Here is a 115,343-nt window from a genome sequence, read left to right on the forward strand (position 1 = left end):
TCTAAACAACCGCAGTTTTTCGTTGAGATGACCCGGGAAACCCTTGTCCCCAGCCGCTATATTCTGACGGATAGCGTAGGGGTCGCCGCAGGACTTGCCTGGAGTCTGAAACGTGATGACATCATCATGTATGGGCAAACGGGTGAGCTGAAATATGGACTTAACTACCCTGATGCCAAAGGTCGTTTCGTCAGCTACAACGGTTTTGCTGACTGGCTCAGCCAGCATCGTCAGGAAGGAGTCATTACACTCGTGCTTTCCATCGCGAAGGATGAAGATATCAACCGTCTTGCCATTCCCCCTGCTGACACCATCGATAATCAGGGGCGTCTGGTGCTGATTCAGTATCGGCCCAAATGATCTGGCTGGTTCTGATGATGGCCAGTCTGCTCAGCGTGGCCGGGCAATTGTGTCAGAAACAGGCAACGCGCCCTGTGTCTGTCAGCGCGCGCATGCGGCATATTTCCCTGTGGCTCGGGCTGGCGCTGGTCTGTCTCGGTCTGGCGATGGCGCTGTGGCTGCTGGTGCTACAAAACATTCCCGTGGGTATCGCCTATCCGATGCTGAGCCTGAATTTTGTCTGGGTCACGATGCTGGCATGGAAAATCTGGCAAGAACCCGTCACGCTTCGTCACTGGCTGGGTATCGCACTCATCATCAGCGGAATTTTCATTCTGGGGAGCGCGGCATAATGGGATTACTGTGGGGATTGTGTAGCGTCATTATCACGTCAGTCGCGCAACTTAGCCTCGGCTTTGCCATGACAAACCTGCCGCCAGTCATGCACTGGCAGGCTTTTATCCCCGCATTGTTTTCCCTGAATCCCGCTCCACTGGCGCTGTTTTTCGGGTTAATGGGATATCTGGTTTCAGTTTTCTGCTGGCACAAAGCGCTACATCAACTCGCCCTGAGCAAAGCCTACGCCTTGCTCAGTCTGAGTTATGTGCTGGTGTGGATTGCCTCGATGATTTTACCTGGCTGGCAAGGCACGTTCTCACTGAAAGCGCTGGTGGGCGTGGTATGTATTATGGCTGGGCTGATGACGATTTTTCTTCCCGCGCGTCAGAAATCCCTCTGACGTTCAGGCTTTCTCCAGTAAGGCCTTCAAACGCTCCCACTCCTCACTGGTATAATGTCGGGCGTCCAGAATCTTTATCGTCCGCGATTTATCGCGATTAATGCAATACCGGGCATCTTTCAGCGGAGAAAGCATGTCGCCTGCGCTGACAACCCAATCGGATTGCACTTCTGCCAACATTTTCAGGGAGTCGCCTGTGTCACTCAGCACCAGCACATGCTTCCCTGACGTCTTATTGCAGCATGACTTTTTTACCCGCCATTCCATTGCTTACCTTACCCGTTGTGAATGTTCACATAACGTTACACTTTAGCAGATAAACAAAGCTGCAATAGCAGGTAGATCGCAGACGTGTGAAGTGAAATTAGTGATTTTTTACTGAGTTACATTGCTTACCCAATCGATGAGCGCCCGCCGGGAAATTTTAATACCGCCATTTTTCAGTTCTGCCGGAAGCGATAACCAACGTACTGGCTGCTGAAAACGCGCCAGTTTGTCTTTTACCCATTCGCTGAGATCAATGTCCGCATCGCCGCTCTCATACTCAATAACCGCCACTGGACGATGCCCAAACTCGGCGTCTGCAACAGGAACAACAAAAGCCTGAAGTACATGCGGATGCGTCACGATAACCCGTTCGACCTCTTCAGGTTGAATGCCCTCGCCACCACTGAAAAAAAGATTATCCAGACGCCCGGAGATAGTCAGTTTTCCGCCTTGCAGCACGCCGCGATCGCGCGTGGCAAACCAGCCCTCGTCGTTAACCAGCGGCACCAGTTTGCCATTACGCCAGTAACCTTCCGCTATGCTGGCCGCTCGCAGCCAGACTTCATCATTCACAATTCTGACTTCTCGTCCCGGTAAGGGCATACCGACATCAGCCAGACCATCTGCCTCTTTCGCACACACCGTCGAGGCAAACTCCGTCAGGCCGTAACCACACCAGCAGCGGATCCCCTGGGCGCGGGCCTGTTCGGTTAACGCCACCGGAATCGCCGCCCCCCCGAGCAAAACCGCTTTCAACGCGACCGGCGTCTGGTTCACCAGCAGACGCCAGAGTTGCGTCGGCACCAGCGAAGCATGCGTACATCCGGCCAGCATCTGTTCCAGCGGCTGCTTTTCGCGCACGGTCATCCGCGCTCCGGCAAACAGCCAGCGCCACATAATTCCCTGCCCGGAGACATGGAACAGCGGCAAAGAGAGCAGCCAGTCGTCGTCTTTTGCCAGCGGCATTAGCGACAGTACGCCTTCAGCACTGGCAAGATGCGCCTGACAGGCATGAACTGCCGCTTTCGGCAGACCGGTCGAACCGGAGGTCAGGGTCATGGAACACAGACGCTGCGGCTGCCAGTCGACGGCATACTGCCCATCTGCATTCTGGCCGTCCAGCGAGAGCAGAAAGGGAAAGGGATTATCACCCTCCAGATCCAGCGCAAACTGCAGCGTGAGCTCGGGCAACAGGGTTGTCAGCAGGGAGTGAGGAAGCTGCGGATTGACCGGCAGGATCCTCGCCCCACACTGTAACAGCGCCAGCCACGCCAGCACCATCTGCGGATGGTTCCAGGCGCGCAGCATAACGCCGCAGCCTTCAGTGACCCCCTGCGCGGCAAAACCACTCGCGAGCGCATCAATGCGGCCACAGAGCGTACGCCAGCTTAGCACCTCGTCATTCAGGCGTAAGGCTGGCGCATCTGCCCGAACCTGCCGCCAGTAACGCCACGGCCAGTCAGGAAAGGTCATCGCACTCTTTCCAGCGCATCTTGTTCAATCAACGGCAACGGACTGCCCGGCCAGCGGCGAATCTGCTGGGCCTGCATCAGACTCAGCGTGTCCAGACCGGGAATTGTCTGCGGCGTCAGCCATGCGGCAATGCGCGCCAGTTGGGTGAGGCCCAGGCTCGACTCGATGGACGAACTGATCACCGCCGTCAGCCCCAGCGCATGCGCCGCCTGCACCTGTTCGCGAACCTTCTCCAGCGACCCGGTCAGCGTCGGTTTGATCACCACCGCGCGTACCCCCTCTTCTGCCTCAAAGACAAAGTCCGGTTCACGCAGGCTTTCATCCCAGGCGATCGCAATGCCGGTTTCAAGGGCGAAAGCTCGGGAGTCCTCCCGCGTTTTGCACGGTTCTTCGAAGAAAGCGATGCGGTCGCGGTAATCCGGATTCACGTACTTTGCGAACTGCTGCGCCTTGAGCGGAGTCCAGGCGCGGTTGGCATCCAGACGCAAATGCAGTTCTGGTATCGCCTCCAGCAGCAGGTTGACCACCATGCCGTCACGCACCGCTTCGTACAGTCCGACTTTCACCTTTGCGACTTTTTCGCCTGGCATGTCGGCCAGTTGCAATACCAGATCGTCCGGATCCCCGGTACACAAGGGTGCCGCCCGATAGTCCGCAGCCTCAGGCAACGTTCCGGCGATTTCCGCCAGCGCGCAGCTTACGCCGAAAGCCACGGACGGCATCGCGGGCAAGGCATCCTGTCCCTGTAGCCAGCCATCAACCCAGGCCAGCAATACGCTCTGCGCCTCTTCCCAGGTTTCCTGACTGAATCCCGGCAGCGGGGAGATTTCCCCCCAGCCCTGACGCTCGCCATCGCACAGACAGACATACAGCCCGTCACGCGTTTTTAACCGCCTGTCGCGCAGAATCACCCCCGCGTCCATGGGGATCTGCCAGCGGTATACCTGCGCGCTACGCATTACGGATTCCGTTTGAATTTGCTGAAATCAGGCTGACGTTTCTGGTTGAAAGCGTTACGGCCCTCCTGACCTTCTTCCGTCATGTAGAACAGCATGGTCGCGTTACCCGCCAGTTCCTGTAGCCCTGCCTGACCATCACAGTCTGCGTTCAGCGCCGCTTTCAGGCAACGTAGCGCCATTGGGCTGTTCTGCAACATTTCACGGCACCAGCGCACGGTTTCTTTTTCAAGGTCTGCCAGCGGGACAACGGTGTTGACCAGGCCCATGTCCAGCGCCTGTTTAGCGTCGTACTGACGGCACAGGAACCAGATTTCACGCGCTTTCTTCTGCCCAACGATACGCGCCATGTAGGATGCGCCCCAGCCGCCGTCAAAGGAGCCCACTTTCGGGCCGGTCTGACCAAAGATGGCATTTTCCGCCGCGATCGTCAGGTCGCACATCATATGCAGAACATGACCGCCGCCGATGGAATACCCCGCCACCATCGCCACGACCGGCTTCGGACAGGTACGGATCTGACGCTGGAAATCCAGCACGTTCAGATGATGAACGCCGGAGTCGTCCTGATAGCCGCCGTAGTCACCACGCACTTTCTGGTCACCACCCGCACAGAACGCTTTATCGCCCGCGCCGGTTAAAATAATCACGCCCACGTTGTCGTCATAACGGGCATCAGCCAGCGCCTGAATCATCTCTTTGACGGTCAAAGGACGGAATGCGTTGCGCACCTGTGGACGATTAATGGTGATTTTTGCAATACCGTCGGTGGATTTTTCATAACGAATGTCCGTGTAACCTTCGGAGCAGTCGTGCCATTCAACCGGTGCGTAAAGCATTGTTTCATCAGGATAGATCATAGTGTGTCCTTTAGTCAGAGACGCAGAATCTGAGCCAGACTGTCCACCACGCCTGCGGGATTTTCCCGGTGCGCGTTGTGTCCGGCGTTACGAATCACATGGCGGGTCGCGGCTAATTCCGCCGCAAGGGCGCAAAATTTGCTGTCACGTTCACCACATAAATAATAAAACGGAAATGCGCGCGCGCTGAGCGCCGCGCGTAAATCAGGCTGAACGGCCAGCGAGGTGGCCTCCAGCATGGCAGCCAGCGTTTCGCCGTTATTCTGGCTGCGCAAGGCGATCAGCGCCTCCCGTTGTTGCGCGTTCAGCGAAGCAAAAACCGGCTGCTGATACCAGTCATGAAAAACGTCGGTCAGCGCGTCATGGCGAAAGCGTTCCGCCCAGTGACGGTCAGAACGTTGGCGCGCATCACGTTCCGCATCGCTTTGCAGTCCCGGATGTCCGCCTTCTACCACCAGACCGCTAAGCCCCGGCATCCCCTGACAGGCCGCCATCATCGCTATTCTGCCGCCGAGAGAGTATCCCACCAGCCAGTAGTTCAGTATGTTGTAACTAAGTAGGGTATTACGCAATAACGCAGTGACATCAGCAAACCCACTGACATGAATATCAGCCGATCCGCCATGCCCTGGCAAATCAAGATACAGTCGGGAAAAGCCGGAAAGCGTCTCGCCAACCGGCTGCCATTCCTGAGCGTCGCCAGAAAAGCCGTGCAAAAAAACCAGCCAGGGTAAACCGGGCTGAACGTTTTTTGCCTGCGCGTGCAGGATCATAGATGGCTTACCTGCGCCAGTAACTGCTGCAGGGTCTGCGCGCCGTCGGTATCATTGACCACCAGTTCAATCACCGTGGTTGCAGGGGTGCGCCATGCCCCAGCCAGCGCCGCATCCAGTTCATTCCAGCTTTCCGGGCGGTGATACTTGAGATTAAACATCGCTGCGGCATGCTCAAAATGAACATTTTGCGGCATCAGATAAAAGCGTTCGCGTTCGCTCTGCGGCGTGGGCAACAGCGAGAAAATCTGCCCGCCGTTATTGTTCACGACAATCAGCACGAACGGCGCGGAAACCTGACGTAGCAAGGCTAACGCGTTGAGATCGTACAACGCCGACAGGTCGCCGACGATCGCCAGCGTCGATTTTGCGCTCGCACGCTGCACGCCCGCCGCCGTCGATAAGAGTCCGTCAATTCCGCTGGCGCCACGATTGCTGTAAACCGGGTAACCCGCAGGGAGTTTTGACAGCGCATCAATCAGGCGTACCACCAGGCTGTTGCCGACAAAGAGCTGCCCTTGCTCAGGCAGATAGTCGCGGATACGATGAGCCAGTTGCGCTTCACCAAACGTATCCCGACGCGCCACCACCGCCTGCCAGGCCTGTTCCGCCAGACGCGGGATGTCAACGCACCAGGGCTGGCGTTTTTCCGCCGGATGCAGTTCCAGCCAGTCACCAGGTTTTGCGACCAGACGGCGACCACGATGATGCGCAGGATCGAGCCGTCCTTCGATATTATCGACAATCCAGTACTCGTCAGGCGTACAGCTTGCCTGCCATTGCAGTAAACGTTTTCCGGTCAGACTGCTGCCCAGTTGCACAACAATCTGCGCCTGTTGTAGTTCCGTAATCGCCTTCGCGTTACCAAGCCAGAGATCGGCACAGGGAAGCGGCTGGCCGGTTTGCGACAGAACATCGCCGATCAGCGGCCAGCCCAGCGTCTGCGCCCACTGTGCGACTTTTTTGCCCTCTTCCGCGCTCATTCTCCCGGCAATCACCACGCCGCGTTTTTGTCGCCAGAAGAACCAGTCGCGCTGTTTGTCACTCTCCAGCCGGCGCGCTTCGCGCAGCCAGGGTTTATCATCCTGCCACCAGTCACCGAGACGTTGTTGCCAGGCCAGACCGGTATCGTCCATGTCGCCATACAACGGTTCAGCAAACGGGCAGTTGATGTGCACCGCCCCCGCATGTAGCGAGGCAAGCGCATTATCGATGGTCGACACCAGCCAACTGGCGGGAATATCCTGCGTTGGGCGCGGAAGAGAAAGCGTCTGTGACGGATGCGAAGCAAACATACCGGCCTGACGAATCGCCTGATTCGCGCCACAGTCAATCAGCTCAGGAGGGCGATCCGCGGTCAGCAGGATCAGTTTTTCCCCCGTTAACCCGGCTTCAATCAGCGCCGGGTAAAGGTTAGCGACAGCCGTACCCGACGTGACAATCACGGCAACGGGCTGCTTGCTCACTTTCGCCAGTCCCAGCGCCAGATGCCCAAGACCACGCTCATCAAAATGGGTGTGGTGAATAAAAGCGGAATTGTCCGCCGCTGCCAGGGTGAGCGGCGTAGAGCGAGAGCCAGGGGCAATGCAAACATGCCTGACACCGTGGCGAGTTAATGCTTCCAGAATGACCGCCGCCCAGCGTCGGTTAAATGCGCTTACTGACATGAGATTGTCCGGTATCAATATTGCGACTAAGTATAAAGAACGGAAAAAATTGATTATTGATATGAGTCGGGAATATGTGACTCATTACCCGTCCATCTGGAACAAAGATCGCAGGCCTGCTGCTTTGTTGTCAATTTCCTGCCACTCCTGCTCAGGATCTGACCCGCGAACAATACCCGCGCCGGCATACAGCCGTACCACATTCCCACTGATCTTCGCCGACCGCAGCGAGACACAAAACTCGCTCTGTTGTAATGACAAATAACCAGCCGAACCGGCATACCATTCGCGTTCGAAGGGTTCATGCTGCTGTATAAACGCCCGTGCCCGTTCGCGCGGGATCCCGGCGACAGCGGCAGTAGGTTGAAGCTGGACTAAACACAGGATGTCATCAGCCTGATTAAGCGCCGTCCAGATGCAACGCCTTAAATGCTGCACTTTTCGCAACCGCAAAACCTGTGGCGGCAGAACGTCCAGTGAGTGGGTGTAATCCTGCAATCGCTGGCAGATGTCTTCAACCACCAGCATATTTTCGCGCTGGTTTTTATCGTCCTTCATCAGCCATTCACCCAGTTGCCAGGCTTTATAGTCATCGGGATGATTCGCCACGGTCCCGGCGAGCGCCTCAGTACGAAGCGCAGTATCACGGCGTCGCCAGAGACGTTCCGGGGAAGACCCCAGAAACGCGCGCTCTGCACAGAAGGCCATGAAAAAATGATAGCAGTTGAGGTTTAAACGGCGGCTTGAGGCCATGACGGCAGCGGCATTGACCGGATGTGAAAAGTGCAAATCACTGGCCCGCGCCAGAACCACTTTTTCGAGCGTCTCTTCGGCGATCGTTTCGGTGGCCTTGTTAATCAGGCTTATCCATCCTGCTTTTTCCGGCCAGTGCTGCTCATGGGTTAGCGTCAGACGTAGCGTCGGCAATGGTTTTGCATTGGCCAGCGCGGCAAGAAATGTGATCGCGCGATCGGCATCCTCGCGCAGAGAAATATCGCTGCACAAATGCAGACGCAGTACCGCCACGCCCGCGCAGCGTCGCCATTCGAGGCGTGGCAAAAACAGAAACCCTTTCTGTGGGTCGAAGTCATTCAGTCCCCAGATACGCAGATCGTTCTGCCGGGGATGTTGACGCAGAAAGCGCTGCGCCGCCTCAAGAGAAGGAAATGTTGCGACGTCGCCGAGTACCGCCGCTTCTTCATCGCCATTGCGCTGTTGCCAGTAAAATTGAGGGTAGATGGTCTGACTAGCCAACCAGCTTAAAGCATCAAAGGCGTCATTAAGGGGAAAAGGGACATCGAGAACCCGGATACCAGGTACCGCGGGGATCGCCTGCGATAAAAGACGCGTCAGACTTTCCAGCGCAGTAGTGAGTGAATGCACGCGGACCTCTCCCTTTTAAAACCTCACATTATACGGGGTACTGCGCAAAAAAAGCAGTACCTCCGTTTAGGGAGTAAATGCGATCCCCGTTACAGGTTAGCGTCGGGCTAACAGTAATCCGAGCACCAGTCCAACCGCCGCACCAACACCAATGCCCTGCCAGGGCTTTTCATGCACATAATCATCAGCACGATAAACCGCCTGTTTGGCACGATAATAGTAGCTGTCCGAAGCGTGGCTCACACGATTTTTCACCTCTTCCAGCGCCCGTTCCGCGCGCGCTTTCAGCTCGATATACTTTTGATCGGCAGGGTCGCCTGAAGAACGCAGCACCTCCTCCAGCGTTTCACTCAGCAGCGTCAGGTCATCATCAATACGCGAGTCACCAAATTGATAAGACATTCTTGTTCTCCATTTTAGTAAAACCTGTTCCTAACTATAGACAACGACGCAGGATTACGCCTGAATCGTCTCACGCGCCATCCCGATATGCGGGATGCCATCCTCGTCATACACCCCAGTGACCGGCGTAAAACCGAATCGCCCATAGAAGCGCTGCAAATGTGCCTGCGCGCCAAGATACAGCACCTTCTCCGGCCAGTGTTGCTGGCAGGACGCCAGCGTCTGTTCCATCAGCGTTTGCCCCAGTTTCTCCCCGCGTAGCGCTTCGCTGACGATCACCCGCCCAATCACCACGGGCTCCAGATCATCAGCACTTTTCAGAATCCTTGCATATGCCACGAGTTCACCGTCATGCCAGCCGAGAATATGGCGGTTTTCGCCTACCAGATCGTCGCCATCCACGTCGAGATAGGGGCAATGTTGTTCGACGACAAACACCGCACAGCGTAGTTTTAACAACGCATAGAGTTGCGGGACCGTTAATTCGGAATGATGCAGATCTTGCCAGGTGATCATCGTGCGCTCCTTTTTCCGTAAACGTTTTATACTAGCCAGATTATTTTTCAACAGTGTAATGAAATAATGGAATTTCTCTTTTTAGGTACCTCGGCGGGCGTCCCCACGCGCACGCGCAACGTCTCGGCGCTTTTATTGCATCATCAGCACCCGACTCAACCCGCGCTGTGGCTGTTCGACTGTGGCGAAGGCACACAGCACCAGATGCTGAGCACAGCACATCATCCCGGCAAGATTGAACGTATTTTTATCAGCCATCTGCATGGCGATCATCTGTTTGGTTTACCGGGGTTATTGTGCAGTCGTTCGATGGCTGGCAATGCCCATCCGCTAACGATTTATGGCCCACAGGGAGTGCGTGAATTTACCGAAACGGCGCTGCGCCTGAGCGGTTCCTGGACAGATTATCCATTGAATATTATCGAAATCACCGCCGGTGAAATTCTGGATGATGGACTGCGTAAAGTGACCGCCTGGCCACTTGAGCACCCGCTGGAATGCTACGGTTTTCGCGTTGAAGAACATGATAAACCGGGAGCATTGGATGCCAGAGCATTGAAAGCCGCCGGGATCAAACCCGGTCCCTGGTTTCAGGATCTGAAGGCCGGTAAAACCATCACGCTCGAAGATGGCAACGAGATACGCGGTTCAGACTTTCTCGCCCCGTCAATACCCGGTAAGAAGGTGGCCATTTTTGGTGACACAGCCCCCTGCGCATCAGCGCGTGAACTGGCAAAAGGGGTCGATGTGATGGTGCATGAAACCACGCTGGATACGGCAATGGAAGAAAAGGCCAACAGTCGCGGACACAGCTCTACCCGTCAGGCGGCGTTGCTGGCGCGGGAGGCCGGGGTGGGGAAACTGATTATGACCCACGTCAGCTCACGCTATGACGCCACAGGCTGCCAGCGGTTACTGGCGGAGTGTCAGGCGATTTTCCCGGCAACCGAACTTGCGGATGATTTCGCTGTTTTCTCCGTTTAACGCTCCATTTTTTGCCCTCAGTGCCGATAACAGTAAAAACGCTGTATTCACACTGAGGACAGAATGGATAATTTCCAGAAAGATATCGATGACAGGGCAAATCTGACCCTGTCCAACCGCTTTGAACTGCTGCTGTTTCGTCTTGGCACTTCTGTGCACGAACAGAAGTCTGAGCTGTTTGGCATTAACGTGTTCAAACTGCGCGAAATTGTCCCCATGCCTGCTTTCACTCGTCCCGCGGGGATGAAATCGCCCCTGTTGGGAATGGTCAATATTCGCGATCAGGTGATTCCGGTCATCGACCTTCCTGCCGTTGCCGGTTGCAAACCGGAGAACGGGCTTAATATTCTGTTGATCACCGAATACGCCCGCAGTGTCCAGGCTTTCGCGGTTGAATCAGTTGAAAACATCATGCGTCTGGACTGGAAGCAGGTACACACTGCGGAAAAAGCGGTGAATGGGCGTTATATCACCAGTATCGCCTGTCTGGATGAAGATAAAGAGACCAACAACCTGGCGCTGGTGCTTGATGTAGAACAGATCCTCTACGACATCGTGCCGTCGAACCACGATCTGCGCGCAAAAGAACTGAAAACCAATAAGTTCAACATCACGCCCGGTGCCGTCGCCATTGTTGCGGAGGATTCCCGTGTGGCCCGTGCGATGCTGGAGAAAGGATTAACGGCGATGGACATTCCCCACCAAATGCACATCACCGGTAAAGATGCGTGGGAGAAAATCCAGCAACTGGCACAGGAAGCGGAAGCGGAAGGAAAATCTGTCAGCGATAAAATCGCCCTGGTATTAACCGATCTGGAAATGCCGGAGATGGACGGGTTCACGCTTACCCGAAAAATCAAAACCGACGAGCGACTGAAGAAAATCCCGGTCGTCATCCACTCGTCCCTCTCTGGCAGCGCCAACGAAGATCACGTTCGCAAAGTGAAAGCCGATGGCTATGTGGCGAAGTTTGAAGTCAATGAACTGTCATCCGTTATTCAGGAAGTGATGGATCGTGCGGCACAAAACATCAGCGGTCCGCTGGTTAGTCGTCAACTGATTGCCTGATGATTCTTCACCCATAAAAAAACCCGCCTCGGCGGGTTTTTCGTTTTTTGCTTGTCACTTACATCAGCGGCGCAGCTAACTGCACAATGCTGATCAGCGGCTGCGGGTAGATACCCAGCACCAGCACCAGCAGTGCGGAGATCAGCACCACGATACCGCCTGCGCTGTACTGCCAGTTGGTTGGCGCATCGCGGTTCAACTGCTGCGGCGCGTGGAGGTACAGGCTGACCGCGACGCGGAGGTAGTAGTACAAACCAATCGCAGAACCCACCACCACAGCGGCAACCAGCCACCACAGGTGAGCCTGTACACCGACCGCCAGCACGTAGAATTTACCGATAAAGCCCAGCGTCATCGGGATACCCGCCAGAGACAGCATCATCACCGTCATTACCGCCGCGAGGATCGGACGATGCCAGAACAACCCACGGTAGGAGAACAGAGAATCTGCATCCGGACCACGGTACGGGCTGGACATCAGGCTGACCACGCCGAACGCGCCGAGGCTGCTGAACAGGTAACCGGCCAGGTAAACGCCAACCGCTTCCATCGACATCTCGCCGCTCTGCAGGGCAATCAGCGCCACCAGCAGATAACCGAGGTGAGAGATAGACGAGTAACCGAGCAGACGCTTGATGTTGGTCTGGCTCAGCGCCATCAGGTTACCGAAGATGATGGAGGCAAAGGCGATCACACCCAGTACCACGCGAACCGCTTCGCTGTCGCCAACCGGCGCGTACAGGAACAGACGCATCACCACCCCAAAGATAGCGATTTTACTCGCCGTCGCCAGGAAGGTGGAAACCGGTGCCGGCGCGCCCTGGTAAACATCTGGCGTCCAGAGATGGAACGGCACCAGTGAAAGTTTGAAGCCCAGGCCAACAATCATCATCCCGAAGCCCGCCAGCAGCAGCGGCTCGTTTAACATTCCATCGCCGAGGCTCTTACCGAGCGCGACAAACGACAGGTTGCCAGACTGCGCGTAAACCAGCGCCATACCGAACAGCAGGAATGAAGACGCGGCGGCAGACAGGATGGTGTATTTAATGCTGGCTTCAAGCGATCGTTTCTGACGGAACGCATAGCCCACCAGCCCAAACAGCGGCAGGGAGATAAGTTCAATCCCGAGGAACAACGCCGCCAGATGATTGGCGTTCGCCAGCAGAATGCCACCCAGCGCAGCAATCAGCACCAGCAGGTAGAACTCTTCCCGGTTGTCGTCATAGCCTTCCAGCCACGGGTAGGCAAAGGTACAGGTCGCCAGACTCGCCAGCAGAACCAGTCCGGTGTAAAGCATCGCGAAACCATCAACCCGCATCAGCGGGGTGACGTCCATCGCGCCAGCCTGGCCAACAAACCAGAGCGAAACCAGCGCAGCGTTAAGCCCAATGACCGACAGCGTGGCATTGAGGAAGTGATTGCGTCGCCACGCAATGGAGAGCATCACAACCACCACCGTCAAGCCGACGATCAGCAGCGGTAGCAGCGCAATCAGGTGTTGTGGAGTTATTGTCATGGCGATTTACGGCCTTGTAGTAGTAACGGAATTAACAAACCACTGCTGGATGTTGCTCATCGCAGAATGCGAGGTATCCAGAATCGGCTGCGGATAGAAGCCAAGCAGTACCAGAAGCACGACCAGCAACAGGATGATAAACAGCTCACGCAGCGACATCCCTGGCAGTTCTTGTTTTGCAATCTGACTCTTCGCTTTACCAAAGTAAGCGCGATGCAGCATCGCCAGCGAGTAAACAGAGGCAAACACCAGACCAAAGGTCGAAATCACGGTGATAACCGGAACCACCTGGTAGCTGCCGAACAGGATCATGAATTCGCCAACGAAGTTACCGGTGCCCGGCATACCCAGCGTCGCCACCGCAAAGAACATCGACAGCGCAGGCAACCATTTCATTTTGCCCCACAGACCGCCCATCATGCGCATATCACGGGTATGCAGACGCTCATACAACTGACCGCACAGAATGAACAGACCCGCCGCCGACAGACCGTGCGCAATCATCTGAATGACCGCGCCCTGATAGGCCAGTTGGCTACCGGTGTAGATAGCGATCAGCACAAAGCCCATGTGTGAAACAGAGGTGTAAGCAATCAGACGTTTGATATCGTATTGCGTAAACGCCATCCACGCACCGTAGAAGATACCAATGACGCCAAGCCACATCGCGATAGGCGCAAACTCCGCCGACGCGTTCGGGAACAGCGGCAGGGAGAAACGCAGCAGACCGTAAGCCGCGGTTTTCAGCAAAATACCCGCGAGGTCAACGGAACCGGCTGTCGGCGCCTGGGAGTGCGCATCCGGCAACCAGCCATGCAGCGGAACCACCGGCATTTTCACCGCAAAGGCAATGAAGAAGCCCAGCATCAGCAGATATTCGACGCCGTGAGACATCGGGGTTTTCAGCAGGTCTTCATAGTTGAAAGTCCACACGCCGGTCGCATTGTGGTGAACAAACACCAACGCCAGGATGGCAATCAACATCACCAGACCACTCGCCTGGGTGTAAATGAAGAACTTGGTGGCCGCCGTGATGCGCGTTTTCCCGTCGGACGCCTTATGGCCCCACAGCGCGATCAGGAAGTACATCGGCACCAGCATCATTTCCCAGAAGAAGAAGAACAGGAACATGTCGATGGCAAGGAACACGCCGATAACGCCGCCCAGGATCCACATCAGGTTCAGGTGGAAGAAGCCCTGGTATTTCTCGATTTCTCGCCAGGAACAGAGTACCGCCAGAACACCGAGCAGACCGGTCAGCACAACCATCAGCAGCGACAAACCGTCGATAGCCAGGTGAATCGAGATGCCAAAGCGCGGGATCCACGGCAGGACAAATTCAGATTGCCACTGCGGAATGCCGGCAGATTGCGTCAGCGAATAGCCCCCCTGCAGCCACAGTTGCAGGCCAAGTGCGAGCGTCAGTCCCATGGTTACCAGCGCTATCCAGCGAGGCACCTTCACGCCAAAGCGTTCGGTCTGCCAGCAAAGGAAGCCACCGATAAAAGGGATTAATATCAACCAAGGTAATAACATGGTGATTTTTGTTCCTTGTTTAAGTCCCGTTCAGGCTATCGTACTCGTCATAGCGAACCCCGGCTGTGCTCGCAATCCTCACGTACTTCAGTACGCTCCGGTTGCTCTGCGCAGGCGGTGTCCACTCTGACTTTGCCGATAACGCCTGTCCTTTTGGACCTGATTTTCAACGAATTCTAAAAATTATGGGTTTCCAGGCTGGATAAACGCAGCGCCGTCCGGCAGTCGTTCATCCAGCCAACAAACTCAATGCAGTACCATCAGCAGTGCCAGCACCACGACAGCGCCAATGCTCATTGATGCCACATACCAGCGCAGGTAACCGTTCTCGCTGAACAGCAGGCCTTTACCTGCAAAGCGGGAAAGGATTGCCGGTACGTTCATCAGCGCATTAAGCGGATCGCGTTTAAGCAGCCAGGCGACGCCAAGGAATGGCTTGACGAACACTTTGTCGTACAGCCAGTCGAAACCCCAGGCGTTATACCACCAGGTCCCCAGCAGACGGCCAGGCGCACTGTTGGCAATTGAGGTCACCAGAGTACGTTTACCCAGCCACAGCCAGGCGGCAATCAGGATGCCCGCAATCGCTACAACGCCAGAGGTAATCTCCAGGGTCATCACGTGGCTATGATCAAGCTCTGTTGTCTGCGGCAGTACACCCTGCAACGGCGGTACAATCAGCGCGCCAACGAAGGTGGACAAGATCATCAGGACAATCAGCGGCAGGTGGTGAGTAATCCCCTTCCCTGCATGAGCGTGAATTTGTTCTTTACCGTGGAACACGATGAAAATCATACGGAAGGTATACAGGGAGGTCATAAACGCACCGACCAGACCTGCCACCATCAGATTGATATGACCATTTGCCATCGCGCCTGCCAGAATCTCATCCTTACTGAAGAAGCCTGCGGTAATCAGCGGCAATGCCGACAGCGCCGCGCCACCCACCAGGAAGCAGAGATAGACCAGCGGAATGGACTTACGCAGGCCGCCCATCTTGAAGATGTTCTGTTCGTGATGGCAGGCCAGAATCACCGAACCGGACGCCAGGAACAGCAGCGCTTTAAAGAAGGCGTGCGTCATCAGGTGGAAAATCGCCGCATCCCATGCCTGAACGCCAAGCGCCAGGAACATGTAACCAATCTGGCTCATGGTGGAGTAAGCGAGAACACGCTTGATGTCGGTTTGTACCAGTGCGGCAAAACCCGCCATCACCAGCGTCACCGCGCCGACGATACCCACCAGATGCAGAATTTCCGGAGTCATCAGGAACAGGCCATGAGTGCGCGCGATCAGGTAGACACCGGCGGTCACCATCGTCGCGGCGTGGATCAACGCAGAAACAGGCGTTGGACCCGCCATCGCGTCGGCAAGCCATGTCTGCAACGGAAGCTGCGCCGATTTACCGACCGCGCCGCCGAGCAGCATCAGCGTCGCCCAGGTGAGCATGTTGTTGCCCGCCTCAAAGTGCGCTGGTGCCAGCTCCACCATTTCGCGGAAGTTCAGGGTACCCAGTTCGTTGTACAGAATGAACAGTGCGAAGGCGAGGAACACATCGCCCACACGGGTCACGACGAACGCTTTCATCGCCGCGGCGCCATTCTTCGGATCGCTGTAATAGAAGCCGATCAGCAGATAAGAGCACAGACCCACGCCTTCCCAGCCGAGGTACATCAACAGCAGGTTATCGGACAGCACCAGAACAACCATGCTGGCGATAAACAGGTTGGTGTAAGCGAAGAAGCGAGAGTATCCCTCTTCACCGCGCATGTACCATGAAGCGAACATATGGATCAGGAAGCCAACGCCGGTTACCACAGAGAGCATGGTCAGCGACAGGCCGTCCAGCACCAGGTTGAAACCGATGTTGAAGTCACCCACAGACATCCACGTCCACAACGGCTGGCTGAACGCCTGCTTACCGTTGGCGAAGAAGTCTACGCCAACAAAGGCCGTGACCAGTGCCGCCAGACCGATAGAGCCTACGCCTATGGTTGCGGAGAGATTTTCAGACCAGCGCCCACGAGAGAACGCCAGCAGGACAAAGCCAATCAATGGCAGAATGATGGTTAAGGCAAGCATGTTCATCCACGCATCTCACTTACTGAATCGATGTTCAGGTTCTGGCGACGGCGATGAAGTTGTAGCAACAGCGCAAGCCCGATACTCGCTTCCGCAGCCGCAAGGCTGATGGCGAGAATGTACATCACCTGACCATCGGTCTGGCCCCAGTAGCTACCGGCGACCACGAAGGCCAGCGCGGAAGCGTTGATCATGATTTCCAGCCCAATCAGCATAAACAACAGATTGCGGCGAATCACCAGACCGGTTAAGCCCAGAACGAATAAAATCGCAGCGAGGATCAGTCCATGTTGTAAGGGGATCATGCGTGCTCCTCCGTTTTTCTTTTCGCGCTGTCGTCTTTACGGTTGCTCAGCACTTCGCCCGAACGCTCTTCGCGTCCGACGTGGAAGGCGACAACCAGACCTGCCAGCAGCAGCATAGATGCCAGTTCAACCGCCAGGACGTAAGGCCCAAACAGCGTAATACCGACCGCTTTCGCGCTGATTGGCGTACCGTCGATACCCTGGTCGTTAACGCCCAGAATGGCGTAAACAATCACCACCAGCATGATAGCCGACAGAATTGCCGGGCCAATCCACACCTGGGGTTTCAGCCACTGGCGTTCCTGTTCGATTTCAGAACCGCCCAGGTTAAGCATCATGACCACAAACACGAACAGCACCATGATAGCGCCCGCGTAAACGATGATCTCCAGCGCCCCCGCAAAGTAAGCCCCCAGCGAGAAGAACACCCCGGAAATCGCCAGCAGCGAAATAATCAGGTACAGCAGCGCGTGTACCGGATTAGTGTGGGTGATGACTCGCAAGGTGGCGAGAATGGCTATCAGGCCACAGATATAAAAAGCGAACTCCATTGCCCCTCTCCTTACGGTAACAGGCTCTTGACGTCGATAGGCTTGGCTTCGTTCTCTGCTTCGCCCTTATCTTTGCCGTCGATTGCCATACCTGCCATCCGGTAGAAGTTATATTCCGGGTATTTACCCGGACCGGAGATCAGCAGATCCTCTTTCTCGTAAACCAGATCCTGGCGCTTGTACTCACCCAGTTCGAAATCTGGCGTAAGCTGAATCGCGGTGGTCGGACAGGCTTCTTCACACAGACCGCAGAAAATGCAGCGTGAGAAGTTAATGCGGAAAAACTCCGGATACCAGCGACCGTCTTTGGTCTCTGCTTTTTGCAGAGAGATACAGCCTACCGGACACGCTACCGCACACAGGTTACAGGCAACGCAGCGCTCCTCGCCGTCCGGGTCGCGGGTCAGAACGATACGACCACGAAAACGGGGCGGTAGATAGACCGGCTCTTCCGGGTACATCTGCGTTTCGCGTTTCGCGAACGCATGCAGGCCGATCATCCAGATACTGCGTACCTGGGTGCCGAAGCCTACTAACAATTCTTTTAAGGTCATGGTCTTTGTGCCCCTTATTGCGCCTGCCAGAGAATGACAGCCGCCGTTACCAGCAAGTTGATGAGCGTCAACGGCAGGCAAATTTTCCAGCCGAAGGACATTACCTGGTCATAACGAGGACGCGGTAACGACGCACGAATCAAAATGAACATCATCATGAAGAACGCGGTTTTCAGCGCGAACCAGATGAATGGCGGTAAGAACGGGCCATGCCAGCCACCGAAGAACAGGGTCACCATCAGCGCCGAAATGGTGACGATACCGATGTATTCCCCCACAAAGAACAGACCGAATTTCATCCCGGAGTATTCAATGTGATAACCGTCAGCCAGTTCCTGCTCAGCTTCCGGCTGGTCAAACGGATGACGGTGACACACCGCGACGCCCGCGATAGCGAAGGTGACAAAACCAAAGAACTGCGGAATGACGTTCCAGATATCAGCCTGGTTGTTGACGATGTCGGTCATATTAAATGAACCAGCCTGCGCCACCACGCCCATCAGGGAAAGCCCGAGGAACACTTCGTAGCTGAGTGTCTGCGCAGACGCACGCATCGCACCCAACAGCGAGTATTTGTTGTTGCTCGACCAACCGGCGAACAGCACCGCATAGACCGCGAGACCTGCCATCATCAGGAAGAACAGGATCCCAATGTTCAGATCCGCAACCACCCAGCCCGGACTCACCGGCACGATGGCAAACGCCAGCAACAGTGAGGTAAAGGCGATCATGGGCGCAAGGGTAAAGATGACGCGATCCGAGAATTTCGGGATCCAGTCTTCTTTAAAGAACATCTTGATCATGTCCGCGACCAACTGGAGCGAACCGCCCCAGCCTACACGGTTCGGTCCGTAGCGGTTCTGGAACAGCCCCAGCAGACGACGTTCGCCAAAGCTCATGAAGGCCCCGCAGGTGACGACCACCAGCAGGATCACCACCGCTTTGAGGATGGTCAGCAGGATTTCAATCAGATCCGGTGTAATCCAACTCATTGTTGTGCCTCCTGCAGATCCTCAAGACGCGCACCCGCCAGCACCGGCGCAATACCCGGCATGCCCATTGGCAGACCCACCTGCCCTGCAGTCAGTCCTTCGGCAATTTCAACCGGTAACGTAACCGTGTTGCCATCGTAGCTAAAGGAGACGCGGGTTCCGGCATTCACGCCCAACTTCGCGGCGTCGGCCGGGTTGAGTTTTATATACGGTTGCGGCATGCGGCTCTGGAAGACCGGCGCGCGCTGGGACAGCTCATCGCTACCAAACAGATGGTAGTACGGCGCGATACGCCACTGTCCGTCCTGTGCCTGGAAGCTCGCCGGAACGGTCGTGAAGTAATCCAGACCGCCTTCTGATGCTTCAATCAGACGCACACCCGGATCGCCATGGCGCAGTTTCCCGCCCACTTCATCCTGGAATTTGTTCCACGCCTGTGGGGAGTTCCAGCCTGGCGCCCAGGCAAATGGAATCTGTGAACGGGGTGCGGACGGCTGGTTGTTCCCTTCCATGGAGAAGGCAAACATGGTGTCTTTGTCCTGCGGTTGACGTGGTTCGTGAACGCTGATATTCGCACGCATCGCGGTGCGACCGCTGTAACGGTGCGGCTCACGCGCCAGTTTCTGTCCACGGATGCGGAAGGTTGCATCCGGCGCGGCGTCTTTGATACCCGCCAGTTCCGGCATCGCGGCAACGACCGCGTCGATGACGTGGTCAAGCTGCGTCCAGTCCACTTCGCGGTTCTGCATGGTGCTGTGCAGCGAATGCAGCCAGCGCCAGCTTTCCAGCATAAGGGTGTTTTTGTCGTAGTACGCCGGATCGTAAACCTGGAAGAAACGCTGCGCGCGGCCTTCATTGTTGATGACTGTACCGTCGCTTTCAGCAAAGCTTGCCGCGGAAAGCACCAGATGGGCGTTTTCCATGATGGCAGTGCGCTGATGGTCAACCACCATTACCAGCGGCGCTTTTGCCAGCGCGGCATTCACGCGCGTGGCGGAAGCGTGGCGATGCAGATCGTTTTCCAGCACCACAACGGCGTCCGCACGACCGGTTTCCAGTTCCGTCAACGCATCATCGAGCGTACCGCCGCCCATAATGCCCAGCCCCATACTGTTAACCGAACGGGCAATCATGGTAATACCGACGTCGGCACCACGGCCTTTCAGCGCTTTCGCCACGTTGGCTGCCGCCTGAATCACCTCGGTACTACCGGCGTTGGTCCCGGAAATAATCAGCGGTTTTTTCGCCCCGGCCAGTGCCTGGACAATCACGTCGATTTTGTTTTGCAGATCGCTGCTAATACCGTCAACGGCTGGCGCAGAGTTGTCCAGCGCATGGGCGATCGCAAATCCTAAACGCGCCTGATCTTCAACCGGCGCGCGGTAGGTCCATGCCGCGATGTCATCCAGACGGGTGTTATCCACGTTGGTGACGAACAGCGGATGCTTCGCGCGCTGACCGATGTTGAGGATCGCGGCAATCTGCCAGTCAGCCACTTTCTGGGCTGCGGCCATTTCGCGCGCTTTGCCTTTCACCGCCTGGCGCACAGCCAGGGCAACGCGTGCCCCGGTCTGCGTGATGTCTTCACCCAGTACCAGTACCGCATCATAGGATTCAATGTCGCGCAGTGCCGGTGTGTGAATACCGCCTTCACGCAACACTTTCAGCGCCAGTTGCAGACGTTCCTGCTCGGATTGCGCAATCCCGGTGTAGAAGTTTTCCGCACCGACCAGTTCACGCAGCGCGAAGTTGCTCTCAACGCTTGCGCGCGGTGAACCGATACCGATCACTTTCTTCGACTGACGCAGAATGTCCGCCGCGCCCTGCATCGCCTGTTCGGCGTTGAGCGTGATCAGATCGTCGCCGCGACGTTGTACCGGCTGACGTGGACGGTCTTTCAGGTTCACGTAGCCATAGCCAAAACGACCACGGTCGCAGAGGAAATAGTGGTTAACGGTCCCGTTATAACGGTTTTCGATACGACGCAGTTCGCCGTAACGCTCACCCGGGCTGGTGTTACAGCCGATGGAACACTGCTGACAGATGCTCGGCGCAAACTGCATGTCCCACTTACGGTTATAGCGTTCGGAGTGCGTTTTATCGGTGAACACCCCGGTCGGGCAGATTTCCACCAGGTTACCGGAGAACTCGCTTTCAAGCGTGCCGTCTTCCGGACGTCCAAAGTAGACGTTATCGTGCGCACCGTACACGCCCAGATCCTGGCCGTCGGCGTAATCTTTGTAGTAACGCACGCAGCGGTAGCAGGCGATGCAGCGGTTCATTTCGTGAGAGATGAACGGCCCCAGGTCCTGATTGCGGTGAGTACGCTTGGTGAAACGATAACGACGGAAACTGTGCCCGGTCATCACGGTCATATCCTGAAGATGGCAGTTACCGCCCTCTTCACAGACCGGACAATCGTGCGGGTGGTTGGTCATCAGCCACTCCACCACGCTTTCGCGGAATTGTTTCGCTTCTTCGTCGTCAATTGAAATAAAGGTGCCTTCGGTGGCCGGTGTCATACAAGACATCACCAGGCGACCACGCGTGTCTTCCGCGTTTTGGTATTGCTTCACCGCACACTGGCGGCAAGCACCAACGCTTCCCAGCGCCGGATGCCAGCAAAAGTACGGAATATCAAGACCAAGAGACAGACAAGCTTCCAGCAGGTTGTCCGCTCCGTTGACCTCGTATTCTTTGCCGTCTACATGAATCGTAGCCATAGTCAGCATGCTTCCAGTTGGCTCGGTCGTAACCGAGCGTTAATCGAATTTCTTATCGCGATGCAGGTAAACCCGCAATCACCAGCGCTCTTTCAGCAGGTTCGGCTGAATACCACCAATCGCGTGGGTATTGCTGAACGACTGCTTGATGCCAGCTTCAAATTCTTCGCGGAAATATTTAATGGCACTCTGCAGCGGCTCAACCGCGCCCGGCGCGTGAGCACAGAAGGTTTTACCCGGGCCGAGGAAACGACACAGTTGCTCAAGTGTCTCGATATCCCCAGGCTGGCCTTCACCACGCTCCAGCGCACGCAGAATTTTTACGCTCCACGGCAGACCGTCACGGCATGGCGTACACCATCCACAGGATTCGCGGGCAAAGAACTCTTCCAGGTTACGCACCAGCGGTACCATACCAATCTCGTGGTCAACCGCCATCGCCAGCGCCGTACCCAGACGGCTGCCTGCTTTACCAATGCTTTCAAATTCCATTGGCAGATCAAGGTGCGCTTCGGTCAGGAAGTCGGTTCCCGCGCCGCCTGGCTGCCAGGCTTTGAACTTCAGTCCATCGCGCATGCCGCCTGCGTAATCTTCGAGGATCTCGCGTGCGGTGGTACCGAACGGTAGTTCCCACAGGCCGGGATTCTTCACGCGACCAGAAAAGCCCATCAGCTTGGTGCCCGCGTCTTTGCTCTTCGAAATGTTCTGATACCACTCCACGCCGTTGGCGAGGATAGCCGGAACGTTACACAGAGTTTCCACGTTGTTGACGCAGGTCGGTTTACCCCATGCGCCGGAAGTCGCCGGGAACGGCGGCTTAGAGCGAGGATTTGCGCGACGGCCTTCGAGGGAGTTAATAAGCGCCGTTTCTTCACCGCAGATGTAACGCCCTGCCCCGGTGTGAACAAACAGTTCGAAGTCAAAACCGGTACCCATGATGTTTTTGCCGAGCAGACCCGCTTCGGTCGCTTCGGCAATTGCACGACGCAGATGCACAGCCGCTTCGATATATTCCCCGCGCAGGAAGATGTAACCCCGGTAGGCTTTCAGCGCAAACGCGGAGATCAGCATACCTTCCACCAGCAGGTGCGGCAGTTGTTCCATCAGCAAACGGTCTTTATAGGTACCCGGCTCCATTTCATCGGCGTTACACAACAGGTAACGGATGTTCATGGATTCGTCTTTTGGCATCAGGCTCCACTTCAGGCCGGTGGAAAAGCCTGCGCCGCCACGCCCTTTCAGGCCAGCGTCTTTCACCTGGTTGACGATCTCGTCCGGCGACAGACCGGTCAGCGCCTTACGCGCACCTTCGTAACCGTTTTTGCTGCGGTATTCGTCCAGCCATACCGGCTGTTTGTCATCACGCAGACGCCAGGTCAGCGGATGCGTTTCGGGAGTACGGATAATGTCTTTCATTTATACCGCTCCAGCAGTTCAGGAATGCCTTCCGGGGTCAGATGAGCATGAGTATCGTCATCGATCATCATGTTCGGCCCTTTATCACAGTTCCCCAGGCAGCAGGTCGGCAGCAGCGTAAAGCGACCGTCGAAGGTCGTCTGCCCCGGCTTGATATTCAGCTTTTTCTCCAGCGCAGCCTGAATCCCCTGATAGCCATTGATATGGCACACCACGCTGTCGCAATAGCGGATCACATGGCGGCCTACTGGCTGGCGGAAGATCTGGCTGTAGAACGTCGCCACACCTTCGACGTCGCTCGCCGGGATCCCCAGCACATCGGCGATCGCGTGGATCGCACCGTCCGGCACCCAGCCACGCTGCTTCTGAACGATTTTCAGCGCTTCAATGGACGCCGCACGCGGGTCTTCGTAGTGGTGCTTCTCGTGCTCAATAGCTTCACGCTCTGCCGCACTCAGCTCAAAAGCCTCGGTTTGTGGTTGTTGATTCTCGTGCATAATTAGCGGTCCACATCTGACATAACAAAATCGATACTACCTAAATGGACGATCAGGTCGGACACCAGGCTGCCGCGTACTGCCACCGGGATCTGCTGCAAGTGCGCATAGCTCGGGGTACGAATACGGGTACGATAACTCATGGTGCTGCCATCGCTGGTCAGGTAATAACTGTTGATACCCTTGGTCGCTTCCACCATCTGGAAGGACTCATTCGCCGGCATCACCGGACCCCACGATACTTGCAGGAAGTGGGTGATCAGGGTTTCGATATGTTGCAGCGTGCGCTCTTTCGGCGGCGGCGTCGTCAGCGGGTGATCCGCTTTGAACGGGCCTTCCGGCATGTTATTGAGGCACTGCTCAAGGATGCGCAGACTCTGACGCAGCTCTTCCACTTTCAGCATCACGCGGGTGTAGCAGTCGGAAACCCCGCCGCCCACCGGCACTTCAAAGTCAAAGTTTTCGTAGCCAGAGTAGGGGCGTGCTTTACGCACGTCGAAATCAATACCGGTCGCACGCAGCGCGGCACCGGTACAGCCCCAGTCCAGCGCTTCTTTCTTGCCGTAAGCAGCCACGCCCTGCGAACGCCCTTTCAGGATGGTGTTTTGCAGTGCCGCTTTCTCGTAAGACGCCAGACGCTTCGGCATCCAGTCGAGGAACTCGCGCAGCAGTTTATCCCAGCCGCGCGGCAGGTCATGCGCCACGCCACCGATACGGAACCAGGCCGGGTGCATACGGTAACCGGTGATCGCTTCGACAACGTCATAGATTTTCTGACGGTCGGTAAAGGCAAAGAAGACCGGCGTCATGGCGCCGACGTCCTGAATGAACGTGGAGATGTACAGCAGGTGGCTGTTAATACGGAACAGTTCAGACAACATAACGCGAATCACGTTAACGCGATCCGGGGTGGTGATACCTGCCAGTTTCTCAACCGCCAGCACGTAAGGCATTTCGTTGACGCAACCGCCGAGATATTCGATACGATCGGTATACGGAATGTAGCTGTGCCAGGACTGGCGTTCGCCCATCTTTTCAGCCCCACGGTGGTGGTAGCCAATGTCAGGTACGCAGTCGACAATCTCTTCGCCATCAAGCTGGAGAACAATACGGAATGCACCGTGCGATGACGGGTGGTTCGGACCGAGGTTGAGGAACATGAAGTCCTCGTTTTCGGTACCGCGTGACATCCCCCACTCTTCCGGTTTGAAAGTCAGCGCTTCCATCTCCAGATCCTGTTTCGCTTTGGTCAGCTCAAACGGATCGAATTCGGTGGCGCGTGCCGGGTAGTCTTTACGCAGCGGGTGGCCTTTCCAGGTTGGCGGCATAAGCAGACGAGTCAGGTGCGGGTGTCCGTCAAACTCAATACCAAACATGTCCCAGGTTTCGCGTTCATACCAGTTGGCATTCGGGAACACTTTGGTGAAAGTCGGCACGTGAAGATCGTTTTCAGACAAAGCCACCTTGAGCATGATATCGCGATTGCGTTCAATGGAAATCAGGTGGTAGAAAACGGAAAAATCCGCGGCGGGTAACCCTTCGCGGTGCGTGCGCAGACGTTCGTCCATGCCGTGTAAGTCAAACAGCATGACGTAAGGTTTCGGCAATCTCTTTAAGAAATCACCCACTTCCAGTAATTGTTCACGCTTGACCCATACAACGGGCACCCCGGTGCGAGTCGCCTGAACGGTAAAGGCATCCGGCCCAAAACGGTTGCGCAGTTCGCCGATGACCGGGTCATCAAGGTGATCCCGGGTAAGACATGCGGCTTCTTGCGCGGTTAAGTCGGTCATATTGTTCACCATTGCAAATGGTCCGTGGTGACTGTCGACAGAGCTTCGCGCGATAAATGTTGTGCCAGGCGAAGTAAAATGCTGCTGCCGACAGGGGCAAATTAAATCTCGTCTGGTGTACGCAGATTCGTTACTGCAATACGTTCGCCGCGTTTACGCTCGCGCTCTGACTGCATGTTGGCGCGATAAACGCCCTGATCGCCAACCACCCAGGAGAGTGGACGGCGCTCTTTACCAATAGAGTCCTGCAACAGCATTAACGCCTGCATGTACGCTTCTGGACGCGGCGGGCAACCCGGGATGTAAACATCCACAGGGATAAACTTATCAACGCCCTGCACAACGGAATAAATATCGTACATACCGCCGGAGTTGGCACATGCGCCCATGGAAATCACCCATTTCGGCTCCAGCATCTGGTCATAAAGACGCTGAATAACCGGCGCCATTTTGGTGAAGCAGGTACCCGCCACAACCATCAGATCAGCCTGACGCGGCGAAGCACGCAAAACTTCCGCGCCAAAGCGCGCCACGTCATGCACGGCGGTGAATGAGGTCACCATCTCAACGTAGCAGCAGGAAAGGCCGAAGTTATAAGGCCAGATTGAGTTTTTGCGTCCCCAGTTAACCATGTCATGGAGTTTGCCCATGAATACGTTTTTGTTAACTTCCTGTTCCAGGGGGTCGGTTACGATCTCCTGTTTTTGCAGGGGGTAACGGTCGTTCTCACCGTTAGGATCTATGCGGGTGAGCGTATAATCCATCTTAATGCCTCGCGGTTAGCGTTGACGATTAGCGATACTGTTCGTTTCCGGGTTCATACGCTCGCGGCGTGAACGCGCGGGCGTCCAGTCCAGCGCGCCAATACGCACCAGATAAACCAGACCTGCCAGTAACACAAAAATAAAAATTGCAGCTTCCACAAAGCCTACCCAACCGCTTTCACGGATAGAGGTCGACCATGCGAACAGATACAGCGCTTCAACGTCGAAGATAACGAAGAACATGGCTACCAGGTAAAACTTGGCAGACAAGCGTAAGCGGGCGGAGCCGACCGAGTCGATACCGGATTCAAACGGGGTGTTTTTTGACCTCGCGCGTGCGCGACCGCCTAAAAACCAACCGCCGATAAGCATCAGGCAGCACAGGCCAATGGCAACAATAAGAAAGATAGCGAATGCCCAGTGATGAGCGATGACTTCAGTGGATGTTGACATACTCATTGCTTACTCATCAAAAGTAGCGCCAAATTCTCTGCTCTTTACGGCAGATGAACGCCACATCGATTCATGGGGAGGAATAAAAAAAACCTTACAATCACTGTAAAAAATGTTTTAGACAGCCAATTGATGGGGTTTTTTACTCCTTTCTATAACCTTTTGTCAACTTTAACAAAAGTTTCCTCACATTAATTTACATGATTCCAACACCATTAACATTTAATGCGTTTTAGCTCTATGTCGATCGAGTCTCAGGCTAAAAATGGATGTTGTTGAATCGTGTCCGTTGTGAAGTAAGTAGGAAAATGCGCGGCTATTTTGACAGGATTTGGAACAAATTCCTTCCCCTAAAAGGGAGTATTTTCTTGATCTGTGACACGCTTTTGTTAATCCGCCCCAAAAAACAGCAACAATTTTACGCGTTTTTTAACATTAGCTTGTTGAAGCATAAATTTCGCTTATTTTTTACGCGTTCATTTGACGTGTCGTCTACTCGCTGATTTATGAGGATTTTTGCCTTTTTCTCCTGTCAGTTAAGGATAGTAGTACAAAAAAAAGAACCACTGGGTGTTTTTTCATCATCAGTGGCTCTTTTTTACAATTACATTCTTTAACGTTTTTTTGAGAGCGGTTATTCGTAGTCCCCTTCAAGTAGCACCGTATCATCCCCGCCCTCCGGGGTGATTGAGCTGTACTGCCACGGATTCTGCCAGGTATTCATCGCCTGATAAATAACGTGGGCCAGATCGTTCTTTGATGCGGGGTCACGGCAGAGCAGATACTCGGTGTCTGGTAATGGAGGCAACCCATCAACCGCGCCAAGAACACGCAGGTCAGGGCTCATCATTTCGACCGGACGCGCTGTCACCCCAAGGCCTGCTTTGACTGCCGCGCGAACAGCAGGCAATGTCGAGGCGACATAAGCCAGACGCCAGGGGATATTTGCCGCATTTAACGTGGTGAGCACCACATCGCGGAACGGACTCGGATCATCCAGCAAGACCAGCGGCACCGGTTCACCTTTTTGCAGTACATATTCTGCAGCACAATACCAGTGAGTCGGCGATGTGCGCAGCGTCAGACTTTCAAAAGCGCCTGGCCGGTTAGTGGTGACGATGAGATCCACCTCCTGCGAGGCCAACATATCGGGCATAAAAGCGTTTCGCTTCACCCTGACATCAAGCGCCAGTTTCGGATAAACCGAACTAATACGGTTCAGAAGGAATGGCAGTATCGTATCGGCGGATTCGTCGGATGCGCCAATAGTTAACACCCCCTGAAGATTACTGAACATTAATGATGAGCAAGCCTCATCATTAAAGCGCAATATTTTCCTGGCATACCCCAGAAGCTGAATACCGTGTTCAGTCAACAGTTTGTTGCGACCATGACGAGCGAAGAGTTCTTTCCCCACGAGCTGCTCGAGGCGCTGCATCTGTTGGCTCACCGCAGACTGAGTACGACACACAGCTGCAGCGGCTGCTGCAAATGTGTTCAGGTCGGCAACAGCAACAAATGTTCTCAGCAGATCGAGGTCGAGGTTAATTATCGGACGATTTGCATTTATCATAATTTTTCACTTACTGGCGGCTCATACCGAGCTCGTTAATGCTGTGCATACAAAAACAAGCAATTCCGTTTGTAATGCGGCTTCCTTAGCAAGATTTCCCCGGTAAGAGGGGAAAGTAAATAGGTATATCATGTGGCTGACAAAATGCTACCCTACTTCTTACACAATAATACCTGACGCGATTTATCAGAATATTTCGTAAAAGCGGCGGGACCTATTAAGATGTATGCTAAATTCTACTAATTCCTGGCTATAAAATGGGTATCGGTGAAGAATGAATCGAACCCAACCAACAAAATAAACACACAAAACAATAAGTTATCAACAAAACCGCATTTGAAATATTCAACAAATCATGCGAACAACATGTCATTTCATCTCTTACATCTTAACCTAAAACCTCTTTATTTATAAGTCTTAATGCGAATAATCTGATGCAAAGATTTGTTATCTTCCTCAAGTAAATCCGCTATTATTAATGCTTAACGTAAAGCCTTTTTAAATATTAAATAATAATTAATTAGAACTGAGTCTATTCATAAACCCTGCTTAACATTAGATTCACACCGCAAAGTGTCAGGCACATCCCGATAACACCTGTGGAAGACAATTTTTCAGTATTAACGAACTATTAAATTATGGCTGATTTTCCGCGTTCAATTTCACTGTTGCCGCCCCCTCCTCATCGAGAGAATCGACCACAACGAAGCGATAAAACCAAAATATTATTCTTATAAAACAACAAAACAATACATTTATCACTAAGTAAAAAGCCAAAAAACGTCAAAAACAGCACAATAGCAGTTCACAATTTAGCAAAATCTTCTTCTGTAAACCCTTCAAAATGCCCCGTTGGGAGAGTACATTGTTCCATGCAAACTTCCACGGCAGGGAGTGGTGTTCACAGTTTAAAGGTCAAGGTTCATGTCCCCTATTGAAAAATCCAGCAAATTAGATAACGTCTGTTATGACATCCGCGGTCCGGTTTTAAAAGAAGCTAAACGCCTTGAAGAAGAAGGCAATAAGGTTCTGAAACTGAACATTGGCAACCCCGCTCCCTTTGGTTTTGAGGCCCCTGACGAGATTCTGGTCGACGTCATCCGAAATCTCCCCACCGCGCAGGGCTATTCCGATTCAAAAGGCCTTTACTCTGCACGTAAAGCAATCATGCAACACTATCAGGCGCGTGGTATGCGTGACGTGACAGTTGAAGATATTTATATCGGCAATGGTGTTTCTGAGCTTATCGTACAGGCGATGCAGGCATTGCTGAACAGCGGGGACGAAATGCTGGTACCCGCGCCTGACTATCCTTTATGGACGGCGGCGGTCGCGCTTTCTGGCGGGAATCCAGTACACTACCTTTGCGATGAATCATCCGACTGGTTCCCGGACCTTGATGATATCCGTGCCAAAATTACCCCACGGACCCGTGGGATTGTCATCATCAACCCGAACAACCCGACCGGTGCGGTTTACTCCAAAGAGTTGCTGATGGAGATCGTCGAGATCGCACGTCAAAACAACCTCATCATTTATGCCGATGAGATTTACGACAAAATCCTTTACGACGATGCTGAACACCACTCGATCGCAGCGATGGCGCCGGATCTGCTGACCATTACCTTTAATGGTCTGTCTAAAACCTACCGCGTCGCCGGTTTCCGCCAGGGCTGGATGGTGCTTAACGGTCCGAAGAAGCATGCGAAAGGCTATATCGAAGGGCTGGAAATGCTGGCATCAATGCGTCTTTGCGCTAACGTCCCGGCTCAGCATGCCATTCAAACTGCACTCGGTGGTTACCAGAGCATCAACGAATTCATCATGCCTGGCGGTCGTCTCTATGAGCAGCGTAATCGGGCCTGGGAATTAATTAACGATATTCCGGGCGTATCCTGCGTAAAACCGCGCGGTGCGTTGTATATGTTCCCGAAAATTGATGCTAAACGCTTCAACATTCACGACGACCAGAAAATGGTGCTCGATTTCCTGTTGCAGGAAAAAGTGCTGCTGGTTCAGGGGACAGCATTTAACTGGCCATGGCCGGATCATGTGCGTATCGTCACCCTGCCCCGCATTGACGATATCGAAATGTCGCTGAGCAAATTTGGTCGCTTCCTGTCGGGTTATCATCAGGTGTAATCTGAAACGGGCTGCCGGTATTTGCATCCGGCGCCCTTCTCTGCGCACAATGATCTCCAGGTTGTCATCATGAAAAGGTCACTATGAAGCAGAGCCATTTTTTTGCCCACCTCTCCCGCCTCAAACTCATTAACCGCTGGCCTTTGATGCGCAATGTGCGCACTGAAAACGTCTCTGAGCACAGTCTCCAGGTCGCGATGGTTGCCCATGCACTGGCCGCGATTAAAAATCGCAAATTCGCCGGCCAGGTTAATGCCGAGCGCATTGCGCTACTGGCGATGTATCACGATGCGTCGGAAGTGCTGACCGGGGATCTCCCCACGCCAGTGAAATATTTCAATTCCCAAATTGCCCAGGAATATAAAGCCATCGAGAAAATCGCGCAGCAGAAACTGGTCGATATGGTGCCCGATGAATTGCGGGATATTTTTGCGCCGCTGATTGATGAGCATGCTTATAGCGAAGAAGAAAAGTCTATCGTGAAACAGGCCGATGCGCTGTGCGCGTATCTGAAATGTCTGGAAGAGTTGTCGGCGGGAAATAACGAATTCCTGTTAGCGAAGACGCGACTGGAAAAAACGCTGGAATCCCGCCGAAGCCCGGAGATGGACTATTTTATGGAAGTCTTCGTCCCCAGTTTCCACCTGTCTCTCGATGAAATTAGCCAGGATTCTCCATTGTAAGCAATGTTGCCGGATGGCGACGAAAACGTCTTATCTGGTCTACAGGTCGCATCCAATCATGTCTGAATGGTGATGTGAACGTCTCGTAGGCCCGGTAAGCGTCAGCGCCACCGGGCAGCAGGTCAGAACGGGAACAACATGGGGATCATCACCACACACACACCCATCACAATGATGGTGAACGGGACGCCGAGCTTGATAAAATCGCTAAAGCTGTAATTCCCTGGCCCTAACACCAGCGTGTTGACCGGGGATGACACCGGCGTCATAAAGGCCGCCGAGGCCGCCATGGCAATCACCATCGCAAACGGATAGGGGGAAACGCCCATCGACTTCGCCGCCGCCAGCGCAATAGGCGCCATCAATACTGCCGTCGCGGTATTCGAGATAAACAGACCGATGGTCGCACAGAGCACAAACAGACACCCCAGCATCATATACGGTCCGTAACCGCCGCCAACATCCATCAGCCCCTTCACTACCAAATCAACGCCGCCTGTTTTTTGCAATGCCAGCGCGAAAGGCATCATCCCGACGATCAAAATAATACTGGGCCAGTGAATGGCTTTATAGGCGCTTTCGGCATCAATACAGCGAAATTTCCCCATCAGTAAACAGGCGATGATTGCTGCGACGGGATTGGGAATTTCATCGGTCAGCATCAGTGCGACCATCAGAACCAGACAAAAAATGGCGTGTGGCGCCTGGCTGTGCGCCGGAGACGCCTCGCTCACCTCTTCTGGAAGGTTGAGCGCGACAAAGTCCCGCCCCTGCTTCGCCAGCAAACCAATTAGCTTCCAGTTTCCGACGACCAGTATGATATCGCCCATCAGCAGTGGTTCGTCAGCAAGCGAACCTTCAATCGCCACGCCATCGCGTTTGAGCCCCACCACATTTAGTCCGTACCGGGTACGAAAGCCTATCTCCCGCACGGACTTGCCAATCAGTTCCGACTCAGGGATCAGCGAGATTTCCGCCATCCCCACATCCAGCGCCTGGTCAGAGAAATACTCCCCGCGCAGCACCATCGGCTCCAGCAGTTGCTCACTACAGAATTCACGGAGATCAACATCAGCGGCCGACATATCAATCAGCAAAACGTCACGCGCACGGAATTCAGACACCCCGTTGACATTCACTATCACTCGCCGAAAACGCCGCCAGCGCTCAACGCCAATCACGTTGGCACCGTAACGTTCACGCAGTTTAAGATCGTCGAGACGTTGCCCGATCATGGGTGAACCGGGCCGAATCGCCAGGCGACGCGCACGTCCGGTCAGGCGATATTCTTTAATGAGATCGCGAAAGGTACGGCGCTTCCAGCCGTCCCGCTGTTGAAGCTGATTGTCGCCTTTGAGCATAAAGCGCATCAGCAGCATGTAGACAATACCCAGAACCAGAACCACTAAACCAATCGGCGTTACGCTAAAAAAACTGAAGCCAGCATAGCCTTCGCGCAGCAGTTCACTGTTAACCACCAGGTTTGGCGGCGTCGCCACCAGCGTCATCATGCCGCTTATCAGGCCCGCAAAACTCAGCGGCATCATCAGACGCGATGGCGACGTCTGCATCCGCATAGAAACGCTTAATACCACGGGGATAAAGATAGCGACGACCCCTGTCGAACTCATGAATGCGCCCAGTCCGGCAACCGTCAGCATCAGCAGAACGAGCATTTTGATTTCACTGCTGCCTGCCATTTTCACCAGCCAGGAGCCCATCACGGTGGCAACACCGGTCCGCACCAGCCCATCGCCGATAATAAACAGCGCGGCAATTAGCACAACGTTAGGGTCGCTGAAGCCAGAAAACGCTTCGGTAAGGCTCAATGTTCCACTCAGAACAAAGGCCACAATGATAAACAGAGCTACCGCGTCCATACGCACTCTGCCTGTCGCAAACAAAACAACGGCAATCGCCAACAACGAAAGAACCCAGATCAATTCACCGTTCACAACCTATCCTTGTCAGATGAGAAGATGGAAAGATTCTGCCATAAAAAAGCCCCGGATTGTCGGGGCTAAATCATGATCAGGTATGACTTAATACGACCACATCACCGTTCGGCTTCTTGGTCACGGAAAGCTGCTCCAGACTGGTCAGGGCAAAATCAACTTCGCCCAGACGCGGCGTGTCCGCTGGAGCATTCACCGCGATAACGTGGCACCCGGCGGCTAATCCCGAAAGTATACCGGCCGGCGCATCCTCCACAACCACACACTCATGGGGAGATAAGCCAAGCAGTTGCGCCCCAAGGAGATAAGCATCGGGTTCAGGTTTGCCCCGTTTGACACGCTCAGCGGTAACAAACACTTCAGGTGCAGGCAGACCGGCCACCTGATGACGCGCCCGCGCCACGGGCATGGAGCCAGATGTCACAATCGCCCATGGGATCCCTGATTTATTGAGGTGGTTAAGCAGCGCAACAGCACCGGGCAACGCGGTGATCCCCTCGGTCTCCGTCGCTTCTGTCTGCTCCAGACGCGTAAACTCCGCTGCAATATCCGACTCAGACTTGCCCGCCATGAAATGACGCAAAGAGGTGATCGCCTGCTTGCCATGGATGAAATTCAGGACCTCATCATGCGCCAGCCCAAAACGATCGGCCCAGTTGCACCACGCGCGTTCCACTGCAGGTAAGGAGTCAACCAGTGTCCCGTCAAGATCAAACAGAAAGCCTTTGCACTGCACGTTCACCTCCTCAGGCATTGATGATTTGGTTAATTTCATTGGCGCTCAGATGATACTGACGTGGGCATGCATGCCAGACGCTCAGCATGCGCTGATATTTTTCCCACATTGGGGTTTGCGCGTTGAAGCCGTGAGTGCCGGCATCGAAATGGGTATAGCGGCCTTCAACGTTCACCATAAAGCGAACATAGCCGAGGTAACGCGCTTCCGTTGCCGCGTCAAAGCCCAGAAAGGTCACCCGACGCTCATCAATACTTTGCGCATCTTTCAGGTTGGCCCATGAGACATGCAGGGCATGATACATCTCCATAATGTCGATAACCGTACGACAGGTTTCCTCTTTTAACTCACCAAATTCCCGATCCAGCTCGCGCATTTGCAGACCGTAACCGCGTTCTATGATCGTCTGCAGACGGCGATAGCGTTCGGCGTTAGTGGGATCGAGCATCGTCATCATTTTGTACTGGTTAGACAAAATCAGACGTTGAGCATTGGTCATTTCCATTTGGGACTCCTGTATCACTCTACTACGGTGAAAAAAGTGAAAAAAAAGAAGGCATCAATATGCCTTCTTTTATATGCGTAATCCGGGGTCAATTACAAATCATCAAGGAAAGTTTTATCCAGTTGTTTGAAGGCGCGCTTAAGCGTGTCAGCTAACGCCTGGTAATCCGGCTTGCCTTCCACCGGCGCCAGCGCCTGCCCGGCCTCCTGCAATTTTCCTCTGACTTCATAAAACCAGTTCAGAATGGAAGGCGGCAATGGCGTTATGGAACGTTTTCCCAGCCACCACAATCCCTGCATCGGCAAACTAAGCGCAAACAGCGCGGTGGCCACGGCTGGCCCTAACTGGCCGCCCAGCGCAATCTGCCAGCACAGCGTAAAAACGGCTATTGGCGGCATAAAACGGGTAGCGTAGCGTGTCATACGGATCACGCGATTCTCTACAAAGACGGGCGCAAGGCGCTTTTCCATAGGCCACGTCTTCGAATAATGCTGCCCCCGGCGAAACAGGCTAAAAAAATTTACGGAGCGATTTTCCGGCATCGACATGGCTTACCTCAACTTCACATATAAAAATTCAAAAAATTGTGCAAAACAACAACTGTGTGGGGCAACGTTCAAAACATTTTGTCATTGATACCCACTATCAGGTATCCTGTAGCGGCCTGAAAATGGCCTGTAGTCCAAAATCATTGAGTCGTCAAATTCACATATAGTATGCCATTGGCTGAAAAATACGCAAAATGGCGTAGACTCAAAGGTATTTCTTCCATCATGCCAAAAAAGACAATCGCGCATGATGTTAATCATAAATGTCAGCGTCACACTGCGCTACGCTCTATGGCTCCCTGACGTTTTTTTAGCCACGTATCAATAATAGGTACTTCCATGTCGAGTAAGTTAGTACTGGTTCTGAACTGCGGTAGCTCCTCACTGAAATTTGCAATCATCGATGCAGTTAATGGTGAAGAGTACCTTTCTGGTTTAGCCGAATGTTTCCATCTCCCAGAAGCACGTATCAAATGGAAAATGGACGGCGGTAAACAAGAAGCGGCTTTAGGCGCAGGCGCCGCTCACAGTGAAGCGCTGAACTTTATCGTTAATACTATTCTGGCACAAAAACCAGAACTGTCTGCGCAGTTGACTGCAATCGGTCACCGTATCGTACACGGCGGCGAGAAGTATACCAGCTCCGTGGTTATTGATGACTCTGTTATTCAGGGCATCAAAGATTCCGCCTCTTTTGCACCGCTGCACAATCCGGCTCACCTGATTGGTATCGCCGAAGCGCTGAAATCTTTCCCGCAGTTGAAAGATAAAAACGTGGCTGTATTTGATACCGCGTTCCATCAGACCATGCCGGAAGAGTCTTACCTCTACGCCCTGCCATATAGCCTGTACAAAGAACACGGTGTCCGTCGTTACGGCGCACACGGCACCAGCCACTTCTTCGTCACTCAGGAAGCGGCAAAAATGCTGAACAAACCGGTAGAAGAACTGAACATCATCACCTGCCACCTGGGTAACGGGGGTTCTGTTTCTGCTATCCGTAACGGTAAATGTGTTGATACCTCCATGGGTCTGACTCCGCTGGAAGGTCTGGTGATGGGTACCCGTTCTGGTGATATCGACCCGGCGATCATTTTCCACCTGCACGACACGCTGGGTATGAGCGTTGATCAGATCAACAAGATGCTCACCAAAGAGTCCGGTCTGCTGGGTCTGACTGAAGTCACCAGCGACTGCCGCTATGTCGAAGACAACTACACCACCAAAGAAGATGCTAAACGTGCAATGGACGTTTACTGCCATCGTCTGGCGAAATACATCGGCTCCTACACTGCACTGATGGATGGTCGTCTGGATGCTGTTGTCTTCACCGGCGGTATTGGTGAAAACGCAGCGATGGTTCGCGAGCTGTCCCTGGGCAAACTGGGCGTGCTGGGCTTTGAAGTTGATCATGAACGTAACCTGGCTGCGCGTTTCGGCAAATCAGGTTTTATCAACAAAGAAGGTACCCGTCCTGCGGTGGTGATCCCAACCAACGAAGAACTGGTTATCGCGCAAGACGCGAGCCGTCTGACTGCCTGATTTCACACCGCCAGCTTAGCTGGCGGTGCTGTTTTGTAACCCGCTTAATTGCGGTAACGAAAGAGGATAAACCGTGTCCCGTATTATTATGCTGATCCCTACCGGAACCAGCGTCGGCCTGACCAGCGTCAGCCTTGGCGTAATCCGTGCTATGGAACGCAAAGGCGTTCGTCTGAGCGTCTTTAAGCCAATCGCTCAGCCGCGCGCGGGTGGCGATGCTCCAGACCAGACCACCACAATCGTTCGTGCAAACTCCTCTGTGACGACGGCTGAACCGCTGAAGATGAGCCACGTTGAATCTCTGCTGTCCAGCAACCAGAAAGATGTGCTGATGGAAGAGATCATCGCGAACTACCACGCGAACACCAAAGACGCGGAAGTGGTACTGGTTGAGGGCCTGGTCCCGACCCGTAAACACCAGTTCGCGCAGTCTCTGAACTACGAAATCGCGAAAACGCTGAATGCGGAAATCGTGTTCGTGATGTCTCAGGGTACTGATACCCCGGAACAGTTGAACGAGCGTATCGAACTGACTCGCAGCAGCTTTGGCGGTGCGAAAAATACCAACATCACCGGCGTCATCGTTAACAAACTGAACGCCCCGGTTGATGATCAAGGCCGTACTCGCCCGGATCTGTCCGAGATTTTCGACGACTCCTCCAAAGCACAGATCGTTAAAATCGATCCGGCTCAGCTCAGCGCAAGCAGTCCGCTGCCGGTTCTGGGCGCCGTGCCGTGGAGCTTTGATCTGATCGCGACCCGTGCAATCGATATGGCGCGTCACCTGAACGCCACCATCGTTAACGAGGGCGATATCAACACCCGTCGCGTGAAGTCTGTAACCTTCTGCGCGCGCAGTATCCCACACATGCTGGAACACTTCCGTGCTGGCTCCCTGCTGGTTACCTCTGCTGACCGTCCGGACGTGCTGGTTGCAGCATGCCTCGCGGCGATGAACGGCGTGGAAATCGGTGCCCTGCTGCTGACCGGTGGCTACGAAATGGACGCTCGCATCTCTAAACTGTGCGAACGCGCCTTCGCGACTGGCCTGCCGGTATTCATGGTCAATACCAACACCTGGCAGACCTCTCTGAGCCTGCAGAGCTTCAACCTGGAAGTCCCGGTTGACGATCACGAGCGCATTGAGAAAGTTCAGGAATACGTTGCGAACTACATCAACGCTGACTGGATTGAGTCGCTGACCGCGACCTCTGAACGTAGCCGTCGTCTCTCTCCGCCAGCATTCCGCTATCAACTGACTGAACTGGCGCGTAAAGCCGGTAAACGTGTTGTCCTGCCGGAAGGCGACGAACCGCGTACCGTGAAAGCGGCAGCTATCTGTGCTGAACGTGGTATCGCAACCTGTGTGCTGTTGGGTAACCCGGAAGAGATCAACCGTGTGGCGGCTTCTCAGGGTGTTGAACTGGGCGCTGGCATCGAAATCGTTGACCCGGAAGTGGTTCGCGAAAGTTATGTTGCTCGTCTGGTTGAACTGCGTAAGAGCAAAGGCATGACCGAAACCGTCGCCCGCGAACAGCTGGAAGACAACGTGGTTCTCGGTACGCTGATGCTGGAACAAGACGAAGTCGACGGTCTGGTTTCTGGTGCGGTTCACACGACAGCGAACACCATTCGTCCGCCGCTGCAGTTGATCAAAACGGCGCCGGGCAGCTCGCTGGTTTCTTCTGTGTTCTTCATGCTGTTGCCGGAACAGGTTTACGTTTATGGTGACTGTGCGATCAACCCGGATCCGACTGCAGAACAACTGGCAGAGATAGCCATTCAGTCCGCTGAGTCCGCGATTGCCTTCGGCATCGAACCGCGTGTTGCGATGCTCTCCTACTCAACGGGGACTTCTGGCGCAGGTAGCGACGTAGAGAAAGTGCGTGAAGCGACGCGTCTGGCGCAGGAAAAACGTCCTGACCTGATGATCGACGGCCCGCTGCAGTACGACGCGGCGGTGATGGCTGACGTGGCAAAATCCAAAGCACCGAACTCGCCGGTTGCCGGTCGCGCTACCGTGTTCATCTTCCCGGATCTGAACACCGGTAACACCACTTACAAAGCGGTACAGCGCTCTGCCGATCTGATCTCCATCGGACCGATGCTGCAGGGTATGCGTAAACCGGTGAACGACCTGTCCCGTGGCGCGCTGGTTGACGATATCGTCTATACCATCGCTCTGACCGCGATTCAGTCTTCCCAACAGCAGTAATCCCTTTTATCAGGGTTTCTGATGAACCCTGCCAAAATCCGGAAATAGCCACTATTTCCGGATTTTTTATTTCTCTTATTTTCCTGTCAGAAATGTAGATTTATTTGCTTAGCTGCGCTGCATCAATGAATAACCATTCGCCTGTTTGCATACTTAGCCTCTTTGCCTTGCAACAGGGATTGTCTTTTCATGTCCGCCGTAACCGAAACACAACCAGCCAAAAAATGGGCGATGCCCGACACGCTGGTCATTATTTTCTTTGTCGCTATTTTAACCAGCCTCGCAACCTGGGTGGTCCCTGTCGGGATGTTCGACAGCCAGGAAGTGCAGTACCAGGTTGATGGTCAGACAAAAACCCGTAAAGTCGTCGACCCTCACTCATTCCGCATCCTGACCAATGACGCGGGTGAAGAGCAGTATCACCCGGTTAAGTTCTTCACCACTGGTGACGAGAGCCCTGGCCTGATGAACTTCCCGTTCGAAGGTCTCACCTCCGGTTCTAAATTTGGTACCGCCGTCGGTATCATTATGTTTATGCTGGTCATTGGTGGCGCATTTGGCATCGTTATGCGCACGGGAACCATCGATAACGGTATTCTGGCGCTAATCCGCCATACCAAAGGAAACGAAGTCCTGTTTATCCCGGTGCTGTTTATCCTCTTCTCATTGGGTGGTGCGGTTTTCGGGATGGGGGAAGAGGCAGTTGCCTTTGCGATCATCATCGCGCCACTGATGGTGAGGCTCGGCTATGACAGCATCACCACTGTACTTGTCACCTATATCGCCACACAGATTGGCTTTGCCAGCTCGTGGATGAACCCATTCTGCGTCGTCGTCGCACAGGGAATTGCGGGCGTTCCGGTTCTCTCCGGCTCCGGTTTGCGCATTGCGGTGTGGGTTGTTGCCACGCTCATTGGGCTGATTTTCACGCTGATTTACGCCTCGCGGGTGAAAAAGAACCCTCTGTTGTCACGCGTTCATGAATCCGATCGCTTTTTTCGCGAGCAGCAGGATGACGTTGTCGAACGCCGTTTTACGCTCGGCGACTGGCTGGTACTGCTGGTGCTGACCGGCGTGATGGTTTGGGTTGTCTGGGGCGTGATCGTCAATGCCTGGTTTATTCCAGAAATTGCCAGCCAGTTCTTCACGATGGGCCTTGTGATCGGCATTATCGCCGTGGTTTTCCGGCTCAACGGGATGACGGTCAATATTATGGCGTCGTCATTCACTGAAGGCGCGCGGATGATGATTGCCCCTGCCCTGCTGGTCGGTTTTGCGAAAGGTATTTTATTGCTTGTCGGGAATGGCGAAGCCGGTGAAGCCAGCGTGCTCAATACGTTGCTGCACAGTATTGCTAACGGGATCAGCGGGCTGGATAACGCCGTTGCGGCATGGTTTATGCTGCTCTTCCAGGCGGTGTTTAATTTCTTTGTCACCTCAGGCTCAGGCCAGGCCGCGCTGACGATGCCGCTGTTAGCGCCGCTTGGCGATCTGGTGGGGGTTAACCGTCAGGTGACCGTTCTGGCTTTCCAGTTTGGCGATGGCTTTAGCCATATCATCTATCCCACCTCAGCATCACTGATGGCGACGTTAGGCGTCTGCCGGGTAGATTTCCGTAACTGGCTTAAAGTGGGTGCGACGCTGCTGGGGCTGCTGTTTATTATGTCCAGCATCGTGGTGATTGGCGCACAGCTCATGGGTTATCACTGATCATTGCCGGATGGCGACGCTAATGCGCCTTATCCGGCCTACAAAGATAGTGTCTTGCAAGCCGGACAGGCGTTAGCGCTTATCCGGCTTCTCCTTTTTTAGAACAACGATTTCGCTGCTTCAACAATGGCGGCAGCGGTGAGCCCGTATTCTTCCTGTAAGAAATCCTGCGTACCCACCTGACCGTAGCGCTCCTTAACGCCAACGCGACGCATAGGCACCGGGCAGGTTTCGACCAGGACTTCTGCTACCGCCGATCCCAGTCCATTATGGATGCTGTGGTTTTCACAGGTCACAATGCGCCCCGTTTTCTCTGCGTAGTTTTTCACCAGCATGCGATCGATGGGTTTAAGGGTGAACATATCAATGACCGCTGTACTGATACCTGTTCGCTCCAGTTGGCGCGCGGCTTCCAGTGCTTCAGCGACCATAATCCCATTTGCGATCAGCGTGATATCGTTTCCTTCACGCAGCACGTTCCCTTTGCCGATAGTGAATGTCGAACCTGTGCTATACACACTCGGCGCCTGCTTACGAATTGTGCGCACCCAGTAGAATCCGTCGAGATTAATCAACTGGCGCAAGATGTCTTCAAACATGACCGCATCAGTTACTTCCAGTACCACGGAGTGCGCCAGTCCACGAACGATCCCCATATCTTCAAAAGACATGTGTGTCCCGCCGTTATGACAAGCCGTCACCCCCGCATCCGAGGCAATCACTTTGACGTTACTGCGCTGATAATCGAGTGCCATGAAAAGCTGATCGAAACAGCGGCGGCTGGCGAATGCCGTGAAGGTATGCACAAACGGTTTGCGTCCTGTCAATGCCACCCCTGCCGCGGTGCCAATGACATTCGCCTCCATGATGCCGCAATTTATCACGTGTTGCGGATATTCCCGCGCCACGCTATCCATCGCCATCGAGCTCATCAGGTCCGCTTCCAGCGCAATAATCGGACTGCCAGCAGCGACTTCTTTTGCCACAAATCCGGCATACACTTTGCGCATCTCGATGCTGTCTTTTTGTCCTTCGGGTGCGAGCTTAATCATGCGTTGTCTCCAGTTGGCGAACGGCGTCATTCAGAGCCTGTTTCATCTCATCGGTCAGACGCAGGTGATGGGAATTGGATAATTGCTCCAGATACGGCACCCCCTGACCTTTGATGCTGTCGAGAATAACCACGCGTGGGCGCGCCTGCGCCTCCGGCACCGGTTGCACTACGGCCAGCAGCCCTGCAATGTCATCACCTTTGACGGTCACGGCCTCAAAGCCAAAAGCCCGGAATTTTTCCTCAAGACTGAACGGGCGAATAATGTCATCCAGCGCGCCATCCAGTTGTTGTTTATTCCAGTCCACGAATACCGTCAGGTTATTCAGGCGATGGTGGGCAATAAACTGGAACGCTTCCCAGCACTGGCCCTCATTGAGTTCTCCGTCACCCACGATGCAAAATACCCGGTTCGCACGCTGCGCCAGTTTATGCGACAGCGCCATACCGCCTGCGATAGATATCCCCTGTCCCAGCGAGCCTGTCGTGGCATCCACGCCGCGCGTTTTAAGCCTGTCCGGATGGCTTGGCAGACGCGTGCCGTTCTGGTTCAACGTGCTCAGCTCTTCCATCGGGAAATAACCTTTGATGGCCAGGGTGCTGTACAGTGCCGGTCCCGCATGGCCTTTCGACAGCACGAAATAATCACGCTCCGGCCAGTCCGGATCGGCCGGGTCTATCTTCATTACCGCCCCGTACAACACCGCCAGCGTTTCCACCACGGACATACAGCCACCAAAGTGACCAAAACCTAAATTCATCAGCGACCTTAACGTCGCCACGCGAATGTCACGCGCCAGTTGAGTGACTTCATTCACATTCATGATTTGGCTCCATTTTTTTCCTCTGCATGTTTCGTGGCTGATTTACCTTTGGCAAACACATTCCAGGCCACTAACAGCGCGAATAACGCCACCACCAGCCCTGTGATGGCAACAGGTGACAGATAGCGAGCAAGGTTACCGAGCACGATACCAATTGCGCCGAAATCGGCATCCGAGAAAGTAGTATTGGCAAAGCCAATGGCTCCCAGAACGGGCAGGAGCAGCACGGGCAGGAAGGTGATCAACAGACCATTAGCAAAAGCTCCAATCATCGCCCCACGACGCCCGCCAGTAGCATTACCAAATACCCCCGCAGTCGCACCGGTGAAAAAGTGCGGCACTACGCCCGGCAGAATCAGAACCAGTTTCATTTGCCCAAGCAGGAACAGCCCAACCAGACCGCCGAGGAAACTGAACAGAAAGCCTATCAGCACGGCATTGGGCGCATAGGGATAGACCACCGGGCAGTCGAGCGCCGGGCGCGCATTCGGGACCAGTTTTTCAGAGAATCCGGTGAACGCCGGGACGATTTCCGCCAGAATCAGACGCACCCCTTGCAGAATGATGAACACCCCGGCGGCAAAGGTAATCGCCATGATGATGGCGTAAACCAGATAGTTCTGGCCGCCACTGAAGGTACTTTCGACATATTCCCGGCCTGCGCTTATCGCCATAATTAAATAGATGATCATCATGGTCAGAGAAATTGAGATCGAACTGTCACGCAGGAAACTTAAATTCTTCGGTAAGTTCATCTCCTCCGTGGAACGGGAACCTTTGCCGCAAACGCTGCCGATCCAGCCGGACAGCACATAGCCGAGCGTGCCGAAGTGACCAAACGCAATCTCATCATTTCCGGTTATACGCCGCATGTAGCGCTGCGCCAGTGCGGGGAAAAAGGCCATCACCAGGCCCAGAATCAGCGACCCCGTAAAGACCAGACCGATACCGTCAAACCCTGCCACAGTCAGAATGACGCCGATCATGCAGGCCATATAAAACGTGTGATGCCCGGTCAGGAATATATACTTCAGGCGCGTGAAGCGAGCGACAATAATATTCGCTACCATGCCGAACGCCATAATCAGTGCAGTAGAGGCACCGTATTTTTCCAGCGCTATTGAGACAATCGCTTCGTTATTGGGGATAATCCCCTGGATATTAAAAGCATGTTCAAACATTCCCCCCAGAGGATTTAACGACCCCACCAGCACGGTCGCACCGCCGCCGAGAACAATAAACCCCAGGATGGTTTTAATCGTCCCTTTGACAACATCGGAAAACGATTTTTTTTGCGCCACCAGACCAATTAACGCAATTAAACCGACCAGTACAGAAGGCACTTTAAGAATATCAACAACAAAATTCAGCGTTTCAAGGATAAACATATCCACCTCGCTTTATGCACATTGAACAGCAAACTGTAGCTATGCAGTTTGAATCTATGCGTACATGTTTAGTTATTGTTTATCGAACCACGCACGTAATTGCGCTTCGAGTTCATTGATATCTATGATGTTATTAATAACCACCAGCTGTGTTTCCGGCACGCTGGCGCTGGCGGCGATATCTTTTGCCATGACAAACAAATCGGCGGCACCGGGTGTGGCTGAAGAGAGATCGGAATGCTCGACATCAGCCTCAATATTCAGTTTTTTGAGTACCTTTTTGATATTCATTTCGACCATAAAACTGCTGCCCAGACCGGAACCACAAATAGCCATAATTTTCATTACTATCACCTTTTTTAAGTAGAGTACGGCCGCATCACGCTTGCGCGTAATGTTTTAAAGAATGCAGTGCTGACGTAAATCAGAAGCGTGAAATAAGGTTTTTAATTTCCTCCAGCGTTGCTGCCTGATGTAATTTTTCCAGATCGTCGTCACTGGAGAATAATTCCGCGAGCGCAGAAATCATTGCAATATGGCTATGTTTGTCAGGCGCAGCCAACATAATAATGATATCAATCGGATCAAATTCCCCTGCGCCAAATGAAACCCCGCGCTCCAGTTTTAACAAGGAGAGTCCTAACGCTTTTGCCCCCTCTTCCGGTCTCGCATGAGGCATTGCCAGACCCGGCGCCAATACATAGTACGGGCCCAGTTTATGATGCTGCCCGATAATCGCGGTGACATATTCAGGTGTAATGACATCCGCATTAAGCAATGGCTCTGCACACAGCGCCAGTGCCTGTTGCCAGTCCTCAACGCGCTCACGCAGTTGAATGGTTGCGTCCGTTAACCAGGTTTTAAGCACTGCTCCCCCTTATTTTTTTGCTCAATGTGGGCAAACTTTATTCAACCCCTGAAACCTTATCAGCGATCTGAATCACAAAGATAGCGCTATCAAAGGTTATCGTTCAGATATGTGATAGCGCTATCAAAATCCTATTACCGTGTGAAATCACAGCAAAAATATAGCTTTCAGGGGTATACTCCCCTTTACGTGAAGTGAAGACTGACAATAAAAAGCACCTCAACTGGTTGTAATGGCGCAGGAAAGTGTATGTCTCTAACCCGAAAACGACGTAGTACAGGTAAAGTGACCATCGCGGATGTCGCTCAGCTTGCCGGTGTTGGCACCATGACCGTCTCACGTGCATTACGCACTCCAGAACAGGTTTCCGATAAACTCAGAGAAAAAATCGAAGCCGCCGTTCATGAACTTGGCTATATGCCTAATCTCGCGGCAAGCGCACTGGCATCAGCCTCATCTCGTACCATTGCCATGGTGGTGCCAAACCTGACTGAGGCGGGCTGTTCAGAAATGTTCGCCGGGCTGCAGGAAATACTGCAACCCGCCGGATACCAGATCATGCTGGCGGAATCCAGCCATCGGCTTGAACAGGAAGAAAAACTGCTGGAAACGCTGCTGGCTTCCAATATTGCCGCCGCGATCCTGCTTAGCGTTGAGCACAGCGATACCGTACGACACTGGCTAAAGAATGCTTCCATTCCGGTGATGGAGATGGGGGCCATTCGTGCCGACCCGATTGATATGAATATCGGAATTGATAACGTCGCAGCCATGTTTGAATTGACGGACATGCTGATTCAGCGCGGCTACCAGAATATTGGGCTGTTGTGCGCCAATCAGGAGCAGTGGATTTTTCAGCAGCACCTGCAGGGTTGGTATAAGGCGATGTTGCGTCATCACATGTCACCGAATCGGGTGATTAATGCCGCTCTGCCACCTAATTTTTCTACCGGCGCCTCACAGCTTCCGGAGTTTCTTCTCGCCTGGCCTGAACTGGATGCGCTGGTCTGCGTTTCAGATGAACTGGCCTGTGGCGTACTCTATGAGTGTCAACGGCGGCGAATCAAAGTCCCTGACGATCTGGCGGTCGTCGGATTTGGCGGTAGTGATGTGAGTAAGGTCTGTCAGCCACCGTTAACCACAATGACCGTTCCGCATCGTAAGATTGGTATTGAAGCCGGACGGGCGTTACTGGCGCGATTTGACGATGGCAACTGGAGCGATCAAAAACAGATCGCTTCCAGCCTTTGCGTGCGGGACAGTTGCTGAGTGTTTACTCAGCCTCTTCCTGTTTCTCTTGCTGTGTCTCTGACTTAGCCGATTCATTTTTGGCGTTGCGGGTCATCCACAGCGCAAGCGCTTTCAGAGAATCCGGCGTGAACTCGTCACAGCGAGCGGTGATCTCCTCCGGCGTCAGCCAGCAGACCTCGCTCACCTCTTCTTCCTGCAACGCGAAGGGACCATGTGAAACGCAACTGAACAACGCGCCCCAGACGCGGCAGTTTTCATCTTCAAAATAGAACTGTCCATGTTCGGCGAACGGAACTCCCGCAATACCCAGCTCTTCTTCCGCTTCACGACGCGCTGAATCCAGCAACTGCTCGTCAGCCTGGACAACGCCACCGGCAGTCGCATCTAACATTCCGGGTAAAAAGTCTTTTGTCTCGGTACGACGCTGCACCAGAATTTTGCCCATACCATCGTGTACCACAATATAAGTCGCACGATGACGCAGGCACTGTGCTCGCATCTGTTCGCGGCTGGATTGCGCAATGACTTCATTGTCTTCATTCACAATATCCACCCATTCCGTACTTGCCAAATGACGCTGTTCCACCATCAGGAAACCTTCTATTTTTCTGGCGCTCTTACGGCGCATTTACATTTGTGGGGGTAAGTTACGAGTTAATCGTGACCTGCGCAATAAGACTTTGATCATTGAGTGCGATTACGCGCATTACATTATCGTTTAGCATGCCATAGCTTGCCTGGTGTCCCCCTTTGGGGATGCTCACAGACCCGGGATTGAAGTGATAAATACCGCCCCGTTTTTCAGCCACAGGAAGATGCGTATGCCCATATATCAACACGTCATCATCACGCAGAGCGGGTAAATTGTCAGGCCCAAAGAGATGGCCGTGCGTCAGAAACAGCCGATTATCTTCCAGCAACACCTGCTGCCAGGGAGCGGTCATGGGAAAGTGCAGCAGCATCTGATCCACTTCACTATCGCAGTTTCCCCGCACGGCAATAATGCTTGCGGCGTAGTCGTTGAGTCGTTCAGCCACCTGCGCAGGCGCGTAACCTTCGGGTAAAGCATTGCGCGGCCCGTGATTCAATATATCCCCCAGTATCACCAGCCACCGGGCGCCGCTGCGGGAAAAGAGATCCAGTATGCGTTCAGTCGCAGGCAAGGATCCGTGAATGTCGGATGCAAACATCAGTTTCATCACATACTCCGTGTCATCAAAAACCTCATTATGATACTGGATCAACAACCCGTTATCAGCCCGAACGCTTCGCCGAAAGCGCAATAAAACGCTGGACAGACGCACGTTGCCATTGAAACGCTGCATATTCCTCCAACCGCTCGGGAACCTCATCGCCATTAAGTACCAGGCGGTTAAGCATCAGCGCCAAATCGGTATCAGCCAGACACCATTCGCCAAAGAGATTCGGCATTCCATGTGCAAGGAGATTCCCCGCCGTGGCGAACAATTTTTCCGCGCTGGCTTTCCCTGCATCGCTTAATGGCCCTTTTTTCACCCCACCAAACACAACATCCGTCGGACGCTCCTCGCGAATGGGCATTAAATCACTGCGTATCCACGCCTGAATCTGCCGCGCACGGGCACGCTTTTGCAGGTCGTGGGGATAGGTTCGCTCCCAGGTTGGCGGCGCAAAACTGTCTTCCAGATATTCCGCGATCGCAGAAGACTCACTCAGTTCAAAACCATCAATCTCAAGCAATGGCACCCGACGCGTCAACGAATAGCCCTGCCAGCCCGGCTGTAAATGTTCGCCACTGTCGAGATCGACCGTTTTCAGCGTGAACGGGAGCCCCTTTTCCTGTAATGCGACATAGGCTGACAGCACATAGGGAGAGAAAAAGTTCGCGTCAGACCAAAGCGTGATGTTGGGTTTACTCATGGCTTCCTCATCGTTAAGTGACCTTTTCTCACAACATAAAGTGTCTTTCGTTCGCTGTCACCTGATGAAAACTCACACAAGCCAACAGGCTTTCTATACTTGAGGTTGTCTAATTCCACTCAACGCTTTTTGGCGCTGAAATGATTGACCTCTGTTGCGCCACAACACCAGACTGGTTTACGCGTATTCGCCATCGTCCGGCCACGGAGCGCGCTGATGCAGGCACAGCGCAATCCTGAAAGTGCGAAGGGGTAACGCGGTGCGATTCTCGTGTATTATGCGAGTGTTCATACATGGAGGAGACCTGCAATGTCACATCATGACGCTATAATTCGTATAAAAAACCTTCGGTTGCGCACATTTATCGGCATCAAAGAAGAAGAGATCAACAACCGACAGGATATTGTTATCAACGTCGCGATTCATTATCCGGCAGACAAGGCTCGCGTCAGCGAAGATATCAACGATGCGTTGAATTACCGCACGATCACCAAAAATATCATTCAGCACGTGGAGAGTAACCGCTTCTCATTGTTAGAAAAATTAACTCAGGATGTGCTCGACATCGCACGCGAACATCACTGGGTCACTTATGCTGAAGTGGAAGTCGACAAACTACACGCGTTGCGTTATGCCGATTCAGTCTCGATGACATTGAGCTGGCAGCGCTAACGGCCATAACGGGAGGCGGCATGAAGATACTGGTAACCGGAGGAACAGGCCTTATCGGAGGACACCTGGTCCCACGTCTGCAAGCGCAGGGCCATCAGGTCATCGTTCTGACGCGCAACCTGGATAAGGCGCAAAAGCTGCTTGATAGTCAGGTCACACTATGGAATACGCTGGAGGATAAACAAGACCTCGACGGTATTGATGCGGTGATAAACCTGGCGGGTGAACCAATCGCGGACAAACGCTGGAGCGCGGCGCAAAAAGAGCGTCTGTGTCAGAGTCGCTGGCGCATCACGCAGAAACTGGCGGAACTCATTAATGCCAGCGAAACCCCGCCGTCAGTGCTGATTTCCGGTTCCGCCACCGGGTATTACGGCGATCTGGGCGAGGTTGTCGTCACTGAGGAAGAACCGCCGCATAACGAATTTACCCACAAGCTGTGCGCGCGATGGGAGCAAATTGCCTGCGAGGCGCAAAGTGAGAAAACCCGCGTGTGCCTGATACGCACTGGCGTCGTACTCGCCCCTAAAGGCGGTATCCTTGGAAAAATGATCCCGCCGTTTCGCCTGGGGCTCGGGGGGCCAATCGGTAATGGTCGTCAGTATCTGGCCTGGATCCACATCGATGACATGGTCAATGCCATCCTCTGGTTACTGGATAATGACCTGCGCGGTCCGTTTAATATGGTTTCCCCCTACCCGGTGCGCAATGAGCAGTTTGCGCATGCGCTGGGGCATGCGCTGCAACGTCCCGCGATTCTTCGCGTACCTGCCACCGTCATTCGCCTGTTGATGGGCGAGTCGTCGGTGCTGGTACTGGGCGGGCAGCGCGCCCTGCCCAAACGCCTGGAGGCCGCAGGATTCGCCTTTCGCTGGTATGATCTTGAAGAAGCGCTGGCGGATGTGGTTCGCTAATATTTTCCCGGTTTACACGCGTCATTCCGGTGGTAAGGTAGTTTCACTGGCCCCCGGAATGATGATGTTATGGCAATACTCACAACTGAAAGACTGACACTAACCCCGTTTCAACCCACAGACTGGCCCTTTTTCCTCGCGCTTCGTGAAAATCCGGACATTATGCGTTTTATGGGTAACCTCTGCCCCGAACGCGAAACGCGTTTATTGTTTGCCCGACGTCTTGCTTCAAAACATACCTTTGTCATCCGCCAGCATAACGACGCCACGCCGCTGGGTGATATTGGCTTACAGATAAGTCCTCATTTTCCGCAAGAGGCGGATATCGGTTATTGCCTCATCCCAGCCGCTCAGGGCCGCGGTATTGCCAGCGAAGCCGTCAGAGCAGTCTGTCAGTATGCTTTTCAGGAGGCTGGCGTAGAGGCGCTCAACGCCTGGGTACTGGCGGAAAATCAGGGTTCGGTGCGCCTGCTGGAAAAGCTCGGTTTTGTGCGCACACAGGTGCTGAAGAAAGTATTTGAGATCAACGGTATCCGCTACGATGACCTAGGATACCGTCTGGAGAAAAAGGAATTTGAGTTCTGAAGGCCGGATAAGGCGCTTACGCCGCCATCCGGCCTGCGAACTGAAAACATCCCGCCCACAAACAACCATTATTTCAACGACCCTTTCAGGAACTGTTGCAGGCGCGGGCTTTGCGGGTTACCGAAGAGTTGTTCCGGATGCCCCTCTTCTTCGATTTTCCCCTGATGCAGGAAGATCACATGGCTGGAAACATGACGGGCAAACCCCATTTCATGGGTCACCACCACCATCGTTTTCCCCTCTTCCGCCAGTTGTTGCATGATACGCAGCACTTCACCGACGAGTTCAGGATCAAGCGCCGACGTCGGCTCATCAAACAGTAACACCTCCGGCTCCATTGCCAGCGCGCGCGCGATAGACACGCGCTGCTGCTGTCCTCCTGACAGATGCACCGGATATTTGCCCAGGGCGCGTTCATCAATTCCGACTTTCGCCAGATATTTGAGGGCGCGCTCGCGGGCTTCCTGTTTGCTCAGTCCGAGAACCTGAACGGGCGCTTCCATGACGTTTTCCAGCACCGTCATATGGCTCCACAGATTAAAGTGCTGAAACACCATCGTCAGGCGCGTACGCAGCAAACGAAGCTGGTTTTTATCCGCCACCTTCAACTGGCCGTCTTTATCGCGCACCAGATTGATATTCTGGCCGTTGACCACAATCGACCCTTCGCTCGGTTTTTCGAGGAAGTTTATGCAGCGCAGAAACGTACTTTTTCCTGAGCCGGAGGAGCCGATAATACTAATGACATCGCCGGCGTTAGCCTGCAGTGAAACCCCTTTCAGCACTTCATGTTCGCCATAGCGCTTGTGCAAATCGATAACGTTTAATTTATTTTCAGACATTGTGTTACTCGAATTATTTAGAGGAAACATGCTGCAACCACCGTCTTTCCGCACGGCGGAAAAGGCTTATCAGGACATACGATATGATTAAGTACAGCACCGCGGCAATGCCAAACGCGGTAAACGGTTGATAGGTCGCCGAGTTAATATCACGGGCAATTTTCAGCAGATCGGGAACCGTCGCGGTAAAGGCCAGCGCCGTAGAGTGCAGCATCAAAATGACTTCGTTGCTGTATGCAGGTAACGCGATACGCAGCGCCGAAGGCAGGATTATGCAGCGATAAAGTTTGAAGGAGGAGAAACCATATGCCCGCGCCGCCTCAATCTCTCCGTGCGGAACCGAACGAATGGCGCCAGCGAAAATCTCCGTGGTATAGGCGCAGGTATTCAGCGTCAGCGCCAGAACGGTACAGTTCAGACCGCTACGGAAGAAAGCATTGAGAAAATCGGTGCCTTTCACAATCTCCAGCGTGTACATCCCTGAGTAAAACACCAGCAGTTGCACGTACAGCGGCGTCCCGCGAAAAATGTAGGTAAACAGCCAGATCGGGAACTGAATAAATTTATTGCTGGAAACGCGACCAATCGCCAGGATCACCGCCAGAAGGCCGCCCATCACCACCGAGGAGATCAGCAGCCACAGCGTGATGGCTACCCCGGTAAAACGGTAGCCATCCGTCCACAGCAGGGATTTCCAGTATTCCTGAATAATTTCGATCACAGGTCAGCCCTCTTCACACCGACGGAGTAGCGGCGCTCAAGGAACAGCAGCACACCATTGGAAACAGTGGTAAACACCAGATAGATAAGCCCGCAGACGATCGCGAAATAGAACGGTTCCCAGGTGCTTTTTCCTGCTAACTGTGTGGCTTTCACCACATCTTCCAGACCGAGCAGGGAAACCAGCGCCGTGGCTTTGAGGATCACCTGCCAGTTGTTGCCAATGCCCGGCAGAGCGTAGCGCATCATCGCCGGGAACATAATACGGCGAAAGGTTTGTGAGGAGGTAAAACCGAAGGCCGTCGCGGCTTCAATATGTCCTCTGGGCACTGCCATAAAGGCACCACGGAAGGTTTCCGTGAAATACGCGCCGTAGATAAAACCGAGCGTAATGATCCCCGCGACCATCGGATCGATATCAATCTGGCTGATGCCTGCCGCGTCAGTTACCGTATTGAGCGCAATCTGCAGACCGTAAAAAATCAGCAGCATCAGTACCAGATCCGGCACCCCGCGAATAAGGGTGGTATAACCTTCGAAAATAAGCCCTGTCACGCGGTTTTGCGAGAGCTTAGCGCCCGCCCCGACGAGACCTATCAGAACGGCCAGTACCACGGAACTGAGCGCCAGTTCCAGTGTGACAATTGCGCCCTGTAAAATAACTCCTGAAAACCCGTACAACATGCTGCCTGTCCTGTCGTGAGTGGCGAGTTAGAAGCCTCTTTTGATATTTTTCTCGTCACTCTATGCCTGATGGCGCTTCGCTTACCAGGCCTACAAGCTTTCGTCGTAGGCCTGATAAGGCGCAGCCGCCATCAGGTAAGAAGTCGATCAAACATCTTCGGGCTTTATCTGCACCTGCGGTGATTAGCCGCCATAAACATCAAAATCAAAGTACTTTTTCGCCAGCTTCTCGTAAGTGCCGTCCGCGCGCATTTCTGCAAACGCTTTGTTCAGGGCTTCGCGCAGTTCGTTATCCTCTTTGCGCAGGCCCATACCGGTCCCTACTCCGAACAGTTTCTCGTCTTTTACTGACGGGCCGCCGAATTTGTAGTCTTTGCCAACGGGTTGTTTCAGGAAGCCTTCGCTTGCTGCCACTTCATCCTGGAATGCCGCATCGATACGCCCGGCAGTCAGATCAGAATAGATATTGTCCTGGCCCTGATAGGAGACGATCTCAATGCCTTTCGGCGCCCAGTGTTCATTACCAAACGTCTCCTGGGTGGTGCCCTGCAACACACCAACACGTTTGCCTTTCAGCGACTCCACGGTCGGCTGAATATCCGAAGATTTCGCCACAACGAGACGGGAATCGGCTGCATACAGTTTGTCAGTGAAGGCGATTTCCTGCTGGCGCTTTTCGGTAATGGAAAGCGAGGACATGATGGCGTCGATTTTTTTCGCTTTTAATGATGGGATCAGCGCGTCCAGTGGGTTCTCGATGAAGGTACATTGTGTATTGATGCGTTTGCACAATTCTTTCGCCAGATCGATATCAAAACCCACCAGCTCACCCTGCGCATTCTTTGACTCAAACGGGGCATAGGTCGGATCGGTACCGATACGAATTTTTTGCGGAACAGCCGCAAATGCTGCGGTAGCACTGGAGAACGCCAGCACCAAAGAAAGAGATAACACCAGTTTTTTCATAACTATCCTCAACAGACTGTCTTTTATAGGGGATCTTTACAGGACCAGGTAGAGTTATCGTGCCATTAATCGGGTCGATAAGGCAAAGTATTCTACCCTGCAAACCGGTTTAACTTGCATATAAATCGCTTAAATATGCATTTCTAACTATTACCGGTAAACCAATGCACCATAAAGGCGCATTTCACCCCTACTGCACCGCCACGGCGAACCGTGTCGGTGCAATCCGAACCCCATTCAGCAGTCTTAGTCACCGTAGACGTTAAAGTTGAAGTACTTTTTCGCCATTTTGTCGTAGGTACCGTCTTTACGCAGATCGGCCAGCGCTTTATCAAACGCAGCTTTCAGTTCGGTATCGTCTTTACGTAAGCCAACTCCGGTGCCATCGCCAAAATACTTTTTATCTTTAACGGAAGGACCGGCAAACGCGTAATCCTTCCCTGCCGGTTGCTTGAGGAACCCTTCGCTGGCAGCGACCTCATCCTGCAGTGCCGCATCAAGACGCCCTGCAGTCAGGTCGGAATAGATCAGATCCTGGTTGGCGTAAGCCACAACATCCACGCCTTTGCTGCGCCAGGTATCATTGGCATACGCTTCCTGAGTAGAGCCTTGCAGCACGCCAACATGCTTACCTTTCAGGCCGTCCAGCGTGGGCTGAACAGGTGAGCCTTTCGCCGCGATTAAACGCGAGTCTGCCGCGTACAGCTTGTCGGAGAATGCGATTTCCTGCTGGCGTTTATCGGTAATGGAGAGCGATGAGATAATGGCATCAATTTTCTTCGCTTTAAGTGAGGGGATCAGCGCGTCAAAATCACTGGCGACCCAGGTACATTTCACCTGCATGCGCTTACACATCTCATTACCCAGGTCGATGTCAAAACCGACGAAATCGCCTTTGGCGTCTTTCGAAGAGAACGGTGCGTAGGTGGTGTCCGTACCAATGCGCACCGTTTCCGGCAGCGCTGCATAGCTGGATGCGGTAGCAGAAAGACCTATCAGCAATGACAGAGCGAGAATTGACTTCTTCATACATAACCCTCAAGTGGAATGACTTTATTATGTTTTACGTTGTGTTGTGTGTTTGCAGGCTTCTTCATGCAGGTCTTATGCCATCTTCACGTCGCCCTGAATATTTGACGTTAAATATGTTAATAAAACGTTGCAATAATGTCCTAATGTTGAAGATAGCAGGTCTCTCGGATGAACCGCAGCGTTTCGAAGGGATTTAGCGAATTAAATGTTGAGGATATGATCGCGGTTACAAAATTGCCCTGAAACAGGGCAATCGATACAAAACGGCACGCTGACGGAGCAACGTTATGCTCCCTGCCAGCGCGTGAAAAGGTCCTGCGGTAAGGTTATATCAAACTGGTCGATAACACGGTTAACCGTTTGATTTATCACGTCATCTAGCGTCTCAGGACGATGATAAAACGCCGGAACCGGCGGCATAATCACCGCGCCCAGTTCAGCCGCCTGAGCCATTAAACGCAAATGCCCTAAATGAAGCGGTGTTTCCCTAACGCAGAGCACCAGCGGACGGCGTTCTTTCAACACCACGTCCGCCGCCCGGGTCAACAAGCCATCGGTGTAACTGTGCACGATACCGGAAAGGGTTTTGATTGAGCACGGCAGGATCACCATGCCCGCAGTCTGAAATGAGCCTGAGGATATGCTGGCGGCAATATCCCGCGCATCATGCGTCACATCGGCCAGAGACTGGACATCGCGCACAGAGAAATCGGTCTCCAGAGAGAGCGTCTGGCGGGCGGCCTGACTCATGATTAAATGTGTTTCCACATCCGCTACGTCGCGCAAAACCTGTAACAGTCGCACGCCGTAAATGGCACCGCTGGCACCGCTAAGCCCTACTATGAGTCGTTTCATGATTTTTCGCCCTGTCTGACTTCTGGGCTGACTTTGCAGGATTTTGTGGGGAGTTGCAAGCAGGGGGCAGGATTCGCCCCCTGGCTGGAGAGAATTACCCTTCGTTGTGCATCTCGAGGTTTTCTACTTCGTTTTGCAACTGAACCGCTTTGGCATCGTCATTACGCAAAGAGTCGAGGAAATCGAGATACTGCTGGTCGACATCTTTCGTGACATAGACGCCGTTGAAGACCGAGCATTCAAATTGCTGAATATCCGGGTTCTCGGCGCGTACCGCATCGATCAGATCGTTCAGATCCTGGAAGATAAGACCGTCTGCGCCGATGATCTGGCGAATTTCGTCAACTTCACGACCGTGTGCGATCAGCTCATTGGCGGTAGGCATATCGATGCCGTAAACGTTCGGGAAGCGAATTTCCGGCGCTGCTGAGGCCAGATAGACCTTCTTCGCCCCCGCTTCGCGCGCCATCTCGATGATTTGTTCGGACGTTGTGCCGCGCACGATAGAGTCATCCACCAGCAGAACGTTTTTATCACGGAACTCTGCGCGGTTCGCGTTGAGCTTGCGGCGCACGGACTTACGGCGCAACTGTTGTCCTGGCATGATAAAAGTACGGCCGACATAGCGGTTTTTCACAAACCCCTGACGGTACGGTTTACCGAGGATGCGGGCGATTTCCAGCGCGATATCGCAGGAGGTTTCCGGGATTGGGATGACGACGTCAATATCCAGGTCTTCCCATTCGCGGGCAATTTTTTCGCCCAGCTTTGTTCCCATATTCACACGGGCGCTGTAAACGGAAATCTTGTCGATGAAGGAATCCGGACGCGCGAAGTAAACATACTCGAACAGACACGGATTGCTGACCGGATTTTCTGCACACTGGCGGGTGAACAACTGCCCTTTTTCAGTGATATAGACCGCTTCACCAGGTGCCACGTCACGCAGGAACTCAAAGCCCAGCGTATCCAGCGCAACGCTCTCAGACGCCACCATATATTCGGTACGACCGTCACCAATATCGCGCTTACCCAGCACCAGCGGACGAATCCCGTGCGGATCGCGGAAAGCCACCATCCCGTGACCGATGATCATCGCCACGCAAGCGTACGCGCCACGGATCTGACGGTTAGTCGCGGCAATCGCGGCAAAAATGTTGTCTGCTTCCAGCGGATAGTGGCGGAAGTTATCCAGCTCGCTGGCGAAGATGTTGAGCAAAATCTCAGAATCGGAGGTGGTATTGATGTGGCGGCGCTTTTCTTCAAACAGCTTTTTACGCAGCTCGTGAGCATTGGTCAGGTTGCCGTTGTGGGCAAGCGTGATGCCATACGGGGAGTTGACGTAGAAAGGTTGAGCTTCTGAGGCGCTGGAGCTGCCAGCCGTTGGGTAACGCACATGACCGATGCCCATGTTACCTTGCATACGCTGCATATGGCGCGCTTCAAATACATCGCTCACCAGACCGTTGGCCTTACGCAAACGGAAGCAGTTGTTTGCATCGATAGTAATGATGCCTGCGGCATCCTGACCCCGATGCTGGAGCACTGTTAAGGCGTCATAAATCGACTGGTTAACCGGCATAACACCGGCGATACCGACAATACCGCACATACGTCTTTTCCTCGTTAAGCCACATCTCAGGGCTTACGCCCTGGGCAAGAAACTTGACGAGCTTTGCAGATAGTCAAAGAACCATCTGATGATGAAACTGAACTCTGGGATCAACTGTGACTTACTCCAGTCTTCACTTTTCGAAAGGCCAGTAAAGGTATCGAGAAAGAACAGAATGGCAGCGACAATCAACACACCACGCAGAGCCCCGAAACAGACCCCCAGAACCCTATCGGTACCTGACAGACCGGTTCTCTCCACCAGTTGTCCTACCACGTAGTTCACGATAGCGCCAACGATAAGCGTCGCGATAAACAGCACCGCGATGGCAATCCCGTTTCGAACCAGTTCGTCTTCAAAGCCCGAAAACCAGACAGACAGGTAAGTGTAGTAATGGCTGGCGACAAAGAAAGCACAACCCCATGTCACCAACGATAACGCTTCACGAACAAAGCCACGGATCAGGCTAACCAGACAGGAAAAACCAATCACCGCGATAATGGCGTAATCAATCCAGACCATATATGTCCCACGATTTTACGCCCTGTCGTCCTGTTCGGGGCGCATTCTAACAGAAAAAGAAAACGTTTGCGTAGGGATTTCCTTCCCGCGCGTAAATAAAAATGGCGCTGAAAAAATATTCAACGCCATCCTGTTTTTTGCCTCTTCGGGCATTGCCGGATGGCAGTATAAATGCCTTATCCGACCTGCGATGATGCCCCTGCGAACCAGATACTCGCAGCGCCATCAGGCGGCAAACTGCACCTTAGTTCGGGCTGTACCCCATCACCACTCCGCTCAATCCGGAGATCTGCTGCAACTCACCCAGCGAACTCTTCAGCTTGTCGCGCGACGCGTCCGGTCCGACAAGAATGCGGGTGATTTTACCCTGCACAGGCGTTGACGGAGAAGTATATACCCGGAAGCCCGCACCACGAAGTTTACCCACGATCTCATTGACCTTATCGGCATTCTTCAGCGCACCGAGCTGGACCACGTAAGCTTTCCCCGTCGGGGCCGGTTTCTCTTCCTCCGCCGGTTTTGGCGCAGGTGCAGGCGCCGCCTCAACTTGCGGTTGTGGCTGTGGCTTCGGCTGCGGCTTCGGCTTTTCTACCGGTTTCGGTTTGGGTTGTTCTACCGGCGCTGGCGTCGGATCAAGTTCAGGATTAGTGGTTGATGCATAACGAGACGGATCCAATGACGGCGCCGCCGCATCCCCCGCACGCACCTCCTCCGCCGCCCCTTCTGGCGGTTGAGTCGGTAGCGCCTGTGTTGCCGCAGGCATCATATCCGGTTCATCACGATCGCCCGGTTTCGGCACCAGTGGGATCGCCGCGAATTCGTCCTGATAATGTTTTTTCTGTCCGTCGAGCAGCCCGGGCAGCACAATCACGCCCAGCGCGACCAGCACAATGGTGCCAACTAAACGATTCTGAAACTTACTCGCCACCGCTTCTCCCCGCGTCCATCACTTCCATGACATGTGCAACTGTGTGAAATGACCCACACACCAGTACGGTGTCTTCCGGTTTCGCGTCTGCCAGAGCAGCATGCCATGCCAGCGCGACACTGTCATAGACACTGCCTTTAACCAGATGTTCCAGCAGTTGTTCTGCCGTAGCACCCCGAGGGCCTTCCAGCGGAGCACAATACCAGTCGTCGACCACGCTTTTCAACCAGGCCAACGTTCCCGCAATATCCTTATCATGTAGCATACCGATAACGGCAAGAACGCGCCCCTTTTTCGGCAACATTTTCAACCGTCCGGTCAGATATTCCGCCGCATGCGGATTATGTGCGACATCGAGGATCACGCGCGGTGACTCGCTCACAATCTGAAAACGTCCGGGTAAAATCGCCTGGGCAATGCCGTCGCGAATGGCCTGCTCACTGACGGTCAGACCGCTGGCGCGCAGTGCTGCCAGCGCGGTTGCCGCGTTAGGCTGCGGCACCTGTGGCAGCGGCAAATCAGTCAGTGTGCCGTGGCTGTCGCTAAATGACCAGCCCGTCGCCGTCACCGAAAACCGCCAGTCTACACCGCGACGTTGTAAACGCGCCCCTTTCTCCAGTGCCACATCAGCGATGGTATACGGCATTTCCGGTTCGCCGACCACTGCCGGTTTCTCTGCCCGAAAGATCCCCGCCTTTTCCCGGCCAATGCTTTCGCGATCCGGCCCCAGCCAGTCAGTATGGTCAAGCGCAATGCTGGTGATCACCGCGACATTGGCATCAACGATATTGGTCGCATCCAGCCGTCCGCCCAGGCCCACTTCCAGAATCACCACATCCAGATGCGCCTGTTTAAACAACCACAGCGCAGACAGCGTGCCGTATTCAAAATAGGTCAGTGAAATGTCACCGCGCGCAGCTTCAATTTCCGCAAAGGACTCCGTATGGGCGGATTCCGGCAATTCCTTACCCTGCACGCGCACGCGCTCAGTGTAACGCACCAGATGCGGCGAACTATAGACACCCACTTTATATCCCGCCGCCGTCAATACCGCCTCAAGCGTCCGGCAGGTGGTGCCTTTGCCGTTGGTTCCCGCCACGGTGAAAACAAACGGCGCAGGTCTCAGAATGCCCAGTCGTGACGCCACCCGGCTGACACGTTCAAGGCCAAGATCAATTGCTTTTGCGTGGAGGTTTTCCAGATAAGAAAGCCACGAGGCCAGGGGCGACGCGGCTTTAGGAATGCGCTTGTTATCCATGATGCCCGTAAATTCGTAACGTTGAGAAAGCAAAAGGGCAGCGCCTGTGGCCCTGCCCTTTTCAGTTATCAGGCCTCGGGTTCCTGATCCGGCACCGGCGGCACCACCACGCCTTCACGCGGGGCATCCGGATTTGGCGCCGGCAGATTCATCAGCTTCGCCAGAATGCTTGCCAGTTTCAGGCGCATCTCCGGACGGCGGACGATCATATCGATAGCGCCTTTTTCAATCAGGAATTCACTGCGCTGGAATCCCGGCGGCAGTTTCTCACGTACGGTTTGCTCGATAACACGCGGTCCCGCAAAGCCGATCAGCGCTTTCGGTTCAGCAATGTTGAGATCGCCCAGCATGGCAAAACTTGCAGAGACGCCGCCCATGGTCGGGTCAGTCAACACGGAGATGTACGGCAGACCACGTTCCTGCATTTTTGCCAGCGCGGCGGAGGTTTTCGCCATCTGCATCAGCGACATCAGCGCTTCCTGCATACGAGCGCCGCCGGAGGCAGAGAAACACACCAGCGGGCAGTTATCTTCCAGCGCCTGTTCAACGGCACGCACAAAACGCGCGCCAACCACAGACCCCATGGAGCCGCCCATGAAAGCGAACTCAAAGGCCGCTGCGACAACCGGCATGCCATGAAGCGTACCTTTCATCACCACCAGCGCATCTTTCTCACCGGTTTCCTTTTGCGCGGAAGCCAGACGATCTTTGTATTTCTTGGAGTCACGGAACTTCAACACATCTTTCGGCTCAAGTTCGCTACCCAGTTCCACAAGAGAACCTTCATCTAACAGGCTATGCAGGCGATTACGCGCCGTCATACGCATGTGATGATCACACTTCGGACAGACCTCAAGATTACGTTCCAGCTCAGCACGGTATAAAACCTGACCGCAGCTATCACACTTAGTCCACACCCCTTCAGGAATGCTTGCCTTACGGGTGGGAGTAATGTTGCTTTTAATTCGTTCAATCCAGCTCATTTATGACCTTTCTGCCTGAACCTGGTGTGTTCCAGTTTTGCTGTGGGAGCGAATAATGCCACCTTTGCATCCCACAGACCATGAATGTTGCACATTAAAACATAACAGCCCGAAACTTTGGATAAAAAAGTGGTCGAACCGCCCAGTTAGTTTCTATTTTGTTACACGTGACGCAGCGCGTTTATGGCGAATAATTTCCACAACGCCTGGCAGGATCGATACCACAATAATCCCGACAATCAGCAACTTAAGGTTGTTCTGGATCATCGGAATCGTCCCGAAGAAGTAGCCTGCATAAGTAAAGAGCAGAACCCACAGCAGTGCGCCAATTACGTTATACGCGGCAAAATGACGATAGGACATATGCCCCATTCCCGCGACGAACGGCGCAAAGGTTCTGACGATCGGGACGAAACGGGCAAGAATAATAGTTTTGCCACCGTGTTTTTCATAAAACTGGTGGGTTTTATCCAGGTAGCTGCGCCGGAAAATTTTTGAGTTCGGGTTACTGAACAGTTTCTCGCCGAACAGCCGCCCAATCGTGTAGTTCACAGCATCGCCCACAATGGCAGCGATCAGCATCAGCACCACCATCACATGCACATTAAGATCGTTGGTGCCCAGTGACGCCAGCGCGCCAGCAACAAACAGCAGGGAATCGCCTGGCAAAAACGGCGTCACCACCAGTCCGGTTTCGCAAAACAAAATCAGGAACAAAATCGCGTAGACCCAGACGCCATACTCTGCGACCAGCTCCGCCAGGTGCACATCAATGTGCAGGATAAAATCGATGAGAAAATATATCAGGTCCATATTTATGCCTTTATACGACTCAAATTAGTCCGCCAGAAAGAGCGGCCCCATGGGCGTTTGCGGGAGGTCAAACCGTTCAGGGTAATCCACCGCAACCAGATACAGCCCTTCGGCCTTCGCCGTTGCCGCTGCGAGCGTTCTGTCCTTTGCTGCTAACAGCTCTGCTATCCAGCTCTCCGGCTGGTTGTGGGCACCTACTTCCATCAGGCTGCCAACAATATTCCTGACCATATGATGAACAAAGGCATTTGCTTTGATATCGACCACCACATAAGCGCCATGACGTGACACAGTAATATGCATCACGTTACGCCACGGCGTGCGTGACTGGCACTGCACGGCGCGAAACGACGTAAAGTCATTCTCACCGATAAGGCACTGCGCCGCACGGTGCATCCGCTCAGCATCCAGCGGCTCATAATAGTGGGTCACCCCTTTACCTAATATCGCCGGACGCAGCCGATGATTGTAGATGATGTAGCGGTATCGGCGAGCCGTAGCGCTAAACCGCGCGTGAAAATCGTCGGGAACAGCTTTCACCCATCGCACCGCAATGTCACCAGGCAAATTCGCATTTACACCCAATGTCCATGCCGCATCTTTACGCTGCGCGGTGGTGTCGAAATGCACAACCTGCCCGGTCCCATGAACACCGGCATCCGTACGACCCGCGCAAAAAACGTTAATCGGTTCGTTGGCAACCTGCGAGAGCGCCTTTTCCAGCTTTTCCTGCACGCTACGCACTTCATTCTGACGCTGCCAGCCATAATATTTGCTGCCATCATACTCAATGCCCAGCGCAATTTTATAGACGGGCGGTTGTTGCTGGTCAGACATCAGTACAGGTACTCCTGCACCAGTTTTTCCGCAATTTTCACCGCCATCAGCGCGCCGCCAAAGCGCACGTTATCGGCAACGGACCAGAACTGAACCTGTTCCGGCATACCGTAATCATTACGCACACAGCCCACAGACAACTGCGTATTACCGGACGCGTCACCTACCTGTGTCGGGAATTCGCTCTCTTCAGACAACACAATGTCTTCGCCACGTGCAAAAGCTTCACGCGCTTCTTCGGCGGCGAGCGGACGCAGCGCTTCAAAAGCAACCATCTGCGCATGACCATAAAACACCGGCGACTGTACGCAACTGGCGGAGATCATCAGCCCGTCATCCTGCATGATTTTACGTACCTCATCGACGATTCGCCGTTCTTCACGCACGCTGCCTTCACGATCCGGTAACAACGGCAACATGTTGAACGCCAGTTGACGACCAAAGAAGTCGTCTTCATCAATAGGAATACCGTTGAGCAGTTTTGCGCTCTGTCCGGCGAGGGCGTCGACGGCTTTTTTACCATGCGCTGAAGCCGAAAGCAGGCTGGTCACGCTGATGCGAGAAAGTCCGCCCTGATCGATAAGCGGTTTCAGCGCCGCCAGCAACTGGCTGGTCAGGCTGTTGGGTACGGAAATCACATTACGGTTGCGATAGTCTGCCAGCACAAACGGGTTCACTTCCGGAACCACCAGCGGCACATCCGGTTCCAGCGAGAACAGTCCGCTGGAATCAATCACCAGACAACCTGCGTTCGTCGCCTCGTCAACCCAGGCCGCGGTCGCTTCAACGCCCGCCACGAAAAAGGCCAGTTGCGCCTGAGTCCAGTCGAATTCCGCCGCATCCTGCACGATGACGGACTTTCCACCAAAGCGCAGATGTTCGCCTGCGCTTTCAGGACGCGCCAGCGCATAAATTTCCCCCACCGGAAACTGACGTTCAGCCAGGGTTTCAAGCAGCGCTTCGCCAACGGCGCCCGTCGCGCCGAGGACGGCAATATTCCAGCCTTCAGACATGGTGGTTTACTCCAGAAAAGCATAAGCTCCCCGCCGATTATTCGTCAGGGAGCATTAAGAAGACATTAACGTGCCGGGTGATGAACGGCGTTAAAACCCAGTTTACACAGTAACGTCGCCGCATCCGCGTCGTCGCACATCACGTACAACGAGGACCATTCGCGACGCTCAAGATAGTTTTTACGCAACGAATCGAACTCACCCGGTATACCGGCGACGCGGCGCAATGGCGCATCGTCGCGGCGCACATCATACACTAAATGCACCAGTCTTTTCAGCGTCGGCTGATCTAACGCGCCGTGTAGCGTAATGCGACCAAATTCCGGCGCGGGCAGTAAGGTGTCCAGAGCAACGTGCTGTTCGCGGCCAATAAACGCGCTCCAGGCTTCAAAAACCTGTGTGGTTCCGCGAGCCTTGCCCTCCAGCGTGTAGCCAGCGATGTGCGGCGTACCGATATCGACCAGGTTCAGCAGTTCAATGTTCAGATCCGGTTCGCCTTCCCAGACATCCAGCACAACGCTCAAATCCTGTCCGGCGTTAAGACGCGCCAGCAGCGCGGTATTATCAACCACCGCGCCACGGCAGGCATTAATCAGAATTGTACCGGGCTTCAGGCGGCTAATCAGCGCATCATCAGCGAGATGCAATGTCCTGTAAGGACCGTCCTTAAACAGCGGCGTATGGAAGGTCAGGATATCGGCTTCCTGTACCAGTTCATCAAGGGAACGGAAATCCCCTTCGTCCCCACGATCCGCGCGCGGCGGATCGCACAATAGCGTGCGGATCCCCAATGCCTCCAGCCGCGCCTGTAGACGACCGCCTACGTTACCCACGCCGACAATCCCGACAGTACGATCGCGAAGCGTGAACCCATCGCGCTCCGCCAGCATCAACAACGAGGAGAACACATACTCCACCACCGCGATGGCATTACATCCGGGGGCCGCTGAAAATCCAATTCCCGCCTGCTTAAGCCAGGCGTCATCTACGTGATCGGTTCCGGCTGTCGCGGTGCCGACAAATTTGATGGGCTTCCCGTCCAGCAAAGATGCATTCACTTTGGTAACGGATCGCACCATCAGAGCGTCAGCGTCATCCAGTTCAGCGACGGGGATAGGGCGTCCGGGAACCGCTTTTACCTCCCCCAAACGACTAAACAATTCGCGGGCGTAAGGCATATTTTCATCAACGAGAATTTTCACGTCTGTCGTACCTGTTTGAGAACGAGAGTTAACCGGGCAAGTGTGCCATAATCTGGCCGCCAGGCATACTTTGCTAAGATTGATGCTTTAAGGATAAGTGATGATGCAACCCATTTCCGGTACTCCGGCACACCCTCCCGATGAAGGGCAACCTGTCGTCTCTTCTGCGGGCGAACAGCCGCTCTCCACACAGCAGCGAACCGTACTGGAACGACTGATAACCCGCCTGATTTCACTGACGCAACAGCAAAGTGCGGAGGTGTGGGCCGGAATGAAGCACGATCTCGGCGTGAAAAGCGATACACCGCTTCTGTCGCGCCACTTCCCTGCCGCTGAGCAAAACCTTAACCAGCGCCTTGGTGTGGCCCAGCAAAACCATGCCAACCGCCAGGTGCTGTCACAGCTTACGGAACTGCTGAATCTGGGCAATAACCGCCAGGCGGTCAGCGATTTTATTCGCCAGAATTACGCGCAGACGGCGCTCAGCCAACTGACGCCAGAGCAGCTCAAAAACGTACTGACGCTGTTGCAACAGGGACAGTTGTCGATTCCGCAGCCGCAACAGCGCCCGGCGACCGACCGCCCTTTGTTGCCTGCCGAACATAATACGTTAAATCAACTGGTGACCAGACTGGCCGCCGCGACGGGGGAATCCGGCAAGCTTATCTGGCAATCGATGCTGGAACTTTCCGGCGTGAAAAGCGGTGAGCTGATTCCGGCAAAGCATTTCACCCATCTGGTCACCTGGCTACAGGCGCGCCAGACGTTGAGTCTGCAACACGCCCCAACGTTGCAATCACTGCAAACAGCGCTCAAGCAGCCGCTGGAAGCGGACGAACTGGCAGGCCTGAAAGAGTACGCCCAGCAGACATACCAGATCCAGGCGCAAACGGTGCTGACAACTGCGCAGGTGCAGGATCTGCTGAATCAGATCTTTCTGCGCCGGGTTGAACGCGATCGCGAATTGAGTGAACCGCGTCATATTCAGCCAATCTACAGCCCCTTTGCGCCGGTTATCGAAACGCTCCGCTCGTTCTCCGCGCGCCCTGGGCTGCTGTTTATCGCACTGGTTGTCGCACTACTGATTTTCTGGCTGGTTATTTAGACCCGGCGAAACGACAGCAGCGTTACCAGAATCCCTGTCACCGCAGAAATCGCGCCGGCAAGAAATACGGACGGATAGCCACAGGACGTGGCAAGCAGTCCTGCCAACGGGCCGGTAACGGCGTATGAGATATCCTGGAATGCGGCGTATCCCCCCAGTGCCGTCCCGCGAACCTGAGAAGGCACGCGTTTTACCACTTCAACCCCCAGCGCCGGGAAAATGAGCGAACAGCCCGCTCCGGTTAGTGCCGCACCGAGTAAAGCAAACCAGGCGGTCGGCGCCAGCCAGAGCAGTCCCAGCCCAAGGGTTTCCACTAACAGCGAAGCGATAGCCACTTTCATCCCACCGAAGCGATCCGGCATCCAGCCAAACAGCACGCGCATCAGGACAAATGCCCCGCCGAATGCCGTCAGCGTGAAACCCGCCATCGCCCAGCCGTTACTGGCAAAGTAGAGTGAAATAAAGGTGCCGATGACGGCGAATCCTACGCCCTGCAACGCGAGACCCAGACCAGGTTTCCAGATAAGCCCCACCACGCTCCACAAAGAGGGGCGCTCTCCGGCATGAGCCGGAACTTTCCGTACCGTGCCGTTAAATGCCCAGGCCAGCAGCGGAAGCGCTATGGTCGTACCTGCCAGTGTGGCAAAACCAAAATGGCTGTGGATCAGCAACCCGAGCGGCGCACCTGCCGCCAGCGCGCCATAAATCGCCATACCGTTCCACGACATCACCTTTCCGGAACGCGCAGGACCGACCAGGCCCAGCCCCCAGGTCAGGGTTCCCGTCAACAACTGGCTTTCACCAAAGCCAAGTATCAGGCGTCCGATAATCAATAACGCGAATTTGATCGGCGCGGAAACAGGTAATAAAGCCGCCAGCAACCACGCGCCGCCCGCCAGCGCGCAGGCAAACATTCCCTGCAGCGCGGAGCGCTTGGCACCGTATTGATCGGCGAGCCGCCCGGCATAGCCGCGCGTGAGAACCGTTGCCAGAAACTGGATCCCCACCGCGATACCGACCAGGGTATTGCCATAACCCAGTTCCTGGTGAACAAAAAGCGGGATCACCGACAGCGGCAGTCCGACCGTCATGTAGGTCAAAAAAACCGCGAAAGCGATGCGAAATAGCGATGTGTTTGCTGCAGATGTTTTTTCTTTATGGGTTACTGCTGTCATGCGTTACTCCAGAATGCAGAGTAAGGCGAGGAAAAGCCACGCCCCCTCCACCTGACTGTCAGGATTAAGGTGCGTTGGATAACGTTGAACGCTTACGCATTATCGTGATGATAATGTTGGGGGTGAAGTCTGCCTGTGAGTGGCTAAAGTTGTCAACCGCAAACCATGCAGTGCGCTCAATAGTGGGGTTTATTGTCGAAGAGGGAAGGTAGCACCGCGCCAATCCCTTTTGTGCCAAACAGATAAGTCACCTGCTGCTGTTGTTCTGGCGTCAGGAGTCTGAACATCATATCCCAAATCTCTTTCGGCTCCGCTTCCCAGGCCGATGCCTCATTCCGCACTGATTCAGGATCGCTGTCCACAACGTATGGGCGAACATAGACGGGCAGAATTGAAATGTGGTACTCCCACGCCTTTGATTTACTGCGCTTGCGTTTAATGCCTTCTTTACCTGCGCTCAGAATATTGAGCCGGTTGCGAACAGCGGGGATGCTACCGGGAAAACCCGGTAGGCCAATACATTCCTGTACCGTGAGCCATTCTTTAGACATCATTTCGTTCCTTTCCCCAGTGAAATAAAAATAACTTTTCTTTCTTACACGAAATTTCAGGGTTATTCTGGCAATGCTCAGCCGACAAAAGAAAATCACCTTCTTTTGTCACCATGATAAAAACCATAAAAAATATCGGCGCCGATAACACATCTTCGTAGGATTACAGAATGAGAGAAAAAAGCCAAGACTGGCATCGTGCAGATATTAAAAGTGCACTAGAAAAAAGAGGTATTACGCTCAGGGATCTTTCACGCGCGGCGGGTTTGTCACCCGATTCGCTACGGAACGTCTTTACCCGCTGCTGGCCTCGTGCCGAGCAGATTATCGCTGATGCGCTGGAAACTACGCCAGACGTAATATGGCCGACCCGTTATATCAAAATGCCCTCTGTTTCTGCCCCTGAATCGTCAGAGAATAACAAAAACTAATATTTTCTGTTTGTTTTATTCTTTACCGGAATTAATAAATGAATTAGCGAAACATATTGTAGATACCAATAGCACTAAAGGTTATGCCTGACGGAGAAAATATTGTTAATGCTTCTCGTAATTTTTTACGCGTTTCACTAACAGAGGTTATTATGAGTTGGGATAAAACAGCTGCTGCTAATTATGCAAAATCGCATGCGGGCACACATTCACAAAGCCGCTGTGCAGAATTTACCCGTAAAGCGATACGGGCGGGAGGTGTAGTTCTTGGCAGCACCTACCACGCCAAAGACTACGGTCCAATATTAAAGAGTGCCGGATTTAGCGCGATAAGTGCCTTTGAGTCCCCTCAGGCGGGAGATGTCATCGTCATTCAACCCTATGCCGGCGGAAATCCAAGTGGTCATATGGCGATTTTCGACGGTTCAGAGTGGTATTCAGACTTCAGACAGCGCGACATGTGGGCAGGACCGGGTTATCGGGCAGCAAAACCGACATATATCATTTACAGGAAGAAATGATGAAAACCTTCTTATTGTTGCCACTCATCCTGCTACTGTGCAGTTGTTCAGCCCCTTCGCAAGACAGTTCTCACGACGTGAAGCAATTCTATCTTTCATGGATGAAGACATTTACGGTCAATCCGGATAAGCCCCATGAAACAGCAGGATTACTGCAACGCTATGTTGCAAAAGAGGTTATCGATCGTCTGACGTTGATTGATAGCTATTATGAGCAAGAGATTGTGGACTCAGACTACTTTATGTATGTGCAGGATTATGCGCCAGAATGGATTCCACAATTACAGGTTGGACATCCGCAACCCTTTCTCGGCGGCGAAAAAGTGATGGTCCAGTTGGGCGGTCCTGTCGACCAGCCCCCCATTCGTCTGGAAGTTTATACGCGCCGGGAAGGAAAGCACTGGAAAATCTATCGCGTCAGGGATGTCGGAAATCATTTTGAGCATCCCATCTACAGTGCGGGTGCCATTGCCCAGGCCCGGGCGTGGTCTGCAGAAATCGCAGCAGAAAACGAACCGCTTAAAAAGTAAAAAGGGAGCCGTCTGGCTCCCTTTCTCGTCAACCACGGTATTACGCTTTCAGCTTACGCATCACCAGCGTGGCGTTAGTACCACCGAAACCGAAGCTGTTGGACATGACCGTAGTCAGTTGACGATCGATCGTTTCGGTCACGATATTCAGACCTGCCGCCTGCTCATCCATCTCTTCGATGTTGATACTCGGAGCGATGAAACCGTGCTCCAGCATCAGCAGAGAATAAATGGCTTCCTGCACGCCAGCAGCGCCCAGAGAGTGGCCGGTCATGGCTTTGGTGGCGGAGATTGCCGGGCTCTTATCGCCGAAGACTTCGCGAATCGCACCCAGTTCTTTCACATCGCCAACCGGTGTGGACGTACCGTGGGAGTTCAGATAGTCGATTGGAGTATCAACGCCCTGCATCGCCATCTGCATGCAGCGTACTGCGCCTTCACCGGACGGGGCAACCATATCAGCGCCATCAGAGGTCGCGCCGTAACCCACAATTTCTCCGTAGATATGCGCGCCACGCGCCAGGGCGTGTTCCAGTTCTTCAACCACCACCATACCGCCGCCGCCAGCGATAACAAAACCGTCACGGTTTGCGTCATAGGTACGGGAAGCTTTTGATGGCTGATCGTTATATTTAGTAGACAGTGCGCCCATCGCGTCGAACTCACAGGCCATTTCCCAACCCAGCTCTTCGCCGCCGCCGGCAAAGACGATATCCTGTTTGCCCAGTTGAATCTGCTCAACGGCATTACCGATACAGTGTGCGGAGGTCGCACAGGCGGAGCTGATTGAGTAGTTGACGCCGTGGATTTTAAACGGCGTTGCGAGGCAAGCGGAAACCGCTGAACCCATCGCTTTGGTGACCACATACGGGCCAACCGCTTTCAGGCCACGCGGGCTACGCATTGCGTCGGCACCGAAGACCTGCGCTTTGGAAGAACCGCCAGAACCGGCAATCAGGCCCACGCGAGGGTTGTTCTGATAAACCTCTTCGCTCAGACCGGCATCAGCAATCGCTTCACGCATAGAGAGATAGGCATAAATAGAGGCATCGTTCATGAAACGAACCACTTTGCGGTCAATCAAACCGGTCGTATCCAGTTTGACGTTACCCCATACATGGCTGCGCATTCCTGCATCTTTAAACTCTTCGGAGAAGGTGATCCCTGAACGTCCTTCACGCAGAGATGCCAGGACTTCCTGCTGGTTATTACCGATGCTGGAAACGATGCCCAAGCCAGTAATCACTGCACGTTTCATTCAATACCTCTGTAAGTCGCACTATAGTAAGTTTCGATTGGCACAATAGCGTACACTTGTACGCCGAACAAGTCCGATCAGCCAATTTATACGGAAATTTGCGCCGTCTGGCACACATCGTTAAGATCGTGGCACTGCCTGTCAGACGAGTAACTTACGTGAAACAATACGCTATACAACCCGCCAACCTCGAATTCAATGCTGAGGGTACACCTGTTTCCCGAGATTTCGACGACGTCTACTTTTCCAACGACAATGGTCTGGAAGAGACACGCTATGTCTTTCTCGGCGGCAACCGAATCGCAGAGCGTTTTCCGGAACATGCTCACCCTCTGTTTGTGGTTGCGGAAAGTGGCTTTGGCACAGGCCTGAACTTTCTGACGCTCTGGCAGGCGTTCTCTGCATTTCGCGCGACGCAGCCAGAAACTACGCTACAAAGATTACATTTCATCAGCTTTGAAAAATTTCCTTTGAGCCGTGACGACCTCGTGGCGGCACATCAGCACTGGCCTGAGTTAGCCGAATTTGCCGCTCAACTTCACGCCTTGTGGCCGCTGCCGCTGGCGGGGTGCCATCGTCTGTTGCTGGATGAAGGACGTGTGACGCTCGATCTGTGGTTTGGCGATATCAATGAACTCACCGATCAACTCGATGACAGCCTGAATCAGAAAGTCGACGCCTGGTTTCTGGACGGTTTCGCGCCCGCCAAAAATCCGGATATGTGGACGCAAAAGCTGTTTAACGCCATGGCGCGACTGGCGCGACCTGGCGGCACGCTGGCGACCTTCACTTCCGCCGGGTTCGTGCGACGCGGCTTGCAGGACGCCGGATTTACCATGCAGAAATGCAAAGGCTTTGGCCGCAAACGGGAAATGCTGCGCGGTGTGATGGCGCAGACGCTTTCGATTCCTGCCTCCACGCCATGGTTTTCCCGACAGCAGAGTGAGAAACGGGAGGTGGCCCTCATCGGCGGTGGGATTGCCAGCGCGCTGTTGTCACTGGCGCTGCTGCGACGCGGCTGGCAGGTTACGCTCTACTGCGCCGATGACGCCCCGGCACAAGGCGCATCCGGTAATCGTCAGGGAGCGCTTTACCCGCTTTTGAGTAAACACGATGCGGCGATAAACCTCTTTTTCCCCGCCGCATTTACCTTTGCCCGTCGTCTTTATGACGCCCTGCCCGTTGAGTTCGGGCACGACTGGTGCGGCGTCACTCAGCTCGGCTGGGATGAAAAGAGCCAGCAAAAGATCGCGCAACTGCTGTCGCTGGATTTACCGCACGCGCTGGCAAGCGCGGTGGCTACCGAGCAGGCACAACAGCTTACCGGCGTCGAAACCGGATGCGACGGAATAACCTATCCGCAAGGCGGTTGGCTCTACCCGGCGCAACTGACCGCCGCAGTGCTTCAGCTTGCAAAGAAACAGGGATTACGCTGCCATTATCAGCACTCTCTGACGACACTTCACCGCTCGGAAACAGGCTGGCATCTGCACTTTTCCCACGGAACGCGTGCGAAACATGAGGTCGTGGTCCTGGCAAACGGGCATCAGATCAACCGTTTCACGCAGACACACCCGTTACCCGTCTACCCGGTGGCAGGCCAGGTCAGCCATATTCCGACGACGCCAGCCCTCTCCCGACTGCGTCAGGTATTGTGCTATGACGGTTACCTCACACCACAAAATCCGGCCAATCAGCAGCACTGTATCGGCGCCAGCTACCATCGGGGCAGCGAGGTAACGCAGTACAGCGAAGACGATCAGCAACAAAACCGCCAGCGTCTGCTGGACTGTTTCCCCGCTGCGCAATGGGCAAAAGAGGTGGATGTGAGCGGCAAAGAGGCGCGTTGCGGCGTGCGCTGCGCCACTCGCGATCATCTTCCGATGGTGGGAAATGTTCCGGACTATGACGCCACGCTGGCCCGGTATGCGGATTTAGCAAACAGCCAGGAGCATGTGCCAATCGCGCCGGTGTATGACGATTTATACATGCTGGGCGCGTTGGGCTCGCGTGGATTGTGCTCTGCGCCGTTGTGCGCAGAAATTCTGGCCTCGCAGATGAGTGGCGAACCCATCCCTTTAGATGCCGCAACACTGGCAGCACTTAACCCGAATCGTTTGTGGGTGCGGAAGTTACTGAAAGGAAAAGCGGTAAAAACGCAGACGGTGTGAGACGTTGCGCCATCCGACCAATTAAGCAATCGGATGGCGACAGCAAGATTAGTGCGTTGCCTTCTGGAACAGCGCATCCCACATCTCTTTTACTAATGCCTGATCGCGTGGCGACAGTTCACCTGCGCCGATCGCTTTTTCCAGGCTGTGGGAGACAGTGGCGTAAACGGCCTGGGCAGAATGGTCATCTGCCTCTTCCAGCTCTGCAACGGCTAATGTCAGGTGGCCACGCAAATACCCACTGGCAAACAGCTCATCATCGCTTGCATGCTCTACCATGTCGTCGATTAATGCCAGAATGCGTGATTCAAACTCCGCGATCATCTTCTTTCCTCATTGTAACGTGGCGCTGGCTTCAGTTGAGCGCTTCCGGCCACGGGAACTGTTCCGCCTTAAGTTCAGGCGTGTGATAATAATTCTGTAGCGCTTTGATAAAACGCGCCGGACGTTCCGGGATCCCCTTCTCCAGATACGCCATCACCTGCGCATGGACCCGACGCTGGAACACCACGCGGTCCGGTTCGAAATCGCCTTCCAGATTGTCGCAACTGACATTAAACGGATAGCCCGCCGCCACACAAAACAGCCAGTCAAACGCCTGCGGCTTCACTTCCACATCTTCAAACTGGCTTTGGGTCGCTGCGTCGCGACCGTCCGGGCAATACCAGTAGCCGAAATCAACCAACTCACGGCGCGCCTTTCCGGCAATGCACCAGTGCGAAATCTCATGCAACGCGCTGGCATAAAAGCCGTGAGCAAAGACAATCCGGTGGTATGGGGTTTCGGCGTCAGCAGGAAGATAGATCGGTTCGTCGTCGCCTTTAATCAGACGGGTATTAAAATCATCGGCAAAGCAGCCGTTGAAAATGTCGATTAACTGTTCGTAGTGATGTGTACTGTTCATTAATTCATCCCCAGCCAGTGGAGAATCTCCTGTCCATGGTTATCATAAAGAAGTTTGGCGCTCATCACCGCCGAGACGATGACGATCATAGGCCGAATCAGCTTCTGTCCTTTGCTCAGCACCAGTCGGGACCCCATCCGCGCGCCGAGAAATTGTCCAATCAGCATGACAAAACCGGTCGCCCATATCACTTTTCCGCCGATAATAAACAGCAGCAGACCACCGAGGTTGGAGGTGGCGTTCAGCAACTTTGCGTGAGCGGTGGATTTGGCGAGGTTATACCCGCACAGCGTGACAAAAGCCAGGGCATAAAATGAACCGGCTGCCGGGCCGAAAAAACCATCGTAAAAACCGACGCAGCCGCCGGCGATCAGAGCAAACGGCAGGCCATGCAGACGGCGTTGTCTGTCGTCTTCACCGATTTTCGGCATGAGCAAAAAATAGAGGCCAATGCAGATCACCAGAACCGGTAGAATCTGTCGCAACACATCTGACTGCACATGTTGCACCAACAGTGCGCCGCTCATCGAACCGATGAAGGTCATCGCGATGTTGAGCTTCTGGTCAGCGAGATTCACCACCTTGCGGCGAATAAAGTAGATTGAGGAAGAAATGGAGCCGCCACAGGCCTGAAGCTTATTGGTCGCCAGCGCCTGTGCAGGAGACATTCCCGCCGCCATCAGGGCGGGAATGGTTAACAGACCGCCACCTCCCGCCAGTGAATCGATAAATCCTGCCAGCATTGCCACAAAAAACAGCACCAGCAACAACAGCGGGGAGACCATAAACAGGTCTACGAAATTGTCCATCAGAGTACATGCTCATCCAGTAGCGCCTGGCAGGAAGGCGGCAGCGGAGGCGGTGTCTTCTTCTCAGGCTTTGTGGTTCCCGGTTTGGGAGGTTCAAACCAACTTTGTAGCTCAGCGCCACAGCCATCGCCAGCCGGAGGCAAAGGCTGATCTTCGCACTCAAGGCTGTCGGCAGGGCAACGTAATCGAACATGCATATGCGCACGATGCTGGAACCAGGGGCGCACTTTACGCAACCAGTCGCGATCGGTTCCGGCATCCAGGCAAAGTTGCTGTTTTATCGCCGGATTGACGAAAATACGCGTGACTTCATTATCTTCCGCCGCCAGTTTAATCAGGCTGGAGATTTCCGGTTTCCACAACGACGGCACAACGTGTTTTCCATCCCGGGAAACCAGGTCCAACGCCTGGGGGCGCAACAGTTGAGCCTGGGTCCAGCGCGTTTTCGGTAGCTGCAGGAAAATATCCACATCCAGCCCCGTCTGGTGGCTGGCATGTCCGCCGTTAAATCGCCCACCGGCCGGCATTCCCATATCGCCAATCAGTACGGTTCCCAGTCCCAGATTGCTGGCCTGCGTACTCAGTCGCTGAATAAACATCACCAGATCGGGATGGCCGAAATAGCGACGCTGATCGGTGCGCATCACCTGGTAGTGATCCGACTGCACGGGAAGCGTATCTGCCCCCACAATGCAGCCGTTCGAGAACCCCCCAATGGACTGCGCGCTACCCGGCACGGGCTGGGTAATTTTCTGCCATGGCGTCGCCGCCAGGCTGGCCGTGCTGGCAAGCAGAGCCAGCAGTGCTATCGCGGTTTTTTTCATCTCTTACCAGCGTGGAATATCCGTTGTGACATCCGCATTTTGCGCCCGTTGACGTAAAAGGTGATCCATCAACACGATCGCCAGCATCGCTTCGGCGATCGGTACCGCGCGGATCCCGACACACGGATCGTGACGACCTTTGGTGATCATCTCCACTTCTTCGCCAAAGCGATTAATGGTGCGCCCTGGAACGGTAATACTGGAGGTCGGTTTCAGCGCCATATGAGCCACAATTTGCTGGCCGCTGCTGATCCCGCCCAGAATGCCGCCTGCGTGGTTACTCTGGAACCCGTCTTTGGTGATTTCGTCACGATTCTGGCTGCCACGCAGCGCGACGACATCGAAACCGTCGCCAATTTCAACGCCTTTCACGGCGTTAATACTCATCAGCGCATGGGCGATATCCGCATCGAGACGATCGAACACCGGCTCACCCAGACCTGCCGGCACACCGCTGGCGATTACCGTTACCTTCGCGCCAATGGAATCACCCTCTTTTTTCAGGGCGCGCATCAGTTCGTCCAGGGCGACAATCTTATCCGGATCGGGACAGAAGAACGGATTAAGCTCTACCTGCGACCAGTCTTTGATTGCCAGCGGAATGTCGCCCATTTGGGTCAGGCAGCCCTGAATGACGATGCCAAACTTTTCGGCGAGGTATTTTTTCGCAATCGCGCCTGCCGCCACGCGCATCGCGGTTTCCCGTGCGGAGGAGCGTCCGCCGCCACGATAATCGCGCAGGCCGTATTTCTGCTCGTAGGTGTAATCCGCATGCCCTGGACGAAACACATCCTTAATGGCGCTGTAATCCTGCGAACGCTGATCGGTATTTTCAATCAACAGACCAATGCTGGTGCCGGTGGTGACGCCTTCGAATACGCCGGAGAGGATTTTAACCTGATCCGGTTCGCGACGCTGGGTCGTGTAGCGCGATGTTCCCGGGCGGCGTCTGTCGAGATCGTGTTGCAGGTCCGCTTCCGTCAGAGGAATGCCCGGTGGCACACCGTCGACGATACAACCAAGCGCCAGCCCATGTGATTCGCCAAAGGTGGTTACACGAAAGAGTTGTCCAATTGTATTTCCTGCCATTGCGGTCTCGTTGTTGTCGTTGTGGTTTAATCTTTATAGAGGCTGAAATGCTCACGGGCGGCAAGCAACTCGGCTTTGGTCAGCATAAAGACGCCGTCGCCGCCATTGTCGAATTCCAGCCAGGTGAACGGCACATCCGGATATTGTTCCATCAGATGTACCATGCTGTTACCGACTTCACAAATCAGAATCCCGTTATCGGACAGGTAATCCGGCGCGTTACCCAGAATACGGCGCGTCAGTTTCAGACCGTCCGTTCCCGACGCCAGGCCGAGTTCCGGCTCATGACGATATTCATTCGGCAGGTCAGACATGTCCTCCGCGTCAACGTACGGCGGATTGGTGACAATCAGGTCATACTGGACTTTTGGCAGGTCGCGGAACAAGTCAGAACGAATAGGCGTCACGTAATGAATCAGGCCGTGTTCTTCAATGTTGTGTTCGGTGACGGCCAGCGCATCGGCAGAGATATCCACCGCATCCACTTCCGCCTCCGGGAAAGCATAGGCACAGGCGATAGCAATACAACCGCTACCGGTACACATGTCGAGGATCATCTGAGGCGGCTCATTGACCAGCCCCGCAAAGCGGTTGTTGATCAGTTCCCCAATAGGAGAACGCGGCACCAGCACACGCTCATCCACATAGAACTCATGGCCGCAGAACCAGGCTTTGTTGGTCAGGTAGGCAACCGGAATACGTTCGTTTACGCGACGGATCACGCGCTCAACGATACGGTGGCGCTCACTGGACGTCAGACGCGCCGTGCGCATATCTTCCGGGATATCCAGCGGCAGATACAGCGATGGCAGCACCAGCTGTACGGCCTCATCCCACGGGTTATCCGTACCGTGGCCGTACCAGATATTCGCCGCACTAAAACGGCTAACCGCCCAGCGCAACATGTCCTGAATGGTATGCAGATCACTCACTGCTTCATCAACGAAAATTTTATCCATCTGTTCCTCCAGGGCATGCTCGCAATAATTTCGGCGGCTAGTTTGCCACGAAGACGGCGATAAATCAGCAATCACGCAGGGGTAGCGCGTGAAAATTGCGTTTTGAGCATTCGCATCCACAGCGAGTCGGGTAAACTAACGGAAAATAAAAGATGAGACAGCAGAATGAAAGAAAAAACATGGCTCAGCGAGGAGGAACAGGCGCTGTTCCGGCAACTGATGACCGGCACCCGCCAGATTAAGCAGGACACGATTGTTCATCGTCCGCAACGTAAAAAGATAACCGAGGTTCCGGTGAAGCGACTCCTGTCAGAACAGGCGGATGCCAGCCACTATTTTTCTGACGAGTTTCAACCGCTGTTGAATACCGAAGGCCCGGTGAAGTATGTTCGCCCGGATGTCAGCCATTTCGAGCTTAAAAAAATGCGCCGCGGAGATTATTCCCCGGAACTGTTTCTGGATTTACACGGGCTGACGCAGCTTCAGGCAAAGCAAGAATTAGGCGCGCTGATTGCCGCCTGCCGTCGGGAACATGTATTTTGCGCCTGCGTGATGCACGGACACGGCAAACATGTGCTGAAACAACAGACGCCGCTGTGGCTGGCGCAGCATCCGCATGTCATGGCCTTTCATCAGGCACCGAAAGAGTATGGCGGGGACGCCGCGCTGCTGGTGTTAATCGAAGTCGAAGAGTGGGTGCCGCCAGAACTTCCCTGAGCCAGGAAACAACAAGAGCCGCATCAGCGGCTCTTTGAAAGTCAGACAGCAGGTTAAATCGCTTTCGCCATCTTCAGGTTACACGGGCTCATCTGCCAGTTGAAAACCCCTTTACCGCTTTCATCCAGCGTCACGCTTGCAATCGCTGAAGTGGTAAACATCGGCGGCGTTTCGCCAGGGCACAGTTCAGACACCAGGTAACCCACTAACGGAAGGTGGGAAATCACCAGTACGCTGGCGACACCTTCATTGGCCAGAGCCTGCAGCCAGGCGCTGACCATGCCCACATCGCCGCAAGGGGTCAACTCCGGCATAACATCCACGTTACCCGGCAGGTTCATACATTCCCCTACCACATCCAACGTTTGTTCGGCTCGCAGGAACGGGCTCACCAGAACACGTTCGATATCCACTTTTTGACCTTTCAGCCAGTTCGCCATAAGGCGGGATTCATCACAACCACAGTGGGTTAAGGGACGAACCGAATCACTGGCGGCATCGAGGGCCGCGTCGCCGTGACGCATGATAAAAACTTGCATATTGCACCGCTTTTGTTAACCAGAATCACACGTATTCCCGCAAAACCCTGGGGTAGCTGAAATACAGTGGCCGGCATTGTGCCTTATCCGCTCACTGAATGAAACGCTGTTTTTTACCTCAATGGCGTAAGTATAGTCAATATACGTTTACATTTTGACCAGACCACAGCCATTCAGTGCGGATTCACCTAATCTTTGACCCCATTAATGCAGGTCAGTTGCTTCTGCACGCCAAAAATGTTCCCCACGCTCCGCCATCATTAGCAACGCGTCACACGGCGTAAATCGTGAGCCATACTGCGAAGCGAGACGTTGCAATACGGCAACCACTTCACCCGCGCCGAGGGAATCCATGTAACGGAACGGACCACCGAGAAACGGAGGAAAACCAATACCAAACACCGCGCCGATGTCACCATCACGCGCACTACGAATCACCTGCTCGTCGTAACAACGCGCCGCCTCATTGAGCATTAACATCACGCAGCGTTCAGCAATCTGCTGGCTGGAGAGCTTGCTCTGCCCCTGTGCGCCAATAAGCGTATAAATTGCAGGGTCGACCTGTTTTTTGCTTTTACGCCCTTTTGCCCCATAAAGATAGAAACCCCGCCCATTTTTTCTACCTTTGCGATCGTCATTCAAAATTGATGTAACAACGTTTGCAGGGGCGCTAAAACGCTCACCATAAGCGGCTTCCAGTATTGGTATAATTTTAGTGCCTGTATCAATTCCGACCTCATCCAAAAGTTGGATTGGCCCCACCGGAAAGCCGAATTTAACCAGCGCGCTGTCAATCTGCTCCACACGCTCACCTTCGGTAAGCATGCGAATCGCTTCGTTAATATAAGGCGCAAGAATACGGTTTACGTAGAACCCGGCTTTATCTCGCACCACAATTGGCGTTTTGCCCTGTTTTTTCGCCAGCTTAACCGTAGTGGCGATCGTTTGCCCTGAGGTGCCTGCATGGGGAATCACCTCCACCAGCGGCATTTTTTCCACCGGGCTAAAAAAGTGCAACCCGATGACCTGCTCAGGTCTGGCGGCGTTAGCGGCGATATCCCCGATTGGCAATGATGATGTGTTGGAGGCAAAAATGGTGTGAGATGCACAATTTTGCTCTACTTCTGCCACCATCTGTTGTTTTAAAGGCAGATCTTCGAACACCGCTTCAATGACCAGATCGCGGTGGGCAAAGCCGCGATAATCCACGGAACCGGAAATCAACGCTAGCTGTTTATCGCGCTCACTGGCTTTGATATGACGGCGACGCACTTTGGTTTCAAGTTGATCCCAACTGTACTTTAGTGCGTGGTTGATTCCTTTCGCATTTATGTCTTTGATGCGAACCGGCAAACCTCCTTTACAGGCGGTAACGTAGGCAATTCCTCCGCCCATCAGCCCGCCGCCAAGCACGCCGACGCTGTTGAGTGGTCCCGGAGGCACGTCGCTGCCGGGATCTTTTTTCACGTCCGTACTGGCAAAAAAGATATTTCGCAACGCCTGCGATTGCGGCGTCATCGCCAGCTCGCCAAACGCGCGCGCTTCCGCCTCATAACCGCTGCTACTGCCTTGCGCCAGCCCGATTTCCATCACCTGTAAAATGCGTTCTGTCGCCGGGTAATTGCCCTGGGTTTTTTGTTCCGTTTTGTTGCTGACCATACGAAACAGCAGCGCCCGACCGAGCGGGCCTGCCAGAACACGTTCGCGAACGGGAAGTGTGCGAGGTGCGGGTTTCTCTTTTTTCGCCAGATCAACCGCGGCCTCCAGCAAGATTGCATGTGGGACAACATCGTCCACCAGCCCGGCCTTCAGCGCCTGCTTCGCGCGCAGTTGTTTACCAGTGAGGATCATATCCAGCGCCGTACTGATCCCAACAAGTCGCGGCAAACGTTGAGTCCCGCCCGAACCGGGCAGCAGCCCAAGTTGTACCTCAGGCAACCCCAGCACGGTTCTCGCATCATCCGTGCAGACGCGCGCGTGACAGGCCAACGCCAGTTCAAGCCCGCCGCCCAGACAAGCGCCATGAATGGCAGCGATGACCGGGATCGGCAATCCGTTGATCTCGGCCATCAATTGCTGCCCCTGTCGCGCCAGTTCTTGTGCTTCTGGTGCATTTTTGCAGTGCCCAATCATGTTGATATCCGCACCGGCAATAAAATTGTCCGGCTTCGCAGAAATAATGACGACACCGCTAATGGACTTGTTTTCCCTGATCTGTTTAAGGATGGCGCGTACCTGCGTGGCAAACTCCGCTTTCAGGGTATTCATCTTCTCACCAGGGACATCCACAGAGATGACCGCGACGTTATCCAGACGCACGTTAAGCGTAAAAGCCGATGTCATTTCCATTATTCTGCCTCCAGGACCATTGCCGCACCGAGACCGCCTGCTGCACAGGCAGTCACAAGCCCAAAACCGCCGCCACGACGACGTAGCTCGTGCAGGGTTTGGGTGATCATCCTTGCACCGGTTGCGGCAAAGGGGTGGCCATAGGCAATTGACCCGCCAAGCACATTAAATTTGCTGTCATCCACCTCGCCGGTGGCATGCGAACGACCCAGCACCTCGCGGGCAAAACGTTCACTGCCAAGCAACTGGAGGTTCGCCAGCGTCTGGGCGGCAAAGGCTTCGTGCATATCAATCAGCGTAAGATCGGCCAGCGTTAACCCGGCGCGCTCCAGCGCCAGCGGCGTTGACCAGGCTGGCCCCAGCAGCATGTCCTGCCAGACATCAATCGCGGTAAAAGCGTAGCTACGCAAGTAGCCCAGTGGAACCAGACCCAGTTCTTTCGCCCGGGATTCAGTCATCAGGATGACCGCCGCCGCGCCATCCGTCAGCGGCGTGCTGTTTGCCGCTGTGACGGTACCATGCTTTCGATCAAATGCCGGACGCAGTCTGGCATAATCGGCAAGCGTGGAGTTACCCCGAATATTGTTATCCTCAGAGAGAGGCGCTTTAAACGGCGGCGTGTAAGTGGTCATGACTTCATCAGCCAGCTTGCCTTCTGCCCAGGCCTGCGCGGCGCGCTGGTGAGAACGATGCGCCAGAGCATCCTGCTGTTCCCGGGTGATACCGTAGGTTTTCGCCATCTGCTCTGCGGTATCGCCCATGCGCAGTCCGGTTGAGTATTCCGCCACCGCTGGCGGAACGGGCATTAGATCGCGTAAGCGCAGACGAGAAAAAAGTTTAAGCCGTTGCCCCAACGTGCGGGCTTTGTTGACATCAACCAGCACGCGCGCGAGCTTTTTGCTGACGCCAATGGGCAGAACCGACGAAGAATCTGCACCACCGGCGATTCCCGCGCGGATGGTCCCTGCCATCAGGCTTTCCGCCACGTTCGCCACAGCCTGGAAACTGGTCGCACAGGCACGACTCACGCTGTACGCGTCGGTGTGTACATTCATCCCTGTCCCTAGCACGATTTCGCGGGCGATATTGGGCGCTTCAGGCATCTGTACGACCTGGCCGAAAACCAGTTGCTCAATCACATCGGCAGGAATTTCACTACGCGCAAGCAGTTCGCCCACCACCATTTTGCCGAGATCGACGGCGGGAATGCCATGATAAGCGGTCGCCTGACGCGCAAATGGCGTGCGTAATCCGCTCACAATAGCGATACGATCGCCCTGGCGGGTGACCAGCGATAAAGCCTGACTCATAACACTCCCCTGTAAAAATAAAATAAGTGGTCTGACCTGATCATAGTCTTAACCAATTTTTTACATTTAGCCAAGCGGAGCGCGAAGAAAGTGAGAGCTAAGACACAGTGAATAGTCACTGCCTGAAATGAAAATGCCCCGGGAATTATCGCCGGGGCATGAGAAACGGGGCGTGGGGATTAGCGCAAACCCAACTGGAAGATCAACGTTTCGGCTTCGCAAGCAAAGACAAAATCAATATCCAGACGGACGCCTTCAGATTCTTCAGTGAAGGTGGAGGTGATTTTGCACGGTTCAGATTCCACACTACGCGCTTTCTCGGTCAACGCCGCCAGCGTCTCTTCAGCCTCTGCGCGGTTAGCGAACACACGGCTGTATGAGGCGGTGCAATCGGAGTTGTCCATGATGGTGCCAACATCCATACAGCAGCAAACCGGGGTTTCATCAGCACTGCATTTACTCATTGTAGATTTCCTCTGTATTTGCACCCAGGGTGCCAGATAAACGATAGGGATATTTTACGCTCCCCACATTTACCTCTCCAGTTGTTAATGGTGAGAAATAAGATAAGTGACAGAAATCACACTTAAAAATGATCTAAAACAAATTTCACCCATTAGGGTGAGAGCGTCAGGCGTCAAATTTGCCAGATGGATCGCGTTTTCGAGATCAGAACTGAAAAATATTATAAACATACTTGCAACATTTCAGGTGGTCCGACCTATACTCACGCCACTGGTCTGATTTCTATGTTGTACCGCAGACCCTACACTTCGCGCTCCTGTTACACCATGTAACATAGTTTGTATAAAAATAAATCAATTGAGGTTATGGTCATGAGCCAGAAAACCCTGTTTACAAAGTCTGCTCTCGCAGTCGCAGTGGCAATTATCTCCACCCAGGCCTGGTCTGCAGGCTTTCAGTTAAACGAATTTTCTTCCTCTGGCCTTGGCCGGGCCTATTCGGGTGAAGGCGCTATCGCAGACGATGCAGGTAACGTCAGCCGTAACCCGGCGCTGATCACAATGTTCGATCGCCCTACTTTCTCCGCGGGTGCGGTATACATCGATCCCGACGTTAATATCAGTGGCCGTTCACCGTCCGGGCGCAGCCTTGACGCAGATAACATCGCGCCAACCGCCTGGGTGCCAAACGCCCACTTTGTTGCTCCTATTAACGATCAGTTTGGTTGGGGGGCGTCCATTACCTCTAACTATGGTCTGGCAACAGAATTTAATGATACCTATGCTGGCGGCTCTGTCGGCGGTACGACCGACCTCCAGACCATGAACCTGAACCTGAGCGGTGCATATCGCTTAGATGATGCCTGGAGCTTCGGTCTCGGTCTGAATGCCGTTTACGCCCGTGCGAAGATTGAACGCTTTGCCGGTGATCTGGGCCAACTGGTTGCAGGACAGGTGATGCAGTCCCCTGCCGGACGCACTCCGCAGGGCCAGCAACTGGCAGCCACGGCCAACGGCATCCCAAGCGATACGAAAATTGCCCACCTGAACGGTAACCAGTGGGGCTTCGGCTGGAACGCCGGGATTCTGTATGAGCTGGACAAGAACAACCGCTATGCGTTGACCTACCGCTCTGAAGTCAAAATTGACTTCAAAGGTAACTACAGCAGCGATCTGCCTCCGGCAATCAATAACTTTAATCTGGGCCTCCCCACCGCAACCGGCGGCGCGACGCAGTCGGGTTACCTGACGCTTAACCTGCCTGAAATGTGGGAAGTGTCTGGTTATAACCGCGTGGCACCACAGTGGGCCATCCACTACAGCCTGGCTTATACCAGTTGGAGTCAGTTCCAGGAGTTGAAGGCGAAATCCACCGGCGGTAAGACACTGTTCCAGAAAGATGAAGGCTTCAAAGACGCCTTCCGCATCGCGCTGGGTACCACTTATTACTACGATGATAACTGGACGTTCCGCACCGGTATCGCCTTCGATGACAGCCCGGTTCCGGCACAAAATCGTTCTATCTCCATTCCGGATCAGGACCGTTTCTGGCTGAGCGCAGGGACGACCTACGCCTTCAATAAAGATGCGTCTGTTGACGTGGGGGTTTCTTACATGCACGGTCAGAGCGTGAAAATTAACGAAGGTCCGTACAAGTTCGAATCTGAAGGTAAAGCCTGGCTGTTTGGTACTAACTTCAACTACGCATTCTGATTTATTACCGATGTAAAAAAGGTGAGCTTTTTAGCTCACCTTTTTATTCGTCCCAAAAACCTTATTCGGAATCGATCTCTTTCAATTCGTCCTGAATCGCCTGAGCGTTGGGGTTTTCCTGCGGTTTGAGCTTACCGCCGTTAGCGATAAAGTCATGACGCTGGAAATACGCTTCACGCACCATGATGTAAGGATCCGAAGACTGACGCAGCAGACCATCGGAGTCCAGCAACTGGGCGCGGTTTTCAATCCCTTCAACTGTCCATTTACCGATAGACATCGGCCAGGTTAACCATGAAAGAACCGGATACAGCGTATCCGCCATATCACCACCATCATCACGCAGGGTGAAACTACCGTAGAATGGCAACTGCACGTAAGGACCATACCCGACGCCATAGTGACCCAACGTGCTGCCGAAACGATGCGGCTCAACGCGCTGTAGCTTCGGATTCGCCATTCCGGCAACATCAATAAAGCCGCCCATCCCCAGAATGGTGTTCAGGAAGAAACGAGTGAAATGCACCATTCCCTGATACGGATCGCCCTGCAGGAAATAGTTCACCATTACCGCAGGCTCTTCGAGGTTGCCGGTAAAGTTACTCAGACCGTTACGGGCAGGCTGTGGAACATAATCACGCCAGGCGACAGCCACCGGTCGAACGACATACGGATCCAACACATTAAAGTTGAAGTTGTACATAGTGCGGTTGAACCCTTCTAATGGGTCCGAACGCCCCTGCTGTTCTGTACCGGAACTTGCACACCCCACGAGGAGTGTGATTCCCAGTGCAAGCGCCGACAGGCGAAGCTTCATATATGTCTCCCTGTTAATTGTGGCTATCGCTGATTGCCATCCATGACGGAACGCTACCGTGTCCGCCTGTAAAGGTGTGAGCGATTGTAACAGCACGTCAAACGATGTCTATATCACCGAACTGCTTGATGTGATCATAGCCTGGTCAGGCCGGAATTATCATGCAGCCATTCTATCGAGATGAAAAAATACAATTGTTACCATTTTTGCCTTTTCAGAAGATCGCCTGACGGTCAACAGAAGAAAAGCCGCTACGCTTTACAAGTATCAGCTTAGAGCAAGAGGCGAGTATGGATAATCTGGAAAACGATAAGATAGATAAGCATAGCGACAACATTGAGGTTGAGAGTGAAGAAAAACAGCGCGGGAAAAAGATAGAGGTCGATGAGGACCGTCTGCCTTCACGCGCGATGGCGATTCACGAGCATATCCGGCAAGACGGCGAGAAAGAGCTGGAGCGCGACGCCATGGCTCTGCTGTGGTCTGCCATCGCCGCCGGACTGTCAATGGGGGCTTCTCTGCTGGCAAAAGGGATTTTCCATGTGGAACTGGAGGGTGTGCCGGGTAGTTTTTTACTGGAAAATCTTGGTTACACCTTTGGCTTTATCATTGTCATCATGGCGCGCCAGCAGTTGTTTACCGAAAACACCGTCACCGCAGTGTTACCCGTGATGCAAAACCCGACGGCGGGAAATGTTGGCTTGTTAATGCGCCTGTGGGGCATTGTTCTGCTCGGGAACGTGCTGGGCACCGCCATAGCCGCATGGGCCTTTGAATATATGCCTATTTTCACCGAAGAGACGCGGGATGCCTTCGTGAAAATTGGTATGGGCGTGATGAAAAATAGCCCTACTGAAATGTTCGCCAATGCCATTATTTCCGGCTGGCTGATTGCCACCATGGTCTGGATGTTTCCTGCGGCCGGTGCGGCAAAAATCGTGGTGATCATCCTGATGACCTGGCTTATCGCGCTTGGCGATACCACCCACATCGTGGTGGGTTCAGTGGAGATCCTCTATCTGGTGTTTAACGGCACGCTGCACTGGAGCGAATTCTTTTGGCCGTTTGCCCTCCCTACGCTGGCCGGGAATATCTGTGGCGGCACCTTTATCTTCGCCCTGATGAGCCATGCGCAGATCCGCAACGATATGAGCAACAAGCGGAAAGAAGAAGCCAAAAAAGCCGCCGAAGAAGAGAAAAAGCAGCAAAATCCGGTTTGAATGGTGACGGTTTGAACAGTCAGGCGGCACTACCCTTACCGAAGCAAACAAAAGACGGTATACTCGGTGCCGCTTCGTCCCCTTAGTTAAATGGATATAACGAGCCCCTCCTAAGGGCTAATTGCAGGTTCGATTCCTGCAGGGGACACCATAACTACATCTCTTCCGAAGTCGACCAATATCCATAACCTCCCCTTATCGCACAGACGAGGTCATTAGCGGATGCCCTGCTTTCGTTGGTGGAGAGTCATTTTGCCTGCAAAGTACAAAAGCGAGCATGAACAGCAATCACTGTCTTTGCATAAACTCATCGGCATTCTATTTTTCAGATAACACCAATACGTTATGACTCCTGAATATTATTCGTGATCCAGTATAATTACCGCTTATCGCGCTAAATTTATGGATGAATCATGCGACTTGCCGTTAATACGCTACTGTTAGTTTTCTCCCTGTTTCTCTCTGCTTTTTGCCTCTGGGCCGCCAGTCATGCTGCCTGGTACGGGATGCTATTAGCAGTCTGGTTTTTTGCCCTGATCAACAATATGCCATTTGCCATTATGCATGAAGCTGTACATGGCGTAGCGTCTCGCTATGAAGGGGGTAATCGCCTTATCGGCATTGTTGCCGGATGGGCATTCCCGACATCATTTTTATTACAACGTCGTGCCCATCTTAACCACCATGACAATAACCGCACTGACGGCGAGCTGTACGACTACTATCTTACCCATCAGCCCAAATGGCTGCGTAATATCTGGCTTTATGGGGGAAATCTGCTGGGTCTGTATTACTTTTGCGTGGTGTTAGGGAATGCGATATGGCTGGTCGCATGGTGGTTTTATCGCTCTGATATTTTTGTAAAAAAAATCGGCCCGGTACTCGGCTTTGGCTCGCAAATCCCGGAGCTTATCAAACTCCCTCCACTGGGAGTATGGTGCGAGCTGGCCCTGGCGTTTGGCTATCAGGCACTACTCTTCTGGCTTCTGGATTTACACATTCTGAACTATATCGCCTGCCTGTGGGCCTTTGGTCTGCACTGGTCTGCATTGCAATATGTCAATCACGCATGGACTCGACGGGATATCAAAAATGGCGCATGGAATCTGAAGGTTCTGCCAGTTTCTCGCTGGCTGGCGCTCAACTATTATTGTCACCTGGCGCACCATCAACATCCCGCAGTACCCTGGTATGGACTCCCTTCGTTGATTGATGATCAGCCCAGGCCCACCTTCTGGCGTATCTATTTCAGCCTTTGGCGCCATGGCGTACGTCCGGCACCGCCGATGGGTGCCCCGGCTGACATGGAGTTTGTGTTTCCCACAGAGAAGGCGCAGTGACCATGAGAGTATTACTCATTCTACCCTTTGATCGTACATACCGACGGAGAGGGGCTTTTTCAACCTCAATTGGCTATGCGCCCTTAACATTGACCACACTGGCCGCGCTGATCCCAGCGGATTTACATGTGGAAGTGGACATTATTGATGAGGGTGTCAGCCTGCCGAAGCTGGATGGCGACTATGATATTGTCGGGATCACAGCCACAGCATCCTCTTCCCCCAGAGCCTGGTTTCTCTGTGCCCACTGGCGTGCCCGTGGCGCGCACGTCGTGATAGGTGGCGCCCATGCTACCCTGATGCCGGAAGAGGCATCCCGTCACGCCGATACAGTCTTTATTGGGCTGGCAGAGCAGACATGGCCACAGTTTTTGTATGATTTTGCCTCAGGCAAACCGCAAGCGTTCTACAGACATGAGCCGCAAAGAGAGTGCCTGTCAATGCCAATTCCGCGGCGGGAACTGCTCGCTCCCCGTTATCTGAAAATCCCCACCATCGTCGCCAATCGCGGCTGCCGCCTGAGCTGCGATTTTTGTTCCATTCAGCATCAATGGGGAAAGCGAGGTTTGACTCGTCCCGTTGAAGAAGTCATTGCGGAAATTCGCAGCCATGGCGCAAAGCGTTGGATATTTCTCGATCCGAATATTTATTCCGAACGAGCCTACTCACTAGCGCTGTTTGAGGCACTGGCGCCGCTAAACATTCGCTGGTCAGGTCTTTCCACGCTGAGCGTTGTGGACGATAACGAAATATTCGAGGCGATGAAGCGTAGCGGGTGCGAGGGGCTATTGCTGGGACTTGAAAACCTGAGTCAGGAAACGATGCGACAGATTGGTAAACCGACCAATCGCGTCAGTGAATACAGACGACAAATCAGCAAACTTCGGGAAAGCGGGATCGCAAGTCTGGGCTGCTTCGTGTTAGGTTTTGACGAGGATACCGAACAAAGTATCCGCCAGACGATAAAGGACATCCCTGCACTTGGTCTGGATCTGGTGCGTTTTTCCGTCCTGACTCCCCTGCCCGGAACATCGCTGCATCAACGGCTGGTTGCTGAAAATCGCATTCTGACCGATGACCTGAGCCTGTATGACAATGAACACGTTGTCTTTCAGCCTAAAAATATGTCATCTGAACGTTTGCAGACGTTGCTGCATGACGCATGGCGCGAGAGTTATCAGATAAAGGATATCTTGCACCGCGCCCTGCTCAGACCGGGTAGCCGCTGGCTGAGGCTGGCGGCAAATATTGGGTTTCGCATATATGCCGCCAGGCTACGCCGGGAGAAAGTTGCGTTGTTCAGGCCGGAAGACTAGCGTTTGCCCTTCCTTCTGAACAGGAAAAAGCCAAGAATTAAACCGACCAGCAATCCACCGACGCCTGCGCCATACATCACTTTATTAATTGCCTGTGTGGCCTCATTGATCAACGGATTGTCGACAAAATTGGCACCGAAGTGGATCGTTCTGATTTTCCAGTGCCCTTCTTCCAGTACCACGGTCGCCGTCCATCGGGTGGGAATATCGTAGCTACGCCCGTCATTCAGGCTATATTTCTCCCTCCCTTTTCCATAAACCACCCCCCAGGTTCTGTCAGTTGATAGTTCAGTTTGCGTATCAGCGGACAACGAGATATTCAGGCTTTTAAGAAATTTATCTTTGCCAAACCATTTACCGAAGTAGGGTGCAATCTCCTCTTTTCCATGAATGAACTCCTGGGTAATCGGCGTGGCCCGTAGATCGTTACTCAACACGGGCAGCATTTTGTCATATTCGCCAGAATTAATGGCAGACTCTACCAGCACCATGGCCTGACGAAGCTCACGGTGAATAGCCTCATCAGACGAGCTGGCGAACACGTTAAGACTAGTGAACGTTAAGAGAAGCAGGACGATTTTTTTCATAAACTTTCCCTGTGAAATAAGAGACAACGAGTGATAAGAGTAAACCGGTAGCCACATCCAGCACATGGTGCTGATGGACAAACAATGTTGATAAGGCAATGGCGATAAACCAGAACCAGAACACGGTCGGGATCCACCCTCTGGTTTTGCGTGAGATAGCACGAACAGCCGTCCAGGACCAGGCAACGTGCAGGGATGGCACCAGATTGTGCGGCCTGTCCAGTGATAACAAGTGGCTAAATATCGCATGATATAGAGGATCGTCCGGTAGCTGGCGGATAAAACCCAGACGCGCCGGAAACAGTAGAAACATTATCGCGCCAACGATCGTAACCACCATTAATTCAATTGCCAGACGCTTTTGTTCCCGCAGATTTAAAAAGAAAAGCGGTACGATAATAATCAGGTACATCGACAGATATACCCAGATAAACGCGGGAATTAATGGGATCAACAGCTCTTCAGGCAGCCACAGGGCCAGTGTGCCGCTGCGAGTGGTGGTAAAAATATTGATAATGGGATAAAGACCAAAGAACACGACCGAAACCGGCAGCATCCATAGCAGGTAATATTTTAAGCGAGTGGCAAAGGATTCTTTCATCATATTTCATCTGAGGCCAAATCGCATTCGGTGTTTCTTATGCACCTCTTTGCGAAACAGCAGCGTATAGCGCCAGAAGGCGCTCATCCTGGAAAACGACTGAAAAGTCATCCGTAAATCAGAAAAACGCCGAACGATCGAAGGCAACGTATTGAAACGACTGCGGGCCTGATGACACAGTTCGGTTAACAATTCTGGAGACATTCCCAGGGGCAGAAACGCCGCCTGATTAAATCGATATTCAGGATGCAACCACCACGTCCCATCAAATAAAAGCCGCTCCTGCTGCTGCAACTGACGGTATAACGTCGTATTCGGATAAGGCATCAGAATGTTATAGGCGGCAAACGCGAAGCGGTTTTGCAAGGCGAAATCAACTGTGCGTGCAATGCTGTCAGGAGTGTCATGATCGTAACCGAGGGTAAACGCCGCCCAGGTCTGCAATCCAAAATCGCGCAAGGTCGCAATCTCATCGCGGTAATGGTTAAACCCGCGTATGTTTGGCGATTTTCTGGCAGCGTGCAGGCTGGCTGGTGTGATCGACTCGAATCCCATCACATTGCCCCAACAACCACTCTTTTCCATTAATCTCATCAATGATCGATTCTGCGTCACATCCAGACTTGCCTGGCTTATCCAGTTAATGTTGAGCGGAATAAGAGCGTGGCAGAGTTCCGCCAGCGCACGATGCTCTGAAGCAATATTGTCATCAACGAAAAAAATAAAACGACTATTCTGCTCTGTAATTTCCCGCACAACATCGTCAATTTGCCGCAGATAGTGACGACGACCAAAATATTGGCTCACGGCACAGAAATTACAGGCAAAACGACAACCACGGGAAAACTGCATTAGCGAAATCGGCAGGTATCCTTTACCGCTAAATATTTCCCGGCGGGGTAATAACGCACGATGGCAACCATCAACCTGCCCTACGCCCACTGGTGCATCATAGCGCGCTTTCAGATGCCCAATGCGCGCATCGTCGATCATCTCCTGCCAGCGCGTCTCCGCATCGCCGGTAAAGACGCTGTCGGCATACAGCGCAACCTCCTCAGGCACGAGCGTGGCGTGGATCCCGCCCATCACCACCTTCACGCCACGCTGACGGTATTCGTCGGCTATCTCGTAGGCCCGACGGGCGGTAAAGGTCTCGACAGTGATCGCCACCAGATCGGTCTGTTCGTCGTAAGGTATCTGCTCCATACGATCGTCATAAAGTACAACTTCGACATCCGGCGGCGTCAACGCAGCAAGAATGCCCAGCATTAGCGGCTCCATACGTCCTTCATCAACGTACAGACTGTGTTCTTTTCGTCCAATATTGGGTTTTATTAACGTCAGCTTCATTCCATTTCTCCCAGACATTTCCCTTGCTTACGGGCGATCTCTTTGTGTGACACCCAATTTGCCAGTAACGCAATCAGTGTGTTTTTCCACTGACGAGCCCGGTTAATATGCAATAGCCGACGTGCAATAGAGGGATAGCTGTAAAACTGCGTCCTGACCCAAAAACACTGTTCGGTGAGGGCCTGAGCAGACATTCCTTTGGGGGTAAAAATCGGATCGCCGTAGCGATAGTCAGGATCAATCCACCACTGTGGTGACAATAACCGGCCTTCGGCCTTAAGCCGCTCATATAACGCACTGCCTGGCGTCGGGATCAGTAAGTTAAAATTGGCAATTTCCAGCCGGTTATCCTGAGCAAATGCCAGACACTGGCGTAAGGTATCGGGCGTATCGTCGTCATAGCCAAAAATAAAGGTGCCATAGACACAGATCCCTCGCGCATGCAGCGCACGGATAACCTGACCATAGTCCCCAGCAGCATGATTCCACTGTTTACCCATTTGCCTGAGATTACCTGGATTAAGACTTTCAAATCCCATCAAGGCAAATCCGCAACCGGCCTGCGCCAAACGATCCAGCAATGTCTCATCACGCGCCACATCAATACTGATCTGACACCCCCAGCGACGCTTTAATGGTGTCAAAACCTCCAGCAGGCTCTCCAGCTTTTTACGGCTGGCAAACAGGTTATCATCCACAAAAGCAATAAAATGCCCGGGGGGCAGTGCTTCTATTTCGGCCCTGATCTGCTCAACCGGACGCGTACGTACACCGTCGGGATAAAACGCGTGAATAGAACAGAAATCGCAGGCAAAGCGACATCCACGCGAATACTGAATCAACGCAAGCGGCGCATAACGCTTGCCCATGAAAATCGAACGGTCCAGGCGATAGTCATCCAGGCCTCGTTGCCGTGAGCCTTCGTAACGAGGTTGCAACGTGCCACTTTCAACATCCAGCAACAGTTGTTCCCAGGTTCCCTCTGCATCGCCTGTCACCACGCTGTCTGCGTGCTTCGCCACCTCATCCGGCATAAACGTCGCATGGAATCCCCCCATAACAACCTTTATTCCCTGCTGTCGATAGCGATCGGCAAGTTGATAACCTCGCCGCGCAGTAAAAGTTTCGATTGAAATAGCGACAAATTCGACATCAGGGAGCGTCAGAGGAAGGCGCTCCAGTCGCTCGTCGTAAAAAACAATCTCATGCCCTGAAGACCGCGCCGCAAGGATCCCCATCGACAACGGCGTCATCGCATCTTTTGTGCGGTAGTCGCCCATATTGGGGTAAATCAGCGCAATCCTCACAGCAATGCAATCTCCGGCCAGACGATGCGATGCTCCCATTCCGGTTGAGCAATGAGATCCACGCCATAAAGACGTGTGCGATAGACCATTGCACGGGTATCGTTAATCAACGTTTCAGTTTCCGGAAAACCGGCTGGAAGCCCAAGAGACAGTACCTGCGTGGTACACCAGGTTAACGCATCTTCGACCAGCGACGTCAGTTGCTCTTTATCATCAGCTGCGAAAAAAGCCAAAAAACAGTGGTCCAGCGTTTGCCCGGCGGCAGGCAGCGTGACACGTCCAGTCACCCTCGCGTAACCATTATACAGAGGCCGAAGCAGACGGACGCGCCTGGAATAGCGTGCGGCCAATACCTGCTTAAACGCCTGCTGATCCCACAATACCGCACAGGCTTTCAGGGAATGTTCATCCTCACAACCTAGCACTGTCGCCCCGGTATTGCGCAGCCATTGCGCATTAAGCACGGGGGCCAACTGCCGTCTGCTGGCGTGACGATGATAGTATTCGACAACATTGTCATAGCGTTCCTCGGGCATCACGCGCCAAAGATTATGTCGCCGTCCTCGTCTTCGGCTTATTGCCAGCGAACACATTTCACCGAGATAACGGTATACAGGCAATCCCGCCACACCTCGCTCCAGCAGACGGCGTGCTTCATGATTGTCAGCAGCAATACTGGTATAGCAACGTATCGGCGGTGGAAGCTGACGCAAATGCTGAAATCCCGCTCTCAGCACGCGAATACGGTGACGATAGCTGGGGGTAATTCGCAGCCCGCCAAGGTAACCAAGGGGTTGCCGCTCGCCATTTGCAAACCCGGCGTGTTCCGTCAGCCGACACATCCCGACAGCGCGCTCCCCCTCTAACGCCAGCGCTGAATGCACAATGCCAAAATCATCTTGCGTAGAGAAATAGTGTGGACGACGCGTCATCGCCAAATCGATATCGCCATGCATGGCGTTCTCTTCCAGTAGCTGGAGCAGGCTGGTATCCCTCTCTGCCGTGGCGGTTACGACATGCACGACCCGCCCTCCAGTAAAGGGCCTTGCCAGCTTTCATCTCCCAAAGGATAACCATTACGAGCACTGATCTCGTTATGATGTAGCAGGTTAATCGGGAAATAGTTCCGCAACATAAAAAAGTCGCTACGGTTGCGCCAGCTTCTCTGAAACATTGACCGCCAACCATAGAATGCTTTTCTGGCAGCCAGACAACCTTCCGTCACCTGCTGCGGCGTCAGTCCGTTCGGGAAAAATGGCAGTTCGTTATAGCGGTAAGCATCATCCAGCCACCATCTATCGAATCGCAGACGTTTTTCTGCTTCCAGTCTCGAATACAGCGGTGTTCCGGGAAAAGGCGTCATATGGTTGAACGCTGCAATATACATGCTTTGCTCGCGCGCAAACTCTACCGCCTCACCAAACGAATCAAGTGTGTCGTGGTCGTAGCCAAAGACAAACGTGCCATAAACCGCAATGCCATGTTTGCGCAAATTGGCCAGCGCAGCGCTAAAACCGCCCTTCATCGTATTAACCCGCTTATTCATCAACAGCAGGTTCTTTTCATTAAGTGATTCAAAGCCAATTAACACGCCACGACATCCGGCCCGCGCCAGTTCCTGTACGAACCCTTCATCATGAGCGGCATTAATGCTCATTTGCGTTACCCAGCGCACATCAGCCTGCCTCAACGCAGGGAGCACCTCACGACTTTCGCGCAAGCTCCCGGCAAAGTTGTCATCGACAAAAAAGAACATTTTTTTCTGCGTTTTCAGTGAATTCAGTTCACTGAGGACGCTGTCAATATCGCGTCTGCGATAGCGCCGCTGGTAAAAAGTTTGTACTGCGCAGAATTCACAAGGAAAACGGCACCCACGACCCGTTTCAATCAGCCCGATGGGTAAATATCGCTTCCCCTGAAACAAGCTACGATCAACTTTCACTTGTCGAAGATCGGTTTGTTGCCCCTGATAATGGGGCTTGAGCGTGCGATGGCGTAAATCATCAATCACTTCATCCCAGCAAGATTCGGCCTCGCCAGTGACAATAGCATCCGCAAAACGCGCCGCCTCATCAGGAACAAGCGTCACATGAAATCCGCCCATAATGACCGGCACGCCACGGCGGCGATATTCGCTGGCAATCTGGTATGCTCGCCTGGCGGTATAAGTTTCGACGGGAATCGCGACCACATCGGTGGGCTCATCATATGGGATATGTTCCAGACGATCGTCATAGAAGCGGGTATCAATATCTGTTGGCGTCAACCCTTTCAGGGCTGCAACGGGTAATGGCTCCATCTGCCAGGATCGCAGGTAGGATTCATTTTTACGATGTCCAATCGCCGGGTGAATAAATGTCAGTCTCATCAATTAAGCGCTCCGCTCTGGTGAGTACTCAATTGGCCAGTCGCAGGTATAAAACTCATGCAAATGATGGGCATAAAAGCGATATCCCAGATTTGCCGTTAACGCCAGCGGTTGGCAATTTTTCGCATTCCACAATCGTCGGGCAATGCTGCTATAACGGTAGACTTTTTTCCATGCGCGTTCATGACCAAGTTCCAGTTCTCGCACGCTCATCAGATTCGGCTGGAAGACAACATGCTGGGCGTCGTATAACGACCAGTCCTTGGTCAAAATACGCTTTTCCTCTTCGAGACGATGGTATAGCGGCGTACCCGGGAATGGCGTCAGGACAGAGAAACGCGGAAGATCGATACCCGATTCAATAGCCAGTTCGACGGTACGATCAAAAACATCCGTCGTGTCGTGATCAAGACCAAACACAAAACACCCCTGCACGGAGATCCCGAGTCGGTGCAGATCGCCAATCAACGCTTTGTAATCCACAGAGCCATTAAACTTCTTTCCGGCATCCTTCAGACTGCCATCGCTGACGGTTTCCAGCCCAAGCAGCAGCCCTTTGCAACCGCTCCTTGCCATCAGCTCCATCAGATCCCGGTTGTGGGCAATCAGCACCGTAGAGAGACCAAACCATTTTATTTTCAATGGGATCAATGCGTTAAACAAGGCTTTCGCATAACCAATATCGGAGACAAGGTTGAGGTCGACAAAGATGAGTTTGCGTTTTCCCGTTCGGGCGACAAACTGACGGATATCATTCACCACCCACTCGACAGGATGCTGAAACTGCTTTCTTCCCCATGCGGTTGGCGCAACGCAAAATTCGCAATTGTGCGCACAGGAACGCGTTGCCTCAAATACGGACTGGGTCAGAAAATGTTTACTGTCAAAACGCTCGCGCTGCGGGAAAGGCAGTTGAGTATTATCAAGATTGAAGTCGTCTCCCTGGAGGTATTGCGGTTGCAGGTTGCCCTGAAGAAAATCTGTAATGAGTCTCGGCCAGCTTTGCTCCGCATAACCCACACATATGCTGTCAGCGTGACCCGCCGCCTCCTGTGGTAACAGCGTCACGTGCGGTCCTCCCAGAACGACGGTAATCCCCTTCGCCCGAAAACCTGCAGCCAGCTCATAAGCTCTTGGGGCAGTACCGGTTATCACTGTCATGCCTATCAGATCGGCGTCAAGATCCGCCGGGATTTCGCTGATACTCTCGTCAATCAGAGTTATATCGACTGGCAACGTGTCGGGCACCAGTGCTGCCAGCGTTGTCAGGGTGAGCGGCTGATAGCGCAAGGATCGTTTAAAAATTCCGCCCCTACTGCGATACAGCGGCCCTTTCGGGGAGATCAGCACCAGCTTCATTTTTCTCTGCGGGCTGTACGCGAGATTATCCATATCTTTTTACACTCCTGTCTGAAAGGTGCCACGCCACTCATCGGCGGTGAAAATTGCGGGAATCTTGATATCCCCTAGTCGTTTTCCCTGCCGCTGACGCCAGCGCAAATAACGATCGGCGGGATTATCAATAAACTGACAACGCAATGGCGCAAGCTGATCAAGCCGTCGGGCATAGCAATACTGCGGATTACTACGCAACCGTTCTTCAATATCGTTAAGATACGGCACATTGCGCTCACGAAGCGCGCTATCCAGTAACAGCACATACCCGGGCGTTGCGATATCCGGCGCCAGAGCGGCAAAACCGCGCAGAGACGCCAGACAGTTAATAACAAAAGGTTCAGTCAGCTTTTCGCCAACCAGGTCGCTGTATACCCCGTCACGTCCGGTGAAACGCAGCCCAGGTATCCCTTCGCTTTCACCTGTACATTTCACACGATCGCCCGTTTGGTAGCGATAAAGACCGCTGTTGGTGGTCACAATCACACGATACTCCGCGCCGACAACCAGTTCATCAGCCAGCGATATCACGCCATCGTCAGCGATAAACTCATAAAAATTACTGTCGACGCACAATGTTGGCAGACCATGTTTATCCGGCACGCTAATAACCGCTTCGGTCGAAAGAAGTCCCTTTGGCTGCAGGCAGACACCTGAAAAATGCTGCATCATCTCATCGGCCAGCGATTGCGAGGCGGCATCTGTCCAACAGCTAATGACTGCCAGCTCAGGCCAAAGCTGGCGAGTGTCAGACGAAAGAAGATAGTGTTGATAACGGCTTAGCGCCTGGGCATCAGGAGCCAGAGTATGTCCGGCGATGTCTCCGCCATGGGCCAGCAGCGCGAGTAATGTCTGCTGACGCGTCTGCAACCCCGTCAGTAATGAGGTGAGGAAAGCCGGACTCCAGACCGAAATAAGCCTTAGATCGTGACTACGTAGTAAATAGTTGAGCGTGAGCAGTTGCCAGTCGGCCATATCTTCCACATTACCGACACTAAGCGGTACGGCAGACAATCGGATAAACGCGGCAAGATTATTCTCCCCCAGATAAAGCGCATCCCCGGCCCCCACTGGCACTCCGCCGCAGGTATTCTCCTGCCGGGTGGCAACCGGGCTTAATGCCCAATAAGCATGCCCCTGCGTTAACTGGTGTTCACGAATGGTATCCCCCAACCAACGGGTTAACGCATGACGAAAATCCGCCAGACCACGCGCCGAATAAGGAATGAGTTTTCCGCCGCTATGGCTACCGCCTGTTCTCTCAAAAGCCTGCACACTTTCGCAAAAGAGGACGTTTTGCTGTCCCTGCCCGATTCGTTCAATCAAGGGGGCCAGCGTCTCGTATTCAACCACGGGCACACATTGCTGAAACGCCTCTATCGTTGCGATTTCGGCAAAGCCTTTTTCTTTCCCGTACAGTGAGTTTTGGTTTGCTCTCAGACAGTTCATCAACCATTTTTCCTGTCTCTCACGTAGCGAACCATGCACACAAGAATATCGCTGTTGAAAATGGTGCCAGGGATTGCAATTACTCATGGATAAACTCCACCTCAGGATCGGTGAACCATTTTTGATAGCGAGTGGCAAAATTCTCCTGCACAAGCTCACACAGGCATACCAGCTCATGACCATGGGCGTAATGTGGGTTTTTACGTAAAAAGAAATTAACTTCTGGCCTGCTATGCAATGACTCAGGGATCCTGGCTAGCGGTGCTTTCAGATAGCCGTAATGTTCAGGGCATTCCACAACGCCAGTCACTGAGTTATAAAGCGAGCCAAACTTGTCAATCGCCAGATGAGAGGCCAGACGCTGAAGTTCAGGTTCATCGTGCAGCCAGTGGGGATAAAATGTTCGGGCAAACACTTTCAGACATTTATAGGTTCTTACACCTTTAACTAACAGAAACCAATAGAGTTTTTTATTTGGCGCTTGCGCTTTGAGCAAGCCCATTCTCATTATCCAGACCCGATGAAGTATTTGTTGTTTCCAGTGTTTCGGCATCACAATCGTATCACCGGAATAAACAATAACGCCCTGTTCATGTTCATAAAACTGGATATTACTGAAACCAACAAGCTGCCCCTTATATTCCAGAAGCAGCGTTTCATCTTTATTGTCCAGATCGGCAAGAAAACAGGAAAGATCGCTCCCCGCATATGACTGAAAATAGATCTCAGCCATTTGCTCACGCCTGTCGTCTGTCAGCGTTGATATTTTCTGAACATATGCCCGGTAATCGGCCATTGACACATCCTTGTGGTTACATGCTTATCAATATCTCAACAGCAAAGGTTACCCAATCCACGAAAAAATGCTGTATTTTAAATGGTTATTTTAAGACAAAATTAATATCCCTTTGATAAAAAAGAAATTAAAGTCCAGTGGACTCTCTGTCTTCCGACGGCACTATCCCGTAAATCACTGGCCTCTGTTTGACCCCGCAGGGTATATGGGAGTTTTAACCGAATACCCGTTTCGCTGTTGGCTGATTAGCCAGCAGTGAAAGTCTACAGAGGAGTGACTTTCCATATTTATCCCATGAATATGCTCCCTTTTTATCTTCCGTGCGGTGTAAAACACCTGAGCGCTCATCCAGAGAACATTTATCTGAGCCGAAGCTGTTTTTTCAGTATGGACAACAGGCTGACCCGAAAGGACTGCGTTAAGTGGATTCGAACGTTAATTGCCTGGCGGCGAAAAGTGACTTATATGACGGGACAGCAGAACGACAAAAGAAAATGCTAATGGTTTCCTCAAAAATGCCAGATCAATGGCTACCGATCTGGCAGGTTATTTTTCAGAGCACCTTACTTAAAAATTCAGCCGTTCGCGGGTTCGACGGCGACGTAAACAGCGTCTCAGGCGTGCCTTCTTCCTGAATCACACCATGATCAATAAAGATCACCCGGTCGGCCACTTCACGGGCGAACCCCATTTCATGGGTGACAATCACCATGGTCATGCCTTCGTTCGCCAGGTTTTTCATCACCGCCAGCACATCCCCCACGAGCTCGGGGTCCAGCGCCGAAGTGGGTTCATCAAAGAGCATGATCGAAGGATTCATCGCCAGCGCACGGGCAATCGCCACCCGTTGCTGTTGCCCTCCGGATAACCGCGAAGGCCATGCATCGCGTTTATCGCTTAGACCTACCTTTTCCAGCAGCATTTCAGCCCGGCTCACGGCCTCCTTGCGCGCCATTCCCAGCAGCATTTGCGGTGCCATCAGCAGATTTTCCAGCACCGTCATGTGCGGAAACAGATTGAAACGCTGGAAGACCATCCCAACGCTTTCACGCATTTTATTGAGGTCGGTTTTACGATCGTGAACGGCGAAACCGTTCACGATGACCTCGCCTTCAGTGACGGTTTCAAGCGCATTCATGCAGCGTAAAAAGGTGCTTTTGCCGGAACCTGACGGCCCAATAATGCACACGACTTCCTGAGGCTTGATATCACAGTCAATCCCGCGCAGGACATGGTTATCACCAAAGTGTTTATGTAAATTTTTAATGTGGATCACTTTTGCCAAACCTCTTTTCCAGACGATTAACCAACTGCGCGAGCAGGAATGTCAGTACCCAATAAACCAGGGAAATGGTCAGGTAGGGTTCCCAGTAGGTCGCATATGCGCCCGAAACGGTTCTCGCGGCATAGGCCAGATCGGCAAGCCCAATCGCAGAGGCAAGCGATGAGTCTTTAACAATCGCGATGGCATTATTGCCCAGAGGAGGAAGAATACGGCGAAACGCTTGCGGCAGGATCACTTTGCGCATGGTTTTCCACCACGGCATTCCCAGCGCTCGCGAGGCTTCCATTTGTCCCGGGTCGATTGACTGGATCCCCGCCCGGAAGATTTCCGACACATACGCGCCGGCATTGAGCGTAATAGCGACAATGCAGGATAAAAAAGCCCCGTAGCCTGAACGCAGTTCACGGGCGAAATCCGCACTCATTATTCCGCTGGTGACCAGTATCCCGTCACGGGGATTAATGAACAGTGGCACTAACGCAAAATGTACCACCATGATCTGGACGAACAGCGGCGTGCCGCGAAAAGCGCTGACATAGAAGCGAACAGGAAACTGAACGAGATAGCGGAGTGCGTATTTCCAGAAACCGTGCTCGGCTTTCGCCATGCGCCCCAGTCCCAGCGTTAGCCCCCAAAGCGTGCCCAGGCAGACACAGATAATGGTACATTTTATGGTCATCCACGCGCCTTCCATAAATAATGGCGCGTACTCCTGGATGATTTCCCAACGAAATCCCGTCATGGTTTTCCCCTGAAAAAAAGCTGACACAGAGGTCGTGTCAGCCTAAAAATAAATTAAAAAGCCAGTTATTCGGACGGGAGCGTCGGCACGTCGCTATCAAACCAGGTTCTATAGATCTTGTCGTAGGTGCCATCAGCGACAATTTTTTTCAGTCCGGCATTAATTTTTTGCTGTAGTTCAGTGTTTCCTTTCGCTACCGCGATACCGAAATACTGGCGCTCAAATTTTGCGTCTGGCACTAATTTGAACTGTTTTTCCGGATGCTGCTTTATGTAGTATTTCACCACACCAACATCACCCACTGCGGCGCTGACGCCATCTTCAAACAGTTCCTGGAGCATTAACGGCGTATTGTCGAAACGCTTAATTGCGGTGCTGTTTTTCCCCAGAACGCCTGAAACCACAATGTCACCGGTGCTGGAGTTGACGACCCCCACCTTTTCCGTTTTTAACGAATCCAGTGACGTCACTTTAGAATCCGCCGGGACGACAATAGACTGTTCCGCTGGGAAATACGGATTGGAAAAATCCACCATCTGCTTGCGCTTGTCCGTGATGGTAATGCCGGAAATAATAATGTCGCGATCCCCGGAACTCAGCGTCGCGAAAATACCTTCCCACGGCGTGTTGACCAGTTTTACGTCAAAATTTTCCGCTTTGGCGATGGCCTTAATAATATCGATATCAAAGCCTTCCAGTTGTTTCTGGCTGTTTTCAAATTCAAACGGACGATAGGTACCACCCGCCCCAACAACATAGGTTTCCTGTGCTGCAAATACGGCGCCTGTCAGGGCCATCATCAGACATCCTGCTTTCATCCACTTACTGAACATTCCCTTCTCCTTTTATTTTTATGCATATTTAATGCATAAAAATACACAAATAGATTTCCTTATGCAATCACTATCTCAACCGCATTTTGCCGGGCGTGATCCGGGTTTACTTCACCGTGTTTACTGCCTTCGCGTGTTCCAGCGCCATCGCGACAAAAGCGCTTGCCGCCGCAGTTCGCCAGGCTCCTTTACGTTGCATGAGTACAGCGGTGCGTTCGAGTAGCTGTGGTGACAAAGAGATAGCCCGCAGATCGTCGCGTTGCGCGGCGATGGGCGCAGGAAGCAGCGTGGAAAACATTGTTCGCCTGACCAGTTCCAGCACGGCGCTGATAGAGTTGGCCTCCATCAACACCTGCGGGCGCAGTCCGGACTGACGACAGTAACGGTCAATCTGCTCGCGGGTCGCAAACTCCGCGCTCAGTAATATCAGTTTTTCATCATTGAGCACGCTCAAACCAACCGACGTCTGCTGCGCAAGCGGGTGAGCATTCGCCACCACCAGCGCCAGGTTTTCGGTCAGCAACGGCTTTGCATCAATATCCGGAGAATGGACTTCATCGAAGGCAATACCGACATCCAGCGCATCGTTAACCAGCAGTTCTTCGATTTTGTCCTGCGGCATTTCCTGCAACTGTAGCGTCACGTTGGGATAGCGCGCATAAAATGCCGCCATTAATGGGCCAATGAAATAGGCCGTAAAGGTGGGCGTCACCGCAACACGCAGCGAACCCCGGCTCAGGTCTTCGACGTCATGAATTGCCCGTTTGCCCTCTTCCAGCGCCTGCAAAGCATTACGCGCATAGTGCAGATAAACCTCCCCCGCATCGGTCAACCGGGTATTGCTCAGTAACGCCCTGCTGGGCGGCATTGGCGGTGCGTTTCCGCTGTGTCTGGTTCTGGCGCTCGACCATGCCAGCCACCCGGTAGTTTCCGGCAAGCTTGTGGCGTTTATGCAGGGAGTAGGATTTTATATTGCAGGATTATCACCGTATCTTTCCGGCGTCCTGCGTAGTATGAGCGGCAACTATTTGCTCGACTGGACGTTTCACGCCTTCTGCGTCGCCGGACTGATGCTACTCACACTCCGCTTTGTCCCCGCGCGCTACCCGCAGGAATGGTCCGAAACAGAATACGTCAGAAAATGAATGACCTGCGTATCATCTATTTTTTTCTGACAAGGAAAGTGCCAGCATGCTGGCACTTTTTTGAATAAAAACAGTTGTCAAATATATGAAATCAAAACAATCAATAATTAATATTAATAATTTTATGCCTAATTAATTAACGTTTACCGTAACCCACCATGAAGCGAATGATCAGGCCACACACTGGTGAAAGAAAAAGAAACAACCCCGTGACCATTTCATCACCAACAGTCAACCACATTGTGACGTAGTATATTAAAGCAGCCAGAACGGCCATACCGATAAACGCGCAGATGGCGGATACCCAACCCAGAACCTGAGCGATATAGCCGCTTACGCCCAGGATGCTAACCGTCAGAAACGCCCAGAAAAAGATCATCGCCATACCTTCTTTTTGCGTGAAATCGATGGTAAATACTTACTCTCCTTATACTTTCAATTTTAAGCGACATCTGTTCCAACGGCAATGACAGCAACTTTTTCATAACAATTTAATTTATGCGACTTTTCTGTATTGCTTTTAAGCACGAATAAACTCGCATTATAAAAATTGTTAGGCCTTACAAGGCTGAATAAAATATTTACGCTTCTTGATTAATTATTTCTGGCTGACATTAATCTCCCGATGGTACATTATACAGCCAGCATTCATGCCCCTCGTGGTTTTCTCCTGACGCAGTTTTACACTCTTTGCAGGAACCATTGTTGTACATGATGGCCTAATACACTGAGCGTACCGCCTGGAGAATACATCTTCTGCGATACAACCAAGAGTATCTACAGAAGGTGTTTATGTTTCCTACATGCAAATTTTCCCGCGCGTTCTTGCATCCGCGCTACTGGCTCACCTGGTTTGGTCTGGGTGTGCTCTGGTCACTGGTGCAACTTCCTTATCCTGTTTTGTGTTTTCTCGGCACCCGTACCGGAACACTGGCTCGCCCCTTCCTGAAACGCCGTGAATCCATTGCCCGTAAAAACCTTGAGCTCTGCTTTCCTTCATATACGCCTGCGCAGAGAGAAAAGTTGATCGAAGAGAATTTCCATTCTCTCGGCATGGCGTTACTGGAAACCGGTATGGCCTGGTTCTGGCCGGACCGCCGTGTGCGTAAATGGTTTGATGTTGAAGGACTGGATAACCTGCAGCGCGCACAGGCGCAAAACCGTGGCGTGATGGTCGTCGGCGTTCATTTTATGTCCCTGGAACTGGGTGGTCGGGTGATGGGCCTTTGCCAGCCGATGATGGCAACATATCGCCCGCACAATAATCCCCTGATGGAATGGGTGCAAACTCGGGGCCGCATGCGTTCCAATAAAGCAATGATCGGCAGAAATAACCTGCGTGGTATCGTCAGCGCACTGAAGAAAGGTGAAGCCGTCTGGTTTGCACCGGATCAGGACTACGGCCCGAAAGGCAGCTCATTCGCCCCCTTCTTTGCGGTTAAAAACGTGGCGACGACGAATGGCACCTATGTGTTGTCCCGCCTGTCCGGTGCCGCAATGCTTACCGTCACGATGGTAAGAAAAGCCGGTAACTGTGGTTATCGCCTCTATATTACTCCAGAAATGGAAGGCTACCCGGCTGATGAAAGCCAGGCTGCCGCCTATATGAACAAGATTATCGAGAAAGAGATCATGCGTGCGCCCGAGCAATATCTCTGGATCCACCGACGCTTCAAAACCCGCCCGTTGGGGGAAGCATCACTCTACATTTAAAAAGGCCGAAAGGCCTTTTTTATTACCCGTTCAGAGCCAATAACCTTGATTATATTATGGTTTTAATGCGTCCGCTCCTAACGCCAAATCAGCGTCGCTGAATCACTATTTATTACCGTTAGAAATTATACTGTCGCCGAATCACGACACCTGTAAGTCACTAAAAGTAAATAAAAAAATGCCTCTTGTCTCGCCTCATTTTTAGGCGTACATTAGCGCCGTCTGGAGCAATTAACGCACAGAATTCTGAGGTGATGCCACAGACGAAACGGGGAACATTCCGAGTTTCGTTTTTACCGGTATCAGCTCTCTATAATCAGATGAGATGAAATTCATTCAGGCGTATTAGTCATTACGCGGAGAGATGAAAGTGAAATATTTCTTTATGGGCATTTCTTTTATGGTCATCGTTTGGGCCGGTACGTTCGCCCTGATGATCTAAAGACAATAATGCAGCAAAAAAACAGGAGCCTTAAGGCTCCTGTTTGCTTTTGAAGGGGGCGGGAACGTTACTCTGTCACTTCGGACGCTGGCTTTGTTGCGGCGGGCAGTAAACCATCGGCACGGAACATTGCTTTAATCCCTCTGATCGCCTGGCGGATACGGTCCCGGTTCTCAATCAGCGCAAAGCGCACATGTGTATCCCCATAATCACCAAAGCCGATGCCGGGCGAGACGCACACTTTCGCGTCGTTCAGGAGCTTTTTGGCAAACTCCAGCGACCCCATTCCGGCATACTGTTCCGGGATCTTCGCCCATACGTACATCGAGGCTTTTGGCATTTCTACCATCCAGCCAGCCTCATGCAGCCCTTTCACCAGCACGTCGCGGCGACGTTTATACTGTTCGGCAATATCACGCACGCACTGCTGATCGCCTTCCAGTGCCGCAATAGCTGCGACCTGTAGTGGGGTAAACGTGCCATAGTCGTGATAACTCTTAATCCGCGCAAGCGCACTCACCAGCGTTTTGTTGCCGACCATAAAACCGATACGCCAGCCAGCCATGTTGTAGCTTTTCGACAGCGTGAAAAACTCCACCGCCACGTCGCGCGCCCCCGGCACCTGCATGATGGAAGGCGCTTTCCAGCCGTCGTAAACAATATCGGCATAGGCTAAGTCGTGTACCACCAGCACATCGTAACGTTTAGCCAGTGCCACCACTTTTTCAAAAAATTCTAATTCGACGCATTGCGCCGTCGGGTTTGACGGGAAGCCGAGGATCATCATCTTCGGTTTCGGGTAACTTTCGCGGATCGCGCGTTCCAGCTCATTGAAGAAATCAACACCGTCCACCAGCGGTACGGAACGCACCTGAGCACCGGCAATCACCGCACCATAAATATGAATGGGGTAACTGGGGTTCGGCACCAGCACGGTATCGCCATGATCGAGTGTCGCCAGCATCAGATGCGCCAGCCCCTCTTTTGAACCGATAGTGACAATGGCTTCGGACTCCGGATCGATGTCCACTTCATACCGTTCCTGATACCAGCGAGAGATGGCCCGACGCAGTCGCGGGATCCCGCGGGATGTCGAATATCCGTGCGTATCCGGCCGCTGCGCCACGGTACAGAGTTTTTCGACAATGTGGGGGGGCGTTGCACCGTCCGGGTTCCCCATACTGAAATCAATAATATCTTCGCCGCGCCGACGCGCAGCCATCTTCAGTTCAGCAGTGATGTTAAAAACATAGGGGGGGAGACGATCAATTCGCGTAAAGCGACGTTCAGGGCGAGAGTCAGCCATAATGTCCTCAGATATACGTTAGCGCCCGGACCGTCCGAGCGACGCTGCCACGATGAGCGGCATGTTTAGAAAATAGCCTGATTAAAATCCTTCTGTCGAGAGGGTAACAAAAATATTTTTTCGTCGGTAAAAAGAGGAATAACAATTTTAAAAGAGGAAATACACCGTCTAAATCACTTCCTGACATTACCTTTCAATAACATCTTGTTGTCATGATAGTAACTACAAAACCCCTGTGTTCAATGAGATGTATTGTTAATACAACAATTGCCTCACAATCCCCTTTTAAAAATATGGTTTTTCCTCATTAGGCTCGCAGTTGAAGCAAGCTGGTCATCCGTGCCGCGGTTACCTATCATAGGCCTTTAACCTTTTGGCAAGAGTCACCCGTGCACGAAATATTTACTATGCTGCTGGCTGTATTTGATCGGGCAGCGCTGATGCTTTTCTGCCTGTTCTTCCTCATCCGCATCCGCCTGTTTCGCGAGCTGTTGCATAACTCAGCCCATACGCCAAAAGAACTGCTCGCCGTCACCGCGATTTTTTCGATGTTTGCGCTGTTCAGCACCTGGTCCGGCGTACCGGTCGAAGGTTCACTGGTGAACGTGCGTATTATCGCCGTGATGTCCGGAGGGATCCTGTTTGGCCCATGGGTGGGCATTATCACGGGCGTGATTGCTGGCACACACCGTTATCTGATAGACATCGGCGGCGTTACGGCGATCCCCTGCTTTATCACCAGTATCCTGGCGGGCTGCCTTTCGGGCTGGATTAATCGCCGGATCCCGAAAGCACAGCACTGGCGCGCCGGGATCCTGGGCGGCATGGTCTGTGAAACGCTGACCATGATTCTGGTGGTTGTCTGGGCACCGACAACCGCGCTGGGTGTGGATATCGTCTCTAAGATTGGTATTCCAATGATCCTCGGTAGCGTCTGTATCGGCTTCATCGTACTGCTGGTGCAAAGCGTTGAGGGTGAGAAAGAAGCAAGCGCTGCGCGCCAGGCCAAGCTGGCGCTGGATATCGCCAACAAGACTCTGCCCCTGTTTCGTCATGTCAACAGCGAATCGCTGCGCCAGATCTGCGAAATCATTCGCCATGACATTCATGCGGATGCGGTCGCGATTACCAATACTCAGTATGTGCTGGCTTACGTCGGTGTAGGGGAAGCGAACTATCGTAATCATGATGATTTCATTAGCCCAACCACCCAACAGGCGATCAATTGCGGAAAAATCATCATTAAAAATAATGATGAAGCCCACCGCACGCCTGAGCTTCACTCAATGCTGGTCATCCCGCTATGGGAAAAAGGCGTGGTCACCGGCACGCTGAAGATTTACTACTGCCATGCCCATCAGATCACGTCGTCATTGCAGGAAATGGCGGTTGGGCTGTCACAGATTATCTCGACCCAGCTCGAAGTTTCCCGTACAGAGCAGCTACGGGAGATGGCAAATAAGGCAGAGCTGCGCGCACTACAAAGTAAAATCAATCCTCATTTCCTGTTTAATGCGCTGAACGCCATTTCGTCATCCATTCGGCTTAATCCAGACACCGCCCGCCAACTGATTTTTAATTTGTCGCGTTATCTGCGCTATAACATTGAACTGAAAGATGATGAACAGATAGATATTAAAAAAGAGCTGTACCAAATCAAGGATTACATCGCCATTGAGCAGGCCCGTTTTGGTGACAAGCTCACCGTTATTTATGACATTGATGAAGAGGTTAGCTGTTCTATTCCCAGCCTGTTGATCCAACCGCTGGTGGAAAACGCCATTGTTCACGGTATTCAACCCTGTAAGGGAAAAGGCGTGGTGACTATCAGCGTCGCAGAATGTGGTAACCGGGTGCGTATTGCCGTAAGAGATACCGGACATGGCATCGATCCCAGCGTCATTGCGCGCGTAGAGTCCAACGAAATGCCTGGCAACAAAATTGGTCTGCTTAACGTCCACCACCGCGTTAAGCTGTTATACGGTGCCGGTTTGCATATTCGCCGCCTGGAGCCTGGGACTGAGATTGCGTTTTATGTGCCAAACCAGCGAGCGGCGACCACCACGCCCGCCACGTTACTGCTTTAATCTGGAGCTACACCGTGAAAGTCATCATCGTTGAAGATGAATTCCTCGCCCAACAGGAACTCAGTTGGCTGATTAAAGAACATAGCCAGATGGAGATTATCGGCACGTTTGACGATGGTCTGGATGTGCTGAAGTTTTTGCAGCACAACCGGGTCGACGCCATTTTTCTGGATATCAATATTCCGTCACTGGACGGCGTGCTGCTGGCGCAAAACATCAGCCAGTTCGCCCATAAGCCGTTTATTGTATTTATCACCGCATGGAAAGATCATGCGGTTGAAGCGTTTGAACTGGAAGCCTTCGACTACATTCTTAAACCGTATCAGGAATCCAGGATCGTCGGAATGCTGCAAAAACTGGAGGCTGCCTGGCAACAACAGCAGTCCGGCATTTCATCTGTGGGGCCAGTCACACGGGAGAATGACACGATAAACCTGGTCAAGGATGAGCGGATCATCGTCACGCCGATCAACGATATCTATTACGCTGAAGCACATGAAAAAATGACGTTTGTGTATACGCGGCGGGAATCGTACGTTATGCCGATTAATATTACGGAGTTTTGTAACAAACTGCCGCCCTCGCATTTTTTCCGCTGTCATCGCTCATTCTGCGTGAACCTGAACAAGATTCGCGAAATTGAGCCGTGGTTCAACAATACCTATATTCTGCGTCTGCAGGATCTGGAATTCGAAGTCCCCGTCAGCCGGAGTAAGGTGAAAGAGTTCAGGCAGTTAATGCACTTATAGCGGGTGAATTCAGTACTGCCTGAAGGCAGTACTGAATGCGTTCGATGCGTGTCAGACCTTGAGCATTTTGACCGTGGCCTCGATATCGATCTCATCTTCAGAGAAAATTAACGTTGTCCCCTGAAACGTGGTGATCGCCAGTTTTTTTACCGTCCGCATTTCACCCGCTGTCGCCGCGGTTTTCGGTCTGATGCTGTTCATCAATAGCCCCACGGACAGCACCGCGTTTTCTTTATCAACTGGCGCATCTGCCGGAACCTCTTCGCTGAACACCACGAAAGACTTTATCGAGGTAAGCTTCAGTCGCTCCCCTGCAATATAGATGTATTTGCTGTCCGGGATGACCTTCACGGCATAGGCTGACAGGCCTTTATTATTGGTCGTCGGCTCAAAGGTTACCGCCGCGTCCTTCTTGAGCAATTCAGGGTTGGCAACCTTAATCACATGAAAATAGCGGTTCTCGCCGTTTTCATCTTTGATAAATCCAAAACCTTTATCTTTAAACCACGTTGTGATTGTTCCGTTCATCGCCATTACCGTCTGGTTAATCTACTCAATTTTTTGCAGCGCGCAGTGTAATGCACAATGCCCGCACAGGCCATGTCTTTACTATCAGTCTGGATGATAAATATCCGTTGTGTACAGGTAAAGTCATCCCCCCGTTATTCACTGACCCGCGAAAAATAGGTTATCATCCGCTCCACCTTCACTATGAGTAGCCTGATGTCTGTAATCAACGATACGTTTATTGCTCCGCCGTGTAACGACGAGATAGAGACGCTCTATCAGGACGATTATCTGGTGCTGATCAATAAACCCTCCGGGCTGCTCAGCCTTTCAGGAAAGAACCCGCAAAATTTCGATTCGGTCCACTTCCGGCTGGTCAGGCAATTTCCCGGCTGCACGCTGGTGCATCGTCTGGATTTCGGCACATCAGGCCTGATGGTGGTTGCCCGCAACAAGGCGATGAATGCCGCGCTCTGTCAGCAGTTTAGCCAGCGCACGGTCAGCAAAGCTTACACTGCGCTACTGTGTGGGCATCTGGAGAACGACGAGGGCGTGGTCGACGCGCCGATTGCCAAAGATCCCGCATTATTTCCACTGATGGCGATTTGCCCACAGCGCGGCAAACCGGCACGCTCTCGTTATCAGGTAATTGAACGCCTCTACCGGGAACGTGAAGACGGGACAATACTGCCATTAACCCGGGTACAACTTACACCAGAGACCGGACGTACCCACCAGCTTCGCATTCACTGCCAGTTAATGGGGCACCCGATTCTGGGTTGCGACCTGTATGGCGGTCGCCTGCTGCCCGGCACAGAACAGACGCCGCGCCTGATGCTGCATGCAAGCAATCTCAGCATTGTTCACCCCGTCAGCAGAGAGTGGATTAACGCTCATCACGCGGCGCCGTTCTGAACGTCTCTTACCACATCAAATCATCAGGCACTTTGAAATCCGCATACGGATCGTCTTCATCCTGTTCTTCCTGACTCAACGCACTGTGTAATACGATACTGCCGGCATCGCGTTGTGCAATTTTATCAGCCACGCTGGCGGGAATAATCGCGTATTCACTTTCACCGCTTTTTTCGGTGGCCAGACGCGCAATCGCCAGACGACCGTTGATCAGTTGCGTCTGAGTCAGCTTATCCACTTCGATTTTCTTGATAACGTTATTATCGGTGAAATTAAAACCAATATCGCCTTTTCCAACGTTGATTCGGTTCATTTCAATCAGTTGCTTCACTTGCGCCTTAAATTCTTTTGCCAGCGTCGCCTGCTTTTGCTGTTCGCTGAGCTGCTTGTCACGTTCAAGCTGCGCCTTTTTATTTTCTTCGACAGCCTCCCTCGCCTCACGAGCCTGCACGCGTGATTTTTTAGCCGTTCTCTGGACTTTAGCCATCTTTTTGCTGGTCACTAAGCCCGCTTTCAGCATCTGCTCTTGTAAGGTCAGTTTTGTCATCGTCGCTTCTGAATCTGGTGAATGATAGGTGAGATTATACCTGCAATGGTTGAGGTGATACCAGTTGGCGGGATTGACACAACGGGAGAAAAAAGAGCCTCAGGGAGTGAATCAGGAGAAAACCCCGTTATGCATGGTTTTCTCCTGCTGTGCTGTGGACTTACAAAATCTGCCCTAATGTCTGACGCAAATGCGCACCTGAGCCCAGCAAACCGGGATTATCATGGACGATCAGATAAACCGGAATGTCCTGAACGTAAGCTTTAAAACGCCCTTTGTCTTCAAAACCACCGCGAAAACCGGAGGCTTTAAAGAACTCAAGGAAGCGAGGCACGATGCCGCCGGCAATATAGACCCCACCAAACGTGCCCAGCGTTAACGCCAGATCGCCGCCGAAACGTCCCATAATGACGCAAAACAGTGAGAGTGCGCGACGGCAGTCAATACAACTGTCAGCCAGCGCCCGTTCGGTGATGTCTTTCGGTTGCAGGTTTTCCGGCAAACGTCCGTCTGATTTGACAATCGCCCGGTACAAATTCACCAGCCCCGGGCCCGATAACACGCGTTCAGCGGAAACGTGACCAATTTCAGCGCGCAGCACTTCGAGGATAATTGCCTCCTCTTCACTGTTCGGCGCGAAATCCACATGACCGCCTTCACCCGGCAGGCTTATCCAACGTTTATCAACGTGCACCAGATGCGACACGCCAAGCCCGGTCCCCGCGCCGTATACCGCGATGGGTTTCCCTTCCACCGGTTCTGTCCCGCCAAACTGAATCAAATGCTCTTTTTTCAGCATCGGGATCGCCATCGATACGGCAGTGAAATCATTGATGATTTCCAGATGGTTGAAGCCGAGATTTTTTTTCATCTCTGCAATAGAAAAGGCCCACGTATGGTTCGTCATCGCAACCCAGTCACCCGTAATCGGGCAGGCTATCGCGATACATCCATCCTCAACGTTCGCCTTGTGCTCATCGAGGTAAACACGCACAACGGCTTCCAGGCTCGGATAATCCAGACCCGAATAGGTTTTGGCCTGCGAAATCTCGCCACTGTTGATATCACACAGAGCAAGACGCGCATTGGTGCCGCCGACATCCCCCACTAAAGCATACTTTGTCATTCTTCAACTGCTCCGCTAAAGTCAAAATAAGTCTTTGCCACACTGTAAATTCAGAGGCTCCTAACGACAACGCCCGAAAAGCGAGTCCCCTGAAAATATAGATCCCGGTCACACAATAACTTTATCGTTTCAGCACCATTTGCAGCGATGCCGTCAGGCTGAGACGGCAAACTAAGCGCAAAATACGACGTTTAAGGAAAAAAACATGCTCCATCCGCGGGCCAGAACCATGTTGATATTGTCGCTACCGGCACTGATACTGGGCATCGCCTCAAGTTTAGTCCTGATTGTGGTGATGAAGTTCGCCTCAATACTGCAAAACATCCTCTGGCAACGTTTACCGGGCGGTCTGGGAATCGCAGCCGACTCACCGGTCTGGATTATATTCACGCTGACACTGACCGGGATTCTGGTTGGGCTGGTGATTCGTTACAGCCCTGGCCATGCCGGTCCGGACCCGGCGACCGAACCCCTGATCGGCGCGCCAATCTCCCCCATAGCCTTGCCTGGACTGATTATCGCTCTGGTGCTGGGCCTGGCGGGCGGGGTTAGCCTCGGTCCGGAACATCCAATCATGGCGGTGAATATTGCGATAGCCGTTGCGCTGGGGCGTCGCCTGTTTCCGCGCATTGGCGCACTCGACTGGACTATCCTGGCCTCTGCCGGCACCATAGGCGCTCTGTTTGGCACCCCGGTTGCCGCCGCGCTGATTTTTTCGCAGACCCTGAGCGGTTCTAAGGATACACCGTTGTGGGATCGCCTGTTTGCACCGCTAATGGCAGCGGCAGCAGGATCGTTGACCACCAGCCTCTTCTTTCATCCTCATTTTTCACTTCCCATCCCCCACTATACCCAGATGCGTATAGTGGACATCTTGAGCGGAGCCGTGGTGGCCGCAATAGCCATTGCGGCAGGCATGGTTGCGGTCTGGTGTCTGCCCCGGATGCACGCGCTATTACACCGTCTGAAAAACCCGGTGCTGATTCCCGGTATTGGTGGTTTTCTTTTAGGCATCCTCGGTGTTGTGGGCGGGCCGCTTACGCTATTTAAAGGTCTGGCTGAAATGCAGCAAATCGCATCCAGCCAGACATTGGGCACTACGGATTTCTTCCTGTTAGCGGTGATTAAGCTCGCCGCACTGGTCATTGCGGCCGCCAGCGGTTTTCGTGGCGGACGGATTTTCCCGGCGGTCTTCGTCGCCGTGGCTCTGGGCCTGATGCTGCATGCGCACGTGGAAGCTGTTCCCGCCGCCATTACCGTTTCCTGCGCCATTCTGGGTCTGATGCTGGTGGTGACCCGCGATGGCTGGATGAGTCTGTTTATGGCGGCTGTGGTTGTTCCGGATACCACTCTGCTGCCACTACTGTGCATTGTGATGCTTCCGGCGTGGCTGTTACTGGCAGGGAAACCGATGATGATAGCCAACCGGGACGATTAATCCCCACGGTTGCGCGACTCCAGCGCCCGGGTGACTGTCCGCAACAGCGCAGGTAAATCGGCTTTCGGCAGCACCACTTCAATCAGCGAAAGCCGTTGTGGAGACGTCAGCCGGGCAAGTACCTCCTTAAGCTGAATGGCCTGCGTTACCCGCCAGCATTCGGCCTGTTCTGCCAGGCTGAATGCTGGCGGGATCTGGGTCCAGTTCCATGATGAAATATCGTTGTAGCGCTGCTTTTCCCCGTGAATGGCGCGCTCCACGGTATAGCCGTCGTTGTTGAGCAGCAGAATAATCGGTGTCTGTTCGTCACGCAGCATGGAGCCTATCTCCTGAACGCTCAGTTGCGCTGCACCGTCACCGGTTATCAGGATCACCCGACGCCCGGGCGCTGCCATTTGCGCACCAAACGCCGCGGGCAAGGCATACCCTATCGATCCCCAAAGCGGCTGAACAAGCAGTTCCGCCCCGGTGGGCAGTGAGAGCGATGCCGCCCCAAATGCCGCGGTACCTTGATCGGCGACGATCACATCGCCGGGGGCGAGAGCGTGTTGGACGGTATACCAGAAGTTTTCCTGCGTCAGCGCGCCGCTGTCCACATGTGGCTGGCGGGGCGCTGACCTTACGGGAGGTGGCGCGAAAGTAAGTTCCAGACATAACTCCCGTAGCGTTGTGACCGCTTGTTCCATCGATAAACCACTAAACCAGATCCGCCCGACGCGAGATGCATGGGGCTGAACCTCAATCGTACGCTCCTGGAGCAGTTGTTGGGTGAAGCCAGCGGTCAGGGTATCGACAAATCGGGTGCCTACACAAATCGTGGTATCCGCCTCCTCAATCGCCTGACGAACGTCGTCACTGCTGGCTCCGCCGCTGTAGGTGCCGACAAATCCGGGTTGCTGTTCGTCAAAAAGTCCCTTTCCCATTAGCAGCGTGGCATGCGCCATCGGCGTCTCTGCCATCCAGCGCTGGAGAACGGGTTGCAGGCCAAAACGCTGGGCAAGAAAATCGGCCAACAGCGCAACCCGAGGGCTGTTCATCAGCCGTTGTCGGGCGTGATAACGAAATGCTGTCACCACACCCTCCTGCGATTCAGGCATCGTGAAATCAAGCGGCAGTGAAGGTGGTACAGCCGGACATTTTGCTACATCGGCAGGCAGCATCAGATAGCCGGGGCGATGAGCCGTCAACATACAGCACAGTACGCGATCGATTTCATGGCAGGCGTTTTGCGCATCGAGTACGGCACTGGCGGCACAGACTGGCTGGCTCATCCGGTAAAAATGCTGGAAATCACCATCACCCAACGTGTGGTGCATCAATTCTCCACGACGCTGAGCGCCGCTGCACGGCGCGCCAACCAGATGCAGAACGGGAACATACTCCGCATAGCTGCCCGCAATACCGTTTATCGCACTCAGTTCCCCTACGCCGAAAGTGGTCAAAAGTGCTCCTGCCCCTGCCACTCGCGCATAGCCATCGGCGGCATAAGCGGCATTAAGCTCGTTTGCACAACCAACCCAACGCACTGTGGGGTGGCCAATCACTTGATCAAGCAATTGCAGGTTGTAATCGCCCGGCACGCCAAACAGATGCTCAATGCCACACTCTGCGATTCTGTCGAGCAGATAATCCGCGACGGTATAAGGGGTTTGCATAACAGCTATCCTTCTGACGTTAACCTCATGTTGAGTATTGAAGAACCGTGGGGCCTGTCCAGAAAGCCGCGACGATGGGGGTGGAAAGCAGAATTTACAGCGCAACGGACGGAAATATCATTGAAAAAGGGCGAGTGTAAACGTATACACTTGAGAGCTAAATTCACTGCGAGGGAAGACTATGGTTTACCAGCCTGATGAAAATCGCTATCAGAGAATGTCGTATCGCCGCTGCGGTCAGAGTGGCCTGAAACTGCCCACAATTTCGCTTGGCCTGTGGCATAACTTTGGCGACACCACCCTGGTGGAAAACAGTCGTGCCCTGCTACAGCGCGCGTTTGACCTGGGGATCACTCACTTCGATCTCGCCAATAATTACGGTCCCCCTCCCGGCTCGGCAGAGCGTAATTTCGGCCGGATCCTGCAGGAGGATTTTTTACCGTGGCGCGATGAACTGATCATCTCCACGAAAGCGGGTTATACCATGTGGGACGGCCCTTACGGTGACTGGGGTTCCCGCAAGTATCTCATCGCCAGTCTTGATCAGAGCCTGAAACGGATGGGGCTGGAGTATGTTGATATTTTCTATCACCATCGTCCCGATCCCGACACCCCACTTACGGAGACAATGAAGGCGCTGGACCACATCGTGCGTCAGGGAAAAGCATTGTACGTCGGACTCTCCAATTATCCGGCCGATCGCGCTCGCGAAGCGATTGAAATCCTGAATGATTTAGGGACGCCTTGTCTGATTCATCAACCCAAATATTCAATGTTTGAACGCGGGGCGGAAAATGAATTGCTGGCAATATTGCAGGAAAAAGGTGTGGGCAGCATCGCCTTTTCACCTCTTGCAGGAGGGCAACTCACCGATCGCTATCTGAACGGGATCCCCGCCGATTCCCGGGCCGCCAGCGGGAGCCGTTTTTTAAGTCCGGAGCAACTTACCGC

Annotated in this window: 113 protein-coding genes, 1 tRNA gene and 2 pseudogenes (2 of these 116 running past the window's edge); 33 read left to right on the forward strand and 83 right to left on the reverse strand. The window is 53.3% G+C overall.

Annotated elements, in window-relative coordinates; translation table 11 throughout:
• The 3 genes in view from arnT to arnF are tightly spaced (each overlapping or abutting the next) and all read left to right on the forward strand, a layout consistent with a single transcriptional unit that may run on beyond the window.
• A protein-coding gene (gene arnT / locus WB371_RS07125) for a lipid IV(A) 4-amino-4-deoxy-L-arabinosyltransferase (RefSeq protein ID WP_336219391.1) crosses the window boundary here: on the forward strand, positions 1-360 show its 3' portion. 1,296 nt of this gene lie to the left of the window's left edge; the window shows 360 of its 1,656 coding nt (coding positions 1,297-1,656); the start codon falls outside the window, past its left edge; it ends in the stop codon at positions 358-360.
• A complete protein-coding gene (arnE, locus tag WB371_RS07130) occupies positions 357-692 on the forward strand; it encodes a 4-amino-4-deoxy-L-arabinose-phosphoundecaprenol flippase subunit ArnE (RefSeq protein ID WP_336219392.1) in 336 nt (111 codons plus the stop codon). The genes arnT and arnE overlap by 4 nt, the downstream gene beginning before the upstream one ends.
• A complete protein-coding gene (gene arnF / locus WB371_RS07135) occupies positions 692-1,078 on the forward strand; it encodes a 4-amino-4-deoxy-L-arabinose-phosphoundecaprenol flippase subunit ArnF (protein WP_336219393.1) in 387 nt (128 codons plus the stop codon). Before arnE ends, arnF begins: the two co-directional genes overlap by 1 nt.
• A 3-nt stretch (positions 1,079-1,081) precedes the next feature.
• On the opposite strand, the gene pmrD is transcribed toward arnF, so the two are convergent.
• The 9 genes from pmrD to WB371_RS07180 all read right to left on the reverse strand — a co-directional run bounded on the left by pmrD (position 1,082) and on the right by WB371_RS07180 (position 9,375).
• Positions 1,082-1,345, reverse strand: a complete 264-nt coding sequence (gene pmrD, locus WB371_RS07140; RefSeq protein WP_336219394.1) for a signal transduction protein PmrD — start codon at positions 1,343-1,345, stop codon at positions 1,082-1,084.
• 108 nt (positions 1,346-1,453) lie between these two features.
• Positions 1,454-2,818 carry an o-succinylbenzoate--CoA ligase gene (menE, locus tag WB371_RS07145; RefSeq protein ID WP_336219395.1) on the reverse strand — a complete coding sequence of 455 codons (1,365 nt, stop codon included), beginning with the start codon at positions 2,816-2,818 and terminating at the stop codon, positions 1,454-1,456.
• A complete protein-coding gene (gene menC, locus WB371_RS07150; RefSeq protein ID WP_336219396.1) occupies positions 2,815-3,777 on the reverse strand; it encodes an o-succinylbenzoate synthase in 963 nt (320 codons plus the stop codon). The genes menE and menC overlap by 4 nt, the downstream gene beginning before the upstream one ends.
• The gene (menB, locus tag WB371_RS07155) at positions 3,777-4,634 is read right to left on the reverse strand and encodes a 1,4-dihydroxy-2-naphthoyl-CoA synthase (RefSeq protein ID WP_336219397.1); all 858 of its coding nucleotides are present in this window, start codon (positions 4,632-4,634) and stop codon (positions 3,777-3,779) included. The genes menC and menB overlap by 1 nt, the downstream gene beginning before the upstream one ends.
• A gap of 14 nt (positions 4,635-4,648) precedes the next feature.
• Positions 4,649-5,407 carry a 2-succinyl-6-hydroxy-2,4-cyclohexadiene-1-carboxylate synthase gene (gene menH / locus WB371_RS07160; RefSeq protein WP_336219398.1) on the reverse strand — a complete coding sequence of 253 codons (759 nt, stop codon included), beginning with the start codon at positions 5,405-5,407 and terminating at the stop codon, positions 4,649-4,651.
• Positions 5,404-7,074: a 2-succinyl-5-enolpyruvyl-6-hydroxy-3-cyclohexene-1-carboxylic-acid synthase gene (gene menD, locus WB371_RS07165; RefSeq protein ID WP_336219400.1), complete on the reverse strand. Its 1,671-nt coding sequence runs from the start codon at positions 7,072-7,074 to the stop codon at positions 5,404-5,406. Before menD ends, menH begins: the two co-directional genes overlap by 4 nt.
• A gap of 84 nt (positions 7,075-7,158) precedes the next feature.
• Entirely contained in the window at positions 7,159-8,457 is a 1,299-nt protein-coding gene (gene menF, locus WB371_RS07170; RefSeq protein ID WP_336219401.1) for an isochorismate synthase MenF, read from the reverse strand.
• Between the two features lie 96 nt (positions 8,458-8,553).
• A complete protein-coding gene (gene elaB, locus WB371_RS07175; RefSeq protein WP_336219402.1) occupies positions 8,554-8,859 on the reverse strand; it encodes a stress response protein ElaB in 306 nt (101 codons plus the stop codon).
• Between the two features lie 54 nt (positions 8,860-8,913).
• Positions 8,914-9,375: a GNAT family N-acetyltransferase gene (locus tag WB371_RS07180; RefSeq protein WP_336219403.1), complete on the reverse strand. Its 462-nt coding sequence runs from the start codon at positions 9,373-9,375 to the stop codon at positions 8,914-8,916.
• 66 nt (positions 9,376-9,441) lie between these two features.
• Between WB371_RS07180 and rbn the strand changes: the two genes are divergently transcribed.
• Together rbn and WB371_RS07190 are read left to right on the forward strand one after the other, a co-directional pair.
• Complete coding sequence (gene rbn / locus WB371_RS07185) at positions 9,442-10,359, forward strand: ribonuclease BN (protein WP_336219404.1); 918 nt, start codon at positions 9,442-9,444, stop codon at positions 10,357-10,359.
• A 63-nt stretch (positions 10,360-10,422) separates the two neighbouring features.
• On the forward strand, positions 10,423-11,427 hold the full coding sequence (locus tag WB371_RS07190) for a chemotaxis protein (protein WP_336219405.1): 1,005 nt from the start codon (positions 10,423-10,425) through the stop codon (positions 11,425-11,427).
• A gap of 58 nt (positions 11,428-11,485) precedes the next feature.
• On the opposite strand, the gene nuoN is transcribed toward WB371_RS07190, so the two are convergent.
• The 14 genes from nuoN to lrhA all read right to left on the reverse strand — a co-directional run bounded on the left by nuoN (position 11,486) and on the right by lrhA (position 28,182).
• Positions 11,486-12,943 (reverse strand): NADH-quinone oxidoreductase subunit NuoN, encoded by a 1,458-nt coding sequence (nuoN, locus tag WB371_RS07195; RefSeq protein ID WP_336219406.1) that lies wholly within the window; start codon positions 12,941-12,943, stop codon positions 11,486-11,488.
• 6 nt (positions 12,944-12,949) lie between these two features.
• Positions 12,950-14,479, reverse strand: a complete 1,530-nt coding sequence (gene nuoM / locus WB371_RS07200; RefSeq protein WP_206164142.1) for an NADH-quinone oxidoreductase subunit M — start codon at positions 14,477-14,479, stop codon at positions 12,950-12,952.
• Positions 14,480-14,725: 246 nt separating this feature from the next.
• Entirely contained in the window at positions 14,726-16,567 is a 1,842-nt protein-coding gene (gene nuoL / locus WB371_RS07205; protein ID WP_336219407.1) for an NADH-quinone oxidoreductase subunit L, read from the reverse strand.
• Positions 16,564-16,866 (reverse strand): NADH-quinone oxidoreductase subunit NuoK, encoded by a 303-nt coding sequence (gene nuoK / locus WB371_RS07210; protein WP_000612644.1) that lies wholly within the window; start codon positions 16,864-16,866, stop codon positions 16,564-16,566. The genes nuoL and nuoK overlap by 4 nt, the downstream gene beginning before the upstream one ends.
• A complete protein-coding gene (nuoJ, locus tag WB371_RS07215) occupies positions 16,863-17,417 on the reverse strand; it encodes an NADH-quinone oxidoreductase subunit J (RefSeq protein WP_042317811.1) in 555 nt (184 codons plus the stop codon). The genes nuoK and nuoJ overlap by 4 nt, the downstream gene beginning before the upstream one ends.
• An 11-nt stretch (positions 17,418-17,428) precedes the next feature.
• On the reverse strand, positions 17,429-17,971 hold the full coding sequence (gene nuoI / locus WB371_RS07220) for an NADH-quinone oxidoreductase subunit NuoI (protein WP_005129470.1): 543 nt from the start codon (positions 17,969-17,971) through the stop codon (positions 17,429-17,431).
• Between the two features lie 14 nt (positions 17,972-17,985).
• Positions 17,986-18,963, reverse strand: a complete 978-nt coding sequence (gene nuoH / locus WB371_RS07225; protein ID WP_195504359.1) for an NADH-quinone oxidoreductase subunit NuoH — start codon at positions 18,961-18,963, stop codon at positions 17,986-17,988.
• Entirely contained in the window at positions 18,960-21,686 is a 2,727-nt protein-coding gene (nuoG, locus tag WB371_RS07230; protein ID WP_336219408.1) for an NADH-quinone oxidoreductase subunit NuoG, read from the reverse strand. The genes nuoH and nuoG overlap by 4 nt, the downstream gene beginning before the upstream one ends.
• Positions 21,687-21,764: 78 nt before the next feature.
• Positions 21,765-23,102, reverse strand: coding sequence for an NADH-quinone oxidoreductase subunit NuoF (gene nuoF / locus WB371_RS07235; RefSeq protein ID WP_042317808.1), 1,338 nt, complete (start codon positions 23,100-23,102; stop codon positions 21,765-21,767).
• A complete protein-coding gene (gene nuoE, locus WB371_RS07240) occupies positions 23,099-23,599 on the reverse strand; it encodes an NADH-quinone oxidoreductase subunit NuoE (RefSeq protein WP_046483003.1) in 501 nt (166 codons plus the stop codon). The genes nuoF and nuoE overlap by 4 nt, the downstream gene beginning before the upstream one ends.
• Before the next feature lie 2 nt (positions 23,600-23,601).
• On the reverse strand, positions 23,602-25,404 hold the full coding sequence (gene nuoC / locus WB371_RS07245; RefSeq protein WP_336219409.1) for an NADH-quinone oxidoreductase subunit C/D: 1,803 nt from the start codon (positions 25,402-25,404) through the stop codon (positions 23,602-23,604).
• An 89-nt stretch (positions 25,405-25,493) separates the two neighbouring features.
• On the reverse strand, positions 25,494-26,156 hold the full coding sequence (nuoB, locus tag WB371_RS07250) for an NADH-quinone oxidoreductase subunit NuoB (RefSeq protein ID WP_003028075.1): 663 nt from the start codon (positions 26,154-26,156) through the stop codon (positions 25,494-25,496).
• Between the two features lie 15 nt (positions 26,157-26,171).
• Positions 26,172-26,615, reverse strand: coding sequence for an NADH-quinone oxidoreductase subunit NuoA (gene nuoA, locus WB371_RS07255; protein ID WP_046483010.1), 444 nt, complete (start codon positions 26,613-26,615; stop codon positions 26,172-26,174).
• Between the two features lie 628 nt (positions 26,616-27,243).
• On the reverse strand, positions 27,244-28,182 hold the full coding sequence (lrhA, locus tag WB371_RS07260) for a transcriptional regulator LrhA (protein WP_336219410.1): 939 nt from the start codon (positions 28,180-28,182) through the stop codon (positions 27,244-27,246).
• Between the two features lie 924 nt (positions 28,183-29,106).
• Here lrhA and alaA point away from each other — a divergent pair.
• Both alaA and yfbR read left to right on the forward strand, forming a co-directional pair.
• The gene (alaA, locus tag WB371_RS07265) at positions 29,107-30,324 is read left to right on the forward strand and encodes an alanine transaminase AlaA (RefSeq protein WP_336219411.1); all 1,218 of its coding nucleotides are present in this window, start codon (positions 29,107-29,109) and stop codon (positions 30,322-30,324) included.
• Positions 30,325-30,407: 83 nt separating this feature from the next.
• A complete protein-coding gene (yfbR, locus tag WB371_RS07270; protein ID WP_042317802.1) occupies positions 30,408-31,007 on the forward strand; it encodes a 5'-deoxynucleotidase in 600 nt (199 codons plus the stop codon).
• A gap of 122 nt (positions 31,008-31,129) precedes the next feature.
• Here yfbR and WB371_RS07275 read toward each other — a convergent pair whose 3' ends face one another.
• The 4 genes from WB371_RS07275 to yfbV all read right to left on the reverse strand — a co-directional run bounded on the left by WB371_RS07275 (position 31,130) and on the right by yfbV (position 34,751).
• A complete protein-coding gene (locus WB371_RS07275) occupies positions 31,130-32,962 on the reverse strand; it encodes an SLC13 family permease (RefSeq protein WP_336219412.1) in 1,833 nt (610 codons plus the stop codon).
• A gap of 76 nt (positions 32,963-33,038) precedes the next feature.
• A complete protein-coding gene (locus WB371_RS07280) occupies positions 33,039-33,716 on the reverse strand; it encodes a sugar phosphatase (protein ID WP_336219500.1) in 678 nt (225 codons plus the stop codon).
• Positions 33,709-34,203, reverse strand: coding sequence for a YfbU family protein (locus WB371_RS07285; protein WP_336219413.1), 495 nt, complete (start codon positions 34,201-34,203; stop codon positions 33,709-33,711). Before WB371_RS07285 ends, WB371_RS07280 begins: the two co-directional genes overlap by 8 nt.
• Positions 34,204-34,295: 92 nt before the next feature.
• Positions 34,296-34,751, reverse strand: a complete 456-nt coding sequence (gene yfbV, locus WB371_RS07290) for a terminus macrodomain insulation protein YfbV (protein ID WP_336219414.1) — start codon at positions 34,749-34,751, stop codon at positions 34,296-34,298.
• 339 nt (positions 34,752-35,090) lie between these two features.
• Between yfbV and ackA the strand changes: the two genes are divergently transcribed.
• From ackA to yfcC, 3 genes are all read left to right on the forward strand, one after another.
• Positions 35,091-36,293 carry an acetate kinase gene (ackA, locus tag WB371_RS07295; RefSeq protein ID WP_042317795.1) on the forward strand — a complete coding sequence of 401 codons (1,203 nt, stop codon included), beginning with the start codon at positions 35,091-35,093 and terminating at the stop codon, positions 36,291-36,293.
• 73 nt (positions 36,294-36,366) lie between these two features.
• On the forward strand, positions 36,367-38,508 hold the full coding sequence (pta, locus tag WB371_RS07300) for a phosphate acetyltransferase (RefSeq protein ID WP_336219415.1): 2,142 nt from the start codon (positions 36,367-36,369) through the stop codon (positions 38,506-38,508).
• Positions 38,509-38,697: 189 nt separating this feature from the next.
• Positions 38,698-40,218 carry a putative basic amino acid antiporter YfcC gene (yfcC, locus tag WB371_RS07305; RefSeq protein WP_336219416.1) on the forward strand — a complete coding sequence of 507 codons (1,521 nt, stop codon included), beginning with the start codon at positions 38,698-38,700 and terminating at the stop codon, positions 40,216-40,218.
• 98 nt (positions 40,219-40,316) lie between these two features.
• Here the strand turns inward: yfcC and WB371_RS07310 are convergent, their stop codons facing one another.
• From WB371_RS07310 to WB371_RS07330, 5 genes are all read right to left on the reverse strand, one after another.
• Complete coding sequence (locus WB371_RS07310) at positions 40,317-41,270, reverse strand: transketolase family protein (protein WP_336219417.1); 954 nt, start codon at positions 41,268-41,270, stop codon at positions 40,317-40,319.
• Positions 41,263-42,093 (reverse strand): transketolase, encoded by an 831-nt coding sequence (locus WB371_RS07315; protein ID WP_336219418.1) that lies wholly within the window; start codon positions 42,091-42,093, stop codon positions 41,263-41,265. Before WB371_RS07315 ends, WB371_RS07310 begins: the two co-directional genes overlap by 8 nt.
• Positions 42,090-43,481 (reverse strand): PTS ascorbate transporter subunit IIC, encoded by a 1,392-nt coding sequence (locus tag WB371_RS07320; RefSeq protein WP_336219419.1) that lies wholly within the window; start codon positions 43,479-43,481, stop codon positions 42,090-42,092. Before WB371_RS07320 ends, WB371_RS07315 begins: the two co-directional genes overlap by 4 nt.
• Positions 43,482-43,553: 72 nt before the next feature.
• A complete protein-coding gene (locus WB371_RS07325) occupies positions 43,554-43,826 on the reverse strand; it encodes a PTS sugar transporter subunit IIB (protein WP_336219420.1) in 273 nt (90 codons plus the stop codon).
• Positions 43,827-43,905: 79 nt separating this feature from the next.
• Complete coding sequence (locus WB371_RS07330; RefSeq protein WP_336219421.1) at positions 43,906-44,349, reverse strand: PTS sugar transporter subunit IIA; 444 nt, start codon at positions 44,347-44,349, stop codon at positions 43,906-43,908.
• Between the two features lie 249 nt (positions 44,350-44,598).
• Between WB371_RS07330 and WB371_RS07335 the strand changes: the two genes are divergently transcribed.
• Positions 44,599-45,618: a LacI family DNA-binding transcriptional regulator gene (locus WB371_RS07335; RefSeq protein WP_336219422.1), complete on the forward strand. Its 1,020-nt coding sequence runs from the start codon at positions 44,599-44,601 to the stop codon at positions 45,616-45,618.
• A 4-nt stretch (positions 45,619-45,622) separates the two neighbouring features.
• Here the strand turns inward: WB371_RS07335 and yfcD are convergent, their stop codons facing one another.
• Genes yfcD through yfcF form a run of 3 tightly spaced genes read right to left on the reverse strand, consistent with a single transcriptional unit; the run spans position 45,623 to position 47,499 of the window.
• A complete protein-coding gene (yfcD, locus tag WB371_RS07340; RefSeq protein WP_336219501.1) occupies positions 45,623-46,189 on the reverse strand; it encodes an NUDIX hydrolase YfcD in 567 nt (188 codons plus the stop codon).
• Between the two features lie 58 nt (positions 46,190-46,247).
• Positions 46,248-46,799 carry a phosphodiesterase gene (gene yfcE, locus WB371_RS07345; protein ID WP_336219423.1) on the reverse strand — a complete coding sequence of 184 codons (552 nt, stop codon included), beginning with the start codon at positions 46,797-46,799 and terminating at the stop codon, positions 46,248-46,250.
• Between the two features lie 55 nt (positions 46,800-46,854).
• On the reverse strand, positions 46,855-47,499 hold the full coding sequence (gene yfcF / locus WB371_RS07350) for a glutathione transferase (RefSeq protein WP_336219424.1): 645 nt from the start codon (positions 47,497-47,499) through the stop codon (positions 46,855-46,857).
• 309 nt (positions 47,500-47,808) lie between these two features.
• Between yfcF and folX the strand changes: the two genes are divergently transcribed.
• The 3 genes from folX to WB371_RS07365 all read left to right on the forward strand — a co-directional run bounded on the left by folX (position 47,809) and on the right by WB371_RS07365 (position 49,670).
• A complete protein-coding gene (folX, locus tag WB371_RS07355) occupies positions 47,809-48,171 on the forward strand; it encodes a dihydroneopterin triphosphate 2'-epimerase (RefSeq protein WP_336219425.1) in 363 nt (120 codons plus the stop codon).
• 20 nt (positions 48,172-48,191) lie between these two features.
• Positions 48,192-49,085: a TIGR01777 family oxidoreductase gene (locus WB371_RS07360; protein ID WP_336219426.1), complete on the forward strand. Its 894-nt coding sequence runs from the start codon at positions 48,192-48,194 to the stop codon at positions 49,083-49,085.
• Positions 49,086-49,154: 69 nt separating this feature from the next.
• A complete protein-coding gene (locus WB371_RS07365; RefSeq protein WP_336219427.1) occupies positions 49,155-49,670 on the forward strand; it encodes a GNAT family N-acetyltransferase in 516 nt (171 codons plus the stop codon).
• Between the two features lie 68 nt (positions 49,671-49,738).
• Here the strand turns inward: WB371_RS07365 and hisP are convergent, their stop codons facing one another.
• The 15 genes from hisP to pdxB all read right to left on the reverse strand — a co-directional run bounded on the left by hisP (position 49,739) and on the right by pdxB (position 63,937).
• Positions 49,739-50,512 (reverse strand): histidine ABC transporter ATP-binding protein HisP, encoded by a 774-nt coding sequence (hisP, locus tag WB371_RS07370; protein WP_336219428.1) that lies wholly within the window; start codon positions 50,510-50,512, stop codon positions 49,739-49,741.
• 13 nt (positions 50,513-50,525) lie between these two features.
• Positions 50,526-51,233 carry a histidine ABC transporter permease HisM gene (hisM, locus tag WB371_RS07375; RefSeq protein WP_336219429.1) on the reverse strand — a complete coding sequence of 236 codons (708 nt, stop codon included), beginning with the start codon at positions 51,231-51,233 and terminating at the stop codon, positions 50,526-50,528.
• On the reverse strand, positions 51,230-51,916 hold the full coding sequence (locus WB371_RS07380) for a histidine ABC transporter permease HisQ (RefSeq protein ID WP_336219430.1): 687 nt from the start codon (positions 51,914-51,916) through the stop codon (positions 51,230-51,232). The genes hisM and WB371_RS07380 overlap by 4 nt, the downstream gene beginning before the upstream one ends.
• 183 nt (positions 51,917-52,099) lie before the next feature.
• The gene (gene hisJ / locus WB371_RS07385; protein ID WP_336219431.1) at positions 52,100-52,882 is read right to left on the reverse strand and encodes a histidine ABC transporter substrate-binding protein HisJ; all 783 of its coding nucleotides are present in this window, start codon (positions 52,880-52,882) and stop codon (positions 52,100-52,102) included.
• Between the two features lie 246 nt (positions 52,883-53,128).
• Positions 53,129-53,911 (reverse strand): lysine/arginine/ornithine ABC transporter substrate-binding protein ArgT, encoded by a 783-nt coding sequence (argT, locus tag WB371_RS07390; RefSeq protein ID WP_336219432.1) that lies wholly within the window; start codon positions 53,909-53,911, stop codon positions 53,129-53,131.
• A 288-nt stretch (positions 53,912-54,199) separates the two neighbouring features.
• Positions 54,200-54,769 (reverse strand): UbiX family flavin prenyltransferase, encoded by a 570-nt coding sequence (locus tag WB371_RS07395; RefSeq protein WP_336219433.1) that lies wholly within the window; start codon positions 54,767-54,769, stop codon positions 54,200-54,202.
• Between the two features lie 94 nt (positions 54,770-54,863).
• Positions 54,864-56,381, reverse strand: a complete 1,518-nt coding sequence (gene purF, locus WB371_RS07400) for an amidophosphoribosyltransferase (RefSeq protein WP_336219434.1) — start codon at positions 56,379-56,381, stop codon at positions 54,864-54,866.
• Between the two features lie 33 nt (positions 56,382-56,414).
• Positions 56,415-56,903, reverse strand: coding sequence for a colicin V production protein (gene cvpA, locus WB371_RS07405; RefSeq protein ID WP_336219435.1), 489 nt, complete (start codon positions 56,901-56,903; stop codon positions 56,415-56,417).
• A 244-nt stretch (positions 56,904-57,147) separates the two neighbouring features.
• On the reverse strand, positions 57,148-57,831 hold the full coding sequence (gene dedD / locus WB371_RS07410) for a cell division protein DedD (RefSeq protein ID WP_336219436.1): 684 nt from the start codon (positions 57,829-57,831) through the stop codon (positions 57,148-57,150).
• On the reverse strand, positions 57,821-59,089 hold the full coding sequence (folC, locus tag WB371_RS07415) for a bifunctional tetrahydrofolate synthase/dihydrofolate synthase (protein ID WP_336219502.1): 1,269 nt from the start codon (positions 59,087-59,089) through the stop codon (positions 57,821-57,823). The genes dedD and folC overlap by 11 nt, the downstream gene beginning before the upstream one ends.
• A gap of 68 nt (positions 59,090-59,157) precedes the next feature.
• Entirely contained in the window at positions 59,158-60,072 is a 915-nt protein-coding gene (gene accD / locus WB371_RS07420; RefSeq protein WP_336219437.1) for an acetyl-CoA carboxylase, carboxyltransferase subunit beta, read from the reverse strand.
• 153 nt (positions 60,073-60,225) lie between these two features.
• A complete protein-coding gene (locus tag WB371_RS07425) occupies positions 60,226-60,885 on the reverse strand; it encodes a DedA family protein (protein ID WP_336219438.1) in 660 nt (219 codons plus the stop codon).
• 24 nt (positions 60,886-60,909) lie between these two features.
• Positions 60,910-61,722 carry a tRNA pseudouridine(38-40) synthase TruA gene (gene truA / locus WB371_RS07430; protein ID WP_336219439.1) on the reverse strand — a complete coding sequence of 271 codons (813 nt, stop codon included), beginning with the start codon at positions 61,720-61,722 and terminating at the stop codon, positions 60,910-60,912.
• Complete coding sequence (locus tag WB371_RS07435) at positions 61,722-62,735, reverse strand: aspartate-semialdehyde dehydrogenase (protein ID WP_336219440.1); 1,014 nt, start codon at positions 62,733-62,735, stop codon at positions 61,722-61,724. Before WB371_RS07435 ends, truA begins: the two co-directional genes overlap by 1 nt.
• 65 nt (positions 62,736-62,800) lie before the next feature.
• Entirely contained in the window at positions 62,801-63,937 is a 1,137-nt protein-coding gene (gene pdxB / locus WB371_RS07440; protein ID WP_336219441.1) for a 4-phosphoerythronate dehydrogenase PdxB, read from the reverse strand.
• A gap of 103 nt (positions 63,938-64,040) precedes the next feature.
• Between pdxB and flk the strand changes: the two genes are divergently transcribed.
• Positions 64,041-65,042 carry a flagella biosynthesis regulator Flk gene (gene flk / locus WB371_RS07445; protein ID WP_336219503.1) on the forward strand — a complete coding sequence of 334 codons (1,002 nt, stop codon included), beginning with the start codon at positions 64,041-64,043 and terminating at the stop codon, positions 65,040-65,042.
• Here flk and WB371_RS07450 read toward each other — a convergent pair.
• Both WB371_RS07450 and WB371_RS07455 read right to left on the reverse strand, forming a co-directional pair.
• Positions 65,039-66,217, reverse strand: a complete 1,179-nt coding sequence (locus WB371_RS07450; RefSeq protein WP_336219442.1) for an MFS transporter — start codon at positions 66,215-66,217, stop codon at positions 65,039-65,041. The genes flk and WB371_RS07450 overlap by 4 nt on opposite strands.
• Positions 66,218-66,393: 176 nt before the next feature.
• Entirely contained in the window at positions 66,394-66,768 is a 375-nt protein-coding gene (locus tag WB371_RS07455; RefSeq protein ID WP_336219504.1) for a hypothetical protein, read from the reverse strand.
• A gap of 170 nt (positions 66,769-66,938) precedes the next feature.
• Here WB371_RS07455 and WB371_RS07460 point away from each other — a divergent pair, with 170 nt between their 5' ends.
• From WB371_RS07460 to WB371_RS07470, 3 genes are all read left to right on the forward strand, one after another.
• Positions 66,939-67,199, forward strand: a complete 261-nt coding sequence (locus WB371_RS07460; RefSeq protein WP_336219443.1) for a helix-turn-helix domain-containing protein — start codon at positions 66,939-66,941, stop codon at positions 67,197-67,199.
• 152 nt (positions 67,200-67,351) lie between these two features.
• Positions 67,352-67,720 carry a hypothetical protein gene (locus tag WB371_RS07465; protein ID WP_336219505.1) on the forward strand — a complete coding sequence of 123 codons (369 nt, stop codon included), beginning with the start codon at positions 67,352-67,354 and terminating at the stop codon, positions 67,718-67,720.
• The gene (locus WB371_RS07470) at positions 67,720-68,250 is read left to right on the forward strand and encodes a YbjP/YqhG family protein (RefSeq protein WP_336219506.1); all 531 of its coding nucleotides are present in this window, start codon (positions 67,720-67,722) and stop codon (positions 68,248-68,250) included. The genes WB371_RS07465 and WB371_RS07470 overlap by 1 nt, the downstream gene beginning before the upstream one ends.
• Positions 68,251-68,290: 40 nt before the next feature.
• Here WB371_RS07470 and fabB read toward each other — a convergent pair whose 3' ends face one another.
• On the reverse strand, positions 68,291-69,508 hold the full coding sequence (gene fabB / locus WB371_RS07475) for a beta-ketoacyl-ACP synthase I (RefSeq protein WP_336219444.1): 1,218 nt from the start codon (positions 69,506-69,508) through the stop codon (positions 68,291-68,293).
• A 158-nt stretch (positions 69,509-69,666) separates the two neighbouring features.
• On the opposite strand from fabB, the gene mnmC reads away from it, so the two are divergent.
• Positions 69,667-71,679 carry a bifunctional tRNA (5-methylaminomethyl-2-thiouridine)(34)-methyltransferase MnmD/FAD-dependent 5-carboxymethylaminomethyl-2-thiouridine(34) oxidoreductase MnmC gene (mnmC, locus tag WB371_RS07480; protein ID WP_336219445.1) on the forward strand — a complete coding sequence of 671 codons (2,013 nt, stop codon included), beginning with the start codon at positions 69,667-69,669 and terminating at the stop codon, positions 71,677-71,679.
• A gap of 48 nt (positions 71,680-71,727) precedes the next feature.
• Here the strand turns inward: mnmC and WB371_RS07485 are convergent, their stop codons facing one another.
• The 6 genes from WB371_RS07485 to prmB are packed head-to-tail and all read right to left on the reverse strand — an operon-like array spanning position 71,728 to position 76,264.
• Positions 71,728-72,003, reverse strand: a complete 276-nt coding sequence (locus WB371_RS07485; protein WP_336219446.1) for a YfcL family protein — start codon at positions 72,001-72,003, stop codon at positions 71,728-71,730.
• 31 nt (positions 72,004-72,034) lie between these two features.
• Positions 72,035-72,583 (reverse strand): elongation factor P hydroxylase, encoded by a 549-nt coding sequence (locus tag WB371_RS07490; protein WP_336219447.1) that lies wholly within the window; start codon positions 72,581-72,583, stop codon positions 72,035-72,037.
• On the reverse strand, positions 72,583-73,392 hold the full coding sequence (locus tag WB371_RS07495; protein WP_336219448.1) for a sulfite exporter TauE/SafE family protein: 810 nt from the start codon (positions 73,390-73,392) through the stop codon (positions 72,583-72,585). The genes WB371_RS07490 and WB371_RS07495 overlap by 1 nt, the downstream gene beginning before the upstream one ends.
• Entirely contained in the window at positions 73,392-74,216 is an 825-nt protein-coding gene (gene mepA / locus WB371_RS07500) for a penicillin-insensitive murein endopeptidase (protein WP_336219449.1), read from the reverse strand. Before mepA ends, WB371_RS07495 begins: the two co-directional genes overlap by 1 nt.
• Before the next feature lie 3 nt (positions 74,217-74,219).
• Positions 74,220-75,305, reverse strand: coding sequence for a chorismate synthase (aroC, locus tag WB371_RS07505; protein ID WP_336219450.1), 1,086 nt, complete (start codon positions 75,303-75,305; stop codon positions 74,220-74,222).
• Positions 75,306-75,331: 26 nt separating this feature from the next.
• The gene (gene prmB, locus WB371_RS07510) at positions 75,332-76,264 is read right to left on the reverse strand and encodes a 50S ribosomal protein L3 N(5)-glutamine methyltransferase (RefSeq protein WP_336219451.1); all 933 of its coding nucleotides are present in this window, start codon (positions 76,262-76,264) and stop codon (positions 75,332-75,334) included.
• A 165-nt stretch (positions 76,265-76,429) separates the two neighbouring features.
• Between prmB and smrB the strand changes: the two genes are divergently transcribed.
• Positions 76,430-76,981, forward strand: a complete 552-nt coding sequence (smrB, locus tag WB371_RS07515) for an endonuclease SmrB (RefSeq protein ID WP_336219452.1) — start codon at positions 76,430-76,432, stop codon at positions 76,979-76,981.
• A gap of 53 nt (positions 76,982-77,034) precedes the next feature.
• Here smrB and sixA read toward each other — a convergent pair whose 3' ends face one another.
• The 4 genes from sixA to WB371_RS07535 all read right to left on the reverse strand — a co-directional run bounded on the left by sixA (position 77,035) and on the right by WB371_RS07535 (position 81,643).
• Complete coding sequence (gene sixA, locus WB371_RS07520) at positions 77,035-77,520, reverse strand: phosphohistidine phosphatase SixA (protein WP_336219453.1); 486 nt, start codon at positions 77,518-77,520, stop codon at positions 77,035-77,037.
• Positions 77,521-77,724: 204 nt separating this feature from the next.
• Positions 77,725-79,869: a fatty acid oxidation complex subunit alpha FadJ gene (fadJ, locus tag WB371_RS07525; protein ID WP_336219454.1), complete on the reverse strand. Its 2,145-nt coding sequence runs from the start codon at positions 79,867-79,869 to the stop codon at positions 77,725-77,727.
• Entirely contained in the window at positions 79,869-81,179 is a 1,311-nt protein-coding gene (fadI, locus tag WB371_RS07530; RefSeq protein WP_336219455.1) for an acetyl-CoA C-acyltransferase FadI, read from the reverse strand. Before fadI ends, fadJ begins: the two co-directional genes overlap by 1 nt.
• A gap of 179 nt (positions 81,180-81,358) precedes the next feature.
• Complete coding sequence (locus WB371_RS07535) at positions 81,359-81,643, reverse strand: YfcZ/YiiS family protein (RefSeq protein ID WP_137384194.1); 285 nt, start codon at positions 81,641-81,643, stop codon at positions 81,359-81,361.
• Positions 81,644-82,015: 372 nt separating this feature from the next.
• Here WB371_RS07535 and fadL point away from each other — a divergent pair, with 372 nt between their 5' ends.
• Entirely contained in the window at positions 82,016-83,356 is a 1,341-nt protein-coding gene (gene fadL, locus WB371_RS07540) for a long-chain fatty acid transporter FadL (protein WP_336219456.1), read from the forward strand.
• 61 nt (positions 83,357-83,417) lie between these two features.
• Here fadL and mlaA read toward each other — a convergent pair whose 3' ends face one another.
• Positions 83,418-84,173 (reverse strand): phospholipid-binding lipoprotein MlaA, encoded by a 756-nt coding sequence (gene mlaA / locus WB371_RS07545; RefSeq protein ID WP_336219457.1) that lies wholly within the window; start codon positions 84,171-84,173, stop codon positions 83,418-83,420.
• 299 nt (positions 84,174-84,472) lie between these two features.
• Between mlaA and WB371_RS07550 the strand changes: the two genes are divergently transcribed.
• From WB371_RS07550 to WB371_RS07565, 4 genes are all read left to right on the forward strand, one after another.
• Positions 84,473-85,393 carry a formate/nitrite transporter family protein gene (locus tag WB371_RS07550; protein WP_336219507.1) on the forward strand — a complete coding sequence of 307 codons (921 nt, stop codon included), beginning with the start codon at positions 84,473-84,475 and terminating at the stop codon, positions 85,391-85,393.
• A 76-nt stretch (positions 85,394-85,469) separates the two neighbouring features.
• Positions 85,470-85,544: transfer RNA gene (locus WB371_RS07555), tRNA-Arg, on the forward strand.
• A gap of 262 nt (positions 85,545-85,806) precedes the next feature.
• Positions 85,807-86,733 carry a fatty acid desaturase family protein gene (locus WB371_RS07560; RefSeq protein WP_336219458.1) on the forward strand — a complete coding sequence of 309 codons (927 nt, stop codon included), beginning with the start codon at positions 85,807-85,809 and terminating at the stop codon, positions 86,731-86,733.
• Between the two features lie 2 nt (positions 86,734-86,735).
• A complete protein-coding gene (locus WB371_RS07565) occupies positions 86,736-88,049 on the forward strand; it encodes a B12-binding domain-containing radical SAM protein (RefSeq protein ID WP_336219459.1) in 1,314 nt (437 codons plus the stop codon).
• Here WB371_RS07565 and WB371_RS07570 read toward each other — a convergent pair.
• The 13 genes and pseudogenes from WB371_RS07570 to cynR all read right to left on the reverse strand — a co-directional run.
• Entirely contained in the window at positions 88,046-88,636 is a 591-nt protein-coding gene (locus WB371_RS07570) for a hypothetical protein (protein WP_336219460.1), read from the reverse strand. The two genes, WB371_RS07565 and WB371_RS07570, sit on opposite strands and share 4 nt — an antisense overlap.
• Positions 88,599-89,240 carry a phosphatase PAP2 family protein gene (locus tag WB371_RS07575; RefSeq protein WP_336219461.1) on the reverse strand — a complete coding sequence of 214 codons (642 nt, stop codon included), beginning with the start codon at positions 89,238-89,240 and terminating at the stop codon, positions 88,599-88,601. Before WB371_RS07575 ends, WB371_RS07570 begins: the two co-directional genes overlap by 38 nt.
• Positions 89,241-89,243: 3 nt before the next feature.
• Positions 89,244-90,587, reverse strand: coding sequence for a B12-binding domain-containing radical SAM protein (locus WB371_RS07580; RefSeq protein WP_336219462.1), 1,344 nt, complete (start codon positions 90,585-90,587; stop codon positions 89,244-89,246).
• Positions 90,584-91,894, reverse strand: a complete 1,311-nt coding sequence (locus WB371_RS07585; RefSeq protein ID WP_336219463.1) for a B12-binding domain-containing radical SAM protein — start codon at positions 91,892-91,894, stop codon at positions 90,584-90,586. Before WB371_RS07585 ends, WB371_RS07580 begins: the two co-directional genes overlap by 4 nt.
• The gene (locus WB371_RS07590) at positions 91,891-92,916 is read right to left on the reverse strand and encodes an N-acetyltransferase (protein ID WP_336219464.1); all 1,026 of its coding nucleotides are present in this window, start codon (positions 92,914-92,916) and stop codon (positions 91,891-91,893) included. The genes WB371_RS07585 and WB371_RS07590 overlap by 4 nt, the downstream gene beginning before the upstream one ends.
• Positions 92,904-94,262 carry a radical SAM protein gene (locus WB371_RS07595; protein ID WP_336219465.1) on the reverse strand — a complete coding sequence of 453 codons (1,359 nt, stop codon included), beginning with the start codon at positions 94,260-94,262 and terminating at the stop codon, positions 92,904-92,906. The genes WB371_RS07590 and WB371_RS07595 overlap by 13 nt, the downstream gene beginning before the upstream one ends.
• Positions 94,263-94,265: 3 nt before the next feature.
• Positions 94,266-95,654, reverse strand: a complete 1,389-nt coding sequence (locus tag WB371_RS07600; RefSeq protein ID WP_336219466.1) for a B12-binding domain-containing radical SAM protein — start codon at positions 95,652-95,654, stop codon at positions 94,266-94,268.
• Positions 95,655-95,660: 6 nt separating this feature from the next.
• On the reverse strand, positions 95,661-97,193 hold the full coding sequence (locus WB371_RS07605; protein ID WP_336219467.1) for a GH3 family domain-containing protein: 1,533 nt from the start codon (positions 97,191-97,193) through the stop codon (positions 95,661-95,663).
• Positions 97,186-97,839, reverse strand: a complete 654-nt coding sequence (locus WB371_RS07610) for a hypothetical protein (RefSeq protein ID WP_336219468.1) — start codon at positions 97,837-97,839, stop codon at positions 97,186-97,188. Before WB371_RS07610 ends, WB371_RS07605 begins: the two co-directional genes overlap by 8 nt.
• Before the next feature lie 616 nt (positions 97,840-98,455).
• On the reverse strand, positions 98,456-99,178 hold the full coding sequence (locus tag WB371_RS07615) for an amino acid ABC transporter ATP-binding protein (protein ID WP_336219508.1): 723 nt from the start codon (positions 99,176-99,178) through the stop codon (positions 98,456-98,458).
• Positions 99,165-99,929, reverse strand: a complete 765-nt coding sequence (locus WB371_RS07620; protein ID WP_336219469.1) for an amino acid ABC transporter permease — start codon at positions 99,927-99,929, stop codon at positions 99,165-99,167. Before WB371_RS07620 ends, WB371_RS07615 begins: the two co-directional genes overlap by 14 nt.
• Before the next feature lie 65 nt (positions 99,930-99,994).
• Entirely contained in the window at positions 99,995-100,762 is a 768-nt protein-coding gene (locus tag WB371_RS07625; RefSeq protein ID WP_336219470.1) for a basic amino acid ABC transporter substrate-binding protein, read from the reverse strand.
• A gap of 106 nt (positions 100,763-100,868) precedes the next feature.
• Positions 100,869-101,597 (reverse strand): annotated as a pseudogene (gene cynR, locus WB371_RS07630) (transcriptional regulator CynR); the annotation flags it as partial.
• A gap of 28 nt (positions 101,598-101,625) precedes the next feature.
• On the opposite strand from cynR, the pseudogene WB371_RS07635 reads away from it, so the two are divergent.
• A pseudogene (locus WB371_RS07635) lies at positions 101,626-101,907 on the forward strand (cyanate transporter); the annotation flags it as partial.
• Between the two features lie 136 nt (positions 101,908-102,043).
• Here WB371_RS07635 and WB371_RS07640 read toward each other — a convergent pair.
• Positions 102,044-102,286 carry a DUF2545 family protein gene (locus WB371_RS07640; protein ID WP_336219509.1) on the reverse strand — a complete coding sequence of 81 codons (243 nt, stop codon included), beginning with the start codon at positions 102,284-102,286 and terminating at the stop codon, positions 102,044-102,046.
• A gap of 413 nt (positions 102,287-102,699) precedes the next feature.
• Here WB371_RS07640 and lpxP point away from each other — a divergent pair, with 413 nt between their 5' ends.
• Entirely contained in the window at positions 102,700-103,620 is a 921-nt protein-coding gene (gene lpxP, locus WB371_RS07645) for a kdo(2)-lipid IV(A) palmitoleoyltransferase (RefSeq protein ID WP_336219471.1), read from the forward strand.
• Between the two features lie 370 nt (positions 103,621-103,990).
• Entirely contained in the window at positions 103,991-104,062 is a 72-nt protein-coding gene (ypdK, locus tag WB371_RS07650) for a membrane protein YpdK (RefSeq protein WP_010723117.1), read from the forward strand.
• Positions 104,063-104,129: 67 nt separating this feature from the next.
• On the opposite strand, the gene alaC is transcribed toward ypdK, so the two are convergent.
• On the reverse strand, positions 104,130-105,368 hold the full coding sequence (alaC, locus tag WB371_RS07655) for an alanine transaminase (protein WP_336219472.1): 1,239 nt from the start codon (positions 105,366-105,368) through the stop codon (positions 104,130-104,132).
• A gap of 389 nt (positions 105,369-105,757) precedes the next feature.
• On the opposite strand from alaC, the gene WB371_RS07660 reads away from it, so the two are divergent.
• The gene (locus WB371_RS07660; protein WP_336219473.1) at positions 105,758-107,455 is read left to right on the forward strand and encodes a sensor histidine kinase; all 1,698 of its coding nucleotides are present in this window, start codon (positions 105,758-105,760) and stop codon (positions 107,453-107,455) included.
• A 14-nt stretch (positions 107,456-107,469) separates the two neighbouring features.
• The gene (locus WB371_RS07665; protein WP_336219474.1) at positions 107,470-108,204 is read left to right on the forward strand and encodes a LytTR family DNA-binding domain-containing protein; all 735 of its coding nucleotides are present in this window, start codon (positions 107,470-107,472) and stop codon (positions 108,202-108,204) included.
• A gap of 51 nt (positions 108,205-108,255) precedes the next feature.
• Here WB371_RS07665 and WB371_RS07670 read toward each other — a convergent pair whose 3' ends face one another.
• The gene (locus WB371_RS07670) at positions 108,256-108,738 is read right to left on the reverse strand and encodes a cold shock domain-containing protein (protein ID WP_336219475.1); all 483 of its coding nucleotides are present in this window, start codon (positions 108,736-108,738) and stop codon (positions 108,256-108,258) included.
• Positions 108,739-108,927: 189 nt separating this feature from the next.
• Between WB371_RS07670 and WB371_RS07675 the strand changes: the two genes are divergently transcribed.
• The gene (locus WB371_RS07675) at positions 108,928-109,626 is read left to right on the forward strand and encodes an RluA family pseudouridine synthase (RefSeq protein ID WP_336219476.1); all 699 of its coding nucleotides are present in this window, start codon (positions 108,928-108,930) and stop codon (positions 109,624-109,626) included.
• Between the two features lie 7 nt (positions 109,627-109,633).
• Here the strand turns inward: WB371_RS07675 and WB371_RS07680 are convergent, their stop codons facing one another.
• Positions 109,634-110,173, reverse strand: coding sequence for a DUF2058 domain-containing protein (locus WB371_RS07680; RefSeq protein ID WP_336219477.1), 540 nt, complete (start codon positions 110,171-110,173; stop codon positions 109,634-109,636).
• A 160-nt stretch (positions 110,174-110,333) separates the two neighbouring features.
• Entirely contained in the window at positions 110,334-111,299 is a 966-nt protein-coding gene (gene glk / locus WB371_RS07685) for a glucokinase (RefSeq protein ID WP_336219478.1), read from the reverse strand.
• 205 nt (positions 111,300-111,504) lie between these two features.
• Here glk and WB371_RS07690 point away from each other — a divergent pair, with 205 nt between their 5' ends.
• The gene (locus WB371_RS07690) at positions 111,505-112,737 is read left to right on the forward strand and encodes an ion channel protein (protein WP_336219479.1); all 1,233 of its coding nucleotides are present in this window, start codon (positions 111,505-111,507) and stop codon (positions 112,735-112,737) included.
• On the opposite strand, the gene WB371_RS07695 is transcribed toward WB371_RS07690, so the two are convergent.
• Positions 112,734-114,392: an alpha-keto acid decarboxylase family protein gene (locus WB371_RS07695; RefSeq protein ID WP_336219480.1), complete on the reverse strand. Its 1,659-nt coding sequence runs from the start codon at positions 114,390-114,392 to the stop codon at positions 112,734-112,736. The genes WB371_RS07690 and WB371_RS07695 overlap by 4 nt on opposite strands.
• Before the next feature lie 181 nt (positions 114,393-114,573).
• Here WB371_RS07695 and mgrA point away from each other — a divergent pair, with 181 nt between their 5' ends.
• Positions 114,574-115,343: the 5' portion of an L-glyceraldehyde 3-phosphate reductase gene (gene mgrA / locus WB371_RS07700; protein WP_336219481.1), read on the forward strand. Its footprint extends 229 nt past the window's final position; 770 of the gene's 999 nt are visible here — the first part of the coding sequence; it begins with the start codon at positions 114,574-114,576; its stop codon lies beyond the right edge, outside the window.

Origin of the sequence: Citrobacter amalonaticus (assembly GCF_037053465.1) — a bacterium.
Taxonomy (GTDB): Bacteria; Pseudomonadota; Gammaproteobacteria; order Enterobacterales; family Enterobacteriaceae; genus Citrobacter_A; species Citrobacter_A amalonaticus_H.

What these genes read in the sequence shown, in the direction of transcription:
- arnE (WP_336219392.1), top strand. Translation starts at nt 357, where the DNA reads ATGATCTGGCTGGTTCTGATGATGGCCAGTCTGCTCAGCGTGGCCGGG.
- arnF (WP_336219393.1), top strand. Translation starts at nt 692, where the DNA reads ATGGGATTACTGTGGGGATTGTGTAGCGTCATTATCACGTCAGTCGCG.
- pmrD (WP_336219394.1), bottom strand. Translation starts at nt 1,345, where the DNA reads ATGGAATGGCGGGTAAAAAAGTCATGCTGCAATAAGACGTCAGGGAAG.
- menE (WP_336219395.1), bottom strand. Translation starts at nt 2,818, where the DNA reads ATGACCTTTCCTGACTGGCCGTGGCGTTACTGGCGGCAGGTTCGGGCA.
- menC (WP_336219396.1), bottom strand. Translation starts at nt 3,777, where the DNA reads ATGCGTAGCGCGCAGGTATACCGCTGGCAGATCCCCATGGACGCGGGG.
- menB (WP_336219397.1), bottom strand. Translation starts at nt 4,634, where the DNA reads ATGATCTATCCTGATGAAACAATGCTTTACGCACCGGTTGAATGGCAC.
- menH (WP_336219398.1), bottom strand. Translation starts at nt 5,407, where the DNA reads ATGATCCTGCACGCGCAGGCAAAAAACGTTCAGCCCGGTTTACCCTGG.
- menD (WP_336219400.1), bottom strand. Translation starts at nt 7,074, where the DNA reads ATGTCAGTAAGCGCATTTAACCGACGCTGGGCGGCGGTCATTCTGGAA.
- elaB (WP_336219402.1), bottom strand. Translation starts at nt 8,859, where the DNA reads ATGTCTTATCAATTTGGTGACTCGCGTATTGATGATGACCTGACGCTG.
- WB371_RS07180 (WP_336219403.1), bottom strand. Translation starts at nt 9,375, where the DNA reads ATGATCACCTGGCAAGATCTGCATCATTCCGAATTAACGGTCCCGCAA.
- rbn (WP_336219404.1), top strand. Translation starts at nt 9,442, where the DNA reads ATGGAATTTCTCTTTTTAGGTACCTCGGCGGGCGTCCCCACGCGCACG.
- WB371_RS07190 (WP_336219405.1), top strand. Translation starts at nt 10,423, where the DNA reads ATGGATAATTTCCAGAAAGATATCGATGACAGGGCAAATCTGACCCTG.
- nuoN (WP_336219406.1), bottom strand. Translation starts at nt 12,943, where the DNA reads ATGACAATAACTCCACAACACCTGATTGCGCTGCTACCGCTGCTGATC.
- nuoM (WP_206164142.1), bottom strand. Translation starts at nt 14,479, where the DNA reads ATGTTATTACCTTGGTTGATATTAATCCCTTTTATCGGTGGCTTCCTT.
- nuoL (WP_336219407.1), bottom strand. Translation starts at nt 16,567, where the DNA reads ATGAACATGCTTGCCTTAACCATCATTCTGCCATTGATTGGCTTTGTC.
- nuoK (WP_000612644.1), bottom strand. Translation starts at nt 16,866, where the DNA reads ATGATCCCCTTACAACATGGACTGATCCTCGCTGCGATTTTATTCGTT.
- nuoJ (WP_042317811.1), bottom strand. Translation starts at nt 17,417, where the DNA reads ATGGAGTTCGCTTTTTATATCTGTGGCCTGATAGCCATTCTCGCCACC.
- nuoI (WP_005129470.1), bottom strand. Translation starts at nt 17,971, where the DNA reads ATGACCTTAAAAGAATTGTTAGTAGGCTTCGGCACCCAGGTACGCAGT.
- nuoH (WP_195504359.1), bottom strand. Translation starts at nt 18,963, where the DNA reads ATGAGTTGGATTACACCGGATCTGATTGAAATCCTGCTGACCATCCTC.
- nuoG (WP_336219408.1), bottom strand. Translation starts at nt 21,686, where the DNA reads ATGGCTACGATTCATGTAGACGGCAAAGAATACGAGGTCAACGGAGCG.
- nuoF (WP_042317808.1), bottom strand. Translation starts at nt 23,102, where the DNA reads ATGAAAGACATTATCCGTACTCCCGAAACGCATCCGCTGACCTGGCGT.
- nuoE (WP_046483003.1), bottom strand. Translation starts at nt 23,599, where the DNA reads ATGCACGAGAATCAACAACCACAAACCGAGGCTTTTGAGCTGAGTGCG.
- nuoC (WP_336219409.1), bottom strand. Translation starts at nt 25,404, where the DNA reads ATGGTGAACAATATGACCGACTTAACCGCGCAAGAAGCCGCATGTCTT.
- nuoB (WP_003028075.1), bottom strand. Translation starts at nt 26,156, where the DNA reads ATGGATTATACGCTCACCCGCATAGATCCTAACGGTGAGAACGACCGT.
- nuoA (WP_046483010.1), bottom strand. Translation starts at nt 26,615, where the DNA reads ATGAGTATGTCAACATCCACTGAAGTCATCGCTCATCACTGGGCATTC.
- lrhA (WP_336219410.1), bottom strand. Translation starts at nt 28,182, where the DNA reads ATGATAAATGCAAATCGTCCGATAATTAACCTCGACCTCGATCTGCTG.
- alaA (WP_336219411.1), top strand. Translation starts at nt 29,107, where the DNA reads ATGTCCCCTATTGAAAAATCCAGCAAATTAGATAACGTCTGTTATGAC.
- yfbR (WP_042317802.1), top strand. Translation starts at nt 30,408, where the DNA reads ATGAAGCAGAGCCATTTTTTTGCCCACCTCTCCCGCCTCAAACTCATT.
- WB371_RS07280 (WP_336219500.1), bottom strand. Translation starts at nt 33,716, where the DNA reads ATGCCTGAGGAGGTGAACGTGCAGTGCAAAGGCTTTCTGTTTGATCTT.
- WB371_RS07285 (WP_336219413.1), bottom strand. Translation starts at nt 34,203, where the DNA reads ATGGAAATGACCAATGCTCAACGTCTGATTTTGTCTAACCAGTACAAA.
- yfbV (WP_336219414.1), bottom strand. Translation starts at nt 34,751, where the DNA reads ATGTCGATGCCGGAAAATCGCTCCGTAAATTTTTTTAGCCTGTTTCGC.
- ackA (WP_042317795.1), top strand. Translation starts at nt 35,091, where the DNA reads ATGTCGAGTAAGTTAGTACTGGTTCTGAACTGCGGTAGCTCCTCACTG.
- yfcC (WP_336219416.1), top strand. Translation starts at nt 38,698, where the DNA reads ATGTCCGCCGTAACCGAAACACAACCAGCCAAAAAATGGGCGATGCCC.
- WB371_RS07310 (WP_336219417.1), bottom strand. Translation starts at nt 41,270, where the DNA reads ATGATTAAGCTCGCACCCGAAGGACAAAAAGACAGCATCGAGATGCGC.
- WB371_RS07315 (WP_336219418.1), bottom strand. Translation starts at nt 42,093, where the DNA reads ATGAATGTGAATGAAGTCACTCAACTGGCGCGTGACATTCGCGTGGCG.
- WB371_RS07320 (WP_336219419.1), bottom strand. Translation starts at nt 43,481, where the DNA reads ATGTTTATCCTTGAAACGCTGAATTTTGTTGTTGATATTCTTAAAGTG.
- WB371_RS07325 (WP_336219420.1), bottom strand. Translation starts at nt 43,826, where the DNA reads ATGAAAATTATGGCTATTTGTGGTTCCGGTCTGGGCAGCAGTTTTATG.
- WB371_RS07335 (WP_336219422.1), top strand. Translation starts at nt 44,599, where the DNA reads ATGTCTCTAACCCGAAAACGACGTAGTACAGGTAAAGTGACCATCGCG.
- yfcD (WP_336219501.1), bottom strand. Translation starts at nt 46,189, where the DNA reads ATGGTGGAACAGCGTCATTTGGCAAGTACGGAATGGGTGGATATTGTG.
- yfcE (WP_336219423.1), bottom strand. Translation starts at nt 46,799, where the DNA reads ATGAAACTGATGTTTGCATCCGACATTCACGGATCCTTGCCTGCGACT.
- yfcF (WP_336219424.1), bottom strand. Translation starts at nt 47,499, where the DNA reads ATGAGTAAACCCAACATCACGCTTTGGTCTGACGCGAACTTTTTCTCT.
- folX (WP_336219425.1), top strand. Translation starts at nt 47,809, where the DNA reads ATGTCACATCATGACGCTATAATTCGTATAAAAAACCTTCGGTTGCGC.
- WB371_RS07360 (WP_336219426.1), top strand. Translation starts at nt 48,192, where the DNA reads ATGAAGATACTGGTAACCGGAGGAACAGGCCTTATCGGAGGACACCTG.
- WB371_RS07365 (WP_336219427.1), top strand. Translation starts at nt 49,155, where the DNA reads ATGGCAATACTCACAACTGAAAGACTGACACTAACCCCGTTTCAACCC.
- hisP (WP_336219428.1), bottom strand. Translation starts at nt 50,512, where the DNA reads ATGTCTGAAAATAAATTAAACGTTATCGATTTGCACAAGCGCTATGGC.
- WB371_RS07380 (WP_336219430.1), bottom strand. Translation starts at nt 51,916, where the DNA reads ATGTTGTACGGGTTTTCAGGAGTTATTTTACAGGGCGCAATTGTCACA.
- hisJ (WP_336219431.1), bottom strand. Translation starts at nt 52,882, where the DNA reads ATGAAAAAACTGGTGTTATCTCTTTCTTTGGTGCTGGCGTTCTCCAGT.
- argT (WP_336219432.1), bottom strand. Translation starts at nt 53,911, where the DNA reads ATGAAGAAGTCAATTCTCGCTCTGTCATTGCTGATAGGTCTTTCTGCT.
- WB371_RS07395 (WP_336219433.1), bottom strand. Translation starts at nt 54,769, where the DNA reads ATGAAACGACTCATAGTAGGGCTTAGCGGTGCCAGCGGTGCCATTTAC.
- purF (WP_336219434.1), bottom strand. Translation starts at nt 56,381, where the DNA reads ATGTGCGGTATTGTCGGTATCGCCGGTGTTATGCCGGTTAACCAGTCG.
- cvpA (WP_336219435.1), bottom strand. Translation starts at nt 56,903, where the DNA reads ATGGTCTGGATTGATTACGCCATTATCGCGGTGATTGGTTTTTCCTGT.
- folC (WP_336219502.1), bottom strand. Translation starts at nt 59,089, where the DNA reads ATGGATAACAAGCGCATTCCTAAAGCCGCGTCGCCCCTGGCCTCGTGG.
- accD (WP_336219437.1), bottom strand. Translation starts at nt 60,072, where the DNA reads ATGAGCTGGATTGAACGAATTAAAAGCAACATTACTCCCACCCGTAAG.
- WB371_RS07425 (WP_336219438.1), bottom strand. Translation starts at nt 60,885, where the DNA reads ATGGACCTGATATATTTTCTCATCGATTTTATCCTGCACATTGATGTG.
- truA (WP_336219439.1), bottom strand. Translation starts at nt 61,722, where the DNA reads ATGTCTGACCAGCAACAACCGCCCGTCTATAAAATTGCGCTGGGCATT.
- WB371_RS07435 (WP_336219440.1), bottom strand. Translation starts at nt 62,735, where the DNA reads ATGTCTGAAGGCTGGAATATTGCCGTCCTCGGCGCGACGGGCGCCGTT.
- flk (WP_336219503.1), top strand. Translation starts at nt 64,041, where the DNA reads ATGCAACCCATTTCCGGTACTCCGGCACACCCTCCCGATGAAGGGCAA.
- WB371_RS07450 (WP_336219442.1), bottom strand. Translation starts at nt 66,217, where the DNA reads ATGACAGCAGTAACCCATAAAGAAAAAACATCTGCAGCAAACACATCG.
- WB371_RS07455 (WP_336219504.1), bottom strand. Translation starts at nt 66,768, where the DNA reads ATGTCTAAAGAATGGCTCACGGTACAGGAATGTATTGGCCTACCGGGT.
- WB371_RS07460 (WP_336219443.1), top strand. Translation starts at nt 66,939, where the DNA reads ATGAGAGAAAAAAGCCAAGACTGGCATCGTGCAGATATTAAAAGTGCA.
- WB371_RS07465 (WP_336219505.1), top strand. Translation starts at nt 67,352, where the DNA reads ATGAGTTGGGATAAAACAGCTGCTGCTAATTATGCAAAATCGCATGCG.
- WB371_RS07470 (WP_336219506.1), top strand. Translation starts at nt 67,720, where the DNA reads ATGAAAACCTTCTTATTGTTGCCACTCATCCTGCTACTGTGCAGTTGT.
- fabB (WP_336219444.1), bottom strand. Translation starts at nt 69,508, where the DNA reads ATGAAACGTGCAGTGATTACTGGCTTGGGCATCGTTTCCAGCATCGGT.
- WB371_RS07485 (WP_336219446.1), bottom strand. Translation starts at nt 72,003, where the DNA reads ATGATCGCGGAGTTTGAATCACGCATTCTGGCATTAATCGACGACATG.
- WB371_RS07490 (WP_336219447.1), bottom strand. Translation starts at nt 72,583, where the DNA reads ATGAACAGTACACATCACTACGAACAGTTAATCGACATTTTCAACGGC.
- WB371_RS07495 (WP_336219448.1), bottom strand. Translation starts at nt 73,392, where the DNA reads ATGGACAATTTCGTAGACCTGTTTATGGTCTCCCCGCTGTTGTTGCTG.
- mepA (WP_336219449.1), bottom strand. Translation starts at nt 74,216, where the DNA reads ATGAAAAAAACCGCGATAGCACTGCTGGCTCTGCTTGCCAGCACGGCC.
- aroC (WP_336219450.1), bottom strand. Translation starts at nt 75,305, where the DNA reads ATGGCAGGAAATACAATTGGACAACTCTTTCGTGTAACCACCTTTGGC.
- prmB (WP_336219451.1), bottom strand. Translation starts at nt 76,264, where the DNA reads ATGGATAAAATTTTCGTTGATGAAGCAGTGAGTGATCTGCATACCATT.
- smrB (WP_336219452.1), top strand. Translation starts at nt 76,430, where the DNA reads ATGAAAGAAAAAACATGGCTCAGCGAGGAGGAACAGGCGCTGTTCCGG.
- sixA (WP_336219453.1), bottom strand. Translation starts at nt 77,520, where the DNA reads ATGCAAGTTTTTATCATGCGTCACGGCGACGCGGCCCTCGATGCCGCC.
- fadJ (WP_336219454.1), bottom strand. Translation starts at nt 79,869, where the DNA reads ATGGAAATGACATCGGCTTTTACGCTTAACGTGCGTCTGGATAACGTC.
- fadI (WP_336219455.1), bottom strand. Translation starts at nt 81,179, where the DNA reads ATGAGTCAGGCTTTATCGCTGGTCACCCGCCAGGGCGATCGTATCGCT.
- WB371_RS07535 (WP_137384194.1), bottom strand. Translation starts at nt 81,643, where the DNA reads ATGAGTAAATGCAGTGCTGATGAAACCCCGGTTTGCTGCTGTATGGAT.
- fadL (WP_336219456.1), top strand. Translation starts at nt 82,016, where the DNA reads ATGAGCCAGAAAACCCTGTTTACAAAGTCTGCTCTCGCAGTCGCAGTG.
- mlaA (WP_336219457.1), bottom strand. Translation starts at nt 84,173, where the DNA reads ATGAAGCTTCGCCTGTCGGCGCTTGCACTGGGAATCACACTCCTCGTG.
- WB371_RS07560 (WP_336219458.1), top strand. Translation starts at nt 85,807, where the DNA reads ATGCGACTTGCCGTTAATACGCTACTGTTAGTTTTCTCCCTGTTTCTC.
- WB371_RS07565 (WP_336219459.1), top strand. Translation starts at nt 86,736, where the DNA reads ATGAGAGTATTACTCATTCTACCCTTTGATCGTACATACCGACGGAGA.
- WB371_RS07570 (WP_336219460.1), bottom strand. Translation starts at nt 88,636, where the DNA reads ATGAAAAAAATCGTCCTGCTTCTCTTAACGTTCACTAGTCTTAACGTG.
- WB371_RS07575 (WP_336219461.1), bottom strand. Translation starts at nt 89,240, where the DNA reads ATGATGAAAGAATCCTTTGCCACTCGCTTAAAATATTACCTGCTATGG.
- WB371_RS07580 (WP_336219462.1), bottom strand. Translation starts at nt 90,587, where the DNA reads ATGAAGCTGACGTTAATAAAACCCAATATTGGACGAAAAGAACACAGT.
- WB371_RS07595 (WP_336219465.1), bottom strand. Translation starts at nt 94,262, where the DNA reads ATGAGACTGACATTTATTCACCCGGCGATTGGACATCGTAAAAATGAA.
- WB371_RS07600 (WP_336219466.1), bottom strand. Translation starts at nt 95,654, where the DNA reads ATGGATAATCTCGCGTACAGCCCGCAGAGAAAAATGAAGCTGGTGCTG.
- WB371_RS07605 (WP_336219467.1), bottom strand. Translation starts at nt 97,193, where the DNA reads ATGAGTAATTGCAATCCCTGGCACCATTTTCAACAGCGATATTCTTGT.
- WB371_RS07610 (WP_336219468.1), bottom strand. Translation starts at nt 97,839, where the DNA reads ATGGCTGAGATCTATTTTCAGTCATATGCGGGGAGCGATCTTTCCTGT.
- WB371_RS07620 (WP_336219469.1), bottom strand. Translation starts at nt 99,929, where the DNA reads ATGACGGGATTTCGTTGGGAAATCATCCAGGAGTACGCGCCATTATTT.
- WB371_RS07625 (WP_336219470.1), bottom strand. Translation starts at nt 100,762, where the DNA reads ATGTTCAGTAAGTGGATGAAAGCAGGATGTCTGATGATGGCCCTGACA.
- WB371_RS07640 (WP_336219509.1), bottom strand. Translation starts at nt 102,286, where the DNA reads ATGATCTTTTTCTGGGCGTTTCTGACGGTTAGCATCCTGGGCGTAAGC.
- lpxP (WP_336219471.1), top strand. Translation starts at nt 102,700, where the DNA reads ATGTTTCCTACATGCAAATTTTCCCGCGCGTTCTTGCATCCGCGCTAC.
- alaC (WP_336219472.1), bottom strand. Translation starts at nt 105,368, where the DNA reads ATGGCTGACTCTCGCCCTGAACGTCGCTTTACGCGAATTGATCGTCTC.
- WB371_RS07670 (WP_336219475.1), bottom strand. Translation starts at nt 108,738, where the DNA reads ATGGCGATGAACGGAACAATCACAACGTGGTTTAAAGATAAAGGTTTT.
- WB371_RS07675 (WP_336219476.1), top strand. Translation starts at nt 108,928, where the DNA reads ATGTCTGTAATCAACGATACGTTTATTGCTCCGCCGTGTAACGACGAG.
- WB371_RS07680 (WP_336219477.1), bottom strand. Translation starts at nt 110,173, where the DNA reads ATGACAAAACTGACCTTACAAGAGCAGATGCTGAAAGCGGGCTTAGTG.
- glk (WP_336219478.1), bottom strand. Translation starts at nt 111,299, where the DNA reads ATGACAAAGTATGCTTTAGTGGGGGATGTCGGCGGCACCAATGCGCGT.
- WB371_RS07690 (WP_336219479.1), top strand. Translation starts at nt 111,505, where the DNA reads ATGCTCCATCCGCGGGCCAGAACCATGTTGATATTGTCGCTACCGGCA.
- WB371_RS07695 (WP_336219480.1), bottom strand. Translation starts at nt 114,392, where the DNA reads ATGCAAACCCCTTATACCGTCGCGGATTATCTGCTCGACAGAATCGCA.